The organism is Ensifer adhaerens (genome assembly GCF_020035535.1).
In the GTDB taxonomy this organism is placed as follows: Bacteria; Pseudomonadota; Alphaproteobacteria; order Rhizobiales; family Rhizobiaceae; genus Ensifer.
On the sequence record NZ_CP083349.1, the window covers coordinates 2,421,036 to 2,535,553 of the forward strand.

The following is a 114,518-nucleotide window of genomic DNA, read 5'->3' on the forward strand; positions in this document are numbered from 1 at the left end:
CGGACCACTACGAGCTTCAGCGAAGGCACCATCATGATTGCCTGGCCGTCATGGCCAAGCATCCAGAAGGCATCGGCCGGAAAACTGCCGGAACCGGCACGGACACCGTTTTCCTCCAGCCACACCTGGCCCTGGCCGTATTTTCCACCCGACGCCTTGGTCGGCGTGCGCATGAAGGCGACGTAGTCCTTCGGCAGCATCGCCCTCCCCCTCCACACGCCGTCCTGCAACAGGAACTGCGCAAAGCGCGCCCAGTCCTGCGCCGTGGCGTACATATAGGACGAGCCGACGAAAGTGCCGCTCGCGTCCGTTTCAAGCACCGCGCTCTTCATGCCCAAGGGCGCAAACAGCCCATCATGCGGAAACGCAAGTGCGGCCGCCGGATCGTCGAATGTCCGCATCCAGATGCGCGACAACAAGGTGGTCGAACCGCTGGAATAGCTGAACGTCGCACCCGGAGTGGACGTCAGCGGTTTGGTGGCCGCGTAGCCCGCCATGTCCTTCTCGAGATAGAGCATGCGGGTCACGTCGGTGACGTTGCCGTAGTTCTCGTTGAATTCCAGGCCGCTCTGCATTCCCATGAGGTCGGCGAGCGTGATTTCTGCACGTTCGTCGCTTGCCCACTCCGGCAGGAGCCCGGCGCGCGCCACGTCCATGCGACCTTCTGCGACGCGCATGCCGATCAGCGCCGCCGTGACCGATTTCGTCATCGACCAGCCGAGCAAGGGTGTCGCGCGATCAAAGCCCCGACCGTAGGTTTCGGCAACCAGGCGGCCGTCGCGAATGACGGCGACGGCCCGCGCGCCCGGACCCGCAAGATCGGCATCCTCGATCAGTTTCTGCAAGGCGGGATCGATCTCGGCTCCTTCGCCTTCCGGCCAGGCCGCTTCCGACGCAGGCGCGGCTGCAGCCGTCGCCGCGTTGATCGGCGGCAAGCCCGCGTCGTCGCCATCCGGCAGGCTCGCGCATCCCATTCCCGGTCGAAAGGCCGCGTAGCCCGCCGCAGCAAAGCCGAGAATCCGCGCCGTCACCATCTGCCTTTCCGGATCGACGGCAACCCTCGCCAGCTTCAGCAGCGGGTGTCCCGGCGCCTGGACGTCGTCGGCCAGCACCGACTGGGCGTCGCGTTTCGCGATGAAGACGTTGGAACAGACGATCTTGGCGGCGTAGCCATCGCCGACCTTGAGCAGTTCCGGCGGCGCGATCGCAAGCCAGCCGAAGAGGGCGACAACGCCCAGTACCAACGTCGCACCGCAAATCCTCAATATGCGCCTCATGCGTTCCCTCCGGCCGCCTCATGTTTCCTGGGAGCCGACCGCTGACAGAAACATGCAGCAATTCAAAGTTCTACGGCGGCAAAGCCTGTCCGCTAGGACGCACGGTCGCCGCCGAGTTGCAGAGAGAACCAGCATTTCGCCTGCGGGAAAAGCCCGGAGACCGCAAGTTTCCATTTTCCGGGGAGATCGGAACACTGAGGCCCGCGCCGTCTAGGCCGAACGTTGCAATTCCATCGCTGCGCCTGCTTTGAGCAGGGCCGTTACATCCGTGAGTACCGGCGCTATCCACGGTCCACGGACTTCGACGGCGCCGCTGGCCTGCGCGCAATCCATCTCGCTTTCCTTTTCGATGCCGCGCACGGCAATCGCCAACCGTAGCACCTGCCCGGTCTTGATGAGGCAGGAAAGCAGCGCGACGCTGCGCTCGCTGCCGTGGGTCGCCCGGATGGCGGCGAGATCGATCGTCACCTGGTCAGGCTGCAGTTCCGCGATCAAATTCAAGGGCAAGGATGAGCCGGCACCGCCGCCAAGCGCAATCCGGACACCCAACGCCCGCAATCCCTTCAGATTGTCCGCGATCAGCGCGAGATCCTCGGTCGAAAAGTCTCCGGTGACCTCGATGGTCAGGCGTCCTGCAGGCAGGCCCGCTTCACCCAGGCATTGCTTGACCTGCTCGACGAAGTCCCGCTCCTTGAGTTGCGGCGCAAAGGGTGCGACGGTCAACCCTGTCGGAGAAGGCCAGCGCTCGGCCTCCGTGCAGGCAGCCTTAAGTGTCCAGTAGCCGAGCGAGCGCGTGCCGGGGCTCTGCTCTGATGGTTCGATAAAGGCTTGCTCGCCGATCACCCCGCGAAGCGGATGCTGCCAGCGCAGCAACGCCTCGAAAGCGCGGATGGCTCCGCCTGCAGCACCGGCGATCGGCAGGAATTCGAGGAAGAATTCGCTGTTCTCCAGCCCCCGAGCCACATCGCGCTCGGCCTCAACCCGCCGCTGTGCCGCATGCGTCAGTATCTCCGAATGGAAGGCGTGGCTGTTGCCGCTCACGGCCTTCGCCTCATAGAGCGCCAGGTCAGCGCGCTTCAGCACCTCACCCGTTGCCGTATCGGTGCGCTCGACGAAGGCGATGCCGATGCTGCAGCCGGAAGCGACCTGTGCTTCGCCGAGATCGAACGGCGCTTCGAACAGCGCCTTTACCCGCGCTGCGAGCATTTCGGCTTCGGCCTGCGACGAGGCACCGCCGGCCGTAAGCACGAACTCGTCGCCCCCCAGACGGTAGACCGTCGCCTCTCCGGAAAAGGCGCGCCGCAGGCGGGCGCCGAAGAGCGTCAGCAACCGGTCGCCGGCGTCGTGCCCCATGGTATCGTTGATCGCCTTGAACCGGTCGAGATCGAGAAGGAGAAGGGCATTGCGCTCGAAGGTAGGCCCTTCCGCGCAGAGTGCCTGGCGAATATCCGCCTCCAGCGCCGCACGATTGGCGAGCCCGGTGAGCTTGTCGCGGTGGACTTCGTGGCGCAGGCGCCGCTCTGCGCGGCGCGCCGCACGCAACTCGTGCTCCAGCCGGCGCGAGTACCGCCAGCGATAGAACGAACCGCCGAGGAGAAACGGCACGGCGCCTGCTGCCAGCATGGCGGAGACGTCCCAATGGTTCGTCGGTTGTTCAAGGAAGACTGTTTCCGTCGCCAGCCACGCCGCAGAAACCACAGCCCCCAATGCCGCGCCGACAGCTGCAAATCGCTGCTCGGGCTTCGGCAGAAACGTTCTTAACATCATGTCGACGCCCCCCGAATATGAGGCGGTGCTAGCACGCTGGGGTTTAATGAATTCTTATGGATGAAAAATTGTAGTGCGCCGATTCAGGCGCCCTCTCGGGCTGTGGAAACCCCGTCATCAAAGTGTAGCCGAGTCAATTTAGAAGCGGCTAAGTTTCAACTGGATGACCGGCAGAGATGACCGAACTAGCTCCCGACATTGGCTTTGGCAGAAAAAATCCGAAGCTGAAAAACGCGCTGCTCCAGCACAAGACCTTTTCCCTTGCCGGCCTTTCGGAACGTCTCTTCGGCCTGCTCTTTTCGGGCCTCGTCTACCCGCAAATCTGGGAAGACCCGATCGTCGACATGGAAGCGATGCAGCTCGGTCCGGAACACCGGATCGTCACCATCGGCTCCGGCGGCTGCAACATGCTGACCTACCTGTCTGCCGGCCCGCGCAGAATAGACGTCGTCGACCTTAATCCGCACCATATCGCGCTCAACCGCCTGAAGCTCGCAGCCTTCCGGCATTTGCCGAGCCACAAGGACGTGACGCGCTTCCTGGCGACCCAGGGCACCGCCACCAACGTCCAGGCCTTCGACCTCTTCATTTCGCCAAAGCTCGACACGGCGACACGCAGCTACTGGAACGGCCGTGACCTGACCGGCCGCCGCCGCATCGGGGTCTTCGGCCGCAACATCTATCGCACCGGCCTGCTCGGCCGCTTCATTGCCGCAAGCCACCTGCTCGCCCGCCTGCACGGCGTCGACCCGGCCGAGTTCGTCCAGGCCGGTTCCATGCGCGAGCAGCGGCAGTTCTTCGACGAGCGTCTTGCGCCGCTGTTTGATCGTCCCGTCATACGCTGGATCACCGGCCGCAAGAGTTCGCTTTTCGGCCTCGGCATCCCGCCGCAGCAATTCGACGAACTGGCAAGCCTCAGCAGCGAGAGGTCGCTCGCCGCCGTGCTGCGCCACCGCCTCGAAAAACTGACCTGTCACTTCCCGTTGCGGGAGAACTATTTCGCCTGGCAGGCATTCGGGCGCCGCTACCCCCTGCCGCATGAAGGCGAGCTTCCACCCTACCTCGATGCCGGCGCCTACGAGGCGATCCGCAACAATGCCGAGCGCGTCGATGTCCATCACGCAAGCTACACCGAGCTTCTCGCCAACAAGCCGGCCGCATCGGTCGACCGCTACATCCTTCTCGATGCCCAGGACTGGATGAACGACCAACAGCTGAACGACCTCTGGACCGAGATCACCCGCACGGCGGATGAAGGTGCGGTCGTCATCTTCCGCACGGCGGCGGAAGACAGCATCGTGCCCGGCCGCGTCTCCTCGGCGCTGCTCGATCAGTGGCACTATGATGCCGAAGCGTCGCTCAAGCTCGGCGCGGAAGACCGTTCCGCCATCTATGGCGGTTTCCACATCTACCGGAAGAAAGGCTAGGCCATGCGTGAGGCCGGCATTTCCCACGCGCGGCGCATGGACCACATGTACCGCTACCAGCGGCATTTCTATGATCTGACGCGGAAGTACTACCTCTTTGGCCGCGACACGCTGATCCGGGAGATGCACCCGGCGCCGGGCGCCTCCGTGCTCGAGGTCGGCTGCGGCACCGGGCGCAATCTCGCTCTCATCGGCCACTGCTTCCCCTCGGCGCGGCTGTTCGGCCTGGACATCTCCCAGGAGATGCTGACCTCCGCCGACGCGAAGCTCAACCGTGGCAGCAGGCGCCGCGCCGAGCTTCAGGTCGCCGACGCCACCGATTTCGACCCCAAGGTCTTCGGCGAACGCGGCTTCGACCACATCCTCATCTCCTATTCCCTGTCGATGATCCCCGACTGGCAAAAGGCGATCGATGCGGCCATTGCCGCACTCAATCCGGGCGGCTCCCTGCACATTGCCGATTTCGGCCAGCAGGAACGCCTGCCGACGAGCTTCCGCCGGGCGCTGCACGGCTGGCTCGATCGCTTCCACGTCACGCCGCGCGCCAACCTTTTCGACGTGTTGCGCGTGAAGGCCCGGGAGAATGGCGCCGATCTCGAACGCCGCGCGATCGGCCGCGGCTATGCCTGGCTTGCGGTCTATCACAGCCCGGCCGTCGCAATCGCCGCCTGAGACCGCGACCCGTAGTGCAGCCGGCGGGTGGTCGTCTTCATCTCACTTCGCCAGAGCGCGCCGAAATCCCCCGTGGGAGTTCGGCGCTTTCGCTTTGCAGTAGAAAACGGGACGCACCTGCCTCGCCCGCAATTCCCGCTTGAGCTAACCCAATTTTTACGATGATATGGTGAAGATGAGGTTCACGCCTCGCGGGGGAAATCACCGATATGAAAGCCATCGTGTGAGGCAGGATCGTCGCTCGTCTCTAGACAGGTACCTCATGCGCCGGCTTCTCCTGGCTCTGCTGCCCATTGCCACCCTCCTTTCCGCCTGTTCGTCGACCGATTACGACCTGATGCAGACGGCATCGATCCCGCCGCGCTTCCAGGATAAGGACCCACAAGACTTCGGCGAGCGCACCCCGCAGCATCACAACATCCACGGCATCGACGTTTCGAAATGGAATGGCGATATCGACTGGATGAAGGTGAAGAACTCCGGTGTCTCCTTCGCCTTCATCAAGGCGACGGAAGGCAAGGACAGGGTCGACACCCGCTTCAACGAGTACTGGCAAAAGGCGCGTGCCGCCGGCATCCCCTATGCGCCCTATCACTTCTACTATTTCTGCTCGACCGCCGACGAACAGGCCGACTGGTTCATCGCCAATGTGCCGAAGACCGCAGTCTACCTGCCGCCGGTGCTCGACGTCGAGTGGAACGGCGAATCGAAGACCTGCCGCCACCGCCCGACGCCGGATGAAGTGCGCGTCGAGATGAAGCGCTTCATGGATCGCCTCGAAGCGCACTACGGCAAACGCCCGATCATCTACACCTCGGTCGACTTCCACCGCGACAATCTCGTCGACCAGTTCAAGGAGCATCACTTCTGGGTGCGCTCGGTCGCCAAGCATCCTGGCGAGGTCTATGTCGAGCGCCGCTGGGCCTTCTGGCAATACACCAGCACCGGCGTGATCCCGGGCATCGACGGCAGCACCGATATCAACGTCTTCGCCGGTTCGGCGAAAAACTGGAAGAACTGGGTCGCAGCGGTCTCGCAGCCGAAGTAAGGCCGGCATTCTTGCCGGCAAGTGCGGCAAGGAACCCCATTTTCTTCTTTCGGTCATAATGCTCTGAAAGAGCAACGGCAGATTTACAGTGCCGCACGTCCCCAAGGACGCGCAAACGCCGCTGTAACATTTTTGAACCGCTGCATGAGACATCCTTGGGTCGATCGCGATCTGGAGATTTATGCAGCGAATCCAACAATTTGGCTGCCCGTGCGGTGTCTCCCTCACCCCGCGGCCACAGAAAGGAATTATGATGAACCGCACTGCCCGGCACGCCCTGGCCTCCGTCGCCCTCCTGGCGCTCACCGCCTCCACCGCGTTTGCACAGACCGCGACCCAGACGGGCGCCCAGGGCGCCGCTCCGGCTGTCGCCTGCGGCGGCGACCTCGGTGCCTTCCTCCAGGGCGTGAAGGCCGAAGCAGTCGCCAAGGGCGTTCCGGCCGATGTCGCCGATCGGGCGCTTGCGGGTGCTGCCATCAACGAGAAGGTGCTCAGCCGCGACCGGACCCAGGGCGTCTTCAAACAGACCTTCACCGAGTTTTCCAAGCGCACGGTCAGCAAGTCGCGCCTCGACATCGGCCAACAGAAGATGAAGGAATATGCCGACGTCTTCGCCCGCGCCGAGAAGGAATTCGGTGTGCCGGCCCCCGTCATCACCGCCTTCTGGGCGATGGAGACCGACTTCGGCGCCGTCCAGGGCGATTTCAACACCCGTGATGCACTGGTGACGCTCTCGCACGACTGCCGCCGCCCGGAAATGTTCCGTCCGCAGCTGATCGCTGCCATCGAGATGGTGCAGCACGGCGACCTTGACCCGGCAACGACCACCGGCGCCTGGGCCGGCGAGATCGGCCAGGTTCAGATGCTGCCTGAAGACATCATCGCCTACGGCGTCGATGGGGATGGCGACGGCCACGTCAACCTGAAGAAGAGCTCGCCCGACGCGATCCTCACCGCCGCCAAGTTCATCCAGAGCCTCGGCTTCAAGGCTGGCCAGCCCTGGATCCAGGAAGTTAGCATTCCCGAAGAACTCCCCTGGGAAAAGACCGGCCTGCAGCCGGGCATGAAGGCGGCGGACTGGTTCGCGCTCGGCGTCAGCCCACGCGACGGCAACACCGCCAATGGCAATCTCGAAGCCTCCCTGGTGCTGCCGCAGGGCCGCAAGGGTGTGGCCTTCCTCACCTACCCGAACTTCAACGTCTATCTCGAGTGGAACCAGTCGTTCATCTACACGACGTCGGCCGCCTACTTCGCCACCCGCCTCGCCGGCGCGCCGACCTATGAGGGCGGCAACCCGGAACCGGGCCTCGACGATGTCGGTATGAAGGCGCTGCAGACCAAGCTGCAGACGCTCGGCCATGACGTCGGCAAGGTCGACGGCATCCTCGGCTCCGGCACCCGCGCCGCCCTTCAGAAGGAACAGCTCCGCCTCGGACGCCCGGCGGATGGCTGGGCGACGCTGGAACTCCTGAACGCCCTCTAAGCGAACTTCGGGCCACGGATGCGGCTCGGCCTAGCAGCCAGAACCCCGGGGATCGGAAGCGATTCCCGGGGTTTCCTTATCCGAGATGCAGGTCCACCCCGGAGGCACGCACGGCGCATCTCGAAGCGTTGCCCTTCCCTCGATCAGTCGGCAAGAACCGGGTGGCATGCGCCAAGACGCCGGGCTATGAAATAGGCGTCAGATCACAACCGGCCCGGGTACCGGACGCAGCCTTTGCGCCATACGCACATTCGCCGCCTGGATGAGGCTGACGGACGACAAGGCGATCAGTACGGACGGGGCATAACCATGAATGCGCGAACCACAATCGACGGCCATCAGATGAGCGTTAGAACCTGGATGCTGCTGGCGCTGCTCGGTCTCATCTGGGGCGGGTCCTTCTTCTTTGCCCGCGTGGCCGTTGCCCACGTGCCGCCGTTCACGCTGGTGGTCCTGCGCCTGGGCCTCGCAGCACTTGCCCTGCACCTCTATATCGGCGGCCGCTTCGGCATCTATCAGGCACTTGCCGGACGCTGGCGCGAATTCGCGCTGATGGGGCTGATCAACAATGCCATCCCGCATGCCTTCATCTTCCTCGGCCAGACACAGATCGGCGCCGGGCTCGCGGCAATCCTCAATGCCACGACGCCGGTCTGGACCGTCATCATCGCCAACATGGCGACCGAGGATGAAAAGCTGAGCTCCGCCAAGATTGCCGGCTGCCTGCTGGGGCTCACCGGCACCGTGGTTCTGATCGGGCCGAGTGCGCTTGCCGGCCTGTTCGGCACGACAAGCAGCATCCCGCTCTGGGCGCTCGTCCTGCCGGTGCTGGCCGCCGTCAGCTATGGCTTCGCGGCGACCTACGGCAAGCGCTTTCGCAATCTCGCCCCACCGGTGACGGCCGCCGGACAGCTCACCGCTTCGACCCTGATGATGCTGCCCGTTGCCGCGTTCTCCGATGCGCCCTGGACACTGCCGATGCCGCCGATCGAGGCGACGCTTTCGATCCTCGGGCTCGCGCTCGTCTCGACCGCCTATGGGTACATTCTCTTTTTCCGGATCATGGCGGAAGCCGGCGCCACCAACGCCTCGCTCGTCACCTTGCTGGTGCCGCCAAGCGCGATTCTGCTCGGCTATCTCTTCCTGGGGGAAACGCTGCAGGCGGCCGACATCGCCGGCATGGCGCTGATCGCCCTCGGTCTCGCCGTGCTTGACGGACGGCTTCTACGGCTCAGACGGGCTGCCTGAACGGGGAATCGAGCCGCGCTTTTCGTCCCCTTCCGAAGCGCTCACGCACGGTTACAAGCGTTTATATTAACCTTGCGGAAGCGATTGTGAAAAAAATGTGGCAGACATAAAATGATAGATATTTCAACTATATAACCCTGTGAATAAGGCCACTCCCCCTCACGGATTTCGCACTGCAGCACAAGTTTCGCTTTAACACTTCGTGATTTCGCCCTATGTTTTAACGCGTTAACGCAGGGAGGGTCATCCATGGGCCTTACACATTCGCTGAATGTCCTCATGATCAGTGCAGCGTTCGTATTCGTGGCCACGATGCTTTTCATCTGATGAGCGGCCGCTGAGAGTCCAAAACCGAATAGGGACTTTAATTTCCGGAAATCCATTCTGCAGCACCAAGCAAGCTAGACCGCCAAGAGAGCACAGGGTCTAAACGCTGCGACAGAAAAGAAAGCGCATGAAGGTCAACCTTCATGCGCTTTCTCATTTTCGGATATCTGTCAGTCTAAGGCGCCCACGGCCGGTGCGCCTGGGAACCTCAGGCCGCCGCACCCGCCGCCGCCTGGAATCGCGCTTCGGGGAGCACCACGCTCGGCTCCGCTGCGACCCGCTCGAAGCCGACAAGGTCCAGCACGGCCGTCACCAAGGGCGAGCGGTTCATCGTGTAGAGGTGAAAATCGCGCACGCCGCGACGCGCGAGATCGACAATCTGCTCGGCGGCGATGTGTGTCGCCTCCTTGAAGCGCTCGGCCGCCTGCTCTTCCAGATGCACGAGCCGCGTGACGATCGCCTCCGGCACGGTGGCGCCACAGAGGCCGGCAAACTTCTGCACCTGCGTCAGATTGTTGATCGGCAGGATGCCCGGCACGATCGGGATGTTGACCCCTGCGCGGCGCACGCGTTCGAGGTAACGCTCGAAATCGTTGTTGTCGAAGAAGAACTGGGTCAGTGCGCGGGTGGCGCCGGCATCGACCTTGCGCTTCAGCATTTCGATATCGGCGGCCACGTCAGGGCTCTCCGGATGCTTCTCCGGGTAGGAGGAGACGGAGATCTCGATGTCGTCGCCCCGGGCGCGAATTGCCTGCACCAGGTCGGTGCTGCTCGCATAACCATCCGGATGCGGCTCATAGGTGCTGCCGATGCCGCCCTGCGGGTCGCCGCGCAGTGCCACGAAGTGGCGGACGCCATAATCGATATATTCGTCGATGACCGCATCGACTTCCGCCTTCGGTGCGCCGACGCAGGTCAGGTGCGCCGCCGTGTTGGCAAAGCCCTTCTCCTCGATCATCCGCCGTACCGTCGTCAGCGACCGCGCCTTGGTCGAGCCGCCAGCACCGTAGGTGACCGTCACGAAGGCGGGACCGAAAACCGAGAGGTCCTCCGCCGTCTGGAAGAGCTGCGCTTCCATTTCATCGGTCTTGGGAGGGAAGTATTCGAAAGAGAGCCTCAGATTGCCGCGCTCGGCCGGATAAAGCGTCTGTGCCGTCATTCTCAAACTCCCCCTGCATGGACGCGCGGCCGCGGCGTTTCATTCTCATTCACGGCGCGCCGGTCGCGCGCCAGCCAGATCGTCACCGTCAACTTTTCTTCCCCGGCGCCTTCCGGCGAAAGATCCGTGGTCTTCTCGAGCACCAGGCCAGCCTTGGCGAGCCAGTCGGCGATCACCTGGTGCGAGAAACCGAGGCGCGCATGCGCATGCTCGTCACGCAGATGCTCGAGCCCGTGCGGTGCGAAGTCGATGATGACCACCCGGCCACCCGGCATCAGCATGCGCGCAGCTTCCGCGATCGCCGCCTCCGGCTCGTCGAGGAAATGCAGCACCTGGTGGATGGTGACGAGATCGAAGGCCTGTCCGTCGAGCGGCAGATTGAAGATGTCGCCGTGGCGGATCGAGGCCTTGGTGATGCCGGCGCGATCGAGATTGGAGCGCGCAACGGCAAGCATGTCGCGGCTGGCGTCGACGCCGACGCCGCGGCGGTAAAGCCCTTCGAACAGCTGCAGGATGCGTCCAGTACCGGTACCGAGGTCAAGCAGGCTCTCGACCGGCTCGTCACCGACCATCTCACGCAGCTTCGCCTCGACGTCGCGCTCGCTGACATGCAGGCGGCGAAGCTCGTCCCAGCCGGCGGCGTTGCGGCTGAAATAGGCCTGTGCCTTTTCGGCCCTCGCCTTCTTGAGCGTCGTCAGCCGCGCCGCATCGCGCGAAAGCACCGCGTCGCCGGCGGATGCTGCCGCCAGCATGGCCCGCACGAGTCCGACGCGCGCGCCGTCCTGTCTCAGGCGGAAATAGGCCCAGGCGCCTTCCTGATAACGATCGATGAGCTCGACCTCGGCAAGCAGCTTCAGGTGCCGCGAAATACGCGGCTGCGACTGCCCAAGAATTTCGGTAAGATCGGTAACGGTGAGATCGCCGGCGGCAAGCAAAGCGACGAGACGCATGCGGGTCGGCTCTCCCGCCGCCTTCAGTACGTCCACCAGCGCATCCAGACCCAGTTCTCTCTGAGCAGCCATCGCGATCCCCATCAACACATAAAGATATGTTTATGTGATTTGCGAGATCGGTGCAAGCGGATTTGCGTGGAAAGGCCGAACAATGGCGCGCGCAAGACAGGTTTTGCGCCCCGACGCGTCCGCGGCAAGCGGCGCGTTAAACGGCGCGTCGCTGCGCCTCAGCCCGACGATTTCAATCCGTTCCCGATTTTACTGAGCGCATCACGGCCCGAGCGCCAAAGGAAAACGGGCGAAGCCTTCGCTTCGCCCGTTTCGTGAAGTCAAGTCGCACCGCCTGTTTGCGCGAGCGGTTGCAAGCAATGGGCGCCGCACTCATGGCGGCGCCGATCACAGGTCAGCGCGTCAGGCGCTTGTAGGTGACGCGCTTCGGGTTGACCGAGTCCGGGCCGAGACGGCGGATCTTGTCCTTCTCGTAGTCTTCGAAGTTGCCTTCGAACCACTCGACCTGGCTGTCGCCTTCAAAGGCGAGGATGTGCGTTGCCAGGCGGTCGAGGAACATGCGGTCGTGGCTGATGATGACGGCGCAGCCGGCGAAGTTTTCGAGCGCCACTTCGAGTGCCGCCAGCGTCTCGGTGTCGAGGTCGTTGGTCGGTTCGTCGAGCAGCAGGACGTTGCCGCCGGCCTTCAGCATCTTGGCGAGGTGAACGCGGTTGCGCTGACCACCCGAGAGGTTGCCGACCTTCTGCTGCTGGTCGCCGCCCTTGAAGTTGAAGGTCGAGCAATAGGCGCGCGAGTTCATCTCGTGCTTGCCGAGCTTGATGACTTCGGCGCCGCCGGAGATTTCTTCCCAGACGGTCTTGTTGCCGTCGAGCGCGTCGCGGCTCTGGTCGACATAGCCGAGATGAACGGTCTCGCCGATGCGGATCGAGCCGCTGTCGGGCTGTTCCTGACCGGTGATCATGCGGAAGAGCGTCGTCTTACCGGCGCCGTTCGGGCCGATGATGCCGACGATGCCGCCCGGTGGCAGCTTCAGCGACAGGCCATCGATCAGCAGGCGATCGCCATAGCCCTTGGTGACGCCTTCCATCTCGATGACCACCTGGCCGAGACGTTCGCCAACCGGGATGATGATCTGCGCGTCGCCGGGACGCTGGTTTTCTGCCGCGTTGACCAGTTCGTCATAGGAACGGATACGCGCCTTGGACTTGGCCTGACGGGCCTTGGGGCTGGATGCGATCCACTCCTGTTCGCGGGCGATCGCCTTCTGGCGGGAAGCCTCTTCGCGGCCTTCCTGCTGCATGCGCTTGGCCTTGGCAACGAGATAGGCCGAGTAGTTGCCTTCGTAGGGAATGCTGCGGCCGCGGTCGAGCTCGAGGATCCAGCCGGTGACGTTGTCGAGGAAGTAGCGGTCGTGGGTGATCATCAGCACGGCGCCCGGATATTCGCGCAGGTGCTTTTCGAGCCAGGCGATCGTTTCGGCGTCGAGGTGGTTGGTCGGTTCGTCGAGCAGCAGCAGGTCCGGCTGCGACAGCAGCAGCTTGCAGAGCGCGACACGGCGTTTTTCACCGCCCGAGAGATTGGTCACTTCCGCGTCGCCCGGCGGGCAGCGCAGCGCTTCCATGGCCATTTCGACCTGGCTTTCCAGATCCCAGAGGTTCTGGCTGTCGATGATGTCCTGGAGCTTGGCCCCCTCTTCCGCCGTCTCGTCGGAATAGTTCATCATCAGTTCGTTGTAGCGGTCGACGATCGCCTTCTTCTTGGCAACGCCTTCCATGGCGTTTTCAAGCACGGTCTTCGTCGGGTCGAGCTGCGGCTCCTGCGGCAGATAGCCGACGGTCGCACCTTCGGCCACCCAGGCCTCGCCGGTGAATTCCTTGTCGAGGCCGGCCATGATGCGCAGCACCGTCGACTTACCGGCGCCGTTCGGGCCGAGGATACCGATCTTTGCATCCGGGTAGAACGACAGATGAACGTTCTCGAGAACCTTCTTCGCGCCGTAGGACTTATTAAGTCCGGCCATATGATAGATGAACTGACGTGCCATGAGGGAATGCTCCGCAGGGAAAGGAAATTTGCCCGCTATGTAGGCGAATTATAGGAAGGGGGCAATGAGCAAAGGCGTTCGCCCCGGCTTGTCCCCCCAACCTATCCCTTGCGGCTGCCCTGCATCGAAAGCGCTCTCGCGGCCGAAGTACGGTGTCTGCGAGGTCGGTCAGCTGCGCCCGGCCGTATCGGCAATACCCTTGGCGCATTTGAACTCGGTCGGCCCCGCCGCCTGGATCAGCGGCGCCAGGCTCGACGCCTTCAGGACGTCGCCGGTCAGCCCGATCGTCAGCCCGGTGATGACACTGCGGCCCTGAACCGTCTGGCAGCGCATGCGCACCCGATCCCCCGCACCAGCGCCGAAGCTCTGGTCAAAGGCCTGCTTGATCGTCGCCTCGTCGAGCTCGGAACCGATGCGCTGGCGAAACAATGCGCCGACCGCCGAGCGATTGAGCTCGTCCAGCATGCGCAGCTGCACCGAGAAATAGTCGTCGACTGAACCGCTCTGGCAAGTACCGCTCATCAGCCACTGGTGCCGGTCGAGCCCGGATTGAACCCCCGGCATGGCGGTGAGCAGTCGCGCTGCCGTGTCATCGGCCATGGCAAGCTTCGGCAGTTCGAGCCAGCTGCCCTTGCGGTCCTTCGCGCGCGCCTCGGCCGCTACCCCGCAATAGCTCTTGCGCAGAGGCCAAAGGCCGTGCAGCGAGAGGTTGGTCGCATCGAACCGCTCCGCCGTCTGGCTCTCGCATTCCTTGCGCTGCGGCCGCGTTTCGCAGAAACCCGGCTGCCAGCTCACCGCCAGAACGTACTCCGTGCGGCCGGCCGCGTCGTTGGCGGCTCCTTGATCCGACATTTCCTCGCCGGCAGCAAAGGCGGCCGGTGCCAGGAACAGCGCCAACGCCGCCAGCATTCCTGCCATCGGACCCGATATCGCCTTACAGAAACTAACCATGATATCCTCCTGCGGAAACAAAACAGGAACGAATATCGCTCAAAACGGGAAAAATGCAACTCTCAATTAAGATGAGCGCACATTCGCTTGTGACCTCATGCGCAACGAGCAACAAGCGACGATTGCCTTTGCCTTGCAAATCGATTTGATATCGGATTGGTCTGTCGTTGTAGCCGGGGGAAATCGTGTTCGGGCAGGTGAAGACACATCAAAGCCCGACCGGAGCCACTTTGACCTGGCGCCATTTCCCTGCGACCGCCGACGCCCGCGGCATCCTCCTCATCAGTCACGGACTTGCCGAACACTCAGGCCGCTACGCCCGCTTTGCCGAAGCCATGGCTGCGCACGGCTTCCATGTCTACGCCCACGACCATCGCGGCCACGGCGCGACGCGCGCGCCGGACGCGCCGCTCGGCATGTTTTCAAGCCGCGAGGGGCTCGACAAGGTCTTCGCCGATATAAGGGCCATTCGTGCAATCGCGACAGGCACCCATCCGGATCTGCCGGTCGTTCTCTTCGGCCATTCCATGGGCGGGCTGATTGCACTCAACGCCGCCGAGGCCGATCCCGCCCTCTATGACGCGCTCGCCGTCTGGAACTCCAATTTCCGTCCCGGTCTTGCCGGCCGCGGCGGCCAGGTCATTCTGAAGGTCGAGAAGGCACTGAAGGGTTCTGACGTGCCGAGCCCGCTCCTGACCAAGCTCACCTTCGGCATGTGGGGCGGCGCGATCAAGGATCGCAAGACCGATCTCGACTGGTTGTCGCGCGACGATGCCGAGGTGGCTAAATACGCCGCCGACCCGCTCTGCGGCTTCGATGCCACCGTCTCGCTCTGGCTCGATCTCTTCCGCCTATCCTTCGGCGGCGCCCGGCCCGACCGGCTGGCGCGGCTTCGGAAAGACCTGCCCATCCACCTCGTCGGCGGCAGCGCCGACCCGTCGACCGAGATGGGCAGTGCCGTTCGCTGGCTCGGCGCCAGGATGAAAGCCGCCGGCCTGAGCAGCGTCACCGTCACCGTCTATGACGGCATGCGCCACGAAACCCTGAATGAAATCGGCCGGGAACAGGCGACGGCAGACTTTGCCGCCTGGTGCCTGCGCGCCGTCGCAGGCAAGCGCTGACCGGAAATATCATGGCCGACATGTCCCTTCCCAAGATCGCCACGGACCACAACCGCATCTCCTTCGGACTGACTCTGATGGTGATTGCGGTGCTGCTTTCGCCGCTGATCGACATTTTTGCAAAGCTGGCGATCGCGACCGTGCCATCGGCCGAAATCACCGCCGTGCGCTTCGTGCTGCAGGTCGTCTTCATCCTGCCGATCGCGCTGGTGCGGGGCAGCCTCTTCGATCTCACCTGGCGCAAGACCGGTCTGCATGCGCTGCGCGGCGGCCTGCTCGTCGTGTCGATGCTCTCCTTCATCACCACGTTGAAGGTGATGGAGGTCGCCGATGCGATTGCGATCTTCTTCGTCGAGCCGATCATTTTGACGATCCTCGGCAGCATCTTCCTGAAGGAGACCATCGGCTGGCGGCGTTACACCGCCTGCGGCGTCGGCTTCTTCGGCGCGCTGCTCGTCATCCAGCCGAGCATGCAGGAAGTCGGGCCGATTGCGCTTCTGCCTATCGTCGCCGCCTTCGGCCTCGCCGTGTTCCTGCTTGTCACCCGCATGGTCGCGCAGAACGAAGACCCCTGGTCGATGCAGTTCCACGCCGGCGTCTGGGGCGCGCTCTTCTGTCTCGTGCTGCTTTATTTCGGCGAGGGCACCGGTTCCGGCATCCTCGATCCGGTCTGGCCGGAAGGCGTCACCTGGTATTACCTGCTTGGTGTCGGCGTCACCGCCACCATCTCCGGCGTGCTCGGCGTCTATGCGTATCGCGCCGCTCCGGCTTCGGTGCTGGCGCCACTGCAATATCTGGAAATCGTCTCGGCGACGATCTTCGGCTGGCTCGTCTTCGGCGATCTGCCCGACGCGCTGAAGTGGCTGGGCATCGCCATCATCATCGGCTCCGGCCTCTACATCATCTGGCGCGAGCGCCGCATTCACAAGGACACGAGCATCGCTCCGGTGTCGCCAGCCATCTGACAACAACACTCTGACTACAAAAGTAAAGACCATCGGGAGGAATATCATGAAAACTGGAGGCCAGCTCGTCGTCGACGCACTCGTCGCCAATGGCGTAAAACGTATCGCTTGCGTGCCGGGAGAAAGCTACCTGGCGGTGCTCGATGCGCTCTACGACACCGACATCGACGTGGTCGTCTGCCGCCAGGAAGGCGGCGCTGCGATGATGGCGGATGCCTGGGGTCGGCTGACCGGCGAGCCGGGCATCTGCATGGTAACCCGCGGCCCGGGCGCGACCAACGCTTCGGCCGGTCTCCATGTCGCAAGGCAGGACTCGATCCCGATGATCCTCTTCATCGGCCAGGTGCAGAGCGAGGCGCGCGAGCGCGAAGCCTTCCAGGAAATCGAATATCGCCGCGCCTTCACCGAGGTTGCCAAGTGGGTGGGCGAGATCGATGATCCCGCCCGCATTCCGGAATTCGTCACCCGCGCCTTCGCGGTCGCCACCTCCGGCCGCCCCGGCCCGGTGGTCCTGACGCTGCCCGAGGACATGCTGACGCGCAGCGCCGAGGCGCCCGCCGCCAAGGCTTACCAGCCGGTCGAGGGTCATCCGGGTCCGGCGCAGATCAAGCGGCTCGGCGAAATGCTCGGCAACGCCAAGCGGCCGATCGCCATTCTCGGCGGCACCCGCTGGACGGCGGAAAGCGTTGCTGAATTCCAGCGCTTCGCCGAACGCTGGAAGCTGCCGGTCGGCTGCTCCTTCCGCCGCCAGATGCTTTTCGATCACCTGCACCCGAATTACGCCGGCGACGTCGGCATCGGCATCAACCCGGAGCTCGCCAAGGAGGTCAAGGAAGCGGATCTGGTTCTGCTGATCGGCGGCCGCTTCTCGGAAATGCCCTCGTCCGGCTACACGCTGATGGATAGCCCCTACCCGCGCCAGACGCTGGTACATGTGCATCCCGACAGCTCCGAACTCGGCCGCGTCTACCGGCCGGAACTGGCGATCGCCGCAAGCCCGCGCGACTTTGTTGCCGCCCTCGAAGGCCTTGCGCCCGCAAGCGAACCGACCTGGTCGGAGCGCACCGAGATCATGCACGCCGCCTATCTCAAGTGGTCGACCCCGCCGGAAACCGGCCCGGGCGCGGTGCAGATGGGCCCGATCATGAACTGGATCGAGGCGAACACGCCGCAGGATACGATCTTCACCAACGGTGCTGGCAACTATGCCACCTGGGTGCATCGCTTCCACCGCTTCCGCCGTTACGCGACGCAGGCAGCACCTGCCTCCGGCTCTATGGGTTACGGCCTGCCGGCCGCAGTCGCCGCCAAGCAGCTGCATCCGGATCGCGAAGTCATCTGCTTTGCCGGTGACGGCTGCTTCCTGATGCACGGGCAGGAGTTCGCGACTGCAGTGCGTTACCGCCTGCCGATCATCACCGTCGTCGTCAACAATGGCATCTACGGCACGATCCGCATGCACCAGGAGCGTGAGTATCCCGGCCGCGTCAGCGCGACCGACCTCACCAACCCGGATTTTGCAGCACTTGCGCGCGCCTATGGCGGCCATGGCGAGACGGTCGAGAAGACGGAAGAGTTTGCCGACGCGTTTCTGCGCGCCCGCGCCAGCGGCAAGCCGTCGATCATCGAGATCAAGCTCGACCCCGAAGCGATCACGCCGACGCGCACGCTGACGGACATTCGGAACGGCTGATCTATTAGCTCGGGAAAAGATTGCGACCGCTGCTCGTTGCGGCGGTCGCAAACGACGACTTGCCTTATTCCTCGAGCCACTCGGTCGAAAACGCACCGGCTGCGTGCAGGTCTATCGATTCAAGTCTTCCCGGTCCGAGGTTCTCGAACTTGTGCGGCATTGGCCGGCGCCACGACGATCTGGCCGGCTTCGGCGTCAATGGTGCGATCACCCACAGTGAAGCGGGCGCGGCCGACGCGCACGATGAAGGTCTCGGGATAGGGATGGCGGTGGAGTTTCGGCCCGTAGCCGATCTCGTCGGTGGAAACGAAGATCACCGAAAGGCCGGCGCCAAAGGCGCCGCCCTCGAACTCGCCTTTCCATCGGTCGGGTTCATCCGCCCATCGCTCGCGCGGAATGAGATGCGCTTCGGCCATGCCGGTCCTCCACTGTCAGATGGAACGATACGGCCGAGCGCGAGAGCTTGGGTTCAGCCGCGGATATGCTGGGTCTGCTGGTAGACGGCCGTCGAGCGGGCACCGGAGCGGCAATAGCCGAGCATCGGGCGCTGGAACTCGTCGAGCGCGTCGACCATGCTTTTCACGGCATCGGCGGTCACGCCCATCGGGCCGACCGGAATGTGCATGGTTTCGATGCCGAGTTCCTCGGCGCGTGCGGCGATCGAATCGAAGGTCGGCTGATCCGGCGCCTCGAAATCCGGGCGGTGGCAGACGATGGACTTGAATCCGAGCGCCTTGATCTGGTCGAGATCCTCGACGGTGATCTGGCCGGAGACCGAGTATTCGTCGTTGATCTGGCGGATGTCCATGGTCGTCTTCCTCAGGAAATATGGTGGCCTCTGATGTAGGCGCAGCACTTCTCCGCGTCAATTCAAAAGCCGTGGGTCAGGCAACGGCAAAGGCGATCGCGTAGCTGCGCGCCTCGCCCGGCAGAAGCGGTATCAATTCTCCGGCCGCCGCCAGATCCGGCCGCTTGGCAATGCGGTGCGACACCGGCTCGATGCTGATCACATCCGCCGCGCCGCGCTGGCAGCGCCACATCTGCACGAACGGCAACGTATCGGTCCGAAACCGCACGGTGAGACTTCGGCCGCCGAGACCGGCAAGGTCCGCAAGCGCGACCTCCGACCAGCCATCGGCACCGGTGGCCGCCGGCAGGCAGAAATGCGCGCTCTCGCCATCGCCGAAGCGCCAGCCACGTTCCCCACCCTCGAGCGAAGCGCTGACGATGCGGGCTTCGTTCCCGAGCAACCGGCCACAAATGTTGAGGTGATACATCATCATCGGCGGAAAGGCGGATGCGCCTGAATTGACGACGCGATCCTCGAGCACGACTTCGTTCCGCCCGGCATCGATCCGCCAGCGCCGCTCGACCCGCGCCTGCCCGCCATCGGCAAGCGCCACCTCGATCGTCGCCGTACATTCGGCTCCGTCGCGTGCCATCTCAGTGCGGCCGACGGCAGTCCCGGCCAGCGACCCGTGCAGCGGGTAGCGCGCGCCTTCCGCGCCGCCCTCGATCGGCTCCGGGTGGCGGATATGTTCGGGCCCGCAGGTGAAGAGGAAACCGGCCAGCGCCCGGTCGATCCTGGCATCGCCATCGGAGGGGATCGCCGCACCCGGCGAAAGATCGACGCCATCGACGACGAAAGCGGCGATGTCGAGCGCCGAGAGGCGATCGAACAACACATGATTCTCCTGCCTGTCAGCAGGCTCATCCAGCGTCCTCAGCATGTGCTCTTCCTCAAATCGGCCGCAGAATCACTGCAATCACAAAGAGATGATAGCTGAGGAGAGATGCATTTCACCGGTTGAAGCCCGGGATTGCCCCGCTTAGATAGAATTTAACTGCTTGTTCATGATGAATTCATTTTTTTCACATTAACGTCGAAATCCAAATGTACCGCGCCACATTCTCTACAATGAAAACAGGTTCTCACGTGACGTCAGCGACCCGCATCGGCCTCTCGCTTCTCGCCGCAGCCGGCTTTCTCGCCGTGGATTTGGCGAGCGCTTTCGCGCAGGATTATCGCGGCAGAAATCGCTATGGCGACGACGTCATGCTGGTCACGCCCGATGGCGAAATCCTCGACTATGTACCGCGCGCCGACGAGGTGCAGACCATGCGCGACAGCCGCGGACGCACGCTGCTGATAGATAGCTGGGGCAATGTGGTGGCAACCGTGGTGCCCAATCGCGCCCGCCGGGATAACTACGGCAACTCCCAGGGTGGCTATGGCGGTTATCGCCGCCAGGGCGACGTCGACATCTATTCGAACCGGCGCAATCGCGACACGGAGCGCGGCTACGGCTATTCCGAGCCTGGCGAAGTCACCGGATCCATCCCCGACTACCGCGACGTCGTGCCGCCATCCACGGACGGCAACGAGTTGCCGAACAGCCTTCCGGGCCTGATCGACGGCACGGAAGAAGCCTCGATCGACCCGAACGACACCCAGCCGATGCGCCAGTCGATGCCGCCGGCCATGACGGTCAAGAGCAAGTCGCGCGCCGAGATCACCGCGCTGCAGGTCTTCCTCGATCGCGAAGGCTTCTCGCCCGGCGTGATCGACGGCAAGATGGGCTCGAACGTCACCAAGTCGATCGAGGCCTGGCAGCAGGCGACCGGCGAAACGCTCGATCCCAACAACACCGATGACATTCTGGAGCGGCTGCGCATGAACGGCGGCATGCCGATCACCAGCTACACGATCACGGCTGCGGACGCGGCCGGCCCCTATGTCGCATCGATCCCCGAGGATTACGCACACAAGGCCATGCTGCCGCACATGTCCTTCACCTCGACGACCGAAATGCTCGGCGAGAAGTTCCATATGGACGAAGGCTATCTGCGCGAGCTGAATCCGGGCGTCGATTTCACCATTCCCGGCACCATCATCAAGGTGATCAATCCGGGTGCGAACAAGACCGGCAAGGTCGCCCGCATCCTCGCCGACAAGGCGCGCAAGCAGGTGCTGGCCTATGACGACACCGGCAAGCTGATCGCCGCCTATCCGGCAACGATCGGCTCCTCCGACACCCCGTCTCCATCGGGCACCGTCAATGTCGAGCGCATCGCCCTCAATCCGGGTTACACCTATAATCCGAAGATCAATTTCCAGCAGGGCAGCAACGACAAGATTCTCACCCTGCAGCCGGGTCCGAACGGCCCGGTCGGCACGGTGTGGATCGCGCTCTCCAAGCCCACCTACGGCATTCATGGAACGCCGGAACCCTCGAAAATCGGCAAGACCCAGAGCCACGGCTGCGTGCGCTTGACCAATTGGGATGCGACCGAGCTCGCCAAGATGGTCAGCCCCGGCGTCACCGTAGAATTCGTCGATTGAGGCATCTCTTTTCGGCAAGGCCGACCAGCCCTCCCGAAAGCATTATTTGCTCGCCTCCCCCAATTGGGTGAGTGACTTCGGCTGAACGGCGTAGAAGATGGGAAAGCCTGATCGACCATCCACGACAGGCACATTTTTAAAGCTGTATCGCCGAAGCGGGACGACGTTTCGGCAAAGACTTTTCAGACGAATACATTTTCAAGACCGCAGCTGCCGACGACCCAGCTGCGGTTTTTTTTCCGGTTTCACACCGCGCTGCCCCTCGAGGGCTCCCGCACCGGCTTGCATCATGACTTCATGATACATTGTCATGAGAATTTTCCCCGCAATCGGCTATCACCGAGAGAACCTCGATCTACAAGGCCGACATCCGGCCGCACTTGAAGGATTGCCGCGATGGCGACGGAGCGTACCCTGCCCAACCTCTGGCATGCGACGGCACCGGCCGCGCCAGAAACCAAGCCTCTCAGCCGTGACCTGACGACCGATGTCGCCATCATCGGCGGCGGCTTCACCGGCCTCTCGGCGGCTCTTCACCTCGCCGAAAAAGGGATCAAGGCAACGGTCATCGAAGCCAGGATGATCGGCTTCGGCGGCTCCGGCCGCAATGTCGGCCTGGTCAATGCCGGCATGTGGGTGAAGCCCGACGATCTCATCTCCACGCTCGGCCCGGCCGCCGGCAACCGCCTGCTCACCGAACTCGGCGACGGACCGTCCATGGTCTATGCCCTGGTCGAGAAACACGGCATCGCCTGTGAGGCCGTCCGCAATGGCACGCTGCACATGGCCGTTGGCAGCGAGGGCGTGACGGAGATCAAGGACCGCGAGGCGCAGTGGCAGAAACGCGGCGCCCCAGTCGAGGCGCTTTCCGCCGAGCGGGCGCGCGCGCTCTCCGGCGCCGAAGGCTTCTCGGGCGCCCTGCTCGATCGTCGCGCTGGCACCATCCAGCCGCTCGCCTATGCCCGCGGCCTGGCACGCGCGGCTCTTGCCGCCGGCGCCGAGATCTACACCGACACGCCGCTCACCGGCGCAGAGCGCCAGGGCGACACCTGGGTGCTGAAGGCGGGCAAGGGCGTCGTGCGCGCCAAGCACGTGATCCTCGCCACCAACGCCTATGGCGGCCTCTTTGCCGAGAGCCCGTGGCAGGCGCATACGCAGGAACTGACGATCCTGCCCTATTTCCAGTTCGCCACCAATCCGCTGCCCGATGCGGTCGCAAGCCGCATCCTGCCGGAACGCCAGGGCACCTGGGACACCGGCCTCGTCATGACCTCGTTCCGCATGGACCAGCAGAACCGGCTGATCTTCGGTTCGATCGGCCGGCTCGACGCGATGGCCGAAGGCACGCATCGCGCTTTCGCCGCCCGCTCCGTGCGCAAGCTCTTCCCCTATATCGGCGACTTCCGCTTCGAATACTGGTGGGACGGCCGCATCGGCATGACCACCAACAACCTGCCGGCCATGCACACGCTGGCGCCGAACGTGGTCTCCGTCAGTGGCTACAACGGCCGCGGCATCGCGCCGGGCACAGTCTTCGGCCGGGCGCTCGCCCACCACGTCACCGGTGAATCCTCGTCGATCCCGCTTGCGGAAACGCCGGTCACGCCGGACACTTGGCGCACGGTGAAGTCGGCCTTCTACCACGCCGGCGCCCAGGCCAAGCATTTCATCGATCGGCGCTTCTGAGCGCCCCAAGAGAATGCAGCGGACCGGCCGCGCCGGTCCGACATCTCGGCTTCTCTTCTGTCACCTTCTAGGAAAGCGCGGCGACCCCGGAGTCGGTCCCGACAGGCCGGCCTTCGCAGAGCGTCGCGGGTCACCGGCACGTCCGCTCGCCGATGGCGATCCCGCCTCAGTGATCCCACGCACTTCAAAAAAAAAGAGATCGATCCGGCCGCTTGGCGCGCGGCGCGCATGGGCGCTACCAAAAACCGATTGCGAAACACCATCAGTCGATCTAACCTGCACCGATTGCATATCGCAATCAGGATCGCGCGAATGTGCCATTTCAGAGGAGAACGTGGCTATGGCCAAGCTCGTGTTCGGAATGAACCAGTCGCTGGACGGCTACGTCGACCATATGGAGTTTGCACCAAGTCCGACGCTCTTCCGCCACTTCATCAAGGAGGCCGAACAGCAGACGGGCAGCCTATACGGTCGCCGTATTTATGAGATCATGCGCTACTGGGACGAGGAGCATCCTGAGTGGGATGCGGACAGACGGACCTTCGCGGCGGCGTGGCGAAAGCAGCCAAAGTGGGTCGTTTCGCGCTCGCAAAAGTCTGTCGGCCCCAATGCCAGTCTCGTCGGAGCTGATCTCGAAGGCGCGATCAGGGCGTTGAAGGCCGAGCACGAAGGCGAGATCGAAGTCGCCGGCCCGGTCTTGGCGCACAGCCTCACCGAGCTCGGCTTGATCGACGAGTATCGGATCTACCTGCACCCGGTCGTACTGGGTCGCGGAAACCCCTATTTCGCCGGCCCCCGGCCACGACTGCGCCTCGTTTCTCATGATCGGATTGGCGAGGACGTGGTACGGCTGACCTACGTTCCTGCATAATCTGGCGACTTGCCAATCGCGAATGGCTCTACCCGAACGCGACATGACCGCTCTCGTCCCGGGCGGGACGTCGGCGCAAGGACAGCATGGTCGTGTAGCCAGGCTCATCTGGTTGCGGCGAGCCAGCCAGGCGCACTCCACTTTCCGGAGAGGTGCAATTACGCCGAGGAAAGCCACCGCATACGGCAGCCGAGGAAGGCGATTGCCGCTTCCCCACGCCTGCGATAAGCGCGTTGCGTGCGTCCATGCCGACAGTAGGCAGAGCAATGATAATCCGTGCGGCAAGCAATGACGATCGAAGCGCGATCTGGGAAATAATCCGTCCGACCATCCGCGCGGGCGAGACCTATACGCTCGACCGCGATCTTGGCGAAAACGATGCGCTGGCCTACTGGATTGCTCCGGACCGGGAGACGTTCGTTGCGGAAGAGAATGGCACGATTTTAGGCACATACTATATCCGGTCGAACCGGGCGGGCGGCGGGCGGCATGTTTGCAACTGCGGCTACATGGAAGACGCAAAGGCAAGCGGCCGAGCGTGGCCCGCCAGATGCATGAGCACTCTCTCGCCCATGCTCGCGCAAAGGGCTTCCGGGCCATGCAGTTCAATTTCGTCGTCAGCAGCAACGAACGCGCGGTGCGACTCAGGCAGTCGCTCGGATTTGAGATCGTCGGTCGGCTTCCGGAAGCATTCCTTCACCCTTCGCTCGGCTATGTCGACGCCTTCGTTATGTTTCGCAAGCTTTAGACGGGCACTCGCGGTCGATGCGCAGACTTCGCAACGCAGCCCTTGCCCGTTCCGCAACCGCCCCATTCCGCAGATCTGCCAGCCCAAATCAAGACGCCCCATCCCTGACCCGAGGCGCCATCTCTAAAACCGTAGCGCGCGAGCACGCGGCCGCGCGGTAGCCCGAAGCAGTCTTCCGCCTGTCACGGCACTCGGGAATCCATTTCAGGATAAAGAACAACGCTTTCCTGGGCGGTCGGCTCGTTGCGCGCCCCAATGAATACGGCCGGTTCAGCTCCCCGATTGACGGCCACGTGCAATACGTTCGCGGGAATGTAAAGATAGTCTCCGCGGTGCATGACATCCCGGTGCTGGAGTTCATCGCCACTCCACAGCTCCAACTCTTCACCGCTCAACATGTAGAAGGCGGTCTCATGGCGCTCATGCACATGCGCCTTGGTGCGTTTTCCAGGCGGGATCGTAGCGATACCGAGCCACAGCACGGTTGAACCAACTGACTCCGCACTAACGCCGGGTAGGTAATCGGACCCCTGTTCAGCTCGGTACCCTGCGTCCCCTTTCGAGACCAGGGCCTTGCCCCGCGAGAAGCCTGCATCGGTCCGTTCTTTTGAAATCGTCATTTTGGTCTCCTCCGTGGTAGTCTGGTCGACCTACGCAAAAGGATCGCAAGAACACCGACTGGAGTCCTTAATGGGAGGGCGAAAAGTCCCGAATTCTTTTAAAGAAGCCGTAGCCGGGAGCGTCGAGCCGCAACAGTTCGCGTTCGGGGCGTTCATCCTCGACATGCAACGCGGCGCACTGACTTGTGACGGGCGGCGCGTGGCAATTGGCCATAAGGGCCTGTTGCTGCTGAACGCGCTCGTGCGCGCGCCGACGCAGGTTGTGAGCAAGTCCGCGCTGCTGGAGGCTGCCTGGCCCGCCGCTATCGTTGAGGAGAGCAATCTCTCGGTTCAGATCGCTGCCTTACGAAAAAGGCTGGGTCCCCAGCCGGAGGGAAGCGCATGGATCGCCACCGTGCCGCGCGCGGGGTATCGTTTTGCCGGTCGGGTGAATAGCCTGCATCCTGCTGCCGCTGATACGCCCTCGGCGTTGCCCGGTTCGCTTACGAACCCCGGCAGACCATCGATCGTGGTTCTTCCGTTTGCCAACTTGAGCAATGACAGGCAACAGGCGTATCTGGTGGATGGCATCACCGAGGATGTCATCACTGCGCTCACGAGATTTCGGTGGTTTCGGGTCATCGGGCGCAATTCGAGTTTCGTCTACAGGAACAAGTCCGTAAGCGCCAAGCAGGTGGGCCAGGAACTGGGTGTCGGTTATGTGCTCGAAGGAAGCGTGCGCCGCTCCGGCGGTCGCCTTCGGGTCTCCACTCAACTGGTCGAAACCACCTCGGCCAGCCAGGTCTGGGCCGAACGGTATGACGTGGAACTGGAAGATGCATTCGCAGTTCAGGACGCCATCGCGGCGAGGGTCGCCGGTGCGATTGAGCCGGAACTGCTGAAGACGGTGTCACTGCCCGCGACGGCGCGGCACATGGGAAACATGACGGCGTGGGAGACAGTGCGGCAGGGAACCTGGTATTTCCACCACGTTGGCCAGCAGACCCACCTGGTGGCACGAGAGCTATTCAGGGAGGCGTGTCGGCTCGAACCCGAACTTGCGGAAGCCCATCTCTGGCTTGGTCGCGTGAGTGCAGGCATCGTCGCCTATGGATGGAGCGAGCACCCTTCCGAAGATATCAGGGAAGGGTTGGATGCCGCCTTGGCGGCAGTTCGGCTCGACGAAAAGAACCCGTACACACATTACGCGTTGGCGATCTGCAGCGCGTACTCGAATGCCCCCGAACAGGCGGTCCTTGCGGCCGAAAGGGCGATCGAGATCAGCCCGAGTTTCGCCCTCGGCCACCTTGTGTTGGGAATGGCTGAACTGTTCAGGGGGAGCGCGTCTAGTGCCATAGCGCCACTGGAACACGGCCTCACGTTGAATCCCAGCGATCCCCAGAACTTCGTTTGGCTGAACTTGCTGGCGCTGGCCCACCTGTTTGCAGGCGACGGAGCCAACGCGCTTGCCGCTGCCGTGAGAGCCCAAAAGGTGCGCCCTGCATGGCGGCCGGTCCAGGAAACGCTGGCCTGCTGCTATGCGACTGCCGGGCGTCTTGCAGAGGCTCGATCATCGCGCGAGTTGATGAGCGAAATGGAGAACCCGCCCGGCGATGCTTTAGAGCCGCTAAGACAACGTAATCCGCATTGGCAGGAGCGAATGGCAGAATTGTTGAAGCAAATCCCGAATGGCCCGCTTACGACAGGAGAACAGCCATAAGTCCAGCCTTATAGGCACGTGGCGAATGCTATCATGAACTTACGCGCGATTGCAGGCAGGCGAGGTCTCCGGCGCGTTCGGCGAGCTTCTTCGGGCCTGCCTCCACTTTGTCCGGGTTGCCGGACGACAGTCCTGGTGCTGAAGAGCGACCGGCTCCTCCCGTGGCGCTTGTGCCGGGGGTTCACGACGTCGATGCGCGGAAGTTACATTCCATCAATTTGAGCTGGACCGGAGCCCAACGCAGAGAAGCCCTCCCCCATTCCGCAGACCTGCCAGCCCAAAAGCAAGGCGCCCCGGATCATCCCTGACCCGAGGCGCCATCTCTAAAAACGTAGCGCGATCACGCGGCTGCGCGATAGCCCGAAGCGGTACTGACCTGCACCTGACCGGAAGTCCGGAAGGCGCGAAGGCGCGTGGCGATGTGCTCGGCCTCGCCCGTCAGCGCCTGGCTGGCGGCATTGGCCTCTTCGACCATGGCGGCATTCTGCTGGGTGATCTGGTCCATCTGGGTGATGGCGATGTTGACCTCCTGCAGGCCGGTTGCCTGTTCGGCGGTGCTGGCGCGGATCGCGCCGAAGACGGAGCTGACCTCCACCACCTGCGCGACGATCTGCTGCAGCGACTGGGCCACCTGGTTGACGGAATTCACGCCGTCGTCCACCTGGCCGCGCGACTTGGCGATCAGGCCCTGGATGTCCTTGGCCGCTTCCGCGCAGCGCTGGGCGAGCGCGCGAACTTCGGAGGCGACAACCGCAAAGCCCCTGCCCGCCTCGCCGGCGCGCGCCGCTTCGATGCCGGCGTTCAGCGCCAGCAAGTTGGTCTGGAAGGCGATCTCGTCGATCACGTCGACGATCCGCGCGATGCTCGCCGAAGACGTCTGGATCTCCTGCATCACCTCGATCGCGTGGCTGACGATCTCACCGCTCTGTTCGGCATTGGCGCGCGCGGCGACCACGGTCGAATTCGCCTGGTTGGCGCCTTCGGCGGTCTGCTTGACCGTACGCGTCACCTGTTCGACGGCAGCCGCAGTCTCTTCAAGGTTTGCCGCCTGGCGCTCCGTACGCTTGGCAAGATCATCCGCCGCCGCCGCAATTTCCTTGGCGCTGGTGTGGATCTGGCTGGCACCGGCCTCGATGCCGCCGATGGCGCGCGAGAGCTCGCCGATCGCTTGGTTGAAGTTTTCGCCAAGCTCCTGGTAGGCGACCGGCAAATCAGCGCCGATGCGCGCCGTCAGGTCGCCGTCGGCAATCCTCTTCAGGGCCGCGCCGAAAGTCTTGCTGATCAACGCACGCTCGGCCGCCAGCACTTCCTCCTGGACGGCGCGCTGCTTGGCCACATCGGACGCGTCCATATAGACGGAGATCGACAGGTCCATGTCGAGGAAGACGCCCTTGACGAGGCTCGACAGCATGGCGCCCAGCTCTTCGGCCGAGGTGGTCTGGCGCGAGAACAGGCCACGCTTTGGCCAGTGCGCCTTGACGATTTCGGTAATCAGATGTTCGGCGACCAGCGCGTAGCCGCCGATGTACCAGCGGGGCTCGAGGCCAATGCGCGCGTGGACCTGGCCGATGGTGCGAACCTTGGCGCTGTAGTCCTCATTGAAATTGGCGTCGGCGATATTGGCCCAATGGCCGACCTGCGCACCCTTGGCACGGTCGATGTGGCTGTCGGACGAAAAGAACCGCTTCGTCTCCGGCGTCGTCTTCACCTTGCTGTAGAACTTGTCCAGCGCCGGCTTCAGCTCCTTCTCGAGGATCGGCTTCAGCGCCTTGAGGCTGGCTCTGGCGGCATCGTCGAGCGCCATGAAATTCAGACGACCGGCAACGTCCTGCGTGCCGGCAGCGGTGTGTTCCGTTTTCATGCGCGAACTTCCCTGCATGCTCTGCCACATGTCTTTTCGATCTGGGGACGAAAACACGAGGCAGTTCGAAGTGATACAACGACCTTTGCGCCTTCGGTTCGGCGCGGCGCTGTTGTGGATCATGGAGACAGGATCGACGGCGCTACTGCATGTTTCCTTTAATCGTGTCCGATCGAAGGACAAAAACATGCGGCACTTCAAAGTGCTACAGCGACCTTTGCGCGTCTGACGCTCGGCGCTGTAGGCGTCTGAGATCATGGCCGCAGTCATGGCGGCCGATTGCCTGTCTGCGGTGTCGCGACGGGCAAGCTGTGTCCAAAGGCACAGTTAGAACGTCAGGGTAAAGGAAGCCTTACGGGCGACAGCTATTTCGGGAGGATGAAAACAGGATTCAACCGGAACTGACGAATGTCAATTCCGGTTGATATGCAATAAACGACTGGGGTCTGTGGATCAGGCGGCGTTGCGCGAAGCCCAGGACGGCATGCGAGCGGCCCAGGAACGGCGCGTCTTGACCGGCAGCAGTGCCTGCACTTCCTTTGCCAGCGCAAACGCGTTTTCGCGCGCCTTGTCGAGGTTGCTGACGCGGGCCGGGTCCATTGTCTGCAGCGTACCGCCGCAGTCGAAGATTTCGCGATAGGCGGCACGCTCGACGATCGGCGTGTCGAGCACCGAGACGCCACGTTCGGCGAGCATGGCCTTGATCGTCTGCAGTGCGCGCGTGGTCACGAGAGAATTGACGCGGGTGAGCACGACCGAGTGGTTGATGCGCTGCCTGGAGCGGTCTTCGATCTGGCGGATGAGTTCGAGGATCTGTGCGGCCCCCTTTGCATCCATGGCGCAGCCCTGCACCGGGATCAGCACCTGGTCGGAAACCGCCAGTGCCAGTGCGACAATTTGATCTTTCGCGCCCGCGAGATCGATGACGATGTAATCCGCCTCGTCCTTCATTTCGCGGATATGACATTCGAGGGAGCCGGGCGTGATGTGCGAGATGACCGTGAGATTTGCGATGTGGCCGGAAACTTCGGCCCAGCTCGTGATCCAGCGCTGCGGATCGGCATCGAGTACCACGACGCGGTGTCCCTGCCTCGCCAGCTCCGTCGACAGGATCAGCGCCGCCGTCGTCTTGCCCGCGCCGCCCTTTGCATTGGCGAAAGTGATGACCGCCATGATATTCCTCATTCTGTGCGTGTTCCGCGCTGAACCCTGACGGCCAAAACCGGTGGTTCGCTGCTTAACGAAACCTTTCAGAACATGGTTAACGAATTGGTAACGCGGGTACGTGAAACCTGACAGTCGGTCTGCCAGAGGACCGGCCGGACGCGGCGATGAAGATGGAAAGAGCTTAATTTTGCGGCGTCAGGCCGGCACTACGACCGGCTCGGCCGTGCGCTCCGAGCGGTAGCACATCGACGAGAACGGGCCGTGTCGCATCGCCTCCCCCGCCGGATTGAGAAGCGTCAGCACGTCGTTGGCGAAATCACGGGCGTTTACCTGGGCCTTCTCCAGATTGCTGACCCGTCTCGTGTCGAGCGAATAGAGCGTGTCGCCCTCTTCGAAAAGCTCACGGAACGCCGTGCGCTCGACCAGTGGCGTATCGACCAGCCGGATGCGGCTTTCGGCCAGCAGCAGCTTGACCCTGCGCATGGCGCGCGTTGTCACGATCGGGTTGACCCGGGTCAGCAGCACCGCGTGGTTGATGTTGGCGCGCGCATTGTTCTCTAAATAGCGGATCAGTTCGAGCACATGGGTGGCGCCGCGCGCGTCCATGACACAGCCCTGCACCGGGATCAGCGTCAGATCCGAGAGGCCGATCGCGAGCGCCACCAGCACGTCCGCAGCGCCGGAGAGATCGATGACCACATGCTCGACACGGCCGCGCAGGCGCCGCAGATGATCGCTGAGCGTTGTCGTGGTCACGCCTGAGACGATGGAGAGATTGCTGTCGTTGCGGCCGTGGCGGAACCAGTCGGTCATGCAGGCGAGCTGATCACAATCGAGAACCGCGACCCGGTCACCGCGCCGTGCGAATTCGCAGGCAAGCAGCAGCGCTGCCGTCGTCTTGCCCGCTCCCCCCTTCGCATTCGCGAGGGAAATTATCGCCATCGGTCGACCCTACTCAACGCAGGCCCCCAGATCCGGGGCCATACATACGCACGCTCTAATGGAAGCGTTTCAGATCGCGGTAAACGAAGCGTAAAGGAAACGCTTGGCGGACCTAAAACGTGACAGTTGCGTGACAATTAGGTGACAAATCGACTGCAATGGCAAGTAGTATTTTCAGCCACTCTAAGCCAAGGGGAATTGGCGCCTCACACAAAGCGAGGCGCCAGCATGCCCTGTCAGATGCACTCGCGGAAGAGTTTCTTTGCGGCATCGAGCGTCAGTTCGACCGGGTTGCCACCGGCCGTCGGGTCGACGATCGCCATTTCCGACATTTCGTCGATCCGGTCGGTGCCGACGCCGAGGGCTGCGAGCTTGTCCGGAACCCCGAGTTCCTCGCGCAGCTTCAGCACATAGTCGTAGAAGCCGTCGAAGCCGCCGGAAATGCCGAGATAGGCGGCAGCGCGCACTATTTTGTCCTCGATCGCCGGGCGGTTGAAGCGCAGGACCGGCGGCATCACGACAGCGTTGGTCATGCCGTGGTGGGTATTGTAGATCGCGCCCACCGGATGCGACAGCGAGTGGATGGCGCCGAGGCCCTTCTGGAAGGCGACGGCCCCCATGGCGGCAGCACTCATCATGTTGGCGCGGGCCTCGATGTCAGTGCCGTCCTTGTAGGCGCGCGGCAGGTATTCCTTGACGAGCCGCATGCCTTCAAGCGCGATGCCCGCAGACATCGGGTGGTAGAAGGGCGAGGAATAGGCCTCCAGGCAATGGGCGAAGGCGTCCATGCCGGTGCCGGCGGTGATCACCTTGGGCATGCCAACCGTCAGTTCCGGGTCGCAGATCGTGACTGCCGGCAGGAACTTCGGGTGGAAGATCACCTTCTTCACGTGGCTCGCCGAATTGGTGATGACGCTGGCGCGGCCGACTTCAGAGCCGGTGCCGGCGGTGGTCGGCACCGCGATGATCGGTGCGATGCCTTCGACGCTCGCGCGCGTCCACCAATCGCCGATGTCCTCGAAGTCCCAGACCGGGCGACTCTGCCCGGCCATGAAGGCGACGCACTTGCCGAGATCGAGGCCCGAGCCGCCGCCGAAGGCGACGACGCCGTCATGACCACCGTCCTTGAAGGCCTTCACACCGGCTTCGAGATTGACGTCGTTCGGGTTCGGATCGACGTCCGCAAAGATCGCCCGGCCGAGACCGGCGGCGGCGAGGATGTCGAGCGCGTTCTGCGTGATCGCCATCGGTGCGAGGCCCCGATCGGTGATCAGCAGCGGCTTCTTCATGCCGACCGCCTTGCAATGGTCGGCAAGCTCCTTGATCCGGCCGGCACCGAACTTGATGGCGGTGGGATAGCTCCAGTTGGCGGTGATGGTCATGCGGTTACTTTCTTCAGATGGTAGGATTTCGGACGGGTGAGGTTCTGGAAACCAATGACCGAGAGCGAGCCGCCGCGGCCGGTTTCCTTGACGCCGGTCCAGCAAAGCGCCGGGTCGAGATAGTCGGCGCGGTTCATGAACACCGTGCCGGTCTCGATGTCGGCGCCGATGCGCGCGGCGCGCTCGGCATCCCTGGTCCAGAGCGATGCGGTGAGGCCGTACTGGCTGTCGTTCATCAGCTCGATCGCCTGGCTGTCGCTCTTCACCTTCATGATGCCGACGGCAGGGCCGAAGGTTTCCTCGCGCATGAAGGCCATGGAGTGGTCGACATTGATGAGGATCTGCGGCGCGAGATAGGCACCGCCGTCATCGGCAGGGAACAGTTTCGGATCGACCAGTGCCTTGGCGCCCTTGGAAACGGCATCGGCGATCTGCTCGCGCACGGTCGCGGCAAAGCGCTTGTTGGCCATCGGACCGAGGGTCGTTTCCGGGTCGAGCGGATTGCCGAGCTTGTAGTTCGAAACCCAGGCGACGGACTTCTCGACGAAGGCGTCATAGAGAGACTCGTGCACGTAGATGCGCTCGATGCCGCAGCAGCACTGGCCGGAATTGTAGGTGGCGCCGTCCATCAGCGTGTCGACCGCCGCGTCGAGGTCGGCGTCCTCCATGACGTAGCCCGGATCCTTGCCGCCGAGTTCGAGGCCGAGACCGGTGAAGGTGCCGGCGGCAGCCCGTTCGATCGAGCGTCCGCCTTCGACCGAGCCGGTGAAGTTGACGAAGTCGAAGCTCTTGGCGGCAATCAGCGCTGCCGTCGTCTCATGGTCGAGGAAGATGTTCTGGAAGACGTCGGCGGGAACACCGGCTTCGACGAAGGCGCGCACCATGCGCTCGCCGACGAGGATCGTCTGGCTCGCATGCTTGATGATGACGGTGTTACCGGCCATCAGCGCCGGCGCGACCGTGTTGATCGCGGTCATGTAGGGGTAGTTCCACGGCGCCACGACGAAGACGACGCCATGCGGCTCGCGGGCGATGCGGCGCTCGAAGCGGTCGCTTTCCTCGATCACCAGCGGCTTCAGTGCATCGGCAGCAATCGTGGCGACATAGTTCGAGCGCTCGTTGAAGCCCTTGAACTCGCCGCCGTAGCGCACCGGCCGGCCCATCTGCCAGGCAAGCTCCGGCACGACTTCGTCGACCATCTCGTTCAACCGGGCGACGCCGGCCAGCACCAGGTTGACGCGCTCGTCGAGCGGCCGGCGCGCCCAGGCCTTCTGAGCCTGACGGGCGCGGGAGACCACCTGTGTTGCCAGCTCCAGCGGCATCGCCGGGCGTTCTGCGTAGACCTCGCCGTTCACCGGCGAAATGCACTTGATCATGCTCATGATCGTTTTCCTGCTTTCATTGCGAATGGTGCGGTGGCCGCTCCCTTCCAGGAGCGGCCACCGGTTTGAAGATCAGAACCTTCCATCAGGCCCGTTCGAAGCCGCGCGCGACTTCCCAGTCGGTCACGCGACGGTCGTATTCTTCCTGTTCCCAGCGTCCGGCCCGCGCGTAGTGCTCGATGACTTCGTCACCGAAGGCAGCGCGCAGCATCTTGGATTCGCTCAGCGCCGAAGTGGCATCGCGCAGCGTGCGCGGGATTTCGCGCACGTCCTTGCCGCCATAGGCGTCGCCGACAAAGGGCGCTTCCAGTTCAAGTTTGTTCTCGATACCGGAAATGCCCGCCGCGATCAAAGCGGCAAAGGCGAGATAGGGATTGAGATCGGAGCCGCCGACGCGGCACTCGATGCGGATCGCCTTGGTGTCCTCGCCGCACAGGCGATAGCCGGCCGTACGGTTGTCCTTGCTCCAGACCGCCTTGGTCGGCGCGAAGGTGCCGGCCATGAAGCGCTTGTAGGAATTGATGTAGGGCGCCAGGAAATAGGTGATCTCGCTCGCATGGGTGAGCAACCCCGCCACATAGTGGCGCATCATCTCGGACATGCCGTATTTGCCGCCCTCGTCGAAGAAGTGCGAGGTCTTGCCGTCGAGGCTCCAGAGCGATTGATGGATATGCGAGGACGAGCCGGCCGCCGAATAGTTCCACTTGGCGAGGAAGGTGATCGCCTTGCCCCGTGACCAGGCGATTTCCTTGCAGCCGTTCTTGATGATCGCATGGCGGTCGGCCATCGTCAGCGCGTCGGCGTAGCGCACGTTGATTTCTTCCTGGCCGGCCGATGCTTCGCCCTTCGAATTCTCGACCGGGATATCGGCGCCCTGGAGACCGTTGCGGATCGCCCGCATCACATCCTCTTCCTTGGTGGTCTGGAAGATGTGGTAGTCCTCGTTGTAGCCGCTGACGAGCTGCAGGTCGCGATAGCCGGACTGACGGGCATCGTCATAGGACTGGTCGAAGAGGAAGAACTCGAGCTCGCTCGCCATATAGGCCTTGAGGCCCATCTTCTCGAGCCGGGCCACCTGCTTCTTCAGGATTGCGCGCGGCGAATGCGGCACTTCCTCGTGGGTGTGGTGGTCGAGCATGTCGCAGAGCACCAGCGCCGTGCCTTCGAGCCAGGGAATGCGGCGAAGCGTCGAAAGGTCCGGCTTCATCGTATAGTCGCCGTAGCCCTTTTCCCAGCTCGTCGCCTTGTAGCCGGGAACGGTCTCCATCTCCATGTCGGTCGCAAGCAGGTAGTTGCAGCTATGCGTTTCCTTCCAGGCGCCGTCGACGAAGAACTGCGCGTGGAAGCGCTTGCCCATCAGCCGGCCTTGCATGTCGACCTGGCAGGCGAGCACCGTATCGATGCGGCCGGCGGCGACGTCTTCCTTCAACTCATCAAACGTATAGCTCATCAACTTCCATCCCATGTTTTGTCACGCGGCCGTTCCCTTGAGGTCACGATATTTTTTGGCCGCGTGAACGTGATCAGCTCGAATTGTTTGGCGCGGGATGCGGGCCGGATACCGCGCACATTGCCTTTCGATTTCGTTCCGGCCCCAAAGAAAAGGCGGAAGTCGCGGTCGCGCTTCCGCCCTCTTGTCGTTGATCAGATCTGGCCGACGGCCTTTTCTGCGGCGGCGATCTCAGCCTGGCGGCGTGCCACTTCGTCACCGATCGGCGGGCCACGGAAGCGGCGGCTCTCGAAGCCGAACCAGACCGCGCCGGTCAGCACCAGGAAGCCCACGGTGATGTAGAGCGCCCAGTCGTTCGGCGGCTGCACGCCGAGGATGAAGATCAGCACCATGGCGATGATCGACAGGACTGCGAAGAGCTTGAACATGCTCTCGCCGAGGTTCCACGGGCCCATCTTGTCCCACTTCGAGGTTCCCCAGGCGAACAGGCCGAGCGTGATCGGAATCGCGAAGGAGAAGAACAGGAAGATGACGGTGCACGATACGACGATGGTATAGACCGGCGTTTCACCGATCGAGACCAGCGACGAGCCCCAGACGAACAGGACCGCGAGGATCGAGCCGGTCCAGATCGCGGCAACCGGCGTGCGGTAGGTCGGGCTCACCTTGGCAAGCGCCTTGGAGGCCGGCAGGCCGCCGTCACGCGAAAACGCGAAGATCATGCGCGACACCGAGGTGACCGTTGCCAGGCCGCACAGCCACTGGCTGACGAGGATGGCGAGATAGAGGACGTCTTTGACGATCGGATTGACCTGAGCTTCCATCGCCCAGAAGAACACGTTCCAGCCCTGCTTGGCGGCTTCGTCCATGTTCGGGATCATCAGCACGAACGAGCACAGCATGATGTAGCCGAAGAGTGCCGACCAGAGCACGGAGGAAACCATGCCGCGCGGCACCGAATGGGCCGCCTTGACCGTTTCTTCCGAAGTGTGCGCCGAAGCGTCGTAGCCGGTGATCGTGTAGATCGGCAGCAGCAGGCCGAGCAGGAAGACCCAGGTGCCCGAGGTCTCCGGCCAGACGTTGCCGCCGGCTTCGCCGGAATAGTTGGAGAAGGTGAAGAGGCGCGCGATGTCGTAGCTGTCGGCAGCGACGAGGCAGACGAGAGCGAGGAGAATCGACGTCGCGAAGATCAGATAGCCGGAGAAGTCCGTGAGCTTCGCGGTCAGGCCGATGCCCATGTGGTTCACGAGCGCCTGAGCGCCGGTGATGATCGCGAGGAAGATGATGCGGGTCAGCGTCGTGTCTTCAAGCCCGAAATAGGGCGTGCCGAAGGATCCCATGAAGAAGTAGTAGGTGCCGACGTTGATCGCGCCGAGAACGGTGACGAGGCCGAGCAGGTTGAACCAGGCCGTCAGCCAGCCGGTGAAGCGGTTGCCGAGGATCGAGCCCCAGTGATAGAGGCCGCCGGCGGTCGGATAGGCCGAACTGATCTGCGCCATGGCGACGGCAAAGACGAAGGAAATGAAGCAGCCGAGCGGCCAGCCGATACCGATCGCGGCGCCCCCCGCGCCGGCCGTTGCCTGGGCCAATGAGTTGATGCCGCCAGAAAGAATGCAGATGATCGAGAACGACACCGCGAAGTTCGAGAACTGGCTCATGCGCCGCTCGAGCTCCTGGGCGTAGCCCATCGAGTGCAAGACACTCATGTCCTGCTTTTTGTCCAAATCACTGTAGTCTGACATTTTTCTTCCCCTGATTTCTTCAGACCAGGCCGCCCCATTGCGGCTGGGTCCCATCAACCACCCGTCCCGGCGAGCCGGAACAGGACCGCGGCCATGCCGCTCCCCAGGGTCTTTTATTGTGCTGAAAGTGCCACTGCGCCCTTGCGGAGCAATCCTTCCAGATAATCGGCCATGACCCTTTGGCCGATTTCGTTGCGAATGAGATCGTTGCGGATCTCGATCATCACATTCGGCAGTCCGTTGTGGACGCCGTATTCGATCAGGCTATGGGTGACGCCGTCAGCCGGGCCATAGGGCTCGTTGCGGCGGATATCGAAGGCGACCTGGCCCTTCGTCGCAGCGACGAGCATATGGTCGGCCAGCCGGCTGTCCGCGTCGTGCAGGATACCGACCTCGACCGCCCGGGGCTTGCCGAAGTAGACGGGCGTGAAACTGTGCATCGTCACGACAACGGGCGGCCTGCCAACGGCCTTGCGCTCGGAAACGAAGCGCGCGACGGAATCGTGGAACGGGCGATAGATCTCGTCGACCCGCGCCTGCCGCTCGTCTTCGGTCATCGTCCGGTTTCCCGGTATCTCGTAAACTTCGCTGAGGACCGGCATGGCCGCCTCCGCCTCGGGCGGGCGATTGCAATCATAGGCGAGCCGCGAAAAGCGTTGGTAGATCAGTGCCCCATCGAGCTTGGCGGCGAGAAGCCTGGCGACGGCCAGCGCGCCCGGGTCCCAGGCGATGTGGCTTTCAAGCGCCTGCTCCGTAAGCCCGAGCGTACCCAGGCGCTCTGGAACCCGGCGCGAGGCGTGCTCGCAGACGAGCACGATATCGCCCTTCCCCGAGGCGTTTTCGATCGCAACCGGATCGCCATCTGCTTCTGTCAAAAGTCGCGTCAACACCGGCATCCCCTCTTGCCCCGTTAGACGTTCGTTAATGAAAAGAATTCTTCAGAGATTGGCAAGTGTCAATCAAAATCTGAAACGATCTCTTCAAAATTGCGATTGACTCCAATTGTGACAGCGATGTTTAATCTGTCACAAACCGGCTTTAGATCGGTTCAGGGGAGACAATTTGAGCAGCAAGGCGACATCCACAACGGTGTCGGATGTGATCAACGCCCACTTCACCGTGCTGACCCGCGCGGAGAAGCAACTGGCGGAGACACTTCTCGACAACTATCCCGTTTCGGGACTTGGCTCGATCACCACCGTCGCCGAGAACGCCGGTGTTTCGACACCGACCGTTGCGCGCATGGTACAGAAGCTCGGTTTCCGCGGTTTTCCGGATTTTCAGGCAAGGCTGCACCAGGAATTGGAAGCAACGATTTCCAATCCGATCACCAAGCACGACCGCTGGGCAGCCAACGCTCCGGGAACCCACACGCTCAACCGTTTTGCCGATGCGATCACCAGCAATCTGCGTGAAACGCTGACGCAGATCGAGCCGCAGGACTTCGACGAAGCCGCGGCCCTTATCGCCGACCGCAAGCGCAGCATCTACCTGCTCGGCGGCCGCATTACCCACGCCCTTGCCGATTATCTTTTCACGCACCTCCAGGTCATCCGGCCCGGCGTGATCGAGATCGCCTCCAATGCCAGCGCCTGGCCGCACTATGTGCTCGACATGCGCCAGGGCGACGTGCTGATTCTCTTCGACATTCGCCGCTATGAACAGGAAATGGTGACGCTCGCCAAGTCCGCCCGTGAGCGCGGCGTCGAGATCATCCTGTTCACCGATCGCTGGACGTCGCCGGTCGCCAAGTCCGCCTCCCGGGTGTTCCGTTCGCAGATCGAAGTGCCGTCGGCCTGGGACAGCTCGGTCGTGATCCTGTTCCTGATCGAAGCCCTGATCGAAGCCGTACAGAGTTCGAACTGGGAGGAGACCCGGGACCGAATGAAGACGCTCGAAGGCCTGTTCGATTCCACCCGCATCTTTCGCAAACCCGTCTAGGAGTGCTCGCCGACCTGTTCACGGAAATTCATACAGTTATGCGACAGTGAGCCGCCAGCATCGAAAAAGAAATGTTCTTCCAACGACATAGGCGGCGCGAACGGAAAAACCACTGTCACATTACTTTCATCGCACCTCTTTAACAGCTTCGCCGAAATCGACTGAAACACCACGAATTTGACTAAACCCATAAGGAGAACCCCAGTGATTTCAAAAACCCAACGCCTGCTTTCGCTCTCCACCGCCATTTTCCTGGCGACGACCGCAATTGCCGCTGCCGAGCCGAGCGCCGAGCTCATCGAAGCTGCCAAGAAGGAAGGCATGCTGACCACGGTCGCCCTGCCCCACGACTGGTGCGGTTATGGCGACGTCATCGCTTCCTTCAAGGCCAAGTATCCGGAAATCCAGGTCAACGAACTGAACCCGGACGCCGGCTCGGCTGACGAAGTCGAAGCCGTCAAGGCCAACAAGGACAACAAGGGCCCGCAGGCTCCCGACGTTGTCGACGTCGGCCTCGCCTTCGGCCCGCAGATGAAGGCCGAAGGCCTGCTGCAGCCCTACAAGGTCTCCACCTGGGACGAGATCCCGGACAGCGTCAAGGACGCCGAAGGTTACTGGTACGGCGACTATTACGGCGTGATGTCCTTCCTCGTGAACAAGGACCTCGTCCAGAACGTACCGAAGGACTGGACCGACCTCCTGAAGCCGGAATATGCCGGTCAGGTCGCTCTCGCCGGCGACCCGCGCGCCTCGAACCAGGCGATCCTCGGCGTCCTCGCCGCCGGCCTCGCCAAGGGCGCAAAGTCGGGCAAGGAAGCCGGTGAAGCCGGTCTCGGCTACTTCGCCGAACTGAACAAGAACGGCAACTTCGTTCCGGTTATCGGCAAGTCCGGCACGCTCGCCCAGGGCTCGACCCCGATCGTCGTCGCCTGGGACTACAACGCACTCGGTTGGGCAAAGACGCTGAACGGCAACCCGCCGACCGAAGTCGTCGTTCCGGCCAGCGGCGTTCTCGCCGGCGTCTACGTCCAGGGCATCTCGGCCTACGCGCCGCACCCGAACGCTGCCAAGCTTTGGATGGAGCACCTGTACTCCGACGAAGGTCAGCTGGGCTGGCTCAAGGGCTTCTGCCACCCGACCCGCTTCAACGCCATGGTCAAGGCCGGCAAGGTTCCACAGGAACTGATCGACGCCCTGCCGCCGGCAGCAGCCTATGAAAAGGCCTACTTCCCGACGCTCGAAGAAGTCGACGCCAACAAGGCCGCCGTCACCGGTGGCTGGGATGCCGTCGTCGGCGCAAACGTCCAGTAAGCCTTTCCACAGACATGTCGCCCCGGCCGGTTTTCCGACCGGGGCGCATAGGTTATTCGTAAGAAATTCAAGTCTTTGGAGCGAGATCTGGAATCTGTGTGCGGTTTCCGTCTGCATCCCGCTTCTCGCTTGCAACAATCTATAACGCCCGCGTCGATAACGCGGCTTCAGGGGCGCGAACGGAATGTCATCTGCTAAACCCGACGCCAGCCCGCCGGCGCGTCGCCTACCGCTTCACTGGCTGGGCATCCTGCCCTTTGCCGCCTTCGTGACGCTGTTCCTGCTTCTGCCAACGATGAAGATCGTGGTCGGCGCGTTTCAGACGCCCGATGGCGGCTTCACGCTCGACAACATCCGGGGCCTGTTCACGCCCTCGATCCTTGCCGCCTACTGGATCTCCATCAAGATCAGCATCGCCTCGGCGCTCCTCGGCTGCCTGATCGGCTTTGCCATGGCGTCCGCCATCGTTTTCGGCGGCTTGCCGCAAGGCATCCGCGGACCGCTCCTGACCTTTTCCGGCGTCGCTTCCAACTTCGCCGGCGTGCCGCTCGCCTTCGCGTTTCTCGCGACCCTCGGCCCGGTCGGTATCGTCACCGTTTTTCTTCGCTCGAACTTCGGCTTCGACCTGAGAATGCTCGGCTTCAACCTTCTCTCCTTCTGGGGGCTGACGGTCACCTATCTCTTCTTCCAGATCCCGCTGATGATCCTGATCATCACGCCGGCACTGGACGGCCTGAAGCGCGAATGGCGCGAGGCCGCCGAAATTCTCGGCGCCACCGGCCTGCAATACTGGCGCATGGTCGCCTTCCCGATCCTGCTGCCGTCGCTGCTCGGCACGCTGGCGCTGCTCTTCGCCAATGCCTTCGGCGCCGTGGCCACGGCCATCGCGCTCACCGGCTCGTCGCTCTCCATCGTGCCTATCCTGCTCTTTGCGCAGATCCGCGGCGACGTGCTCGGAAATCCGCATCTCGGCTACGCCCTCGCCTTCGGCATGATCGTCGTCACCGGCATCGCCAACGCGATCTACATCTGGCTTCGGTCCCGCAGCGAAAGGTGGCTGAAATGAAGAAGATCTGGGCCTGGGGAGCCCTCGTTTTCGGCCTCCTCTATTTCACCCTACCGCTCATCGGCATGACCAACTTTTCGCTGAAGATGCGCCGCGGCGAATATTCCTTCGACGCCTATGGCAAGGTCTTCAGCGACCCGCGCTTCCAGGAAACCTTCACCTATTCGGTGATGCAGGCGCTGTTCACCATCATCTTCGGCGTTCTGCTCGTCGTGCCGACCGCCTATTGGGTCCGCCTCAAGCTGCCGCGCCTGCGTCCCGTTATCGAGTTCATCACGCTTTTGCCGTTGGTCATCCCGGCCATCGTCATCGTCTTTGGCTATATCCGGCTCTACAACACCTCGAGTTGGCTGCCGCTGACGGGTTCGCTCACGGGCACCAACATCCTCCTGATGTTCGGCTACGCAACACTCGCTTTGCCCTACATGTACCGCGCCGTGGATACGGGGCTGAGGACCATCGACGTTGCCACCTTGACCGAAGCCGCTCAGAGCCTTGGCGCCGGATGGGCGACGATCCTGGCAAAGATCATCCTGCCGAACGTGCTCGTCGCGGTTCTGTCGGGCGCCTTCCTGACCTTCGCCATCGTCATCGGCGAGTTCACCATGGCAGCGCTTCTCAACCGCCCGGCCTTCGGCCCGTACATGCAGCTTCTCGGCGCCAACCGCGCCTATGAGCCGGCAGCACTCGCCGTTATCGCATTTGGCATCACCTGGGGCTGCCTCGGCCTCATCCAGCTCGTCTCGCGCTTCCAAAGAAGCGCGCCCCCCAAGGCCTGAGGACCGCACTCATGAGTTTCCTTTCACTCACCAGCATCAAGAAGTCCTTCGGCCCGGTTCAGGTCGTGCACGATTTCAACATGAACATCGAAAAGGGCGAGTTCGTCTCGTTCCTTGGACCGTCCGGCTGCGGCAAGACGACGGTTCTGCGCATGATCGCCGGCTTCGAGACGCCGACCAGCGGGCAGATCGTCATCAACGGCAAGGACCAGAATTCGCTGAAGCCAAACCAGCGCAACATCGGCATGGTGTTCCAGGCCTATGCGCTGTTCCCCAACATGAACGTGCACGACAATGTCGCCTTCGGTCTGAAGATCGCCGGCACCGAAAAGTCGCAGATCGACGCAAGGGTGAAGCAGATGCTCGGGCTGATTAAGCTCGATCATCTGGCGGACCGCTTCCCCTACCAGCTCTCCGGCGGCCAGCAGCAGCGCGTCGCCCTTGCCCGCGCCATTGCGGTCAAGCCACAGGTGCTCTTGCTCGACGAGCCGCTTTCCGCGCTCGATGCCAAGATCCGCGTGTCGCTGCGCGAAGAAATCCGGCAGATCCAGCAGCAGCTCGGCATCACCACCGTCTTCGTCACCCATGACCAGGAAGAAGCCCTGTCGATCTCCGACCGCATCGTCGTCATGAACGGCGGCCGCGCAGACCAGATCGGCACCCCCTTCGAGATCTACAACACGCCGGCGACACGCTTCGTCGCGTCCTTCGTCGGCACGCTCAGCATCATCGAGGGCAAGGTGGCGGACCCCGCCTCGGGTGCGGTGACGATCGGCAACCAGCAGGTGGCGCTGAAGGATCCGATTGCCGGCATGAAGGGCGGCGACAGCATCTCGCTGGCGCTGCGTCCCGAAGCGGGCTCGATCGCCGAAGGTGCCAAGGGCGATACGTCGCTTGCCGGCGAAGTCGTCTCGACGAGCTTCCTCGGCTCGGTCATCCGCACGCGCCTTCGCGTTGGCGGTGATGTCATCTCCTTCGACATGTTCAACAATCCGGGCGTCGCCCCGCCGGTTTCCGGCGACAACGTCACGCTGCGCTTCGCCGCCAAGGACCTGCTCGTCATCCGCGAGTAAGCCTATTGAAGCCATCGGAACGATTTCTTCCGATGGCTGCAAACCCTGGAAAATTCTGTCGTGATTTCCGGCATTTTCGTCGCACCGTGCGTTTGACCGCGCACGGTGGCGCTATATAGTCGCGTTGTTCTCAGGGCGGGGTGAAATTCCCCACCGGCGGTAGCGGTCGAAAGGCCGAAGCCCGCGAGCGCCTCAGGGTTTCACCCTGGGGGTCAGCAGATCCGGTCAAATTCCGGAGCCGACGGTCACAGTCCGGATGGAAGAGAGCAAGCAGAAACGTGGGACCCCGCGACGGGGCCTTGCGCGCATGCATGTTCGCCCGACGGGATCATTGGAAAACGCCAAACCCTGAAAGGCTTGAGACCATGACCATTCTTTCCCACCCCACCGCCAAGATCGCGATCGTCCGTGCCCGCTGGCACGCCGATATCGTCGACCGCTGCGTCGATGCCTTCGTCGCGCAATGGACGAAGCTCGGCGGCTCGGCGGCGGATGTCAAGATCTTCGACGTTCCCGGTGCACTCGAAATCCCGCTCCATGCGCAGACGCTGGCGAGGACCGGCCGCTATGCCGCGATCCTCGGGACTGCCTTTGTCGTCGACGGCGGCATCTACCGCCACGACTTCGTCGCCGGCACCGTGCTCGACGGCATGATGCGGGTGCAGCTCGACACCGATGTGCCGGTGCTTTCGGCGGTGCTGACCCCGCACAATTTCCAGGAAAGCGAGCCGCTGATCGCCTTCTTCCGCGAGCACTTCGTTACCAAGGGCACGGAAGCCGCCAACGCCTGCGCCCAGATCCTCGACGCCCGCGCCAAGCTGGCGCTGGTCAACGCCTGACCTCCTGCTGGTCGCAACTGCGACGATGCGGTTGCGATGGCCCCTCATCCTGCTGCCGCCACCTTCTTCCCGCTCGCGGGGAGAAGGACACACGTGGCACCCTGCTGCCTAACCGCACCGGTGCTAGCAAGCACGGCGTTTATCCGACATCTTCCAGAGGTTCCCGGTTTACCAGGGTTCTCGTCCCTCTCCCCGCCTGCGGAGAGAGGGTCAGAGTGAGGGGCACCCCTCCGCAGCGCGAGCCGCCGCCTTTGAATCAACCTCTGAAGCCCCTGAATCACATCACCGGAAACAGCGGATAACCCGCTGTTTCGACTCGCAAAATCAAGGCACCGCATCACCCTTGTGCAGGCTGCGCTCCAGTGCCGCCATGCGATGGCGATGCCCCGCCACTTCGTAACCGACGATGGTAACGACGGGCGCGAGCATCAGGATGATCAGGCACTTGGCCATGTCGAGCCCGGCGATCGCGGCGACCACGGACGCGGCCAGCACCAGCGCGGTACCGGCGAGCAGCCAGAGATGCAGGCGGTCCGCCTGCTGCATGAGATAGGCGTACATCGCGTAGAGCAGCCCGATATAGCAGGCGACGGGCACCGCAACCGTCAGCACCGTTGCGACCGAACCGATATGCGCCTTGTGCTCGATGTAGTAGGCCGCCACATGCAGGCCGGCGCCTGTCGCGACGATCGAGGCGAAGATCGGCATGTGGCCGTAGCCCCAGACAAAGGCCCGCTTGAGGCGGTAGTGGTGCAGGATTTCGGCACTCGGCAGCAGGAAATAGATCCACCACATGCCGAAGGTAAGCCCCGTACCCGCCAGGCAGACGAGCGCGACATTGAGATCCCAGCCCTGCCCCTCGACCACGGCCGAGATCGAGGCGACCGTGCCGACAACCCCTTCCCCGAGCGCGATGATGGCAAGAAGCCCGTAGCGCTCGGCGATGTGATGCGCATGCCAGGGCGTGCCACCGTCCCGCGTCTCGGCGAAATAGGGGCCAAGCATCTCGATCGCCGTGAGCCCGACGACCATGGCGAAGGTCACCAGCAGTGAGAAGTCGACGAAGATCAGCACGATCCAGCCGATCTGGGCGACGCTGATCGCCTTCACATAGGTGAGGCAGGCATTCCGCCGCGCCGGGTCCTGGCGGCTCGCGCGCAGCCACTGGAAGAGCATCGCGACGCGCATGACGACGTAGCCGAGCACCATGATGCCGTTGTCGAGGTGCTCGCCCTTGTCGATCGACTCGAACATCGGCGGCAGGCCGATCGCCAGGATCAGCACGCCGACCATCTGCACCATAGTGACGCTGCGGAAAATCCAGTCGTCCGTGTCATAGGCGGAGGCAAACCAGCTGAAATTGATCCAGGCCCAGCAGATGGAAAAGGTCGCGAGCGCAAAGCCGAAGAGACCGGCAAAGGTGTGCCCCTCGGCGAGAAAATGGGCAAGCTGCGAAGCGGCCAGGCTGAAGGCGATGACGAAGGTCAGGTCGAACAAGAGTTCGAGCGTCGTCGCCGTCCGGTGATGTTCATGCGTGTCGCGGCCGCTCATGCGCGCCACATGATGGTGTGCACTTTGATGCGGCTCGGTCGAGGTTGCTTCATTCATGCGGCAACGTCCTTCAATTGACGATCCGCAAGGATATTCAAATATTTGCAGAAGCCTCGTCAAGGCGAAGCGATAGACCGGACACGAAAACGCCCGGCATCTCTGCCGGGCGTGTCGTCACGATGCCTGAGGGAGGATCAACGGGCATCGAGAGATCGGTTTAGGCCTTGATATCGGAAGTGGGACTCGGACGGAAAACCGCCCGCACCTTTCCTCATCCGGCTCTGGCGGCATCCAGGCGATTGATCGCCTCGACATTGCCGGCCGACGAGCCGTTGGGGTCGAACTCGGATGCGAGCCAGGTATCGACGATCGACTTTGCCAGCTCCGGCCCGATGACGCGCGCGCCCATGGTGATGATCTGGGCATTGTTCGACTTCGCCGCACGCTCGGCCGAATAGGTGTCGTGCGTCAGCGCTGCGCGGATGCCCGGCACCTTGTTGGCGGAGATGCAGACGCCGATGCCGGTGCCGCAGAACAGGATGCCACGGTCATGCTTGCCCTCGACGACCTGCTGCGCCAGGTTCTGCGCGAGGTCCGCATAGAAGCCGGACTGGCTGAGATCCACGACTTCCACGTCGTTGCGGCCGCCGAGATGGGCGGCGATGACGTCCAGCAGGGGCTTGCCGGCGCTGTCGGCTCCGATTGCAATCTTCATGATTGTTCCTTTCGTTCTTCTTGAGCTGCAACGGCCGAGGGCTCAGATCGCCTTGGCGACACGCTGCAGAATGTCGAGATAGCCAGTGACGTCCCAGGCGGAGCGGCCGATGAAAAGACCGTCGATATGCGCCTGGGTGATCAGTTCTTCGCAATTGCCGGGATTGACGCTGCCGCCGTAGAGCACCGGCACGCGCCTGCCGAGCACGGCCTCCGCCACCTCGGCGATGCGCTTGTGGCGCTTGTCGGCATAATCAGCCGTCGCCGGAATGCCGTTGACGCCGATCGCCCAGACCGGCTCGTAGGCAAGCAGGATCGTCGCCTTTTTCGCCTCGCCCTCGAGAAGTGCCAGCGCGCCCTCGACCTGGCGCTTCAACACAGCATCTGCCTCGCCCGCTTCGCGCTCGGAAAGCGTCTCGCCGATGCAGATCAGCGGCACCAGGCCATGGCGCGCGGCGGCTGCCGTCTTCAGGCCGACGGTGCGATCGGTCTCACCGAAATGTTCGCGCCGCTCGCTGTGGCCGAGCTCGACCACGTCGAGGTTGCAATCCGCAAGCATCAGCGGCGACACCTCCCCGGTCCAGGCGCCGGCATCGTCCCAATGCATGTTCTGCGCGCCGACCTTGACGCTGGTGCCGGAAAGTCGCGCCTTGACCTCGCGCACAGCCGTGAACGGCGGGATGACGAAGCGCTGGATGCGCGCGTCACGCGTCGCGTCGGCAGCCGCCAAACCGTCGGCGAAGGCCATCGCCTCGGCGAGCGTCTTGTTCATCTTCCAGCTGGTGCCGACCCAGAGGCCTGACTTGCTCATGCTTTCTCCTTGCGATTGTCGACCCTGACCAGCCGGATGCCTGCCTCTTCGAGCGGTGCGGCATGCTCGGCCGCAACTTCGGCGCCGGTCAGCACCGCGTCGAAGGCATCGAGCCCGGTCAGGAAATGGAGCGCCGAGCGCCCGAATTTGTCGTGATCCACCAGCAGGTATTTGCGCTTGGCAGCCTTCACCATCAGGCGCTTGGCCTGCACGACCTCCTGGTCCTGGTGAAAGGCCGTGGTGCCCTCGATGGCAGAACTGGAAAGAAAGGCGATATCGACACGCAGCGACCGCAGCGCTTCGTCGGTGACGATGCCGAAGAAGCCGTTGAACTTCTTGCTGTACTGGCCGCCGAGCGCGATCACGTTGATGCCTGGCGCACCCGAAAGGCTGGTGATCACGCCGAGATTGTTGGTGATGACCGTCAGCGGGCGAATGTCGCGGATGCAGTCGGCGATAGCGCCGGTCGTCGAGCTGTCGTCGATCAGGATGCTCTGCCCCGGCTCGATTAGGCTCGCCGCATGCTCGGCGATCCGTCGCTTTTCGGAGATCGCTATCTTCTCGCGATAGCGGAAGTCGCTCTCGAATTGCGGGCTCGACTGGATCGAGGCGCCGCCATGCACCTTGCGCAGCAGGCCCGCCTGTTCGAGGTCGTCGAGATCGCGATGCACCGTCATCTTGCTGACACCGAAGCGCAGCGACAGATCTTCGACGGACGCCGTTCCGGCCTCCATCAGCACATCCATGATCGCCTGTCGCCTGTCTTCCGGCTTCATCGTCTCGGCCCCGATTTCACGCGACCTCAGCCACGTTCACAGTGAGAAGATAACACCTATTTGTGATATTTCAATTTACCAAACGTGATTTTGTTATCTTTCAATGTGATTTTTCTGTGCGATTGAAGCCCGTGTCGATGTGGGGCTCCCAGAATTCGACCGACTCCCGGATCATCTCGACGACGTTATGGTCCGTCGGCTCGCGCTCGCGGAAGGAAAGCTCCAGGCAGATCTCGTTGTCGGTACCGCCACCGGCCTTGACCGCGCCGATGAGCTTCTCCGGCGTGATGCGGCCGTCCCGGTTGTAGGCGGCGGTAAACGGCCAGTGGCCGCCCTTGTTCATCGACGACTGCTTGATGTGGATGATCGGCGAGCGCTGCGGAAACGCACCGGCCCAGGCATAGGGATCTATGTCGTCGGGGTTATCGGAGGTGACGTCGCCATGGTCGATATCGACCATCATCTTCATCGGGATCGGCAAGCGGGCTTCGGCGAGCCGTCGGTCAAGCGCCCGGCATTCCTCGATCGTGTGGCCGAACTCGCGGCCGACCGACATCGGCTCCCAGAAGACATAGGAGAGCCCCGCCGCCTTGCCATGCTCGGCAACCTCGCGCCAGCAGTCGATGGCGATCCGCATCATCTCCGCGCGCCGCGCCGGGTCGTCGTAATCGCGAAGCGTGAAGATCGCGAATTGCGTGCCCATGCCGGAGGCGCCGAGCTCGGCGGAAATGTCGGCAAAGGTCTTGAACCAGTCGACATAGTAGCGCCGCACATCCGCGTCCGGATGGCCGAAATGGTTGAGCCGGCCATAGGGGCCGGTCATGCCCGAGGTGATCTTCACGCCGGTGCGGTCGACTGCCCGACGAAACTGCCTGAGGGTCTTGACGATCGTTGCGGCCGGCCAGCCAGGATTGACGAACTCGTGGGTGAGCTGCACGTAGCCGATGCGGATCTTCTCGGCGATCGTGTCGATCAGGTCATCCGGATCGGCGAAGCGGTTGACCAGTGGATTGGTGTTGAGCGACAGCGTGAAGCCCACGGCTTTACTCCCGGCTACCAGATGAATTTCGGAAGGATGAAATCGGGACTGGCACCGTGCTCGGCAAAGAGCTTGCGACGCTCCTCACCCGAGGCGCGCTCCAGGATCCCCGTCGTCACCAGCACCGAGTGAAGCCCTGCATTCGCAGCGCCGGCAATGTCGTGCTCGATGCTGTCGCCGATCGCGCAGACCCGCGGCGGATCCGGCTGCCCGAGAAATTCGAGCGCTGACGCATAGATGTCGGCAAAGGGCTTGCCGATCCAGCGAACGGTGCCCCCGAGCTCCTCGTAAAGCTCGGCGATGCGGCCGGCGCCGAAGGCGGTACCTTCCTTCGTCAGCATCACCTTGTCGGGATTGGTGCAGAGGCAGGGGACGCCGCGCGCGGCCGCAGGCGCAAGCAACGCTTCATAGTGCGAAAGTGGGTAGACATCGCCCTCGCTCGCGGCGAGCAGCACGAAGTCGGCATCGGCACCGCCAGTGGTGCGCTCGAGATCGAGCCCGGTCAGCGGCGAGAGGTCGCCGTCGCGACTGATCAGCAGGCACTTGCGACGTCCCCGGGCAGCGCCCTCACCTTCGCGCCTCAGGATCTGCCAGGCGACCTCGCCCGAGGTCAGGAACCAGTCCCAGCTACCCGAGACGAAGCCGAGATCGGCGAGGCGGCGATCGTTTTCCGCCGAGCGTTTTCCCGAATTGGAGAGGATGATGATGCGTTTGCCCGCATCCTTCAGCCGAACCAGCGTTTCGGCCGCGCCCGGATAGGGCCCGCGGCCATCGCGCAGCACGCCGAACTGATCGATCAGGAAGGCGTCGTAGCGATCGGCAATCTCGCCAAGTCCCGCGATCGCAGTCGTTTGAGCAAACGTCACAACACACCAGCCTTTCTGGCGCCGGAAAGAGCAAGCCGCGCCGTGCCGGCGGCCGCTTCCTCCGAGAGAACCGGCAGGAACGGCACGCCAAGCCTGCGCGCCCGGATAGCGGTCCAGGCCGCATTCCTCGCGCCGCCGCCGACGCTGCGAAGCGACCGGAGCGCCGGCCCGCCAAGCGACGTCAGCCGCTGATAGGCAAGGCTCTCGACGCCGGCGATGCCCTCGAAGATCGCCTTGAGGAAGGTCGCATCATCGGCCGGCCTCGGGCTCATGCGCGGTTGGAAGTCCGGATCGGCGATGGGGAAACGCTCGCCGGGCTTCACCAGCGGATAATAGTCGAGCCCGCTATCGATGGCCGGGTCGATCCCGGCCGAAAGGGCGACAATCCGTTCCGGTGAGAAATGCTCGGCGAGCACCACGCCTCCGGAGTTGGACGCACCTCCCGCAAGCCACATCTCGCCGACGCGGTGGCTGTAGAGCCCGTATTCCGGCGCAAACAGCGGACGGTCGGACAGCATCTTCACCGTCAGGGTCGTGCCGAGCGCGCTGACGCCGTCGCCCGGCTGATCGGCACCCGTCGCGAGAAACGAGGCGCACCCGTCCGTCGTGCCGGCAACGATCACCACATCGCTCGAAAGCCCGAAGGCATCGGCCGCCGCCGGCGCGATCGTCGCGATCGGCGCGCCGGCCGGCAGCACGTCGGGCAACAACTCGACGCGGGCGCCGGTCTTTTCCATCCAGTCGGGCCAACGGCGCTCCAGCGGATCGTAACCGGTCTTCAGTGCATTGTTTTCGTCGGAGACGTCATAAAGTCCGGTGAAATGACCGGCGAGCCAGTCCGCCTGATGGATCACTCGGAAGACTTCCGACACACTCTGAAAAGCGAGAAACTTGGCGAGACCAGATGTCGCGCCATGGGCAGCGCTTTCACGCGACGCATGGGCGGTAACCGCATCGAGAAGTGCGCGATCGGCAACCGGATCGTTGTACATCATCGGCGTCGCCAGCGGCGCACCGCTTTGATCCACGGGCAGCATCGTGCCCGATGTGCCGTCGACTGCGAGCGCTGCAACCTTCCGCCTGTCGACACCCCCAAGCGCTTCCTCAAGCGCGGTCTGCACAGACTTCCACCAGCCGATGGGATCGCGGTGGTCCCCGGAGAAAGAAGAGAGCTTCGCCGCACCGGACGCAAGGACCGCGCCATCCGGCGCCATGACGACCGCACGGGCGCCCGAGGTGCCGAGGTCGATGCCGACGACGAGCTTGTCCGGTTGGCTGCTCATTGCAGCACCTGCCCGGCGCGATTGAGCTGCTGGCGGTATTTCTCCGCATCCCAACCGAGAAGCTCGGCGTTCTCTGCCTCCGTCAGGTAGCGCAACCGTGCGTCCGCCGGGATGCGTGCCGTCACGTCGGCAAGGCAGCGCGCCATGGCGAAGGCGCCGGCAGAAATCTCCTTCTGCACCAGCACGCCCTTGCCGGGGAAAAGCAGCAGTGGCTGCAGGCTCTCGCCGCCCACACGCCGCTTCGCCTCGATCGAAAGCGCGGTTTCGCCGGGCGCGGCGACCACAACGCCCTTGCCGAGGAAGATCACATGATCCGGGTAAAGGCTGCCGCCGGCGGCGAGCCGGCAACTGTCGAGATCAGCCGCGACCGCATGCAGGCCGGCATCCTCCGGCAAGCGATAGTCGCTGTCGACAGCCAGCCGCGAAAGGGCCGCAAGGTCGGCCGCCGGCGCGTGGCGCTTCTGCCCGGTCAGTCGACGCGTGATGTCCGTCAGCAGCATCGCCGCATCCGCCACGGTTTCGGCAGCGACGACGAGGCCGTGATTGCCAAGCACCAGCACCGTGGTGTCGTCCTGCAGGCGCTCGGCGATCGCCCTGGCCAGCGGCAGGCCCGGCCGGGCATAGGGCACGAACACGTGCGGGACACCGGCAAGCCGCTCCGCGGCGATCGCAGCACCATTGATCTGCACCGCCGTCGCGATCGTCTCGACGCAGTGCACATGCACCACCACCTTCTGCGGCATCAGCGCGTGCACAGTGGTTTCGATCGACGGGCGCAGACCGGAGGGGTTGCGCTCGGTTATCACGAAATCCTGCGCCCTCTCGGTCGCCGGATCGTTCGCCTCCAGCGCATCGAGCAAGGGCTCGAGCGCCACCGGCACCATGACGTCGCGTTGGCGGGCCTGCGCCAGCCAGAGGCCCGAGGCCTTGATCCAGAGCGTGCCGCCCTCCTTGATCGAGGTGTTGCCGCCCGCCCCCTGCACCAGCAGCGGATCGGACCCGGCGCGGGCCGAAAGATCGAGAAGCGCTTCGAATTCCAGACTTTGCATCCCGGCCTCCTTCACGCCGCCGCCTGCTGGCGTTCGAGCCAATGGCTAAAGGCCTGCCGCTCGGCCGGCGTCATGTGCAGGCCATGCTTGGTTCGGCGGTCCAGAATGTCGTCCGTCGTCAGCGCCCACTCGTTTTCGATCAGGAAGCGCGCCTCGCGCTCACGCAGATGTGGACCGAAGGCCGGCCCAAGGTCGTCGAGCGATTGGGCGCCGGCAAGCAGCGCATGCGTCCGGGTGCCATAGAGCCGCGCATAATGCTTGGCGAGATCGGCGGGCAGCCAGCGATAGCGAGATCTGAGTTCACCCAGGAACAGATCGAAGTCGGCATCGGCCATGTCGCCGCCGGGCAGATGACTCTTCGCCGTCCAGGCCGGTCCCATCTTCGGAAAGAAGGGTTTCAGCCGCTCCAGCGCATGTTCGGAAAGCTTGCGGAAGGTGGTGATCTTGCCGCCGAAGACCGAAAGCAGCGGCGCCTGTTGATCGGCCGCATCGACCTCGAAGATATAGTCGCGGGTGACGGCCGACGGGTTTTCGGCATTGTCGTCATAGAGCGGGCGCACGCCGGAGAAGCTGTAGACGATGTCATCTGATGTCAGTTGTTGCTTGAAATAGCGGTTCACCGACTTCAGCAGATAGGCGATCTCGTTGTCGTCGGCGGCCACATCCTCCGGCCGGCCTTCATAGGGGATGTCCGTCGTGCCGATCAGCGCAAGGTCGTTCTGGTAGGGATTGATGAAGATCACCCGTTTGTCCGGGTTCTGCACCAGATAGGCCTGCCGCCCCTCCCAGAACTTCGGCACGACGATGTGGCTGCCCTTGACGAGGCGCACGCTGCGGCTGGAGTTCAAGCCCCCGATCCGGCCGATGACGTCGTTGACCCAGGGGCCGGCAGTATTGACGACACAGCGCGCCTTAGCCTCGGTCCTGGCACCGGTGCGCGTATCGGTCATCTCGATATGCCAGAGCCCGTCGCGCCTTCGGATCGAACTGCAGGCGGTGCGCGTCAGCACCCGCGCGCCGCGGGCCTGGGCATCGAGCGCGTTCAGAACGACGAGCCGGGCGTCATCCACCCAACAGTCGGAATATTCGAACGCCCTGCGGTATTCGCGCTTGATCGGCGCGCCCTCGGGCGCGGTCGCAAGATTGAGGCTGCGCGTTCCCGGCAGGCGCTTGCGCCCGCCGAGATGGTCGTAGAGGAAGAGCCCGAGCCTTACCAGCCAGGCCGGCCGGTCCTGAGGGTTGTGCGGCAGCACGAAACGCATCGGCCAGATGATATGCGGCGCGGATTCCAGCAGTACTTCGCGCTCGATCAGCGCCTCGCGCACCAGGCGGAACTCGTAATATTCGAGGTAGCGCAGGCCGCCATGCACCAGCTTGCCCGAGCGCGAACTGGTGCCCTGCGCCAGATCGTCCTTCTCGCACAACAGCACCGAGAGCCCTCGCCCGGCCGCGTCGCGCGCAATGCCCGCGCCATTGACGCCGCCGCCGACGACAAACAGATCGTATACTCCGGTCTCGGAACTCACCGTCGGCACTCCTTTGAATTCGCGCATTCCGGACAGAAAACCGCTTCGCATTTTGCGGGCATTGCTGCAGTCCTCGCCATGCCTCAGGCCACCTTCGTCTTGTCTTGTAGGCCATAGGTGGAGAAGCCTTCGACCACGCCGGATATCTCGGTTTCCGACAGGACCACCGGACCACCGATCAGCAGCGTGTGGTAATATTGCTTGGCGATCGTCTCCAGTTCGACCGCCGCCCACATCGCCTTCTCCAGGCTCGCGCCCGTTGCGATCATGCCGTGGTTCGCCATCAGACAGGCGCTGCGTCCTTCGAGTGCCCGCAGCACACTGTCGGAGAGTGCCTTGGAGCCGTAGCGTTCATAATCGGCGACGCGCACGTCGCTGCCGCCGAAGGCCGCGATCATGTAGTGGCAGGCCGGAATCGGTTTGCGGGCGATCGCCAGAATGGTCGAATACATCGCATGGGTATGGACAACGGCGCCGATCTCCGGCCGCGCACGCAGGATATCCAGGTGGAACGGCCATTCGACCGAAGGTTTCTTCGGCCCCGACCAGCTTCCGTATTCGCCCTCGATCGGCATGGCGACGATCATCTCGGCCGTCATTGCGTCGTAGGCAATGCCCGAGGGCGTCACCAGCATCGTGTCGCCGTGGCGCAGGCTGATGTTACCCGAAGTGCCCTGGTTGAGCCCGATGGCGTTCATGTGGCGGCAGTGTTCGACGATCGACTGGCGCAGCTCGCGTTCGCTCATGGCGCGTTCCTCAATTCTGATCGGTTAGAGCGGGATGTGGGCGGAAACCCGCCCACGCCTTTCCTCGGCCCGCTCTAGCAAGGGTGAACCGGCGGCAGGCCGGCGATGTAACGGCGGACCTCCTCGGCGGCCATTTCGGCGGCAAAGGTCACGGTGCGCACGGAAGCGCCCGCGATATGCGGCGTCAGCGTCACGTTGGGAAGCTGCAACAACGGCCATTCCTCCGGCACCGGCTCCACCGCAAAGGTCTCCAGCATCGCCGCCGAGAGATGACCACTGACCAGGTTCTCGTAGAGCGCGTCGTAGTCACAGAGCGGCCCGCGCGCCGTGTTCACGAAGATCGCGCCCGGCTTCATCTTCGCAAAGGTCTCGGCATTCATCATGTTCCGCGTCTCGTCGGTGACGCGCGGATGCAGCGTCACGAGGTCGGAACGGGACAGAAGCGTGTCGAGCGAGACCTGCTCGACGCCGGCATTCAGATCGTCGGCGGAAAGCTGCACATAGGGGTCGTGCACCAGAACCCTGGTGCCAAAGGCGCGCAGCAGGCGCACGACCTTGGTGCCTATATTGCCGTAGCCGATGACTCCGACGGTCATTTCGCAGAGTTCGCGACCGGTGCGGTCGGCGCGGTAGAGATCGCCGCGCCATTCACCCCTGCGCAGCGCCTCGTGACCGGTGCGGATCAGCCGCGTCTCGGCGAGGATGGCGCCAAGCGTGAATTCGGCAACGGCGCTCGCATTGCGGCCTGGCGTGTTGACGACGCGCACCCCGACATCGCGTGCGGCACCCATGTCGATGTTGACCGGACCGCCACGCGAGACGGCGACGAGCTTCAGGCCCGGCAATGCTTCGAGCATTCCGCGAGACAGCGGCGCCAACTGCGTCACCAGGATTTCCGCGTCACCGATAAATGCGATGATGTCCTCGGGCTTGCCGAGATATTCCTTGAGGCCATCCATGCCTTCGACGGCATAGCCGTGCTCCATCGGCACATCCGGCCAGGGCAGTTCGAGGGTGCGGATGTCATGGCCGTTGCCGGTCGCCTCGACGATCTTGTCGCGGAACACGTCCGGCAGCATGAACCGGTCGCCGATAATGGCTATCTTCTTCATTTCGGTCTTTCCTGTTGGTTTCCGGCGTCAGTACTTTGGGAGAGTGCGTGCCAGACGGGTCTGAGCGCTGTTCGCGACTGCTGGTAGGCGGGGAAAAGTTCGTCAAAGCGGCGGGCAAGTGCCGGATCGGCGGCTTCAGCCGGCCGTTGATAGGGCGTGACCCAATCGCCAAGGCAATCGGCCATCGAGGGGTAGATGCCAAGCGAGACGGCGGCGATCATCGCGGCACCGGCCGCCCCCGCCTCCTCCCGCTCGCTCGTCTGGACGCTGGCGCCGAGGGCCGCACCGAGGATACGGCGGAGCGATGCGCTGCGGGCGGCACCTCCGGTCAATCGGATCCGCGTCGGTAGCGGCCCCATTTCGGCATAACAATCGCGCGCCGCCATGGCGAGCCCGTCGAAGACCGCCTTCACCATGTCGGGAAAGCCGTGGGTGATCGACAGCCCGACAAAGGACGCACGCGCCGTCGCGTCGACGAAGGGCCCGCGCTCGCCCGCATCCGAGATATAGGGCTGGAAGATCAGCGGCGTGTCCTTGGCATCGGCCAGCCAGTCGTCGACAAAAGCGAGCAGCTCGCTCTTGGATTTCTCGACCCCCATGCCCTTCAATAGGCCGGAAGCCACCGAGAGGATCCAGTCGATATTGAGCGTCGCCGCCATGTTCGACTGCATCTGTGCGTAGGCGCCGGGGATCGGCATGCACATGGTGTAGCCGGTCAAGTCCCGGTTCAGCCGCACATCGTCGGCGCCATTGGCAAGTCGCATGTGCATGCCGGTCGAGCCGATGATCGAGCAGCCGGTATCGGTGCCCGGATCGTAGAGCCCGGCGCCAAGGGCTGTGCAGACGACATCGACATAGCCAAGCACGATGGGCGTGCCCTCGGTGAGACCTGTGATACCGGCCGCTTCCGCCGAAAGCGGGTGATGGGTCGCGGCGCCGTCGACGATCTCGGGCAGCACATGTTTCAGCTTTTCGAGCCCGAGGAAGGCGATGACGTCGTCGCTGTAGCTGCGGGTACGAAAATTGCCGAAGCTGAAATTCGCCTCGGAGGGATCGGTCGCCCGTTTGCCGGTCAGCTTGAAATAGAGCCAGTCCTTGCAGTGGAAGGTGGTGGCAACGCCCGAGAGCATCTCGGGCGCATGGTCGCTCATCCAGCGCAGCTGCGGCCCCTGCTGGCAGGCGGCAAGACCCGCGCCGGTGCTTTCGAAGCGGGCAACGTCGCCGCTGTCGCCGCGCAGCCGCTCCACAGTTTCGCCGGCGCGCGCATCGAGCCAGAGCCAGCCCTTGCCGACAGGGGCGCCGTCCCGATCGATCATCCAGGTGCCGTCGCCCTGGCCGGTCACAGCGATCGCAGCGACGCGGCCGGAAAGGTTGTCGATCTTCTCGGAGAGCTGCTTCAGCGTCACCGCGGCATCTGCCCAGGTGCGCTCCAGATCCTGGACACTGCCAGCGCGGCCGACCGCCTCATAGGCGTTCGGCACGGCGGCCATGGCCAGCTGCCGGCCGGCGAGATCGAAGGCCACCGACTTGATGACCGACGTTCCCGCATCGATGCCGATGAGGATGTCCCGCATCAGGCGAGCTCCTGTCCATGGCTGATCGCGCGCCCGCTCTCGCCGTCGAAGACGTGCAGGCTCGACGGATCGAGATGAATGCCGATCGGCTGGCCGACATCGAGCTCCGTTCGGTCATGCTCGACCAGCACCATGGTGCCACCGGCGAAATCCGCCGCGATATGGGTCTGGTCGCCGAGCCACTGGTTGACGGCGACGCGGCCGGTCACACCATCGGCGCTGCGGCGCACCGAATAGGGGCGAATGCCGAGCACCACCTTCTGCCGTTTGATGAGCGCATCGCGCACCGCATGCGAGAAGTCGGAGGCCGGATATTCCAGCCGCACGCCGTCCTTCAGGCCAAAGGCCATCTTGCTTTCGGAGCCGGAAACACTGGCCTCAAAGACGTTCATCGGCGGCTCGCCGACGAAGGTGCCGGTGAAGAGATTGGCCGGCCGCTCCTTGATCTTCTGCGGCGTGTCGAACTGCTGCAGCACGCCGCCTTCCATGACGGCAATGCGGTCGGCAAGCGCGTTCGCCTCGGTCTGGTCGTGGGTGACGAGGATCGCCGTCAGCCCCCGCTCCTTGATGAAATGCTTGATGCGGCCGCGAAGCAGCGCCCGAAGCTGCGGCTCGAGCTGCCCCATCGGCTCGTCGAGGAGGTGCAGGTTGGCGTCGCGGATGAGGGCCCGGCCGAGTGAAGCGCGCTGCTGCTGGCCGCCGGAAATCGAGCTCGGGTAGCGCCCGAGAATGTCCTCGATTTCGAGCAGTTTGGCGATACCGGCCACCTTCTGGTCGACGACGCTCTGCGAGAGCTTCGAGGCCTTCAACGCGAAGGCGATGTTTTCGCGCACCGTCAGTGGCGGATAGAGCGAATAGCCTTCGAACGCCATGGCGACGTTGCGGCGCACCGGCGGCAGGGTCTGAACCTCGCGTCCGGCAAGCGAGATCGTGCCGCGCGATACTGCCTCGAAGCCGGCGATCATGCGCAGCGTCGAGGTCTTTCCGCAGCCGGACGAGCCGAGCAGAGCAATAATCTCGCCCTTCCTCACATCCATGTTCAGCTTCTTCACGGCATGCACGCCGTAGTCGACGGGACCGTAGAACTTGTCGACGTCCTTGATCAAAAGAGCGGTGTCGGTCATGCCGCTTCTCCATTGCGCTTGGCTGCAAGGTCGGCGCGCGGCAAAAGAGCGCCGCTCGTCTTGTCGAAGAGAAAGGCCTGCATGCCATTGACGGCGATATGGGCAGGACCAGCGGTCGGACCAGGCGTGCCGGCCGGGCGTGACACCAGGATTTCGCGGCCGCGTGCCGTCAGCGCCAGCGTCACGGTCTTTTCGTTGAGCGGCGTTTCCGCCTCTACTGTCACGGGAATGGCGCCCGGTGCCGCCGCGTCGACGAAGCTGATTGCCTCGGGACGCAGGCCAAGCACGCACTGCCTGCCGACGACATCGGCGCCGTAATCGGCAAGCCGCACCCGGACATTGGAGAGCTCGACGAAGACGCCCTCGCCGCTCCGCTGCGGCGTGACATCGAGCAGGTTGATGGTGGGATCGCCGAAGAGCCGCGCGATCTCGATATCGGCGGGCGCGTTATAGATCTCCTGCGGCGTCCCGACCTGGCGGATACGGCCAGCGGCCATCACGGCAATCCGGTCGCCGAGCGCCATCGCCTCCTTGTAGTCCTGGGTGACGTAGACGACCGTCGCACCTTCGGCAGCCAGGAGCCGCGGCAATTCCAGTCGCATCTCGAAGCGGAGCTTCGCATCGACGTTGCGCAAGGGATCGTCCAGCAGCAAAAGCGGCGGCGAGCCGACGAGCGCACGGGCAAGTGCCGTGCGCTGCTTCTGGCCGTTCGAAAGCGCCTTCGGGTGATGCGTCAGCACATGGTCGATCTTCAACAGCTTGGCGACCTTCTGCACGCCCGCCGCTATTCTCTCCTTCGAAGACCGCGTCGCCGTCAGCGGGCTGGCGATATTGTCGAAGGCGCTCATGTGCGGGAACAGCGCGAAGTTCTGGAAGGCCATGCCGACACCGCGATGTTCGGCATCGACATCGGTCATGTCCTCGCCGCCGATCAGCACCCTGCCCTCGTCCGGCTCGATGACGCCGGCAACCAGCCGGAGCAGCACGGTCTTGCCGGCGCCGGAGGGGCCGAAGAGCACCAGCCGCTCGCCATCGGCGACATCAAGCGTGAGATCGTCGAGAACCGTGTGGCTCTTGTAGCGCTTGACGATGTTCTGCAGTTGCAACGTGGTCATGAGTTACCCTTTCACCGCGCCGAGCGACAGGCCTTCGACAAGGTAGCGCTGGGCGTAGAGTGCAAGTGCGAGCGTTGGCGTGACCGAAAGCACGATGGCCGCCGCGATCTGCCCGTATTGGATGCCCGAGGAGGTGACGAAGGCGAGCGCGCCCACCGTCACCGGCTGCTTGTCGGCGGATGCCAGCACCAGCGCGAAGACGAAGTTGTTCCAGGCGAAGATGAAGGCAAGCAGGCCGGCCGCGGCAATGCCCGGTCCTGCAAGCGGCAGGGCGATCTTGCGGAAGGTTGCGAACCAGGAATGGCCCGCGATGCGATAGGCATATTCGACGTCGGCCGAGATATCCTCGAAGTAACCGCGCACGATCCAGAGGATGAGCGGCAGGCAGATCAGCTGGTAGACCCAGATCAGGCCAAAGTAGGTGTTGGAGAGGCCGAGCCACTGGAAATACTGCGTCAGCGGCAGCAGCACCAGCAGCGGCGGCGCGAAGCGGAAGGAGAGCAGCGTGAACGCGATGTCTTCAGAGCCCTTGAACTTGTGGCGGGCAAAGGCATAGGCAGCCGGCACCCCGAGCACGAGCGCCACGGCAACCGAGGCGACCGACAGGAAGATCGAATTGCCGAGATTGCGCATGAAGGCGATGTCGAGCGTGCCGGCCGCCGTCTGCAACTTGCCGGTGATCAGCGCCGCGTAGTTGGAAAGCGTCGGCGAGAACACGACCGACGGCGGGATGGCGAGGATCGTCTCGTTCGTCTGGAACGACATCAGGAAGATCCAGAAGATCGGGAACATGAAGAAGACGACGACAAGCGTCAGGGCGAGACCGCGCAAGGTCCGTTCCAGCGGAGACATGGTTTCCATGGGTCCCTCCTTTAAGCTTCGCCGCGCGCGCGTTCGCGCAGCCGCAGCCAGTTCTTGATGAAGACGTTGGAGAGCGTGTAGGTGATCGCCCACAGGATGATCAGCAGCGCTGCCGAACGGCCGACATTGGTCGACTGGAAGAAGTTGAGATAGGCCTCGACCTGGAAGACGGTGAGCGTGTTGCCGGGTCCGCCTTGGGTCATCGCGTAGATGATGTCGAACTGCTGGATACTGTCCAGCAACCGGAAGAGCGTCGCCGTCAGGATGTAGGGCGTCAGCATCGGAAGCGTGATGCGGAAGAAGACGAAGCTGCGCGGCACGCCGTCGAGTGCGGCCGCCTCGAAGGGCTGCGTCGGCAGCGAGCGCAGACCGGCCAGAAGCAGGATCATGATGAAGGGCGTATAGACCCAGATATCGACGAGCACGACGGTCAGCAGCGCGGTATCCGGCGAGGATGCCCAGCGGAAATCATGCAGGCCGATCAGGCTTGCGAGGTAGCTGAGGATACCGAAGCTCGGATTGGTCATCAGCTTCCACATCAGCGCGGCGAGCGCCGGCGCGATCATCAGCGGCAGGAGCAGCATGATCGAGATGAAGTTGTTGACCGCAGAGCGCCGCTGCAGAAGCAGCGCGATACCGAGACCGAGCAGCAGTTCCAGCGTCACGGTGAGGCCGGCATAGAGCAGCGATACCTTGAGCGTGTTCCAGAAGGCCGGATCGGTGAAGAAGTTGAGGTAGTTTTCGCCCCAGTTGAACTGGCGCGCCCAAGGCTGGCTCAGCCGGTAGCGCTGGAAGGAATAGATGACCGCCGTGAAGAACGGGATGAGGATGCCGATGCAGACGAGCAGCGCCGGCAGGCTCAGCACATAGGGAAGCATCTTCCTGCTGATCCTGAAACCGGAGGTCGGTCTGCGGAGGGTTTCTGTTGAAGCCATGTCGAGCTCCGTTCCTGAAGTCTTGAAAGAGCACGCGGCGCGCGGAAGCTCGAGCCCGCGCCAGTCCTCGGCATCTCAGGTTGTTTTCGGTACGACCTCAAACGGATCGCCACAGACCGGCCATTGCCGGCATCTCGGGATGCCCGGCACTCGCAAGCGCCGGGCATCGCTTGGGAGGCCTATCAGCCGAGACCCGCCTCTTGGAGCTGGCGGTTGATGCTTTCGACGAGCTGGTCGAGACCCTCATCGACCGGCACTTGCTTGGCGACCATCTTCTGCAGCGTCGATGCCCATTCGGTGGTGACGTCGAAGAACAGCGGCTGCGGCGTGAACTTGATGGAGGCGCCGGCGGCCGAGGCGTCGAACATTTCGACATAGCCCGGATACTTGCCGTTCAGCTTCTCGCGGAAGATCTCGTCCTTCCAGATCGACTGGCGAACCGGATCGACGAAGTCCATCTTGGTGGCGCCGAACAGCGCGTGCTCCGGACCGGAAGCCCACTGCAGGAAGTACCAGGTGGCGTCCTTGTCCTTGGAGAAGTTGGACATGGCGAGCGACCAGATCCAGATGTTCGGCGTCGAGGCGGTCGCTTCCGGGTTGGCGGCAAAGGCGGCATAGCCGAGCTTGCCGGCCATCTTGTTGTCGCCGCCGTTCATGAAGTAACCCAGGCAATCGGCGTCGAAGATCATCGCCGAGGCGCCGGCGCCAAGGTCGGTGCCCACCTGATACCAGGTGTAGGTCGACCAGTCCTTCGGGCCGCTTTCCTGGATCATCTGCACGAACTTGGCGTGGTAGGCCTTGGATTCCGCCGTGCCCATCGCTGCCGACAGCTTGCCGTCGGCCGAGACGTTCAGGTCCTTCTGGTTGAAGTTGGCATAGCCCGACAGGAAGCCCGGATGGATGGTTGCCCAGGAGCGCGAACCGCGGACGCCGATACCGTAGATGCCGCCGATGTCCTTCTGCAGCTTGGCCGCAACCGCAATCATGTCGTCGAGGTTCTTCGGCAGCTCGACGCCGGCCTTGTCGAACATCTCGCGGTTATAGGTGATGTTGTTCTGCTCGAACGCCCACGGAATGCACCACTGCTTGGCGTCTTCCGAACCGAGCGCCCCACCCGGCTGGCCGTTCCAGGCGCAGGAGTTCTTCACGCCCGCGAGGAAATCATCCCAGTTGTAGTTGGGGTTGGTCTTGGTCGGATCCTTGATCCATTCGTTGAGGTCGGCGATCCATCCGGCCGGACCATAGGTCCAGGTCATGTAGGCGCCGGTCATGAAGGCATCGTATTCGGCCGAGCCCGAAGACAGCGCCGCCGTCACCTTGTCGAAATAGACGTCTTCCGGGAACACGTCATAGGTAACGTCGATGCCGGTCAGGTCCTTGAAGGCCTGAAGGTTGGCGATCATAGCATCGGCGTAAGGGTGCTTGTTCAAAAGCAGTTTCAACTTCTTGCCGGAATGCGCCTTCCAGTCGAAATCGGCGGCGAGCGCCTGCGTCGACATCATGTTGAACAACGTGCCGGCCGTGCCGGCTGCCAGGCCTGCGGCACCCAATCCCTTGAGCATGCCGCGGCGGTCCACCTCCCCACGCAGGAATGCGCTGATGAGGTCCTTCTCCTTCTCGTACATTCGTCTTCTCCTCCGTTGCGGGTATGATTGCGACTGCCGGCTACCCCACCGGTATTCCTCCCTTTAAGACCGCGGGCAGATCCTCCCTGCCCTCATGGCCTCGAATGTCTCAGCGCCTCATGCGCCGTGGGCGGCCAGCGCCCGTGCGGTCCGCTCGTCGGTAATGAGGCCGCTCAAGTGGCCGCTTGCGAGAACGGCGCGAATGGCGGGCACCTTGATCTTGCCGCCGGCCACAGCCACCGTGCGGCGGTTCTTCAGGTCCTCACGGCCAAGCGTAAACGTGCGGTCTGAAAGCGCGGTCTCGACCGGTTTGCCGTCCGCGTCGAAGAAGTGGCCGAGCAATTCCCCCATCGCCCCGCCCTTCTGGATCTCCTCGATCTCGCTCATCTCGATCATGCCGGTCGAAACCAGCGACGCCTCGCGCTCGACCGTGCCGATGCCGACCATCAGGAGATCGGCGGTCTTGGCGAGATCGAAGACCTCACGCACGCCGCGCTGGCTGAAGAGCACGTCGCGATCCTCGACCGTGTTGGCGAAGAACGGCACCGGCATGACATAGGCCTCTGCGCCGGTCCGCTCGGCGAGCCGGTGGATCACGTCATGCGGGTTGGCCGAAAACTTGCGGGTGAGCCCGCCAAGCAGCGAGACGAAGCGGGTGTTACCGTTTGCGATCCGCGGCAGGTACTCGACGCAGGCGGCAAGCGTCCGGCCGTGGCCGACGCCGACCAGCGCGGTCTCGCCGCGCTCGATCTCGCGCTTCAGGAACTGTGCCCCGGAAATACCGAGCGCCTTCAGCGGCAGATCGTCGGAATCGAAGTCCGGCACCACCTCGCAGTAGTCGAGGCCGTAGCGCGCCGAAAGCGCCTGCTCCAGTTCGACGCATTCGGAAACTTCGCCGTCGATATAGACCTTCACCAGCCCTTCCTGGTTGGCCTTCATGATCAGCCGGTGGGCCTTGAGCGAGGTGAGACCCAGACGCTTGGCGACCTCCGCCTGGGTCAGGCCGCCGGCATAGTGCAGCCAGGCGGCCCGCGTCGCCATGCTGGTCTCGTCGTCCCGAATACCTGCCCCACCGATGACCGTCATTGTCTCCACCCGCGTTTTGTTGCGCTGCATGATATTTTTTGCACCGCGTGATATTTTTATCCGCTGATGAAAGAAATTTCATGGCGTGAAAAAAATGTCAATAGCGCCTGACAAATGAGCGGTCATGTTTGTGAAGAGGTGGTTGAGCGGTCGCGACGGCTGCACGCGAAGGCGGCGGTCGCGGGACGCAACGAATACCCTGAGTTTTTTGGGAAGCGGGGAAGGCGACGCTCGGCAGGTAATCAACCGACCACCGGCGGCACACGGGGACCGGACTATTGACCGAGGTTTCTCAGATACAGCGACAGCAATTGCGTCTGCGAGGAGATCCCGAGCTTGCGGTAGACGTTGCGGCGATGAACCTTCACCGTGCCGGTGGAGATGCCGAGCCGGAGACCGATCGATTCCGACGAATGGCCCTGCAGCACCAGTTCAATGATCGAGGATTCCCGCTCCGTCAGATTGAGATGCTGCCAGACGCCATCGGCCGGCGGATGCGTCGCCTTGCGACGGCTGCGGCCGGTTTTGGCCAGCGCCGCATCGAACCGGCGGCCGAGATCGGCCCAATGATGGCGCACCAGGCCGGAGACCAGCGGCTCTACCTTTTTCAGAAGCGCGAACTCCGCAGCACTGAAAGTCCCCGTCGCCTCGCGCCGCATCAGGGAGAGAACAACGGTAATCTGCTCGTCGAGCGGTACGAAGAAGCCGACCTCTTCGGCCAGTCCCGTCTGCACGTAATAGGTGCGATAGTATTCCGAGGAGAAGAACCGATCCGGCGCGAGCTCGCGCATCCGCCAGACGCCCGGCTTGCCCTGCGACGCCGCGTGATAGAACGGATCGAGCAGATAGGGCCCCGCCTGATAGAGGCTGACGAAGAGCACATGATCCTTGGCATTGAAGGTGCTGTAGAGATCGATCGGCCGTTCCTTGCCGCGATAGGCAAAGACGACCACGTAGTCGAAGGTCATCAGCTTTGACATCAACCGTCGATAGGTGGAACCGACGGTTTCGTCCTCCATCGCCGTGCCCGCCACCAGCGGCGCCATGACCTGAAAAAGTCCTTCGAGATCGACGCTCAAACCGCCCTCCCGGCCGATGTTTCTTGCTCCGGGGTATACTCCTCACACAGAGCAATCCGCGTTGAAATACCTCTCTCGGGGTATATACCGGCAGGGCACGTGGTGACTAGGCTGCGTGTCAATGACGGTGGAGCGCCAGGGCGGGAGATTCCTGGCGACATCCGATAACGACCGCAGGGAACAGACGTGACATCCGCTTCGACGAACGACATCGAGTTCCGTTCGGTCGCCAAACGTTATGGCGCCGTGACGGCCGTTTCCGACATCAATCTCGAGGTGCCGCGCGGCGCCTTCATGGCGCTGCTTGGGCCCTCCGGCTGCGGCAAGACCACGTGCCTGCGCATGATCGGCGGCTTCGAGCAGCCGAGCGAAGGCACGGTCTTCATCAGCGGCGAGCCGATGAATGGCGTTGCCGCCTATCGTCGCCCGGTCAATATGGTGTTCCAGCACTATGCGCTGTTCCCCCATCTCGACGTCGAGCAGAACGTCTCCTACGGACTGAAGCAGATGCGGCCGCGCATCGCCGGCGCCGAGATTTCGCGCCGCGCCCAGGAGGCGCTGGAGATGGTGCGGCTCGGCGGCTTCGGCAAACGCCGTATCCACGAAATGTCCGGCGGCCAGCAGCAGCGCGTGGCGCTCGCCCGCGCCATCGTCAACAAGCCGAAGGTGCTGCTGCTCGACGAGCCCCTCGCCGCCCTCGACAAGAAGCTGCGCACCGCCATGCAGATCGAACTGCAGACGCTGCAGCGCGAACTCGGCATTACCTTCGTGCTCGTCACCCACGACCAGGAGGAAGCGTTGTCGATGAGCGATTTCGTCTGCGTCATGAATGCCGGCCGCATCGTCCAGGTCGGCCCGCCGCAGGAAATCTACGACCGGCCCGCAAGCCTCTTCGTCGCCGATTTCGTCGGCAAGACCAACCGCATTTCGGCGACCGTCGACGGCAACGCCTCGATCGAGCTTGCCAACGGCACCCGCTTTGCCGCCCCCGCAATCAACGGCACAAGGGGCGCTGCCATGGTGGCGCTCCGGCCCGAGGCGATCCGCCTGACGCGCAACGGTGCCGTCAGCACGTCGGCGTTGGCGGGCACGGTCACGCACCGGATCTTCTTGGGGTCGGCGGTCGAATACTCGGTCGCGGTCGATGGTCTCGGCGATTTCCTGGTCACGGCCGACCGTCGCACGCTCGGCGACAGCGAGCTCGTCGAACCCGGCGAAAAGGTCGGCCTCGCCTTCGACCCGAACGCACTGCACGTCTTTCCAGCCTGAAATCTCCCGGCCTCACCAAGCCGGTTCTACCACCTCGCATGAACGTCAAACGATAAAGGGAACAGCGTCATGAGCAAATGGTACAGAGAAAATGCCCCGATCACCGCCGATCAGCTCGCCGACGAACTGATGCGCCTGAAGCGCGGCTCGGTCACCCGCCGTCACTTCCTCGGCGTCACCGGTCTCGGTCTTGCAACCGCCGTGCTTGCGCGCCAGCCGGGCCTCTTCAATTCCACCGCCTTTGCCGGCGATCTCGGCACGCAGATGTCGATCGCCACCTGGCCGAACTACCACGACCCGGCGACCTTCGAAGCCTTCCAGGCGGCGACCGGCGTTGCCGTCGAGGTCAACGTCTTCGGCTCCAACGAGGAGATGCTGGCCAAGCTCCAGGCCGGCGGCACCGGCTGGGACCTCTTCGTTCCCACCAATTACACGATCTCGACCTATGTGAAGCTTGGCCTCATCGACGAACTCGATCTCTCGAAGGTTCCGAACTACGACGCCTCCACCGAGACGGCTCGCTTCACCAAGGAAGGGACCGTCGACGGCAAGACCTATGCCGTGCCGAAGAACTGGGGCACGACCGGCATTGCGGTCAATTCGAGCAAGATCAAGAAGCCGGTGACCAGCTGGAAGGAATTCTTCGAGATCGCCATGACCGACGGCGACGGCCGCGCCATGGTGCACGACTACCAGCTCACCACCATCGGCAACGCGCTGGTGTCTCTCGGCTACTCCTTCAACTCGATCAAGCCGGATGAACTCGCCAAGGCCGAGGAACTCTTGATCAAGGTGAAGCCGCATCTCTACGCCATCAACAGCGACTACCAGCCGTCGATGCGCGCGACCGATGCCTGGATGACCATGTGCTGGACCAATGACGGCGCCCAGCTCAACCGCGACATGCCGGAAATCCTGTTCACGCTCGGCAAGGACGGCGGCGAGATCTGGTCGGACTTCTACGCGATCCCGAAGAGTGCGGCCAACAAAGCGGCCGGCTATGCGCTGCTCAACTACCTGATGGCACCGGAAAACGCCATGAAGGAGCACATCGCCAACGGCGCACCGACCACCGACAGCCGCGTCCTGAAGCTGCTGCCGGCCGACGTGACCGGCAACAAGATCGTCTATCCGGACGAGGCATCGCTGACGCCACTCGAATTCGGCGCCGCCGTAACGCTCACCGACCCCGGCCGCGCCGAACTGATGGCACGTTTCAAGTCGGCCTGATCGGACCGGTTCGAACACTGATTAGCCGCCCCTCTTCCGCCTGCCGGCATCTTCTCCCCGTTCTGACGGGGAGAAGGGACAAGCCGAGAGCTCCCTGCCCTCGCTTCTGTCGGAACAGAGGGACCGGGCGGGCGCCACAGGTCCCCTTCGCCCCGCAAGCGGGGAGAAGGTGGCCGGCAGGCCGGATGAGGGGCAGCCTCTCACCCCGCTCAAGACGGCCCGGATTACATCGAACACAACGGACCAAACCTTATGACCGCGGCAACGAACACGAAGAGAAACCTGGTGACGGCGGCGCTGGTGGCGCCGGCCGCCGCCTGGCTGATGATCTTCCTCGTGCTGCCCTTCATCGCCATGCTGGTCTTCGCCTTCGGCGAGCGCGCACCGGAAGGCGGCTACCAGGCAGCCTTCACCTTTGCGCAATTCGCCAATCTGCCGACGCGGGCAGCGGCCTTCTGGAATACGCTGATCCTCGCGCCGATCGGCGCGCTCGCCTGCCTGCTGATTGCCTATCCGGTCGCCTATTACCTCGCGGTCAAGGCGAACCCGCGCTACCGGCTGATCCTCGTGTCGCTCGTCGTCGTGCCCTTCTGGACAAGCCTGCTCGTGCGCACCTATGCCTGGATGTACATCCTCGGCTCGCGCGGCATTCCGAACCTCTTGTCGATGATCGGCATCGAGGATGTCAGGATGCTGAACACGCCGGGCGCGGTCCTGCTCGGCATCGTCTACGGCTATCTGCCGTTGATGATCATGCCGATCTATGTGAGCCTTGAAAAACTCGACCGCCGCCTGCTCGAGGCCTCCGCCGATCTAGGCGGAAGGCCGGTATCGACCTTCTTCGGCGTAACCCTGCCGCTCTCCTTGCCCGGTGTCATGACCGGCGTCGCGCTGGTGACGATCCTGCTGCTCGGCGAATATCTGATCCCGCAGCTGCTCGGCGGCGGCAAGGTCTTCTTCATCGGCAATGCGCTGGTCGATCTATTCCTGCAGTCGCGCAACTGGCCCTTCGGCTCGGCGATTGCCGTCACGCTGGTCGCCGTCGTCGTGGTGATCCTGATGGTGGCGATGCGCATCGCCTTCCGCGTTGCCGGCACAAGACAGGTGGATCTCGTCTGATGCGCGCCTTCATCTCCTCCGTCTATCTCTTCCTCTATGCGCCGATCGCGCTCGTCGTGCTGTTCTCCTTCAATGCGGGGCGCAATGCCAGCGAGTTCACCGGGTTTTCGACCGCCTGGTACGGCAAGGCGCTAGGCAACACCTTCCTGGTCTCGGCCCTCCAGAACAGCCTGATGATCGCCTTTACCAGCGCCACGCTTGCCGCGATCTTCGGCACCATGGCAGCCCTTGGCATGGAGCGGCTGGCGCCGCGCAACCGGGCGATCTTCGATGCGCTCTTTGCCGCCGCCATCGTCGTTCCCGGCGTCGTCATCGGCATCGCGACGCTGGTTGCCCTCGTCGCCGTCTTCTCCTTCGTCAATCCGGCGCTGGCAACGATCTGGCCCGGCGACCAGCCGCCGCAGCTCGGCCTTGGCTACGGCTCGATCATCGCCGCCCACGGCCTGTTTTCCATGGCGCTGGTGACGATGATCGTGAAGGCCCGCATCGCCAGCCTTGGCCGCGATATCGTCGAGGCATCTGGTGATCTCTACGCGACGCCGCTCACCACCTTCCGGCTGATCGTGCTGCCGCAGATCCTGCCCTCGATTCTTGCCGGCTTCCTGCTCGCCTTCACCTTCTCCTTCGACGATTTCATCATCGCCTTCTTCGTCGCAGGCTCGAAGACTACGCTGCCGATCTACGTCTTCGCCTCGATCCGCCGCGGCGTGACGCCGGAGATCAACGCGATCGCGACGCTGGTGCTCGTCGCCTCGCTGCTTCTGATCCTGACCGCCCGCGTCCTGATGCGGGAAAAGAAAACGAAATCCGGGGAGTGAAACCATGATCCTGAAAAACCGGGTCGCGATCGTGACCGGAGCGGGCTCCGGGATCGGTCAGGCGGGTGCAGCCATCATGGCGCGCGAAGGCGCCCATGTCGTCGTCGTCGACCGCAGCCTTGCGGCAGCGGTGACCGCCGTGGAAGAGATCGCCGCCAAGGGCGGCAGCGCCGAGGCGCTCGCAATCGACGTCACCGACGACGCGGCCCTTTCCGACGGCATTGCCGATATCGTCTATCGCCACGGCCGCATCGACATCCTGCACAACCATGCCGGCGCCCAGGTTGCGGGCGATCTGGAAGAGGTCGAGGTCGCGGGCTTCGACCGCTCCTGGAACCTCAATGTCCGCGCCCATTTCATGGCCGCACGGCTGGTCATGCCGTCGATGCGCGCCGCCGGCCGCGGCGTCATCCTCAACACCTCCTCTTCCTCAGGCGTGCTCTACGACCGCGAGATGATCGCCTATACGACGACCAAACACGCCGTCATCGCCATGACCAAACAGATGGCCGGCGACTACGCCCGCCACGGCATCCGCGTCAACGCGCTCTGCCCCGGCTGGGTCGACACCCCCTTCAACGAGCCCTTCATCGCCCAGATGGGCGGCCGCGGCGCAATCGAATCCTATATCCGTGAAAAGGTGCCACTCGGGCGCTGGGCCAGCGTCGATGAGATCGCCGAATCGATCCTCTTCCTCGTCTCCGACCGCTCCTCCTACATGACCGGCCAGATCCTCGTGGTGGATGGCGGCGAGACGGTGGTGTGATGGGCGCGCACTGAGGTCGTTTCCTCCCCTCCCTATTCCTATGGTGCCCGGAGCATAGCCTCTTCATCCCTCGTTCCTGTGCTTGTCACAGGAATGAGGCAGGCGAATGCGAAGCCCTGTCACGCCTTCGGAACGATACCCCGACACGCCCAAGCGACCGCCGCAAAGGATCGCGGCCCGTCCGGCTGGCCGGCTTCGTAGGCAGCGCGAATGGCCGCGTCGACCTTCGCCCGCTGGTCCGCGTCGAGCCCGGCGACGTATTTGCCGAGCGGTCCCTCGCCCGCGGCGATCGGCTCCCAGAAATCGGCGAACGACAGATAGTCCATCCGGATCAGGAGCGAAGTCTGCCGGACGTCCGTAAGGCCATTCGCGACGAAGCTCTGCATCATCTCGCCCGGCCGCATCATCGGCTGGAAACAATAGCGGCTGCGCACCCGATCGGCGTTGCCATCGAGCACCGCCGCCGTATCGAGCACCATTCTCATCCCCGGCATGCCGCCGAGATGATCCCAGACTGCCGCGGCGACGACACCGCCCGGTCGCACGACACGGCGCATTTCGGCAACGGCCTTTCCCGCCTCCGGCACGAAATGCAGCACCAGCAGCGCCAGCGCCCGATCGAAGGAACCATCTGCAAAAGGAAGCGCGCAGGCATCGGCCTGTTGGACCTTGATCCTCGGGTCGGTATTGCCCCGCATCGTCGCCTCGACAAACACAGGCGAGAAGTCGATCGCGGTAATCTCACTGACATTGGCCGCGTGCGGCAACGCAAAGGTCAGGCTTCCGGTACCGCAGCCGACCTCCAGCACCCGTTCGCCGTCGGCAAGCCCCGCAAAGTCGATGAAAGGCGGCGCCAGCTGGCGGCTCCACCGGCCCATCAGTTGCTCGTAGCCGGCCGCACTCTGCACATTGAAGCTCGATGTCATGATCGCCTCCGGCAGCAAAGACGGCATTCTAGCGCTTGGCCCGCCGTGCACCAAGGCATTCGCGTCGAGAGGGGGCCCGGAGCGCGCCTCCTCTCCCTCATTTCTGTGCTTGTCACAGAGATGAGGGAAGCCCGTGCGGGGGCCTCCCACTCTCACGCGAAGCCTACACCTTCACGTGCCCGATGCCCTTGGCGGCGATCTCCTCGAAACTCTCGTCATAGCCGGCATCGGCATAGCGGATGACACCGAGCGAGGTGTCGTTGGTAAGCGCATGGTCCAGCCGCTCGTCCGCTTCCACCGTGCCGTCGGCAATGACCGTCACGCCGCAACTCGTCATGTAGCCGGCATAGCCGCCACCGCCGGAATGCACGACAACGAGATCGGCCATCGAGGAGCAGAGCAGCATGGCGTCGAGTAGCGGCCAGTCGGCGATCGCATCCGATCCATCCTTCATCCGCTCGGTCATGATGTTCGGATGCGCCATGGCGCCAGCATCGAGGTGGTCGCGGGAAAATGCGATCGGCCCCTTGAGCTCGCCGGATGCCACCAGTTCGTTGACGCGCCGAGCCAGGGCCGTGCGCTCGCCGTGGCCGAGCCAGGCGATGCGGGCGGGTAGGCCTTCGAAGGGGATATGCTCGCGCGCGAGCCTGATCCAGTTGGTGATGATCTTGTTGTCGGGGAACATGTCGAGCAGCAGATCGTCGATCCGGGCAATATCGCTCTCCTCGCCCGAAAGTGCCATCCAGCGGAACGGGCCGATGGCGCGAGCAAAGAGCGGGCGCAGATAGGCTTCGGTGAAGATCGGAATGTCGAAGGCATTGGCGACGCCGCCCTCGCGCGCCTGGGTGCGGATGAGGTTGCCGTTGTCGAAGACCTCAGCGCCCTTTTTCTGGAAGTCGAGCATCGCCGTGACGTGTTCGACGATCGAGGCGCGGCTTGCCGCCATCAACTGCCCCTGGCCGTCGTCGCGCAGCGATTTCACCTGGTCGGGGCTCATGCCCTTCGGCACGTATCCATAGACGAGGTCATGCGCCGAGGTCTGGTCGGTCACCACGTCGGGCACGATGCCGCGCCGAGCGATCTCCGGATAGATTTCCGCCGCATTACCGACAAGGCCGACGGAGAGCGCCCGCTTCTCCTTCACCGCCGCGTCGATCATCGCAAGTGCCACGTCAAGATTGGGGGCGATCTCCTGCAGGTAGCCGATCTCTCGCCGCTTCTTCGCCCGCTCCGCATCGATGTCGACGCAGAGGATCGCCGCACCCGCCATGCGGCCGGCGAGCGGCTGCGCCCCGCCCATGCCGCCAAGACCGGCGGTCAGCACGAAACGGCCCGCGAGATCGCCGCCGAAGCGACGCTCGGCGATGCGCATGAAGATCTCGTAGGTGCCCTGGATCACACCCTGGCTGCCGATATATTGCCAGGCGCCGGCCGTCAGCCCGCCCCAGCAGATCAGCCCTTTCCGCTGCAAGTCGTAGAAAACCTCTGCCTTCGCCCATTGGCCGACGATGTTGCAATTGGCCATGATGACCAGCGGCGCCTTGGCGTGAGTCTTGAGCAGGCCGACGGGCTTGCCCGACTGAATGATGAGCGTCTGGTCCTCGTCCATTTCGATGAGTGTCTTGACGATGGCGCGGTGCGCCGGCCAGTTGCGCGCCGCCTTGCCGAGCGCGGCATAGACGACCAGATTGTCCGGATCCTCGCCGACCGAAAGCACGTTTTCAAGCAGCCGCAGCAGCGCCTCCTGCCGCCAGCCCTTGGCGCGCAGCTCCGGCCCACCGGGGATCGGAAAACCGGGATGACGGGGATTGGCCTTGGGCATCGTCTCGTTCCTCTTTGATATCTCGGTGGGGGCAGACGCCCTCCCGTCTACGTCAGTGGGGTCGTGCCCCTCTCATCCATGGTGGCGGGAGGTCACTGCCTCCTCACGTTCGCAGGTCGCGGCCCCTCACGTTTGTGGCGACGGATGGCGACGGCCCCTCACCCTAGCCCTCTCCCCGCCTGCGGGGAGAGGGTCAGGTGAGGGGCCAACGCGAACAATTACTTGTAGCGCAACCCTCTAACACTCTCGGACAGCGCAAGCCGTCAACTCTCACTTGGGCGGCAATGTCTCGACGAACGCGATCGCGCCATCGAGCAGCCGCTTGCGCAGCGCATCGTCGCCATAGGCGTCCGCCCCTGCCCGCACCCACCCGTGCATCGCCCGCCCGTTCATCACCATCAGTTCGATACCCGGCAGATCAAGCGCCCAGCGATCATTGCCCTTGCCGAGCCGCACCAGCAGCGAACCCTCGCGCGCACCCAGAAGCAGGTTGCCATGAAGCAGATAGGCCCAGCCGCCGAACATCGCCTTTTCCGAGAGCCCGGCGCGCTCGCCGAGTTCTTCTCGGATCAGCTCTTCCAGTCCCGCATCGCGCGCCATGATCCTGCTCCCGTTACCTTCCGGAAAGGGCGTAACGAGCAAGCTCGATGCCCATCGCCTTTTCGACCGATGGATAGACCGTCGGGTCGAGCACGCTTGAAGACAGCGGGATCACCGTCTTCGGCACATGCAGCACGAAAATCTTCATGCCCACCTGAAGCTGGCCGACGCTCAAAGGTTCGCCCCCAGGCGACAGCGTGGTGATGACGTCGGGGAAGGTCGCAAGCCGCGTGCCTTCCGCAGAGTCAACCGCCATGTACTCGTTCATCACGTGCAATACCGTGGAGTCAGCGCCCCTCCCCAGCGTCCCCTTTTCCAGTGTCACGGTGCCGATGTCGAAGGCTTCCTTGGTATAGACGACGGATTTGTCGGTGATCGTGCCTTCCGAGAGGATCGCGCCGTTGGTCGTCTTGACGATGGCATCGATCACCGCGCTGCCGCCCTTCGCTTCCGCCGCGATGATCGCCTCGCCAAGCGCCAGCGCCAGCGAAATGCCCCCGAGCGCCGCATTGGCTTTCACATAGGATGCCCTGACCGGATTGCGGCAGGAGGCAATGAAGCCGCCGGACATGTCGGAGGCGGTGCGCAGGATCGGCGAGACCTTGGCGGTGGCGCCGCGCACCACCAGCTCGATGTAGCGGTTCTCCTCGCGGTTTCCCCCGACCGCCGTCTGGATCATCGGCTCGGGCGAGCCGGCAAGGCCGATCGAGCCCATGTCGCCGGTCGGATGGGCGCGGATATCACCGACGGCGTCCACTACCTTGGTGCCGAGGATCGCCGAGGGCAGCCAGCCGTTCAGCGTCGAGGACTTGCCGTTCTGGCCGATGATCAACCCCGAGAGCTTTTCGCCGAGCGCCTCCTGCAGGAGTTGCACGGCCTTGACGTAATCGACCCCGCGCATCTCCCAGGGCGTAGTCGAGGCCGGTGCGCCGATGGCGGCTGCGGTCGCCACCCAGTCCTGTGCGTCGAGTTCGTCGATCGAGACGAGCTCCGGCTTGCCGATGGACACCGCGGCATAACCGAGCATGCGGCCATGATCGGCCCAGCCGCCGCCGCCGGCCGCATAGACGGAACCGCCCTTGACCGCCGCCTCGACGTCCTTTTCCTTCAGTATCCGGCCCATCTCACACCTTCTCCTGCAATTTATTGTCGAGCCGCTTCACCGCATCGAAGAGAACGGCGGCGCCGAGCGCGATGTCGTCGTTTTCGGCCCACTCCTCCGGCGAATGCGAGCGTCCGCCGAGGCAGGGAATGAAGATCATCGCCGAACGGGTGATGCGCCCCATCCAGGCCGTGTCGTGGCCGGCGCCCGATGCCATGCGCCGATGCTTGGCGCCGATCGCATCGCAGCTGTCTTCGAGCGTCGAAAGCAGCAGCGGATCGCCCGGCGTCGGATGGTTGTCCGAGATCACATTGGCGGGCGCAATCGTCACGCCCGATGCCTCGGCGACACCCTGGCAAAGGGAGCCGAGCGTTGCCAGGAACCGCTCCATCTGCGGCCGCAGCTCGGCACGGGCATCGATCAGCAGCCGGACGCGAGACGGCACGACATTGGCTGCATTCGGCTCGATCGAAAACTCGCCGACCGTCGCGGTGAAATGCCCGTCGCCGTGAGAGAACTCCGTCGCCAGCCGCTCGATCTCCAGCACCAGCCGGGAGGCCACAACCAGCGCATCGCGCCGATGCCCCATCGGCGTCGTGCCGGCATGGTCCGCCTGTCCCTCGACGATGATCTCGATGCGGGTGATACCGGAAATGGCGGTAACGACCCCGACATCGAGCCGCCCGGTTTCGAGTACCGGCCCCTGCTCGATGTGCAGTTCCAGGAACGCCTTGATATCCGAGCGCTTTGAGCCCGAGAGCCTGGAGGGATCACCGCCCACCTCGACGATGCCTTGCCAGAGGCTCAGGTCCCCTTGCGTGCGGTTCAGCCAGCCATCCGGCAGCACACCCGCCATGCCGCGGCTGCCGACGCAGGAGACGCCGAAGATCGACACTTCCTCCGCCAGAAAGTCCACGATCTCCAGATCGTGGTCGAGCTCGATGCCGTTGTCGGAAAGCGCCCGCGCCACTTCGAGCGCCGCCGCTACCCCGGCGATGCCGTCGAAGCGCCCGCCATCCGGCACCGTGTCGGAATGGGAGCCAAGAAGGATGGTGCCGAGTGCCGACTTTTTCCCCTTGCGCCGGCCGATCAGGTTGCCGGCAGCGTCGATCCGGGTTTCGAGCCCGGCCGCACGAAAACGCCGGTCGAGAAAGGCCCGACCTTCGAGGAAAAGCGGCGTGAAGGCGCGGCGCGTATACGGCCGGTCCGGCTCGGTGATACCAGCCAAGCCGTTGACGATGCCGGCAATGCGGCTCGCATTGACGGGCAGATTGGCCGGAACCTTATGGGCGGTGTTGCTCATCTCGCCTCCTGCAGGGTCAAGGTCGGCAGCGGCCGGACGAACTGCCCGACGCCGGGCTCGGAGAGAACCTGTCGGCCATCGAAGGCGAGCTTGCCACGCAGATAGGTCGCAGCCACCCGCCAGGGCAGCTTGATGCCATTATAGGGCGACCAGCCGACGACGTTGTGACCGCTCTCGGCCGCATCATAGACATAGGGCTCCGGCGTCATGACGATGATGTCGGCATCCTTGCCGGCCTCCAGCGCGCCCTTTTTATGGTCGAGGCGGAAATGCCGTGCCGGGTTCAACGTCATCAGCTCCGCTGCCCGCGTCAGCGGGATGCCGCGTTCGAGCGCCCCTTTGACGAAGAGCGGCACCATGACTTCGAGCCCTGGCACGCCCGACGCATTCGCCAGCATGTCCGGATTGGTCTTGCGATCCTCCGACCAACTGACGTGATCGGTCGAAACCATCGTCACCGTACCGTCGGCGATGTGCCGCCAGAGCTTTTCTACCTCGGCGCGCGGCCGGATCGGCGGGTTGATCTTGGCCTTGCCGCCGAGACGGCGGACGTCGGTTTCTTCGTCGAGCGTCAGGTAGTGGATGCAGCACTCGATCGTCGCCTTGTAGCCCTGGGCGCGATAGGCGGCGGCAATCTGATAGCCGCGGCCGAGCGAGCAATGCACCACATGCGCCGGGCAGCCGGTGGCAGCGCCCGTTTCATAGATCTGGTTGGTGGCAAGCAGTTCCGTCAGCGACGGGCGCGACAGCCCATGGGCCCGGTAGTCGGTAATGCCTGCTGCCTTGACCTTCTCGATCGCCGCACGCACCGCCTCGTCATCCTCGTTGTGTACGCCGGCCGACAGCCCGGTTGGCGCGATCGCGCGGAAACAGTCTTCGAGCAATGCTGCCGGAATGCGGGGAAAACGTTTCGGATCAGTGCCAAAGGTCGAAAACTTGAAGGCAGCAACACCGCCCTCCACCATTTCGAGAATACGCGCCGGTCCCTCCTCCGGATCGATAGTGCCATAGAGCGCGAAATCGACGCGCGCCTGCGGTCCCGCATGGTCGATCTTGCGGCGCAATGCCTCGGCCGAACAAACGAGATTGCCCTCGTCATAGGGCATATCGACGATGGTGGTGACGCCGCCGGCCGCCGCCGAGCGGGTCGACCAGATGAAATCTTCCTGGTTCCTCTGCGACAGCGAATGCACCTGCGCATCGACGGCGCCCGGCAGGATCAGCGCGTTGCCGAGATCATGCCGCTCGCGCGCGGCAGGTGCAGCACCCTGCCCGACATGCACCACCTTGCCGTCGCGCACCGCCACGTGGCCGCCCTCGACGATCCTTTCGGGGAGAACAACGGTGCCTTTCAGAACGAGATCGAAGTCGGACATGCTGCTCTCCCAATCGGATTATTTGTCGAGCGCGAAGAAGTCGTCGAACTCCGGCATGGGCGCGGAAGCGACGAAGGAGCGCAGGAGATCGTGGCAGGTGAAGGCATCCTGCAGCGCCTCGATCTCCTTCGAAAGCGGCCGATCCTTCAGATAGATCGCGCTGACGGAGCGGGTCTGGTCATAGGCCCGTTTGACGATCCCTTGCGGTTGGTCGCCGACGAGGTCGATCGCCTGCGCCGACAGCATCGCCTCGATCGCCGCCAGCTGGCGCAGATCGCGCACCTGCGTTTCCATGCGCTCGACGATCAACGGCAGGAAGGTCGCCTCCTCTTCGAGACCGCCGGCCACCACGATCGACTGCGCCGAAAGCGGCACGGCGAGCGACTGCACGCGCATATAGAGTTCGACCGCAAGCTTCATCAGCGGCCCGAGCCCGGTTGCGACCTCCCCTGGCGCCACCAGATTGACCGAGAGATTGCGGCGGCCGCCATTCGCGAGAAGGATGCAGCGGTTCAGCACGTTGCGCGCCGCATGCGAAAAGGCGATCTGCGCCGCCTCGATGTAGAGCGTCGTTGTGAGCGGCAGCGAAGCGCCGGAGGAATGGACCTGCCCGCCGATGACAACAGGATTGTCGTCGGAGAGATAGGTCTGCTCCACCAGCCGGCCGGCCGCAACCAGCAGCGTATCGACCACCGCGCCGAAGACCTGGGCGGTCATGCGCAGGCTCAAGGGATCGTGGATCGCCGTCGGCACCGGCCAGTCGGAGATGCCGGACTGGCCATAGAGCCAGGAACCGACCACCGCCTCGCCGCGGGTCGAGAGCGTCGCCGCCACTCGCCAGGGATCGGCAGACGCCCCGAGCGCTTGGGACGACATGACCCCGGTGACGAGCAGCACGCGGATGGCGGAGGCTGCCTCGCGCAGCACATTGGCCGCAGCCGAAAAGGCGATGGCGTTAACGCTGAGGGCTGCCAGCGCGTCGCGCGGCTGCATCACGAAAGGCTCCAGGCCGGCTTCGGCAAGGGCCGTCTCGGCCGAGACGAGCCGTCCCTGGTAGTAGGCCTCGCCGACGCCCGTCAGCACGGAGGCGATCTGGCCCATCAGGCCGATATCGGCGCAGCCCATGGAGCCGTGGCGGCGTACCGCCGGAATGATGTCGTGTTCGGTGAGCGCCAGAAACGCCCGGATCAGATCCGGGCTGCAGCCCGTGTGGCCGCGCATGGCCGTGTTGACACGGATGGCGATCGCCATGCGCACGATCGCCGGCGCGAAGAACTCGCCGGTACCGAAGTGGTGCGCCCTGACCAGCGAGTTGTTGAATTCTGCCAGATCACCAGCGGTCCAGAGCCGGTCCTTCATGGAGCCGACGCCGGTGTTGGAGCCGTAGACCGGCAGTCCCATTGCGATGCGGTCGGCGATCACCTTGTGGGCGGCAGCAACGCGCTCCATGCCGCTATCATCCGCCACTGGTCGGCCCCTTCCCGCGCCGATCTCCTGGAGCGTCGCGAAATCGAGCGGTTTCCCGCAGAGAACGATGGTTTTGACCTGTTGCAGCATGCCGATACGAACCTTTCCGCGTGGCGCGCCTCGCCATCGAGACTGCACGCGGATGCCTGGATTTTCACGCAACCGCCGCTCGTAAACGCCCGGATGCCTGCTGCATGCTATGCGCTTATCGCCCGCACGTGCTATATCCCAAATCTGGAACGGGCGATGCCAGATATCGAACATACCTTGGGCGCACGCGGCCTGTCGTGATCGATTCTAAAATTAATGCGGAATGCGGGTGAAAACCACGCACACTGTTCCCACCCCGCTCCGAAAGGACCGTTGAATGGATTTGGCAACGATCGTGATTGTCGATGCGGTGCTCCGCGAGGGCGGCATCCGCGCCGCTGCCGCCGTTTGCGGGCGGGCACCGTCAAGCGTCAGCGCCGCGGTCAAGCGCTTCGAGCAGGCCGTCTCGATGCCGCTCTTCCGGCGGGAGGGAACCGTTGTCGTGCTGACATTGGAAGCCCGTGCCCGCACATCCGATATCCGCGAGGCAACTGCGAAGATCGCCGCGATCCTGGAGGCGGCAGGAAAGGAGCCCGCCGCCCCTGTTCCGCCGATCGGCCTCGTCGCGCTTGACCGTTTCGTTCGGATCGCCCGCACCGGCAGCATCCGCGCCACCGCAAAGGCGCTCGCATTGGGCCAACCGCAGCTGACGCGGCAGACCGCGGATCTCGAGCGCCATTTGAGCATCAGACTGTTCGAGCGCTCGCATGGCGGCATCCTCTGCACGGCAACCGCGGAGCGGATTATCCCGCTTGCCGAAACGTTGCTCGACATCTGGGCACGGCTGACCCACGCCTCTGCCGACCGCTTTCGCCGCGACGTCGCCACCTGGCGGCTCGGCGCCGTCATGCCGCTGGGTCCGGAAAGCGAGATCGCCCGCATGCTCGCGAGCCTGACGGCCAACTGGCACCGCACGCGCCCGCGTCAACCGCTGTTCATCTCCAGCACCACCGCCGACGACCTGCTGGCCGGGCTCCGCAGCCGCCGCTTCGATGCCGCCTTGCTCGACGTCGCCGAGATCCCCGCGGATTGCGATGGCCGGCTGGTCTCGCAAACGCCACTGGTGCTGGCCGGCCCGGCCGCCGCCCTTTCGGAACTCGGCGCCAACCTGCCGCGGCTGCTCGCCACCTGCCCGATCGCCGTGCCGAGCGTCAGGAGCGGCCTGCGCCGCGAGGCCGCCCGCTTCCTGGATGATACGCTCAGTGAAGCCGAACGGCGGCGCATCACCCTCGTCGAGGTCGATTCCATCCCCGTGATCATCAACCTCGTTCGCCAGCACGGCTATCTCTCGGTGTTGCCGGAATCCTCACTCGCCCGCGTGCACCTCCCACCGGCGATGATCCGTCTCGGCCCGGCCTATCGGCAGTCGCTGACGCTCGTCTGGCCACGCGGAACGCTTGCCGGCGAGATCGGCGAGCTGATGGTTGCGATGATGAAGATGAGCGCCGAGACCAGGCCGGCATCGGATTCAATTCCTGATCATCCCCCGACAAGCGCCTGAAACGACTCTGACTTTCCCGCTTGAATCAGCACTTGAAGAGGCGCTCAGCTTTTCAGCTTCAGACGTCTGCGCGTCTCGCTCGGGCTTTCGCGGTAATGCGCCCGGTAGCTTCGCGAGAAGGAAGACGACGAGTTGAAGCCCGAGATCGCGGCGATGTCTGCAAATTCCAGCCGTGTCTCGATCACCTTGCGCCGCGCCGCATTGAGGCGCAGCGCCAGATAATGCTCATGCGGGGCAACGCCCATTGTGTCGCGAAAAAGATCCTGCAGGTGGCGGGTACTGACGCCGATGCGGCGGGCGAGCCTTGCGAGCGTTAGCGGCGCCTCCACCGTCTCCTCCATCAGCTTGACGGCAGCACCCACGCGCGGATCGAGGATGCGCATGTTGCCGATCGCGGGCATCTGCAGGAGATCGCCGCGGGTGCGCTCCTGTTCGTAGATGAAGAGCCGCGAGACTTCGAGCGCCAGCGAATAGCCATGCGCCCGGCGGATCAGCTCCAGCATCAGGTCGAGCGTCGGCAGCGAGCCGCCAGTCGTAATGCGCTTGCCGTCGATGACGAAGCGCTCGCGCACCATCGTCACCTGCGGATAGCTGGTGGTGAAATCCTCGAAGTCCTCCCAGTGCGTGGTCGCCTTGAAATTGTCGAGCAGGCTGGTCTCGGCAAGCAGCCAGGAACCGGATTCGATGCCGGCCATCAGGTCGCGGTGCCGGGCGGTCTGCGAGAGCAGCATCTTCAGCTGCGAGGTGGCGCTGCGCTGCCAGTTGTAGCTTGAGAGGATGAAGAGCGGCGACGTCTCGCGCTGCGGACGGAAGATGCCGGAGACCGGAATGGGAATGCCACTCTTCGTTTCGATCGGCGCGCCGTCGGGGCTGTAGATCGTCCAGTCGTAGAGCGGTCGCCCGGCAATGCGGTTGGCCGCGCGCATCGGCTCGATGACGGAGGCAACCAGGATCAGATTGGTCTCCGGCAGCACCAGGATATCGACATGCTGCACCTGCGAAACGTCCTGATCCATGCCCAAACTTCTCCGCGTTGTCACCGATAATGTATAGGATGGATCCGATAATGAAAAGCAGAACGACCCTTCTTGGCTCGTAATGGGGTCAATAAAAGGGAGACAGCAATGCCGCTCAGCATGAACCGCGAGGTATTCGTCACCTGTGCCGTCACCGGCTCGGGAGACACCGTTTCAAAGTCCAGCCATGTTCCGATCACTCCGAAACAGATCGCCGAAGCGGCGGTCGAGGCGGCCAAGGCCGGCGCTGCCGTGGTCCACTGCCACGTCCGCGATCCGGAGACCGGAGCCCCTGCCCGCAGGCTCGATCTCTACAAGGAAGTAACCGACCGTATCCGCTCTGCCGATGTCGACATGGTGCTGAACCTGACCGCCGGCATGGGCGGCGACCTCATCTTCGGCAACGTCGAAAGTCCGCTCCCGCTCAACGAGAAAGGCACCGACATGGCCGGCGCCACCGAGCGTGTCGCGCATGTGGCCGAATGCCTGCCGGAAATCTGCACGCTCGACTGCGGCACCATGAACTTCTCGCTTGGCGATTATGTCATGACCAACACGCCGTCGATGCTGCGCGAAATGGCCCGCCAGATGACCGCGCTCGGCGTCCGTCCCGAAATCGAGGCTTTCGACACCGGCCATCTCTGGTTTGCCAAGCAGCTCGTCGAGGAAGGCCTGATCGAGGATCCGGTCCTGATCCAGCTCTGCATGGGCATCCCGTGGGGCGCGCCTGACGACCTCAACACCTTCATGGCCATGGTCAACAACGTGCCTGCCAACTGGACCTTCTCGGCCTTTTCCATCGGTCGCAATGCGCTTGCCTATCCGGCGGCAGCGGTCCTTGCCGGCGGCAACGTTCGCGTCGGCCTTGAGGACAACCTCTATATCGGCAAGGGCCAGCTCGCGACCAACGGCCAGCTCGTCGAAAAGGCCGTCGGCGTCATCGAGGGCATGGGCGCCAAGATCATAGGGCCGAAGGAGGTCCGCGAGAAACTGAAGCTGACGAAGCGCTGAGCAGGGACAGAACAATCATGAGCTTTATCACCAAAGCAGCTTGTGTCGGCGGCGGCGTCATCGGTGGCGCCTGGGTGGCGCGTTTCGCGCTTGCCGGCATCGACGTGAAGATCTTCGATCCGCATCCGGAAGCCGAGCGCATCATCGGCGAAGTCATGGCCAATGCCGAGCGCGCCTATGCGATGCTGACGATGGCGCCGCTGCCGCCGAAGGGCAAACTGACCTTCTGCAAGAGCATTGAGGAAGCCGTACAGGACGCTGATTGGATTCAGGAAAGCGTGCCGGAACGGCTGGAGCTGAAGCGCGGCGTCATCACCAAGATCGATGCGGCGGCGCGCCCCGATGCGCTGATCGGCTCCTCCACCTCGGGCCTGCTGCCCTCCGATCTCCAGGCCGAGATGCACCACCCGGAACGCATGTTCGTGGCGCATCCCTATAACCCCGTCTACCTGCTGCCGCTCGTCGAGCTCGTCGGCGGCAAGAAGACGACCAAGGCGACGATCGAACGCGCCATGCAGGGCGTCGAGCAGATCGGCATGAAGGGCGTTGTCATCGCCAAGGAGATCGAGGCTTTCGTCGGCGACCGCCTGCTCGAAGCGCTCTGGCGCGAGGCTCTGTGGCTGATCCAGGACGACATCTGCGATACCGAAACGCTCGACAACGTCATGCGTTACTCCTTCGGCATGCGCTGGGCGCAGATGGGCCTGTTCGAGACCTATCGTATCGCCGGCGGCGAGGCCGGCATGCGCCACTTCCTCGCCCAGTTCGGCCCCTGCCTGAAATGGCCCTGGACGAAGTTCACCGACGTCGTCGACCTCGACGATGCACTGGTCGAAAAGATCGGCGCCCAGTCGGACGCGCAGGCCGCCGGCCGCTCGATCCGCGAGCTCGAACGCATCCGCGACGAAAACCTCGTCGGCATCATGCATGCGCTGAAATCCGGCAACGGCGGCGAAGGCTGGGGGGCCGGCAAGCTGCTCGCCGACTTCGAGGCCAAGCTCTGGGCAAACGCCAAGAAGCCGGAAGCCGATCTCGGCGACGTCAAGCCGCTGCACATCCTCGACACCAAGGTCAGTGCTGCCTGGGTCGATTACAACGGCCACATGACCGAGCACCGCTATCTGCAGGTCTTCGGCGACACCTCCGACGGCGTGCTGCGCCTGATCGGCGTCGACCTCGAATATGTCCGCGACGGTCACAGCTACTACACGGTCGAGACCCACATCCGGAACCTTGGCGAAGCCAAGCTCGGCGAGGCGCTCTATTCGACCTGCCAGATCCTGTCATCGGACGAAAAGCGCCTGCACATCTTCTCGACGATCTACAACGCCGCGACCAACGAGGCCGTCGCCACTGCCGAGCAGATGATGCTGCATGTCGACAGCAAGGCCGGCAAGTCGGTCGCCGCGCCTGAGAAGGTGCTGAGCAAGCTCCGCGCGATCACCGAAGCCCATGCAAAGCTGCCGACGCCAGAAGGCGCTGGCCGCTTCGTCGGCCAGAAGCGCGCCTGACCGCAACAATAGCAGGCCAGCGACAACAGGCAGCTTCGCCCTTCGGCGGAGCCGCAAACCGCAGCTGAAGGACGCTTGAGGAGGCGGCCATCGTTTGCGGCACCGCCGTCAGCGGCGCGAAAACGAGGGGAACAACACAATGAATTTCGCACTGACCGAAGAACAGCAGATGATCGTCGATACGGTCAGGAGCTTCGTCGAAACGGAAATCTATCCGCACGAGGACGAGGTCGAGCGCACCGGCGTGGTGCCGCGCGAGCTCGGCCAGGAAATCGCCCGCAAATGCAAGGAGATCGGCTTCTTCGGCTGCAACTTCCCGGAGGAAGTCGGCGGCGCCGGCCTCGACCACACTTCATTCACGCTGGTCGAGCGCGAGCTCGGCCGTGGCTCCATGGGCCTGACGGTATTCTTCGGCCGCCCCTCGGGCATCCTGATGGCCTGCAACGCCGAGCAGCGCGAGAAATATCTGCTGCCGGCCGTCAAAGGTGACAAGTTCGATGCGCTGGCGATGACCGAGCCGGATGCCGGCTCCGACGTGCGCGGCATGAAGTGCTTTGCCCGCAAGGACGGCGACGACTGGATCGTCAACGGCACCAAGCATTTCATCAGCCATGCCGACATTGCCGATTTCGTCATCGTCTTCATCGCGACCGGCGAAGAGGATACGCCGCGCGGCCCGAAGAAAAAAATCACCTGTTTCCTCGTCGACCGCGGCACGCCCGGCTTCGAGATCCGCAAGGGCTATAGCTCCGTCTCGCACCGCGGCTACAACAACTGCATCCTGACGTTCGACGATTGCCGCCTGCCCTCTGCCCAGATCCTCGGCGAAGTGCACAAGGGTTTCGACGTCGCCAACGACTGGCTTTTCGCTACGCGCCTGACAGTGGCGGCGACCTCGGTCGGCCGCGCCCGTCGCGCCTTCGACTACGCGCTGAATTACGCCGCCGAGCGCAAGCAGTTCGGCAAGCCGATCGGCGCCAACCAGGGCGTCTCCTTCAAGCTCGCCGACATGATCACCGAGATCGACGCCGCCGACCTCCTGACGCTGTCGGCCGCCTGGCGGCTCGACAACGGCCTGCCGTCGAACCGCGAGATCGCGTCGGCCAAGGTCTATGCCACAGAAATGCTTGCCCGTGTCACCGACGAGGCGATCCAGATCTTCGGCGGCATGGGCCTGATGGACGACCTGCCGCTCGCCCGCTTCTGGCGCGACGCTCGCGTCGAGCGCATCTGGGACGGCACGTCCGAAATCCAGCGCCACATCATCAGCCGCGACCTGCTGCGGCCGCTGGGGGCGTGACGGGATGGCCACTCCCCGCTCCCTCGACCGCCTCATCCGCCCGCGCACCATCGCCGTCTTCGGCGGCAAGGAGGCCCGGCGCGTCATCGAACAATGCGACAAGATGGGTTTTACCGGCGAGATCTGGCCGGTGCACCCGCGTGAGGCCGAGATCCTCGGCCGCAAGTGCTACCGCTCGGTGACGGAACTGCCGGGCGCACCGGATGCCTCCTTCGTCGGCGTCAACCGTCAGCTGACGATCGATATCATCCGCGATCTCGCGGCCCGCGGCTCGGGGGGCGCCGTCTGCTACGCCTCGGGTTTCCGCGAGGCGGCAAGCGAGCTCGACGACGGCAACGACATGCAGGAGGCGCTGGTCGCTGCTGCCGGCGACATGCCGATCGTCGGGCCCAATTGCTACGGCTTCATCAACATGCTGGACGGCGCCCTGCTCTGGCCGGACCAGCACGGCATGCAACGCGTCGAAAAGGGCGTCGCCATCCTGACGCAGTCCTCCAACATCGCCTGCAACATCTCGATGCAGACGCGCGGCCTGCCGCTCGCCTATATCATGACCGCCGGCAACCAGGCGCAGACGGGCTTGTCCGATATCGCCTGCGCCGTGCTCGAAGATCCGCGCGTCACCGCCGTGGGCCTGCATATCGAAGGCTTCGACAGTATGGCAGCGCTGGAGCGACTGGCGACCCGCGCCCGTGAACTCGGCAAATCGGTCGTGACGCTGAAGATCGGCAAGTCGGAGGCGGCACAGCTTGCGACCGTGTCGCACACCGCCTCGCTCGCCGGCAACGACCGCGTCTCCTCGGCACTTCTTGCCCGCCTCGGCATCGGGCGCGTCGATACGCTGCCGGCGCTTCTGGAAACGCTGAAGCTCCTGCATGTGGCAGGCCCGCTTGCCAGCCGAGACATCTCCTCGATGAGCTGCTCCGGTGGCGAGGCCTCGCTGATGGCCGACGCCGGCGAACGTTACCGGGTGAACTACCGACCCTTGCGCGACGAGCAGAAGAAGCCGCTCAAGGACGCGCTCGGCGAGATGGTGACGATCGCCAACCCGCTCGACTACCACACCTTCGTCTGGGGCAACCGCGAGAAGCAGACGACCGCCTTTACCGCCATGATGAAGGGCGGCTACGCGATCAATCTGCTCGTGCTCGACTTCCCCCGTCTCGACCGCTGCGACCCGGCCGACTGGGAAACAACCTGCCACGCGGTGATCGACGCGGCGAGAGCGGCCGGCGCCCGCGCCGGCATCGTCGCCAGCCTCGGCGAGAACATGCCGGAAGCGACCGCCCTCTTTCTGATGAAGGCCGGCATCGTGCCCTTCTTCGGCATCGAGGAGGCGCTGGCGGCGATCGAGACCGCTGCTGACATCGGCGCTGCCTGGGCAAAGCCCGCCCCGCCTCGCCTGCTCGACGGCATTGGGGTCGATGATGGTGAAGCCGTCACCCTCAGCGAACATGAGGCAAAGGTGGAGCTTGCTGCCGCCGGCCTCACCGTGCCGAAGGGCAAGACCGCGGCAAGCGCTGAAGAGGCAGCCAACGCCGCCGAGGCACTCGGTTTCCCCGTCGTGCTCAAGGGCCTCGGCGTCGCCCACAAGACCGAGGCGGGTGCTGTGAAGCTCAATCTCGCGAGCCGCGATGAGGTCTTTATCGCGGCAAAGGCCATGGCCGGGGTCGCCTCCGGCTACCTCGTCGAAAAGATGGTGGGCAAGCCCGTCGCCGAGCTGATCATCGGCGCCATGCGTGACCCCGTCGCTGGTCCTGTCCTGACCATCGGTGCCGGCGGTATCCTTGTGGAACTGCTCGATGATTCCGCCATCCTGACGCTGCCGACGACACCCGAAGCGATCCGCGAGGCGATCGGCGGGCTGAAGATCCGCAAGCTGCTCGACGGCTATCGCGGCGCGCCTGCCGCTGATTTTGCCGCTTTGACCGACGCTGTCGCCGCAGCGGCATCCTATGTCGTTGCAAACGCTTCGAAACTCGAAGAACTCGATATCAATCCATTGATGGTGTTGCCGAACGGCCAGGGTGCCGTTGCCGCCGACGCTCTCATTCGCCGGAGGAACTGACCCTCATGACCGGACCGATCCTCACGCGCCGCGAAGGCGGCATCCTCGAAGTCACGATCGACCGGCCGAAGGCCAATGCCATCGACCTGAAAACCAGCCGTGTCATGGGCGAGATCTTCCGCGACTTCCGCGACGACGATACGCTCAGGGTTGCGATCATCACCGGCGCGGGCGAAAAATTCTTCTGTCCGGGATGGGACCTGAAGGCGGCGGCTGATGGCGACGCGGTCGATGGCGACTATGGCGTCGGCGGCTTCGGTGGCATGCAGGAGTTGCGCGACCTCAACAAGCCGATCATAGCAGCCGTCAACGGCATCTGCTGCGGCGGCGGCCTCGAGATCGCGCTTTCGACCGACCTGATCCTGGCGGCAGAACACGCCACCTTCGCGCTCCCCGAGATCCGCTCCGGCACGGTCGCCGACGCCGCCTCGATCAAGCTGCCGAAGCGCATCCCCTATCACATCGCCATGGACATGCTGCTCACCGGCCGCTGGCTCGACGTGGCGGAAGCCCACCGCTGGGGCTTCGTCAACGAAATCCTGCCGGCGAGCAGATTGATGGAGCGGGCCTGGGAGCTTGCTCGCCTGCTCGAAAGCGGCCCGCCGCTCGTCTATGCCGCGATCAAGGAAGTGGTGCGCGCCGCCGAGGGCGAGGCCTTCCAGACGACCATGAACAAGATCACCCAACGCCAGTTCAAGACCGTCGACATTCTCTATTCGAGCGAAGACCAGCTGGAGGGCGCGCGCGCCTTCGCCGAGAAGCGCGACCCCGTCTGGAAGGGTCGCTAAAGCGGGAGCGAAATGAGGAAAAATGTGGGCGGTTTTCCGCCCGCAGCCCGCCCCGGTCAGACGCCGCCAGGCTTGGCGGCGCAGGGAACAGAGCCGGGCGACCGGCATGATGACGTGACGAGACGCGCGAGGCAAACCTGCGCGCCATCAAACACGCACCCATAAGCCAAGCTTATGGAAATAAATTGTAATTTAGGGCGTTACAAGAAGAGTTCCAGCGATTACGTTTATCGATCTGAGCGAAAGACGCCCCCGGCTGGGGAAGGAGAACAGGCACTCGAACCAACAACAAGCGGCCGATCCGGGCCGATCCGAAGCCATCTGATACAATGGCTGTGCGCAGCAATCTCTACCAACCACAACGAACGGCGAATGCCGACAACAGAAGGGAACAGGGGAATGAGCGATTACAAGGATTACCTCACACGACAGGTCATGCTCGGCAAGATGAACCGCCGCGAGTTTCTCGGCCGCGCAGCCGCTGCCGGCATTCTCGGCTCGACGGCAGGCACGCTGTTTGCCACCAGTGCAGCAGCACAAGAGCCGAAGCGCGGCGGTCACCTGAAGCTCGGTCTCGAAGGGGCGGCTGCAACCGATTCGAAGGATCCGGCCAAGGCGCTTTCGCAGTTCATGTTCGTCGTCGGCCGCAACTGGGGCGACATGCTTGTCGAAAGCCACCCGACGACCGGCGCGCCGGTGCCGGCGCTTGCCGAATCCTGGGAACCGTCGGCAGACGCCTCCACCTGGACCTTCGCCATCCGCAAGGGCGTGAAGTTCCATGACGGCAAGGAACTGACCCTCGACGACGTCATCAAGACTCTGCAGCGCCACACCGACGAAAAGTCGGAATCCGGCGCGCTCGGCGTGATGAAGTCAATCAAGGAAATCAAGGCCGATGGCGACAAGCTGGTGCTGGTGCTGACGGAAGGCAATGCCGACCTGCCGCTGCTGCTGTCCGACTACCACCTTATCATTCAGCCGAATGGCGGCATCGACAAACCGGACGCCATGATCGGCACCGGGCCCTTCAAGGTGACGAGTTTCGAGGCGGGCGTTCGCGCCACCTTCGAGAAGAATGCCGACGACTGGCGCACCGACCGCGGCTACGTGGATTCGGTCGAGCTGATCGCCATGAACGATGCGACGGCCCGCATCGCAGCACTGTCCTCCGGCCAGGTGCATTTCATCAACCGTGTCGACCCGAAGACGGTCAACCTTCTGAAGAAGGCCCCGACGGTCGAGATCCTGAACACCTCCGGCCGCGGCCACTACGTGTTCATCATGCATTGCAACACCGCACCCTTCGACAACAACGACCTGCGCATGGCGCTGAAGTATTCGATGGACCGCGAAACCATGGTCCAGCGCATCCTTGGCGGCTACGGCAAGGTCGGCAACGACTTCCCGATCAACGACACCTATGCCCTCTTCCCCGAAGGCATCGAGCAGCGCGCCTATGATCCGGACAAGGCGGCCTTCCACTACAAGAAGTCCGGCCACAGCGGTCCGGTACTGCTGCGCACCTCCGACGTCGCCTTCCCGGGCGCGGTCGATGCGGCCGTGCTCTACCAGGAAAGCGCCAAGAAGGCGGGCATCGAGATCGAGGTCAAGCGCGAGCCGGGCGACGGCTACTGGACGAACGTCTGGAACGTGCAGCCCTTCTCCACCTCCTACTGGGGCGGCCGTCCGACCCAGGACCAGATGTACTCCACCGCCTACCTGTCGACCGCCGACTGGAACGACACCCGCTTCAAGCGTCCGGATTTCGACAAGATCCTGCTGGAGGCCCGCTCGGAACTCGACGAGGCCAAGCGCAAGGACATGTACCGCACCATGGCCATGATGGTGCGTGACGAAGGCGGCCTGATCCTGCCGATGTTCAACGACTTCGTGAACGCCTCCACCAAGCAGGTGAAGGGCTATGTGCACGATATCGGCAACGACATGTCGAACGGCTATGTCGCAACCCGGGTGTGGCTGGACGCATGATGATGGAAAGCGGACCGCTTACTGGTCCGGTTCCGACGGATGGGACCGCGGATGCAACGCATCCGCGGCCTGCCGAACTTTCCGGAGTACCAGCAAAACCCAATCCTGCCACCGATGGCGAAATCGGCGGCACCTTCTGGCGGCGCTTCACCTTCCGCCGCCCTCTCGCGGCGCTCGTCCTGCAGCGCCTCGGCTTGAGCGTCGGCCTGCTCTTCGCCGTGTCGCTGATGATCTTCGGCGGCATCGAAGCGCTTCCCGGCGACTTCGCCACCACCTATCTCGGCCAGTCGGCAACGCCCCAGGCGGTCGAAAACATCCGCAAGGATCTCGGCCTCGACAGGCCCTGGACCGAACGCTACCTCTCCTGGCTCGGCGGTGCGGTACAAGGCGATTTCGGCACCTCCTGGGCGAGCAAGAATTCCGTCGGCGAACAGATCAGCAAGCGCCTCGGCAATTCGCTGTTCCTTGCCTTCTTCGCAGCACTCGTTTCCGTGCCGCTCGCCGTCGGCCTCGGCATGCTGGCGGTGCAGTTCCGCAACCGGCTGCCCGACAAGATCATCAACGTCGTCTCGCTGGCGGCGATCTCGCTGCCGGAGTTCTTCGTCGGCTATCTCTTGATCATGTTCTTTGCCGTGAAGTACGGCGTCGCGACCTTCCCCGCGACCGTCTATGACAGCATGAGCTTCACCGAACGTCTCTCGGCGATCGCGCTTCCGGTCGCGACCCTCGTTCTCGTCGTTCTTGCCCACATGATGCGCATGACCCGCGCGGCGATCCTCAACGTCATGTCTTCGGCCTATGTCGAGACGGCGGAACTGAAGGGTCTCAGCATGTTCCGCATCATCGCGCGCCATGCCGCCCCCAATGCGGTGGCGCCGGTGATCAACGTGATTGCGCTCAACCTCGCCTATCTCGTTGTCGGCGTGGTCGTGGTCGAGGTGGTCTTCGTCTACCCGGGCATGGGCCAATACATGGTGGACGCGGTGACCGTGCGCGATATGCCGGTCGTTCAGGCCTGCGGTCTGATCTTTGCCGCCTTCTACATCTTCCTGAACATGGCGGCCGACATTCTCGCGATCATCGCCAACCCGAGACTGAGGCATCCGCGATGAACCTGAGATCCATCCCCATCAGCGCCTGGATCGGCATCGCCGGCATTGCGATTGCGATCTTCTGCGCCGTCTTCGCACCGGTCATCGCTCCCTTCGGCGAACGCGACGTCGTCGGCGACGTCTGGCTTCCGGCCGGCGGCGACTTCCTGCTCGGCACCGACAATCTCGGCCGCGACCTGCTCTCGCGTCTGATCTACGGCGCCCGCACCACCATCTTCGTGGCGCTGGCGGCAACCGTGCTCTCCTTCTCGCTGGGCATGCTCCTGAGCTTCACGGCCGCCGTCGTCGGTGGCCTCACCGATCAGCTCTTCTCCCGCTTCAACGACCTGATGATGGCGATCCCGACGCTGATCTTCGCCCTCGTCGTCCTTGCCGTGCTGCCGCAACATCTGTGGATCCTGATCCTCGTCATGGCGGTACTCGACTCGACCCGCGTGTTTCGCATCGGTCGCGCCGTCGCACTCGATGTCGCGGTCATGGAGTTCGTCGAAGCGGCGAGGCTGCGCGGCGAAGGTTCGCTCTGGATCATCTTTCGCGAGATCCTGCCGAACACGCTGTCGCCGCTCTTGGCCGAATTCGGCCTGCGCTTCGCCTTCTCCATCCTGTTTCTCTCCACCCTCTCCTTCCTCGGCCTCGGCATCCAGCCGCCGGCTGCCGACTGGGGCGGCATGGTCAAGGACAACAAGGACGGCATCATCTTCGGCATCTCGGCGGCACTGATCCCGGGTGCGGCGATCGCCACGCTCGCGATCTGCGTCAACCTCGTGGTCGACTGGCTGATGAAGAGAACCTCCAGCCTCAAGGGAGGACGTGGCGATGCCTGAGATGCTTTCCGTCAAGAACCTCAAGATCGAAGCGACCAGTTACCCGCCGGGCGAGCCGCCCAAGGTTGTCACCCTTGTCGAGGGCGTCTCCTTTGACGTGCAGAAGGGCAAGGTACTCGGGCTCATCGGGGAATCCGGCGCCGGCAAGTCGACGATCGGCCTATCGGCCCTTGCCTATGGCCGCGGCGGCGTGCGCATCACCGGCGGCCAGGTCCTACTCGACGGCAAGGATCTCCTGACACTCGACAAGAACGGCATCCGCTCGATCCGCGGCGCCCGCGTCTGCTATGTCGCACAGTCGGCCGCTGCCGCCTTCAACCCGGCGCACAGGCTCGGTGACCAGGTGATCGAGGCGTCGCTGCGCCACGGCATCATGAGCCGCGACGAAGCGAAGAAGCGGGCGCTCTATCTTTTCCGCGTGCTGGGCCTGCCCAATCCGGAAACCTTCGGCGAACGCTATCCGCATCAGGTCTCCGGCGGGCAACTGCAGCGCGCCATGACCGCCATGGCGCTCTGCCCCAATCCGGAACTGATCGTCTTCGACGAGCCGACGACAGCGCTCGACGTCACCACCCAGATCGACGTTCTTGCCGCGATCAAGCATGCGATCGAAGAGACGCACACGGCGGCGCTCTACATCACCCACGATCTCGCCGTGGTCGCCCAGATCTCCGACGACATCATGGTGCTGCGCCACGGCAAGACGGTGGAATACGGCGCTACCCAGCAGATCATCGAAGCGCCGCGGGAGGATTACACCCGCGCGCTCGTCAGCGTCCGCCAGACCAAGCGCGACGAGGCGCCCGACCAGACGGGTGCGCAGCTGAAGATCGAGCATATCAGCGCTGGCTATGGCAATGGCTTCAAGGTGCTGCACGATGTCTCGATGCATCTGCCGAAGGGCCAGACGCTGGCGATCGTCGGCGAGAGCGGCTCGGGCAAATCCACCCTTGCCCGCGTCATCACCGGCCTTCTGCCGCCGAGCGAGGGCCGCATCACCTTCGAGGGCAAGGAATTGCCGCGGGCCTTGAAGGGCCGCAGCAACGACGAACTCCGCCGCATCCAGATGATCTACCAGATGGCGGATACGGCGATGAACCCGCGCCAGACGGTGCGCGACATCGTCGGGCGTCCGCTCTCCTTCTACTTCGGCCTGCACGGCCAGAAGAAGACGGAGCGGGTGAACGAGCTCCTCGACCAGATCGAGATGGGCAGCCGCTTCCTTGATCGCTATCCGGCGGAACTCTCCGGCGGGCAAAAGCAGCGCGTGGCGATCGCACGCGCCCTGGCGGCCAAGCCGGAGCTGATCCTCTGCGACGAACCGACCTCCGCACTCGACCCGCTGGTGGCCGAAGGCATCCTGAATCTGCTTTTGAAGCTTCAGGAGGAAACCGCTGTTTCCTATGTCTTTATCACCCACGACATCGCCATCGTGCGGGCAATCGCCGACAGCGTCGCGGTCATGCATCGCGGCCGCCTCGTGCGGTTCGGGCCGAAGTCGAAGGTGCTGTCACCGCCCTTCGACGATTATACCGACCTCTTGTTCAAGTCGGTTCCGGAAATGGAGATCGGCTGGCTGGAGCGTGTCTTGAAGACCCGGCGCATGGAAAGCGCCGGCAACTGAAACCATCGAAATGATCTGAAAGGGAAGCCGACCGCCGCCCAGGCGGTCGGCTTTTCTGCCCCCAGCATTCCGCACGGCGCAACTCTGCGAGCCTGTGACGCCGCATCGCACGCTGTCACGACATGGCGAAAGACTTCGCTGTTTACCCCTTTGATGCGGACCAGCCTCAATGCTGCCAGAAGGGCTTCTTGACCTCGGTGTCGACCTGCTTTTCCGTCAGGCCGATATCATCGATCAGTTCCGGCGCGTCGGCTGCCATATGGGCAAGCTGATCGCGGTAGTGCTGACGATCGTCCCACATGGCAAAGAGGCGCTTGGGGTGAAACCACTTGGTGATGCGGCTATCGCCGGGCTCCGCCGTCTGATCGACGTCCTCGGATACGGAGTGGTAGAAGTCGGACATGCCTGACAGAAACTTGCTCATGGTCGTCCTCCCGCGTGATGTTCAGTGCAACTCTAGCCTCATAGAGCTATGCGGCAATCGCGCATGTGCGGTGTTTTGCGTCCAGCATTTGTAGTATTTTGCTGGAGCCGCAGCAGAGTGAACGAGAGGAACGACAAGGAGGCAGGTATGGCCCGCATCCTGACGCGTCGCTTTGTGCCTGCGCTCCTGTCGGATCGCGAGCGCGCAGTCGCCGAACGCTTTGCTGCTGGCCTGACCTATCGCCAGATCGGCGAAGCGCTCTGCATCGCGCCATCGACGGTGCGCAGCCATCTCGCGACCATCTATGGCAAGCTCGGCGTTCGCAACAAGATCGAGCTCGCGTCGGAGATAGCCGGGCCCACGGACGCAACGGCCGCGGCCGTGGTGGAGGAAGGACCACCGGTGCTCGCCCTGTTCCCAATCGAAAGCCTCAACGAGGAGCAGCGTTGGCGCCGTTTCGCCGACGGCCTCTCGTCGGATATCTGCGTCGATCTCGCGCGCTACGCCGATCTGCCCGTCGTCGCCTTTCACACCATGAAGCTGCTCGGCAACCGTCCGGAAAGCTACGATGACCATGTCCAGGCGGTCGGCGCGACCTATGCGGTTACCGGCCAGGTGCGCGCCGACGACCGTCAGGTACGGCTGACGATCCAGCTCTCGGAAACACGCTCCGGCATGACGCTGTGGAGCGAACGCTACGACCGGCCGATCGGAGACATCCTTGCGCTTCAGGACAATCTGACGGAGTGCGTCGTCAACGCGCTGGCCGGCTGCTTCGGCAAGCTGGCCGCACTCGGGCGCAATGCCAGCCGCAACAAGGCGCCCTCGAACCTGCATTCCTACGATTACTATCTGCTCGGAGCCGAGCAGCTCAACCGGTTCAGCGCGGAGGGAAACGCCGCGGCGATCCGCCTCCTCACGCGGTCGCTGGAACTGGACCCGGCGCGGGTAAAGGCGTGGATCGAACTGGCCTATGCCTACTCCGCTCAGGCCTGCAACGGTTATGGCATTGACCTTGGAACGAGCATCGGCAACTGGCAGTCGGCAGTCGAACAGGCCCTGCGGCTCGATCCGACGAACCCGTTCGCCCACACCTGCCTTGGCGACCTCAAGGCATGCATGGGAGACCTCAAGGGCGCCGCCGACGCCCAGGTACTCGCGTTCCAGCACGGCAAGCACAATGCAGACACGCTGGCGCTTCTGGCCGGAAGCAAGGCTTTGGTCGCCGGAGATCCGGACGAAGCGATCGTGTTGATCGAAAAGGCGCTGTCCCTCAATCCATTGGCGCCGCCCTGGTACTACGGCATGCTCGGCCGCGTCCTCTTCGTCACCGGACGCCATGCGGAGGCCCTTTCGGCGCTGGGGCGCAGTTCGCAGGAGGCGCCGAACACCCTCATGTTCCAGGCGATGGCGCAGGCGTTTGTCGGGCAATCGTCGGAAGCGGCAAGCACCGCGCTGAGGCTCAAGGCCGAGTTCCCGCTGTTCTCGGTCGACCGGTTCATCGCCGGCTACCCGGTCACCAACCCTCCGGCGCTGCAAGCGGTCCAGGAAGGATGCCGGCTGGCCATGTTCGACTAAGGCAGAGGTGCGGCTCCGGCCAAACAGCGTCTACTTTTGCCGGCAGTCGACGTCGCCCACCCTCTGGGCCGCCTCGCCTTCAAAGGTCACCGTCGCCTCGCCCCTCGCCGAGCAATCGCCCTTGGCGCCGCTGCCGGCACGGAAATGCACGACCGGCTGCCCCTCGATCATGATGCTCGGCACCACCTCGTAAAGTTCCGGCGGGCAATTGGCGACGTCGGAGAGCCTGAGCGCCGGCTGGCCGCCGATCATGACGCTGGAGGCGCCCGAAAGTGCGCAGGACGGAATCGGCGCACGCGCCTCCTCGGCCATTGCCGGTGGCATCGGCCATGCGATGCAAAGGCAGGCGATAACGGCCGGTGCGGATTTCATGGTCGCCTCTTCGATATACCCGTTTCGTCGAAACCTATCACATGGCCAAGGCCCCGCCTCAATATTCGGTCGGCACGGTCAGAAGCTCGGCATCGGGCGTATCGAGGAAGGCGCGGACCGTCTGCGGCATCAGCCGTGAACCGAAGGAAAGCACACCGCAGCGCGAGAGCATCTGCCGCAGATCCGGCTGCTGACCGAGATAGCGCCAGATCATCCGGGACGCATAGGGCAGGTTTTCCTTGCGCCAGGAGACCCCCATGGTGGTGCCGCGCAGATAGACCCGCTGATGCACTTCGAAAGGCAGAAGGATCGTCTGCGCCAGCATCGGCTCCCGCCCGATGCTGCGCTCGGCGATGAAGATGCGGTTTCGCCAGAAGGTGACGAGCCCGACATATTTCGAGAACTGCTGGATCTCGTTGACGGGATCGCGGATGCGCTCGATCGACTTCACCCGGATCGACCCCGCTTCCTCGTGGATCCGCGCGCAGGAGCAGACGACGAGCCCCGGCCAGGACGGGGAGACGTGATAGGTCTGGTAGTAGCCGATATGGCGCCGGAGACCGGTGATGTCACCGGGAAACCCCTCGAGCAGCAGCCCCGCCTCCGACCGGTCGCGATCCGGCCGCATCATCCGCGCCTCGAACTGTTTCGCCGGCAGCGAAAAATCCTCGGCCGCCAATCCGAAGAAGCGGGCGATGCGCGCGACATTGTGCGGCGATGGCCGCGCCTCGCCGCCGATATAGCGGTTGAACTGTTGCCGGTTGATGCCGATTTCACGGCAGATCTGCGAGATCGACCGCCGTGTCGCGCAGGCAAACCGCAAATTCGCGGCAAAGATTTCGATGTTCTGCACGGTGCTTTCCGAACCTCACTCAAACGACGCCTGCGCTCAGTCGAAGCGCAGGCGTCGTTGTAGCGTAAAAGAGCGTAAGGAAGCGTCAAGTCGCGAAATTGTGTGCGGCCTGCCAGACGATAGGTTTTGCTCAGAAGCATCACACAAAGGGAACCTGGAAATGACCGAATTCACGAAGCGACCCGACGGCCTTCTCGTCCCGGCCGGCCTCAGCCGGCGCGGCTTTCTGGCCGGCACTGCGGCGCTTGGTCTTGCCGCCGGACTGGGCGGTACTTTGACGGCAACGGGCGCAAGGGCTCAGGAGCCGAAGCGCGGCGGCCATCTGAAGCTCGGCCTCAAGGGCGGTGCGACAACCGATTCGCTCGACCCTGCCGCCTATAGCGGCTCCGTCTCCTTCGTCATCGGTCACCTCTGGGGCGACACGCTGGTCGAATCCGACCCGAAGACCGGCGCGCCGCTGCCGGCGCTCGCCGAATCCTGGGAGCCTTCCGCCGATGCGTCGGAGTGGACCTTCAAGATCCGCAGCGATGTCAACTTCCACGACGGTAGCAAGTTGACGGTGGCCGACGTCGTCGCGACGCTGAAGCGCCATGCGGACGAAGGCTCCAAGTCCGGCGCGCTCGGGCTGATGCGCTCGATCAAGACGATCGAGGAGAAGGCCGGCAGCCTGGTGCTGACGCTCACCGAAGGCAATGCCGACCTGCCGCTGCTTCTGACCGACTATCACCTGATCATCCAGCCGAAGGGCGGCATCGACAATCCGGCTTCGCCCATCGGCACCGGCCCCTACAAGCTCTCGAGCTATGAGGCGGGTCTGCGCGCCACCTTCGAAAAGAACGCCGACGACTGGCGCTCCGACCGCGGCTTCGTCGACAGTGTCGAGATCATCGTGATGAACGACACGACAGCGCGCATCGCGGCCCTTTCCTCCGGCCAGGTCCACTTCATCAACAACATCGATCCGAAAACCGTGCCGCTCTTGAAGCGCGCCCCGCGCGTCGAGATCCTGCGGACCTCCGGCAAGGGCTTCTACAGCTTCCTGATGCATTGCGACACCGCCCCCTTCGACAACAACGACCTGAGGCTGGCGCTGAAATATGCGGTCGACCGCCAGGCGATCCTCGACCGGGTGCTCGGCGGCTTCGGCACGCTCGGCAACGACTATCCGGTCAACGGCAACTACGCGCTGGCCCCCGAAGGCATCGAGCAGCGGGCCTATGACCCGGACAAGGCAGCCTTTCACTTCAAGAAGTCCGGCCACGACCGACCGATCCTGTTGCGCACGTCCGACGCCGCCTTCCCCGGCGCTGCCGACGCCGCCGTGCTGTTCCAGGAAAGCGCCAAGAAGGCGGGCATCGAGATCGAAGTGCGGCGCGAGCCGGAGGACGGCTACTGGACCAATGTCTGGAACGTGCAGCCCTTCTGTGCCTCCTACTGGGGCGGCCGTCCGACGCAGGATTCGCGCTACTCGACCTCCTATCTCTCCACCGCCGAGTGGAACGACACGCGTTTCAAGCGCGAGGACTTCGACAACCTTCTGCTCCAGGCCCGCTCCGAGCTTGACGAGACCAAGCGCAAGGAGATGTATCACACCATGGCGATGACGGTGCGTGACGAAGGCGGCCTGATCCTGCCCGTCTTCAACGACTACGTGAACGCCGCCTCGGCCTCGCTGAAGGGCTTCGTCGATGACATCGGCAACGACCTGTCCAACGGCTACGTCGCAAGCCGCGTCTGGTTCGACAGCTAAACTGTTCCAACGAAAGCCGGACGCGGTTTCGCGTCCGGAATTGCCCGAGCGAACGAAGAGATAGTTAGAACGACATGTCCGAACGCGAATTCACTGTCATCGAAAACGAATGGATCCGGCTGAAGGACGGCACCGAGCTTGCCGCCCGTATCTGGATGCCCGCCGGCACGCAAGCCGATCCGGTTCCGGCGGTGCTGGAATACCTTCCCTATCGCAAGCAGGGCGGCACGAGCTTGCGTGACGAGTCCACCTACCCGGTCTTTGCCGCCGCCGGCATTGCCGGCGTGCGCGTCGATATCCGCGGCTCCGGCGAGAGCGAAGGCGTCATCGACGGCGAGTATACGCCCCGCGAGCTTTCCGACGGCTGCGAGATCGTCGAATGGATCGCCGCACAGCCCTGGTCCAACGGCAAGGTCGGCATGATGGGCATTTCCTGGGGCGGCTTCAACTGCCTGCAGGTCGCAGCCTTGAGGCCGCCGGCGCTGAAAGCCGTGATCTCCATTGCCTCCACGGTCGACCGCTACAACGACGACATCCACTACAAGAACGGCTGCCACCTCTCGGCCCAACTGTCCTGGGCAGCGACCATGCTCGGCTACCAGGCGCGCTCGCCGGATCCGGCGATCGTCGGCGACCGCTGGAAGGAAATGTGGCTGAAGCGGCTGGAGAACGAGCCCTTCTTCATGGAGGAGTGGCTGGAGCACCAGCGTCGCGACGAATTCTGGCAGCACGGATCGATCTGCGAAGATTTCGACAGGGTTGGGATCCCGGCGCTGGTCATCGCCGGCTGGGCCGACGGCTACCGCAACACGCCCTTGAAGGCGGTCGAAGGCCTTGGCGACAAGGCCAAGGCGCTGATCGGCCCCTGGGTGCACAAGTACCCGCATTTCGCCTTTCCGAAGCCGCGTGCCGATTTCCATGGCGAGGCGATCCGCTGGTGGAACCGCTGGCTGCGCGACGAAGAGAACGGCGCCGAGAAAGGACCGCAGGTGCGCGCCTATATTCTCGATGGTCCGCGCCCGTCGCTCCGGCGCGACAGCGACCCCGGGCGCTGGGTGGCGAAAGACGCCTGGGCTGCGCCGGAAATGCAGCTCTTCGGCGTTTCCCATGACGGCCGGTTGACGCCGTCCGCCGGCGGCACCGGCATCGGCGAGATCTATCTGAAATCGCCGCTCGATACCGGCACGGCATCCGGCGAATATTTCACGCTGAAGCCCGATGCCGAAATGGCCGGCGACCAGCGCATCGATGATGCCGGCTCGCTTGTCTTCGAGACGGCACCGCTGCTGGAAGCCGCCGACTATTTGGGCCAGCCGACGCTGACCGTCGACGTCACCTGCCAGGCGGCAACGGCCAATCTCGCCGTCCGTCTCGTCGACGTGCATCCGGATGGCACCGCCACCCGGGTCGCTTTCGGCGTGCTCAACCTGGCGCACCGCGATGGCAACGCCCAGCCGCGCGCCATGGAGCCCGGTCGCAAGACGCGGATCACGCTGGCGCTCGACGCTTGCGGCTACCGTTTCCGCACCGGAAACCGCATTCGCGTCTCGCTGTCGACCTCCTACTGGCCGCTGATCCTGCCGTCGCCCACCGACCCGGGCCTGACGATCGACACGGCAAGCCTGTCGCTGGCACTTCCGCTCCTCGGCGCCCATCGGGAAATCGCGGTGCCCGAGCCGGAAAACCCGGATCCGCTGCCGAAATATCGCGAACTTGCACGCGGCATCACCAGCCGTACCGTCGAGCGCGACATGACGCACGGCATGACCCACTACCGGATCTACGAGGACACCGGCCTCTCCGAACATCCTGAGACCGGCCTTGCCACCCAGGACATCCGCGACGAAACCTGGTCGATCGCACCCGGCGATCCGCTGTCGATGATCGGAACCTCGACCTGGACCTGCGTCGCCAAGCGTGACGGCTGGTCCGTGCGCACCGTGGCAACATCGACGCTCCACTGCACCGAAAGCGCGTGGGTCACGGAGGGTGAGGTCGTCGCCTACGAGGGCGAGACGCAGATCTTCGAGAAGCACTTCAAGAAGCGGATTCCCCGCGACCTGATGTGATCGGAACGGGGCGGCAAGCTCTTGGGTGCCGCCCCCTTCCCCATCCCGCATTGACATCTCGCGCCAGCCATTGTACCAATCGGTAAAGAGTTTACTGATTGGTACAATAATGCGCCATTTCTTCTCGCGTCATCAGCCTCCCATTCACATCTCTCGCGGGCTCATCGCCGGCGTCGGTGGCCTCGTGGCCATCGCCGCCGTCGGCGCGCTCACCAATCTCGTCGGCCATCCCATGTTGATGGCTCCCTTCGGGGCAAGCTGCGTGCTGATCTTCTCGGTGGCCGCCAGTCCGCTGTCGCAGCCGGCCAATGTGGTCGGCGGCCACTTCGTCGCCACCCTCGTGGGCCTGGTCCTCAGAACCATCTTTCCAAACGAATGGTGGGCGGTGGCGATCGCGGTCGGCGCGGCAATCGCGCTGATGGCGGCGCTGCGCATCACCCACCCGCCGGCCGGCGCCAATCCGCTTGTCGTCTTTGCAGGCGATCCCGGTTTCGAGTTCCTGCTCTTTCCAGTGCTGACCGGCTCGCTGATACTCGTTACCGTTGGCGCGCTGTTCCATCGCTTCGCCAAGGTCGAGTATCCGCTTGTGAGGAAGCCGGCATGAGCCGCGTCGTCACTGAGCGAAAGGACGTGATCGCCATGCTTGCGGAGATCTTCCGCGAGCACGGTTACGATGGCACAAGCCTCAGCCTGATCACCGAGAAGACCGGCCTCGGCAAGGGCAGCCTCTACCACTTCTTTCCCGGCGGCAAAGAAGAGATGGCCGAGGCGGTGCTCGGCGATATCTCCGCCTGGTTCCGGACCCATATCTTTGACGTGCTGCGCGGCACGACGGACGCGGAAAAAGCGCTCGACCAGATGTTTACCGGCGTCGACGGCTATTTCCGCCAGGGTCGTCGCCTCTGCCTGATGGGCGTGATCGCAGCGAGCGGGGCACACGACCGCTTTGCGCGCGAACTCAACAGCTACTTCTCCGACTGGCGCTCCGACCTCGCGGTCACACTCGTACGCAGCGGTACGGAGAAGGCAGAAAGCGCTGCTCTTGCCGAAGAAATCGTCGGCGGCATCCAGGGGGCGTTGATCCTCGCCCGCAGCCTCGACGACCCCAGCGTCTTCGGCCGGGTCCTCGCTCGCCTTAAGGCAAGGTGCCTGCCCGTACCGTCGTGAAGGGCGCACCATGAGGGGAAGCCGCGCCGGCCGTCCTGCCTCAGCCCCAAGTTGACAAAAATCAGATCGCCGCTCGAGCACTCCTTGACAACCACCTCTGCGCGCAGATATTAACCGATGAGTTAAATAACTCTACGGTTAAGGACTGGGCGCATTGGGGCGCCCATGGAGGAGGCTTCATGACAGCGGCGACCGCCAACGCAACGCGCAAGGATATCAGCCTGGAAATCGTGCGCGACTTCGAAGCGCCGGTAAGCCTCGTCTTCAAGGTCTGGTCGACGCCCGAACACCTGCTGCGCTGGTGGGGGCCGCGTGACTTCACCCCGCATTCGGTCAACGTGGACTTCCGCCCGGGCGGCGCCTGGCGCGCTTGCATCCGCTCGCCCGAAGGGCAGGACTACTGGATGAGCGGCCTCTATCGCGAAGTGCGCGAGCCCGAGAAGCTGGTGTTCACCTTCGCCTGGGACGAAGACGGCCAGCCCGGCAGCGATACGCTGGTGACCGTTTCCTTTGCCGACATCGGCGGCAAGACCCGGCTTGTCTTCCAGCAAACACCATTCGAGACCGTCGAAGAGCGCGACTCGCACCAGGATGGCTGGGGCGAGTGCCTCGAGCGGCTCAGGGATTATGTCGGCCATGTCTGAGATCGCAAATCTGCAAAACGAAAACGCGCCCGGTCCGAAGGCGACCCGGCGTGAATGGATCGGGCTCGCCGTGCTGGCCCTACCCTGCATGCTCTATTCCATGGACCTGACGGTGCTGAACCTCGCGGTCCCGCAGTTGACCGAGGAACTGAAACCTTCCGCCGGCCAGCTTCTCTGGATCATCGATATCTACGGCTTCATGGTCGCCGGATCGCTGATCACCATGGGCACGCTCGGCGACCGCATCGGCCGCCGGCGCCTACTGATGATCGGCTCGGTCGCCTTCGGCATCGCCTCGATCTTCGCTGCCTTTGCATGGAATGCCGAGACGCTGATCATCGCGCGTGCCGTGCTCGGCGTGGCGGCGGCGACGCTTGCGCCCTCCACCCTCTCGCTCATCCGCAACATGTTCCTCGACGACCGCCAACGCACGTTTGCGATCGGGGTGTGGATTGCCAGCTTCTCGGCCGGCGGCGCCATCGGCCCCGTGGTCGGCGGGCTGATGCTGTCGCAGTTCTGGTGGGGCTCGGTCTTCCTGCTCGCGGTGCCGGTCATGGTGCTGATCCTCATCCTCGGACCGATCCTGCTGCCGGAATTCCGTGACCCCGAGGCCGGCCGGATCGACCTCATCAGCGCCGCCCAGTCGCTCGTCGCCGTGCTTTCGGTGATCTACGGCATGAAGCACATCGCCGAGGCCGGGTTCGATACGATCGCAGTCTTTTTCATCCTGCTCGGTATCGTCGTCGCCATCCTGTTTGCGCGACGCCAGCGCCGTCTCGCCGACCCGCTGATCGATCTGGCGCTGTTCAGGACGCCGGCCTTCAGCGCCGCCCTTGGCGTCAACATTCTCGGCCTCTTCGTCGGCTTCGGCGCCTTCCTGTTCGTGGCGCAGTACCTGCAACTGGTGCTCGGGCTCACACCCTTCGTCGCCGGTCTCTGGTCGGTGCCAACTGGCGTGGCGATGATCGTCGCCTCGATGACGATACCGCTGCTTGCCACACGCTTTGCCGCTTCCAACCTGATAGCAGCGGGCTTCGTGCTGACGGCGATCGGCTTTGCCATCTGCACCCAGGTCGGCACCGCAAGCAGCCCGCTGCTCGTCACCACCGGCCTCGTCGTGCTTTGCCTCGGCTTTGCCCCTGTCGGCACGCTGACGACGGACATGATCGTCGGCTCTGCCCCGCCGGAACGCGCCGGTGCCGCCTCGGCGATCTCCGAAACCAGCTTCGAATTCGGCGGTGCGCTCGGCATTGCCGTGCTCGGCAGCTTCTTGACCTCGGCCTATCGCGGCCGCATGGACGAACTGGTCGTCAGCGGCTTGCCGGAGGAAACGGTTGCGGCCGCGCGCCAGACGCTCGGCGGCGCCGTCGCGGTTGCGTCCAACCTGCCCGCAGCGGATGCCGAACGACTGCTGACGGCGGCGCGCGGCGTCTTCACCCAGTCCTTCGCCTTCACCGCCTCGATCTGCGTGTTCTTGTCGCTTGCCACCGCGCTCATGGCTTTCGTGCTCCTGCGCAAGGCGAGCGATGGCGATACCGGCGGCGACCCAGGGCTGCTCGATAAGGCAGCGCCGTCCGGCAACGTCGGATAGCGCCAGTGGCGGAAGTCGCCGCGGCATCAACGCACGCCGCACCCGGCAACGTCGACCATACGGTCGGCGAACGCTGATCTACGCCTGAAATCAGGGAGGAAACCAATGAAGAAGCTCTATCGCGGCAGCTGCCATTGCAAGGCCGTCACCTTCGAAGGCCAGCTCGATCTTGCCGAGGGCATCCGCCGCTGCAACTGCTCCTTCTGCGCCAAGACGCGGATGCAGAAGGCCTTTGCGCTGCGCGAGGAATTCGAGATCACCTCGGGCAAGGAGAGGCTGACGAGTTACCGGGCCGACAATTCGAGCTGGATCGAAGGCGACGTCGATCATTATTTCTGCAGCCGCTGCGGTGTCCGGCCCTTTTCGCGCGGCTACCACAAGGATTTCATCGGCCATTTCTACGCGGTCAATGTCGCCTGCCTCGATGGCGTCAGCGACGCGGAACTGGCCGAGGCGCCGATCATCTACGAAAACGGCCGCGACGACGACCACTTCAACACGCCCGCAGACACGCGCTTCATGTAAGCGCCGCAGTCAGGCGATGGTCAGCGCCCGGAGCGCGTCGAGCGCCCGTTCGGCATCGGCTTCCGGCACGAAGATGTGGTCGTGGTAATAGGCGGCGATCACATTGGCGCTGATGCCCTCGCGCGTCAGCGCCGCCGAGACCGCCGCGGTCAGACCAACGGCCTCCAGCGCTGAATGTACATTGAGCGTGATGCGACGCAGCAGCGGACCGTAGTCGAGCCCCGCCTCGTCCGCAGCGTTGCGGGCAAGGACCAGGGTCAGCCCCTCATCCTCGCGATAGGTGGCGAGCGGCTCCAGCATCTGGTAGCGCGCGGCATCGCGATAGGCGACCGTGCAATAGACATAGGTCTGCGGAAACAGCACCGGGTTCATCGTCGCCAGGAGCTTCGCGAGATCCGTTTCTCCGGCCATGTCATTTTCCCTGCGTTGAGACTCTTCTTCACGTGAACTGGTAGCGGATCGTCACGTTGGCGTGAAGCACGCGATCGCGATTTGACCATTGTCATTCCCATGAAAACATGAGGTCATCGGAGCCCGGACATCATGTCCGGCGATGGGAGGAAGCGATGGCGCGCAGCAGCAAGTCGGCACATGTCTCGGGCAGACCCGTCCTCACCTTGTCGATCGCCTTCGCCGCGCTGCTGGCGTCAACACCGATTGCTGCAGCCCAGGAACCGGCCGTTGTCATCCCACCGCCATCGCTCGACGAGAAGGCAGCCGTGTCGACGGAGATTGCCGTCTTCGCCGGCGGCTGCTTCTGGGGCGTACAGGGCGTATTCCAACATGTGAAAGGGGTCAGCAAGGCCGTTTCCGGTTATTCCGGCGGCACAGCGGCAACGGCCGATTATGAGACGGTGAGCGGCGGCAAGACCGGCCACGCGGAATCGGTGGAGGTGACCTACGATCCGCGTGAAGTGACCTATGGGCAGCTGTTGCAGGTCTTCTTCTCCGTCGCCCACAATCCGACACAGATGAACTATCAGGGGCCGGATCACGGTACCCAGTATCGATCGGCCGTTTTTGCAGTGACCTCCGAGCAGAAGCGCATCACCGATGCCTATGTGACCCAGCTCGGCAAATCAGGCGCTTACCCGACAGCGATCGTCACGGAGGTCTCGCCGTTCAAGGGCTTTTACGCTGCCGAGGACTATCACCAGGATTTCCTGACGCGAAACCCGACCCATCCCTATATCGTCTACAATGACCTGCCCAAGATCGAGAACCTCCGGGCGCTCTTCCCGCAGGCTTTCCGGGCGAACCCGGTGCTCGTCTTCAAGGCGAAGAGCTAAGTCCGCTTTTGGCAGACCTCGCCGCATCGTGCGTCAACGGGTACCGGCGAGAACCGCCACCCCTTCCGCCAACCGCCGAAACCCTTCACGCGCGCCCTCGCTCATGTGTCGGGCCCGAAGCCAGGCATGGATCATCTGCGGTTCTTCGCGGAAGGTGACGTTGACGCCGGTACTCGCAAGACGCGCCGCATAGGTGCGGGCGTCGTCGCGCAAGGGATCAAAGAAGGCACCGGTGATGTAGCTCGGCGGCAAGCCGGAAAGATCCTTCTCCGCCAGAGGTGCGGCGAAGGGATTGTCGGCGGGCGCTTGCAGGATCTTGCGATAATAGCTGGTGTCGGCGGTCGTCAGCCCCGGTGCCTCGGCCATTTCTTCATAGGAGCCCGAGACCAGATCGCCACCAAGGCCCGGATAGATCAGCACCTGGCCGACAATGCCCTTGAGCCCTTCCGCGCGGGCCTTGAGCACGATGCCCGCCGTGAGGTTGCCGCCGGCGCTATCGCCGGTAACGACGACGGGACGGCCGTCGGACAGAAGCGCCTGGAGCACCGCGTAGCAATCATCGAAGGCCGCGGGCCAGACATGCTCCGGCGCCAGCCGGTAGTCGACCGACACCAGTTCGGCTTCGGCAATATCCGCAAGCTCGGCGCAGATCGCGTCATGGCTGTTAAGCGAGCCGACGACAAAGCCGCCGCCGTGGATGTAGTAGATGCGGGTGTTCGTCGAAACCGTCGCCGGCCGGTAGCGCCGGACCTTGATGCGGCCGTCGACGAGCGCATCCTCGCGGGTGAGTCCTTCCGGGCTCGGCGCATCGAATTCGGCGCAGAGCGCATCGTACCATTTGCGCTGCTGCTCGATCGACGCATCAACCGCATCGGCCGGATAGAACGCTTCGCAGCGCCGGTGAAAGGCAAGGATCCCCTCCTCCGTCGGCATCGGCCGCTTGGTCATCTGGTCCACGTCAATCCTCCCGCTGCTCCGCTCCGCTCGCAGCTTAGCATCGGCAATCCCGCTCCCTGTCCGAAAACCGACATAAGAGGAAAAAATCAGCGTCGATCCGCTAGCGTTTCGGCGCTTGCCAGCCGCGCCTCGCACCTATTAACTCGCGCTATGGCCTTCACATTTCGACAGTTGCAATATTTCGTCGCCGTCGCCGAACAGGGGTCGATCACCCGTGCGGCGCAGAACCTGTCGATCTCGCAATCCTCGATCACCGAGGCGATCAAGGAGCTCGAGGGCGATCTCGGCGTCGAACTCTTCGACCGCCATCCGCGCGGCCTGTCGATCACCCATAATGGCCACCAGTTCCTGCGTCATGCGACGAAAATCCTCGCCAATGTCTCGGACGCCCGCCGCAGCTTTTCCGACAGCCGCGAGGAGACTGGCGGCAAGCTCAATCTCGGCGTTACCTCGCTGGTGGCCGGCTACGTGCTCTCCGATTTGCTCGCGCGATACCGCCGCGCCTGCCCCGGCGTCGAGGTCAGCGCCATCGAGGACAACGGCTCCTACCTCGAACATCTCCTGATCGGCGGCGAACTCGACGTCGCCGTCATGGTCATCTCCAACCTGCGCGACCGCATGGCGCTGCAGGCGGAGATCCTCGAAACCTCGCCCTATCGCCTGTGGCTGCCGATCGGCCATCCCTTGGTCAGCGCCGACATCATCTCCGTCAGCGATATCGCCAAGGAGCCGCTGATCATGCTGACGGTCGATGAAATCGAGGAGAACACCGGCAAGCTCCTGACCGCACTCGGCGCCCGCCCGCACGTGGCCTTCCGAACCCGCTCGGTGGAAGCGGTGCGCAGCCTCGTCGCAACCGGCGCCGGCATCGCGCTTCTGCCCGATCTCGTCTACCGCCCCTGGTCGCTGGAAGGCGACCGTATCGAGAGCCGCGACGTCTCGGGCGCCCTTCCCGTCGTGCAGGTCGGCATGGTCTGGCGCAAGGGTTCCGGCCTGCCACAATCGGCGCGCGATTTCGTCGGCATCGCCGAGGCTCTCCGAAGCGCCAGACCGCGCTAACCACCTGGATTTATTAGTTTTCCCCCGCCACCGACCACGCCCTTGGCGTGCCTCCGGACAATAGATATCGGAAAAACCGAAAGCGACATTCTGTTTAATGAATTTGCGAATACGGTGAAAGCAAGGCACGCTTCATATTGGGAACGAAGCCGCAAAACGCGGCTCAAAACTGGGAGAATTCAGATGAAGCAGATGCTCAAATCCTGCACGGCATTGACCCTGTCGCTCGGCCTTGTCGCCCCGGCATTCGCGCAGGAGCCGCTGAAGGAACTCGGCAAGGGTGAAGGCGAACTTTCCATCGTCGCCTGGGCCGGCTACATCGAGCGCGGCGAGACCGACAAGAACTACGACTGGGTCACGGATTTCGAAAAGCAGACCGGCTGCAAGGTCTCGGTCAAGACCGCCGCCACCTCCGACGAAATGGTGGCGCTGATGAACGAAGGCGGCTTCGATCTCGTCACCGCCTCGGGCGACGCCTCGCTGCGCCTCGTCGCCGGCAAGCGCGTCCAACCGATCAACACCGACCTCATCCCCAGCTGGAAGACGATCGACGAGCGCATGCAGAATGCGCCCTGGTTTACGGTCAACGGCGTGCACTACGGCACCCCTTACGTCTGGGGCCCGAACGTCTTGATGTACAACAAGGATGCGTTCAAGGGTGAGGCACCGAAGAGCTGGAACGTCGTCTTCGAGGAAATGAACCTGCCCGATGGCAAGTCCAACAAGGGCCGCGTCCAGGCCTATGACGGCCCGATCCATGTAGCCGATGCCGCCAACTACCTGATGGCGCACAAGCCGGACCTCGGCATCAAGGACCCCTACGAGCTCAATGAAGACCAGTACAAGGCAGCCCTCGAATTGCTGCGCGGCCAGCGCAAGCTGGTCGGCCGCTACTGGCACGACGCGATGATCCAGATCGACGACTTCAAGAACGAAGGCGTCGTCGCCTCCGGTTCCTGGCCGTTCCAGGTGAACCTGATGGAAGCCGAAAAGCTGCCGATCGCCTCCACCATTCCGGAGGAAGGCGTGACCGGATGGGCCGATACCACCATGCTGCATGCCGATAGCCAGCATCCGAACTGCGCCTACATGTGGATGGAACACTCGCTGTCCCCGAAGGTCCAGGGCGACGTCTCGGCCTGGTTCGGCGCCAACCCGTCGGTCGGTGCCGCCTGCAAGGGCAACGAGTTGCTCACCGACGCCGGCTGCAAGACCAACGGCTACGAGGACTTCGAGAAGGTCAAGTTCTGGAAGACGCCGGTGACGAAGTGCGCAAGCCAGGGCGAATGCGTTCCCTATCACCGCTGGGTCTCCGACTACATCGGCGTGATCGGCGGCCGCTGAACCGCGACCACAGAGCAAGCATTTGCCCCTCAACCTTGGGCCCTCTCCCCGCACGCGGGGAGAGGGAACGCCTCCGGCCAAACCAACGGACGGCTTGAGGCAAAGCGCCCGCCTAGGGTCCCCTTCGCCCCGCTTGCGGGGAGAAGGTGCCCGGCAGCGCGGATGAGGGGCACTTCCCTTCCCCCGCGGGGATGAGGGGCTAAACTTTCCGGAGCAATTCAATGACGACCGCCGTTCTCTTCGACAATGTTTCCCGCCACTTCGGCGCCGTGCGCGCCGTCGATGGCGTGAACCTCGAGGTTGCCGAGGGCGAATTCTTCGCCATGCTCGGCCCATCCGGTTCGGGCAAGACCACGTGTCTGCGCCTGATGGCCGGCTTCGAGCAACCGACCGGCGGCCATATCGAAATCTTCGGCGAAACCGCCGAGGGCGTGCCGCCCTATCGCCGCAGCGTCAACACCGTCTTTCAGGATTACGCCCTCTTCCCGCATCTCTCGATCCTCGACAACGTCGCCTACGGGCTGATGGTCAAGGGTGTCGGCCGCGAGGAACGCCGCAAGGCGGCAGAAGACGCGCTCGCCATGGTCAAGCTGCCGGGCTATGGCACCCGCCGCCCCGGCCAGCTTTCCGGCGGCCAGCGCCAGCGCGTGGCGCTCGCCCGGGCGCTGGTCAACAAGCCCAAGGTGCTGCTCCTCGACGAGCCGCTCGGCGCGCTCGATCTGAAGCTGCGCGAGCAGATGCAGGAGGAACTCAAAAGCCTGCAGAAGTCGCTCGGCATCACCTTCGTCTTCGTCACCCACGACCAGGGCGAAGCGCTCTCGATGGCCGACCGCATCGCCGTCTTCAACGATGGCCGCATCCAGCAGCTCGGCCGTCCGGAAGATGTCTACAAGCAGCCGAAGACGCGGTTCGTCGCCGATTTCGTCGGCTCGTCCAACGTGCTGCCGCAAAAGCTTTGCCAGCGGCTCGGCCTGAAGGCGCCCTCCGCCAGCCTACGCCCTGAGGCGATCTCCATTTCCAAACCGTGGGACGGCGCACTCAGCCTCTCCGGCACCGTCTCGGCCCATAGTTTCCTCGGCGCTGTCAACCGCATCGTCGTCGATGTCGATGGCGCCCGCGTCGCCGTTGCCAGCCCCGCCGCGCTGACCGTGCCTGCGGTCGGCAGCCCCGTCACCATCAGCTTCGCCGCCGACGAGCTGCACCCGATGGAGGACGCATGACCGCCTTTGCCGAACCCCTCGTGTTGCCCGAACGCCGCGGCCCCGCCGGCCGCCTGTCGGACTTCTTCTGGCGCCATCCGCACCTGCTGTTGACGCTGATGCTCGCGCCGCCGCTGCTCTGGCTCGGCGTCGTCTATCTCGGTTCGTTGTTCGCACTGCTGCTGCAGAGCTTCTTCTCGATCGACGATTTCTCAGGCCTGATCAACTACGAGTTCACGTTCGCGACCTATCGCCAGCTCCTCAGCGAGACCAATCTCGACATCATCCTGCGCACCGTGCTGATGGCCGCGACGGTCACCGTCGCCTCCGCCATCATCGCCTTTCCTATCGCCTATTACGCGGCACGCTATGCGCAGGGAAAATGGAAGGTGCTCTTTTATCTCGGCGTCATGCTGCCGCTCTGGTCCAGCTATCTGGTCAAGATCTACGCCTGGAAGCTGATCCTCGCCAAGGAAGGCATCCTCACCTGGATCTTCGACAAGCTGCACCTGCTCTGGCTGCTCGATGGCTGGTTGGCGCTGCCCGTCGTCGGCGGAAACTCGCTCTCCGTCAGCTACACCGGTACGTTTATCGTCTTCGTCTATGTCTGGCTGCCGTTCATGATCCTGCCGATCCAGGCGGCACTGGAGCGGGTACAGGGAAACCTGATCGAGGCCTCCTCCGACCTCGGCGGTACGCCGGCGCAGACCTTCCGCTACGTGCTGTTCCCGCTGGCGCTGCCCGGCATCGTCGCGGGTTCGATCTTCACTTTCTCGCTGACGCTCGGCGATTACATCATTCCGCAGATCGTCGGCTCGTCGCGGCTCTTCATCGGCCAGGCGGTTTACGCCCAGCAGGGCACTGCCGGCAACATCCCGCTCGCCGCCGCCTTCACCGTGGTGCCGATCGTGATCATGGGCGCCTACCTCTACGTGGCCAAACGCATGGGGGCCTTCGATGCGCTCTGATCGCCTCAACCGCTCGCCGATAGGCTTGAAGATCGCGGCCGCCGCCGGCCTCGCCTTCCTGCACCTGCCGATCCTCCTGATCTTCCTCTACGCGTTTACGACCGAGGAGAAGAGCTACCAGTTCCCGCCGCCGGGGCTGACGACGCAATGGTTCGCGGTTGCCTGGAACCGGCCGGACGTCTGGGCGGCGCTGACGCTGTCGGTCAAGGTCGCCTCGATCGCAACCTCGGTCGCGCTCGTGCTCGGCACGCTCTGCGCCGCCGCGGTCAGCCAGACCCGCTTCTTCGGCCGGGAGACGATTTCGCTGCTTGTCATCCTGCCGATAGCACTGCCCGGCATTATCACCGGCATTGCCCTTCGCTCCGCCTTCTCGATGGCCGATATCCCCTTCTCCTTCTGGACCATCGTGCTCGGCCACGCGACCTTCTGCATCGTCGTCGTCTACAACAATGCGGTTGCCCGCTTCCGACGGATTTCCGGCTCGCTGATCGAGGCCTCGATGGATCTCGGCGCCGACGGCTTCCAGACCTTCCGCTACATCATCCTGCCGAACATCGGCACGGCGCTGCTCGCCGGCGGCATGCTCGCCTTCGCGCTGTCTTTCGACGAGGTGATCGTCACGACGTTTACGGCCGGCCAGCAATCGACGCTTCCGATCTGGATGCTCGAAGAACTGATCCGCCCGCGCCAGCGCCCGGTGACCAACGTGGTTGCCATGGTCGTGGTGCTCGTCACCTTCCTGCCGATCCTCGGCGCCTACTACCTCACCCGCGACGGCGACCAGATCGCCGGCGCCGGCAAATAACTCGACTATCAAGGGAGAACAGACATGGACACCCAACTGCTGATCGGATCGCGCTTCGAGGCCGGCACCGAGGCCGACGAACACATCCTGAACCCGCGGACGGGCGGCAAGATCGTCGATCTGCCGGAAGCCTCGCATGCCCAGGTCGAGGCGGCTGTCGACGCCGCCGAACAGGCCTTCACCACCTGGTCGCAGACGACGCCGGCCGAGCGCTCGAACTATCTCCTGAAGATTGCCGACGCGATCGAGAAGGATGCCGATGGCTTTGCAGCGCTTGAGGCGCTCAACTGCGGCAAGCCGATCAATGCGGTCAGGAACGACGAACTGCCGGCGATCGTTGACTGCTGGCGCTTCTTTGCGGGTGCCGTGCGCAACCTGCATGCGCCGACCGCAGGCGAATACCTGCCCGGCCATACCTCGATGATCCGCCGCGACCCGATCGGCATCGTCGGCTCGATCGCGCCTTGGAACTATCCGCTGATGATGATGGCCTGGAAGCTGGCACCGGCGATCGCCGGCGGCAACACCGTCGTCTTCAAGCCGTCCGAACAGACGCCGCTGACGGCGCTGAAGCTTGCCCGCGTGCTCGCCGACATCCTGCCGGAAGGCGTGGTCAATGTTGTGAGCGGCCGCGGTGAAACCGTCGGCAACGCACTGATCAACCACCCGAAGATCTCGATGGTCTCGATCACCGGCGACATCGCCACCGGCAAGAAGGTGCTGGCGGCCGCCGCCAAGACCGTCAAGCGCACGCATCTGGAACTCGGCGGCAAGGCCCCGGTCATCGTCTATGACGACGCCGACCTCGAAGCGGTGGTCAACGGCATCCGAACCTTCGGCTATTACAATGCCGGCCAGGACTGCACCGCCGCCTGCCGCATCTATGCCGAAGCGGGCATCTACGAGAAGCTGGTCGCCGACCTCACCTCCGCCGTCTCGACCATCCGCTACAATCTCGCCGACGACACGGAAAACGAGATCGGCCCGCTGATCTCGCGCCGCCAGCGCGACCGTGTCGCAAGTTTCGTCGAGCGCGCCGCCGACCAGAAACACATCGAGATCACCACCGGCGGCAGTGCCGGCAGCTCGGACGGCTTTTTCTTCCAGCCGACCGTGGTCGCCGGTGCGACCCAGGAAGACGAGATCGTCCGGCGCGAGGTCTTCGGCCCCGTCGTCTCCGTCACCCGCTTCACCGGCAACGACGATGCGGTCGCCTGGGCGAATGACAGCGATTATGGCCTCGCCTCCTCCGTCTGGACCAAGGATATTTCCAGGGCGATGAAGGCGGCTTCTCGCCTGCAGTATGGCTGCACCTGGATCAACACCCACTTCATGCTGACCAACGAGATGCCGCATGGCGGCGTCAAGCAGTCGGGCTACGGCAAGGACATGTCGGTCTATGCGCTCGAGGACTACACCGCCGTCCGCCACATCATGATCAATCACGGCTGAGGCTCACCGCCCCGGCCCGGACAACGCATGCAAACGAACAACAAACGGGAGGAGTTTGCGATGTACCGTCGTCAATTGCTTGTTGCTGCAGGCGCGCTCGGCTTGAGCGCCCTTGTGCTGACGCCAGCGGCCTTTGCCGCCGACGCGGCGCCGGACGTGGTCGCGGCCTATGTCGCGGCCTGGAACGCTCATGACTCGGCCAAGGCCGCATCCTATTTCGCCGACGACGTCAGCTACTACGACGCCTCGGTCGGCAAGCCGGTCACTGGCAAGGATGCCGCCAAGACCGGCGTCATCGACAACTTCCTGAACGCGGTGCCCGACGCGGTCTGGGCCATGAAGGGCGACCCCATCGCTAGCGGCGACAAGGTGTCCTTCGAGTGGGAATTCTCCGGCACCAATTCCGGAGCCTGGGCCGATGGTACGGCCGCGACCAACAAGAGCTTCAAGTTCACCGGCGCCTCGGTCTTCACCGTCAAGGATGGCAAGATCGCTGCCCAGAACGACTATTACGACGCCCTCGGCTTCTACAAGCAGCTCGGGTTGATGTAACGGGCGTTGCCTCGCCCTGCGCTTCGAAAGCCGCAGGCTCCAGCCTGCGGCTTCCTGCCGCTTTTGTCCGCAAATCATGACTACAAAACTCATAAATGACTTGCGTCGATAGAAATCTTGAGTAACACGATCACCTTATGAGTTTCTGACCGCGCTCAGAAGGTGTCGCATGCTGGCAGGACGGCGTAGTTTCACGGCTGTATTTCCGATCGGGCGCGCCCGCGTGCGAGTGGCATCATGACGGCCATTGCCTGCGAACCGGTTGTCGAGATCGGCGGCCCCAAGGCCCTGTCGGCCGCCTTCGCCGGCACCCATGCCTGGTGCAACGAGAAGATGGTGCTCTCGGACGAGCTTTCCGATGGCATGGCGC

Annotated in this window: 100 protein-coding genes, 2 pseudogenes and 1 riboswitch (2 of these 103 cut by a window edge); of the genes and pseudogenes, 52 read left to right on the forward strand and 50 right to left on the reverse strand. The window is 63.7% G+C overall.

The window, feature by feature from the left end; all coding sequences use genetic code 11:
* A protein-coding gene (locus LAC81_RS11940) for a serine hydrolase domain-containing protein (RefSeq protein ID WP_223724961.1) crosses the window boundary here: on the reverse strand, positions 1-1,277 show its 5' portion. Its footprint begins 76 nt before the window's first position; 1,277 of the gene's 1,353 nt are visible here — the first part of the coding sequence; its start codon is at positions 1,275-1,277; its stop codon lies beyond the left edge, outside the window.
* 210 nt (positions 1,278-1,487) lie between these two features.
* Positions 1,488-3,044: an EAL domain-containing protein gene (locus tag LAC81_RS11945; protein WP_223724962.1), complete on the reverse strand. Its 1,557-nt coding sequence runs from the start codon at positions 3,042-3,044 to the stop codon at positions 1,488-1,490.
* Between the two features lie 176 nt (positions 3,045-3,220).
* On the opposite strand from LAC81_RS11945, the gene LAC81_RS11950 reads away from it, so the two are divergent.
* The 5 genes from LAC81_RS11950 (at position 3,221) to LAC81_RS11970 (ending at position 8,922) form a co-directional block, all read left to right on the forward strand.
* Positions 3,221-4,471 (forward strand): DUF3419 family protein, encoded by a 1,251-nt coding sequence (locus LAC81_RS11950; protein WP_223724963.1) that lies wholly within the window; start codon positions 3,221-3,223, stop codon positions 4,469-4,471.
* A gap of 3 nt (positions 4,472-4,474) precedes the next feature.
* Positions 4,475-5,143: a class I SAM-dependent methyltransferase gene (locus LAC81_RS11955; RefSeq protein ID WP_223724964.1), complete on the forward strand. Its 669-nt coding sequence runs from the start codon at positions 4,475-4,477 to the stop codon at positions 5,141-5,143.
* A 262-nt stretch (positions 5,144-5,405) separates the two neighbouring features.
* Positions 5,406-6,191 carry a GH25 family lysozyme gene (locus LAC81_RS11960; RefSeq protein ID WP_223724965.1) on the forward strand — a complete coding sequence of 262 codons (786 nt, stop codon included), beginning with the start codon at positions 5,406-5,408 and terminating at the stop codon, positions 6,189-6,191.
* Between the two features lie 253 nt (positions 6,192-6,444).
* Positions 6,445-7,674, forward strand: a complete 1,230-nt coding sequence (locus LAC81_RS11965; RefSeq protein ID WP_223724966.1) for a lytic murein transglycosylase — start codon at positions 6,445-6,447, stop codon at positions 7,672-7,674.
* A 309-nt stretch (positions 7,675-7,983) separates the two neighbouring features.
* Positions 7,984-8,922, forward strand: a complete 939-nt coding sequence (locus tag LAC81_RS11970; RefSeq protein ID WP_113540745.1) for a DMT family transporter — start codon at positions 7,984-7,986, stop codon at positions 8,920-8,922.
* Positions 8,923-9,457: 535 nt separating this feature from the next.
* Here the strand turns inward: LAC81_RS11970 and metF are convergent.
* From metF to LAC81_RS11990, 4 genes are all read right to left on the reverse strand, one after another.
* On the reverse strand, positions 9,458-10,408 hold the full coding sequence (gene metF, locus LAC81_RS11975) for a methylenetetrahydrofolate reductase [NAD(P)H] (protein WP_223724967.1): 951 nt from the start codon (positions 10,406-10,408) through the stop codon (positions 9,458-9,460).
* 2 nt (positions 10,409-10,410) lie between these two features.
* Entirely contained in the window at positions 10,411-11,430 is a 1,020-nt protein-coding gene (locus LAC81_RS11980) for an ArsR/SmtB family transcription factor (protein ID WP_223724968.1), read from the reverse strand.
* Between the two features lie 334 nt (positions 11,431-11,764).
* Positions 11,765-13,414 carry an energy-dependent translational throttle protein EttA gene (gene ettA / locus LAC81_RS11985; protein WP_113540747.1) on the reverse strand — a complete coding sequence of 550 codons (1,650 nt, stop codon included), beginning with the start codon at positions 13,412-13,414 and terminating at the stop codon, positions 11,765-11,767.
* A gap of 168 nt (positions 13,415-13,582) precedes the next feature.
* Positions 13,583-14,365: a ribonuclease T2 gene (locus LAC81_RS11990; RefSeq protein WP_223724969.1), complete on the reverse strand. Its 783-nt coding sequence runs from the start codon at positions 14,363-14,365 to the stop codon at positions 13,583-13,585.
* Between the two features lie 185 nt (positions 14,366-14,550).
* Between LAC81_RS11990 and LAC81_RS11995 the strand changes: the two genes are divergently transcribed.
* Genes LAC81_RS11995 through LAC81_RS12005 form a run of 3 tightly spaced genes read left to right on the forward strand, consistent with a single transcriptional unit; the run spans position 14,551 to position 18,144 of the window.
* Positions 14,551-15,486: an alpha/beta fold hydrolase gene (locus LAC81_RS11995; RefSeq protein ID WP_223724970.1), complete on the forward strand. Its 936-nt coding sequence runs from the start codon at positions 14,551-14,553 to the stop codon at positions 15,484-15,486.
* An 11-nt stretch (positions 15,487-15,497) separates the two neighbouring features.
* The gene (locus LAC81_RS12000) at positions 15,498-16,451 is read left to right on the forward strand and encodes a DMT family transporter (RefSeq protein WP_223724971.1); all 954 of its coding nucleotides are present in this window, start codon (positions 15,498-15,500) and stop codon (positions 16,449-16,451) included.
* Positions 16,452-16,497: 46 nt separating this feature from the next.
* Complete coding sequence (locus tag LAC81_RS12005; protein WP_223724972.1) at positions 16,498-18,144, forward strand: thiamine pyrophosphate-binding protein; 1,647 nt, start codon at positions 16,498-16,500, stop codon at positions 18,142-18,144.
* A 64-nt stretch (positions 18,145-18,208) separates the two neighbouring features.
* Here LAC81_RS12005 and LAC81_RS12010 read toward each other — a convergent pair.
* The 3 genes and pseudogenes from LAC81_RS12010 to LAC81_RS12020 all read right to left on the reverse strand — a co-directional run bounded on the left by LAC81_RS12010 (position 18,209) and on the right by LAC81_RS12020 (position 19,874).
* Positions 18,209-18,560: pseudogene (locus LAC81_RS12010) on the reverse strand (cupin domain-containing protein).
* A 53-nt stretch (positions 18,561-18,613) separates the two neighbouring features.
* Positions 18,614-18,952, reverse strand: a complete 339-nt coding sequence (locus LAC81_RS12015; protein WP_113540753.1) for a TIGR01244 family sulfur transferase — start codon at positions 18,950-18,952, stop codon at positions 18,614-18,616.
* Positions 18,953-19,028: 76 nt separating this feature from the next.
* Positions 19,029-19,874 (reverse strand): DUF4432 family protein, encoded by an 846-nt coding sequence (locus LAC81_RS12020; RefSeq protein ID WP_223724973.1) that lies wholly within the window; start codon positions 19,872-19,874, stop codon positions 19,029-19,031.
* Between the two features lie 164 nt (positions 19,875-20,038).
* On the opposite strand from LAC81_RS12020, the gene LAC81_RS12025 reads away from it, so the two are divergent.
* The 4 genes and pseudogenes from LAC81_RS12025 to LAC81_RS12040 all read left to right on the forward strand — a co-directional run bounded on the left by LAC81_RS12025 (position 20,039) and on the right by LAC81_RS12040 (position 24,792).
* Positions 20,039-21,487 (forward strand): L,D-transpeptidase family protein, encoded by a 1,449-nt coding sequence (locus tag LAC81_RS12025; RefSeq protein ID WP_223724974.1) that lies wholly within the window; start codon positions 20,039-20,041, stop codon positions 21,485-21,487.
* A gap of 396 nt (positions 21,488-21,883) precedes the next feature.
* The gene (locus LAC81_RS12030) at positions 21,884-23,173 is read left to right on the forward strand and encodes an NAD(P)/FAD-dependent oxidoreductase (RefSeq protein WP_223724975.1); all 1,290 of its coding nucleotides are present in this window, start codon (positions 21,884-21,886) and stop codon (positions 23,171-23,173) included.
* Positions 23,174-23,513: 340 nt separating this feature from the next.
* Positions 23,514-24,044, forward strand: a complete 531-nt coding sequence (locus tag LAC81_RS12035; protein ID WP_223724976.1) for a dihydrofolate reductase family protein — start codon at positions 23,514-23,516, stop codon at positions 24,042-24,044.
* A gap of 266 nt (positions 24,045-24,310) precedes the next feature.
* Positions 24,311-24,792: pseudogene (locus LAC81_RS12040) on the forward strand (N-acetyltransferase family protein).
* Between the two features lie 182 nt (positions 24,793-24,974).
* On the opposite strand, the gene LAC81_RS12045 reads toward LAC81_RS12040, so the two are convergent.
* On the reverse strand, positions 24,975-25,412 hold the full coding sequence (locus LAC81_RS12045; protein WP_223724977.1) for a cupin domain-containing protein: 438 nt from the start codon (positions 25,410-25,412) through the stop codon (positions 24,975-24,977).
* A gap of 70 nt (positions 25,413-25,482) precedes the next feature.
* Here LAC81_RS12045 and LAC81_RS12050 point away from each other — a divergent pair, with 70 nt between their 5' ends.
* On the forward strand, positions 25,483-27,111 hold the full coding sequence (locus LAC81_RS12050) for a winged helix-turn-helix domain-containing tetratricopeptide repeat protein (RefSeq protein ID WP_223724978.1): 1,629 nt from the start codon (positions 25,483-25,485) through the stop codon (positions 27,109-27,111).
* A 340-nt stretch (positions 27,112-27,451) separates the two neighbouring features.
* Here LAC81_RS12050 and LAC81_RS12055 read toward each other — a convergent pair whose 3' ends face one another.
* The 8 genes from LAC81_RS12055 to LAC81_RS12090 form a co-directional block, all read right to left on the reverse strand.
* Positions 27,452-28,972: a globin-coupled sensor protein gene (locus LAC81_RS12055; protein WP_223724979.1), complete on the reverse strand. Its 1,521-nt coding sequence runs from the start codon at positions 28,970-28,972 to the stop codon at positions 27,452-27,454.
* Between the two features lie 453 nt (positions 28,973-29,425).
* Positions 29,426-30,145: a ParA family protein gene (locus tag LAC81_RS12060; RefSeq protein WP_223724980.1), complete on the reverse strand. Its 720-nt coding sequence runs from the start codon at positions 30,143-30,145 to the stop codon at positions 29,426-29,428.
* A gap of 189 nt (positions 30,146-30,334) precedes the next feature.
* Positions 30,335-31,081: a ParA family protein gene (locus tag LAC81_RS12065; RefSeq protein WP_223724981.1), complete on the reverse strand. Its 747-nt coding sequence runs from the start codon at positions 31,079-31,081 to the stop codon at positions 30,335-30,337.
* 236 nt (positions 31,082-31,317) lie between these two features.
* A complete protein-coding gene (locus tag LAC81_RS12070) occupies positions 31,318-32,463 on the reverse strand; it encodes an iron-containing alcohol dehydrogenase (protein ID WP_223724982.1) in 1,146 nt (381 codons plus the stop codon).
* A complete protein-coding gene (locus LAC81_RS12075; RefSeq protein ID WP_223724983.1) occupies positions 32,460-33,845 on the reverse strand; it encodes an aldehyde dehydrogenase family protein in 1,386 nt (461 codons plus the stop codon). The genes LAC81_RS12070 and LAC81_RS12075 overlap by 4 nt, the downstream gene beginning before the upstream one ends.
* Positions 33,846-33,930: 85 nt before the next feature.
* Positions 33,931-35,295, reverse strand: coding sequence for a glutamine synthetase family protein (locus tag LAC81_RS12080; RefSeq protein WP_223724984.1), 1,365 nt, complete (start codon positions 35,293-35,295; stop codon positions 33,931-33,933).
* Between the two features lie 194 nt (positions 35,296-35,489).
* Positions 35,490-37,037, reverse strand: a complete 1,548-nt coding sequence (locus tag LAC81_RS12085; protein ID WP_223724985.1) for an amino acid permease — start codon at positions 37,035-37,037, stop codon at positions 35,490-35,492.
* 113 nt (positions 37,038-37,150) lie between these two features.
* The gene (locus LAC81_RS12090) at positions 37,151-37,924 is read right to left on the reverse strand and encodes an N-formylglutamate amidohydrolase (protein WP_223724986.1); all 774 of its coding nucleotides are present in this window, start codon (positions 37,922-37,924) and stop codon (positions 37,151-37,153) included.
* A 175-nt stretch (positions 37,925-38,099) separates the two neighbouring features.
* On the opposite strand from LAC81_RS12090, the gene LAC81_RS12095 reads away from it, so the two are divergent.
* The 6 genes from LAC81_RS12095 to LAC81_RS12120 all read left to right on the forward strand — a co-directional run bounded on the left by LAC81_RS12095 (position 38,100) and on the right by LAC81_RS12120 (position 44,046).
* A complete protein-coding gene (locus LAC81_RS12095) occupies positions 38,100-38,978 on the forward strand; it encodes a MurR/RpiR family transcriptional regulator (protein ID WP_113540347.1) in 879 nt (292 codons plus the stop codon).
* A 204-nt stretch (positions 38,979-39,182) separates the two neighbouring features.
* On the forward strand, positions 39,183-40,289 hold the full coding sequence (locus tag LAC81_RS12100) for an ABC transporter substrate-binding protein (RefSeq protein WP_113540349.1): 1,107 nt from the start codon (positions 39,183-39,185) through the stop codon (positions 40,287-40,289).
* 184 nt (positions 40,290-40,473) lie between these two features.
* Positions 40,474-41,355: an ABC transporter permease gene (locus tag LAC81_RS12105; RefSeq protein ID WP_223724987.1), complete on the forward strand. Its 882-nt coding sequence runs from the start codon at positions 40,474-40,476 to the stop codon at positions 41,353-41,355.
* The gene (locus LAC81_RS12110; protein ID WP_113540351.1) at positions 41,352-42,134 is read left to right on the forward strand and encodes an ABC transporter permease; all 783 of its coding nucleotides are present in this window, start codon (positions 41,352-41,354) and stop codon (positions 42,132-42,134) included. The genes LAC81_RS12105 and LAC81_RS12110 overlap by 4 nt, the downstream gene beginning before the upstream one ends.
* A gap of 11 nt (positions 42,135-42,145) precedes the next feature.
* Positions 42,146-43,207, forward strand: coding sequence for an ABC transporter ATP-binding protein (locus LAC81_RS12115; protein WP_223724988.1), 1,062 nt, complete (start codon positions 42,146-42,148; stop codon positions 43,205-43,207).
* A 122-nt stretch (positions 43,208-43,329) separates the two neighbouring features.
* Positions 43,330-43,479, forward strand: a riboswitch (FMN riboswitch).
* A gap of 93 nt (positions 43,480-43,572) precedes the next feature.
* Positions 43,573-44,046, forward strand: coding sequence for a 6,7-dimethyl-8-ribityllumazine synthase (locus tag LAC81_RS12120; RefSeq protein WP_223724989.1), 474 nt, complete (start codon positions 43,573-43,575; stop codon positions 44,044-44,046).
* Between the two features lie 324 nt (positions 44,047-44,370).
* Here the strand turns inward: LAC81_RS12120 and LAC81_RS12125 are convergent, their stop codons facing one another.
* The 19 genes from LAC81_RS12125 to LAC81_RS12215 form a co-directional block, all read right to left on the reverse strand.
* Complete coding sequence (locus LAC81_RS12125) at positions 44,371-45,654, reverse strand: low temperature requirement protein A (RefSeq protein WP_223724990.1); 1,284 nt, start codon at positions 45,652-45,654, stop codon at positions 44,371-44,373.
* Positions 45,655-45,868: 214 nt separating this feature from the next.
* On the reverse strand, positions 45,869-46,312 hold the full coding sequence (locus tag LAC81_RS12130; RefSeq protein ID WP_223724991.1) for an RpiB/LacA/LacB family sugar-phosphate isomerase: 444 nt from the start codon (positions 46,310-46,312) through the stop codon (positions 45,869-45,871).
* Between the two features lie 42 nt (positions 46,313-46,354).
* Complete coding sequence (locus LAC81_RS12135) at positions 46,355-47,122, reverse strand: triose-phosphate isomerase (RefSeq protein ID WP_223724992.1); 768 nt, start codon at positions 47,120-47,122, stop codon at positions 46,355-46,357.
* On the reverse strand, positions 47,119-47,898 hold the full coding sequence (locus tag LAC81_RS12140; protein WP_113540357.1) for a DeoR/GlpR family DNA-binding transcription regulator: 780 nt from the start codon (positions 47,896-47,898) through the stop codon (positions 47,119-47,121). The genes LAC81_RS12135 and LAC81_RS12140 overlap by 4 nt, the downstream gene beginning before the upstream one ends.
* Before the next feature lie 100 nt (positions 47,899-47,998).
* Entirely contained in the window at positions 47,999-48,937 is a 939-nt protein-coding gene (locus LAC81_RS12145) for a sugar phosphate isomerase/epimerase family protein (RefSeq protein ID WP_223724993.1), read from the reverse strand.
* A 14-nt stretch (positions 48,938-48,951) separates the two neighbouring features.
* Entirely contained in the window at positions 48,952-49,803 is an 852-nt protein-coding gene (locus LAC81_RS12150) for a TIGR01459 family HAD-type hydrolase (RefSeq protein WP_223724994.1), read from the reverse strand.
* Positions 49,800-51,086 (reverse strand): FGGY-family carbohydrate kinase, encoded by a 1,287-nt coding sequence (locus LAC81_RS12155; protein WP_223724995.1) that lies wholly within the window; start codon positions 51,084-51,086, stop codon positions 49,800-49,802. Before LAC81_RS12155 ends, LAC81_RS12150 begins: the two co-directional genes overlap by 4 nt.
* Entirely contained in the window at positions 51,083-52,135 is a 1,053-nt protein-coding gene (locus tag LAC81_RS12160; protein WP_223724996.1) for a class II aldolase/adducin family protein, read from the reverse strand. Before LAC81_RS12160 ends, LAC81_RS12155 begins: the two co-directional genes overlap by 4 nt.
* A gap of 11 nt (positions 52,136-52,146) precedes the next feature.
* Complete coding sequence (locus LAC81_RS12165) at positions 52,147-53,688, reverse strand: glycerol-3-phosphate dehydrogenase (RefSeq protein WP_419195767.1); 1,542 nt, start codon at positions 53,686-53,688, stop codon at positions 52,147-52,149.
* 56 nt (positions 53,689-53,744) lie between these two features.
* Positions 53,745-54,407 (reverse strand): class II aldolase/adducin family protein, encoded by a 663-nt coding sequence (locus LAC81_RS12170; protein WP_223724998.1) that lies wholly within the window; start codon positions 54,405-54,407, stop codon positions 53,745-53,747.
* Positions 54,408-54,481: 74 nt separating this feature from the next.
* Positions 54,482-55,519 carry a 2-hydroxyacid dehydrogenase gene (locus LAC81_RS12175; RefSeq protein ID WP_223724999.1) on the reverse strand — a complete coding sequence of 346 codons (1,038 nt, stop codon included), beginning with the start codon at positions 55,517-55,519 and terminating at the stop codon, positions 54,482-54,484.
* Complete coding sequence (locus LAC81_RS12180) at positions 55,516-57,093, reverse strand: FGGY-family carbohydrate kinase (protein ID WP_223725000.1); 1,578 nt, start codon at positions 57,091-57,093, stop codon at positions 55,516-55,518. Before LAC81_RS12180 ends, LAC81_RS12175 begins: the two co-directional genes overlap by 4 nt.
* Positions 57,093-58,217: an ABC transporter ATP-binding protein gene (locus LAC81_RS12185; protein ID WP_223725001.1), complete on the reverse strand. Its 1,125-nt coding sequence runs from the start codon at positions 58,215-58,217 to the stop codon at positions 57,093-57,095. The genes LAC81_RS12180 and LAC81_RS12185 overlap by 1 nt, the downstream gene beginning before the upstream one ends.
* The gene (locus tag LAC81_RS12190) at positions 58,214-59,332 is read right to left on the reverse strand and encodes an ABC transporter ATP-binding protein (protein WP_223725002.1); all 1,119 of its coding nucleotides are present in this window, start codon (positions 59,330-59,332) and stop codon (positions 58,214-58,216) included. The genes LAC81_RS12185 and LAC81_RS12190 overlap by 4 nt, the downstream gene beginning before the upstream one ends.
* Positions 59,333-59,335: 3 nt before the next feature.
* Positions 59,336-60,193 carry a carbohydrate ABC transporter permease gene (locus LAC81_RS12195; RefSeq protein WP_034792198.1) on the reverse strand — a complete coding sequence of 286 codons (858 nt, stop codon included), beginning with the start codon at positions 60,191-60,193 and terminating at the stop codon, positions 59,336-59,338.
* Between the two features lie 11 nt (positions 60,194-60,204).
* Positions 60,205-61,128 carry a carbohydrate ABC transporter permease gene (locus LAC81_RS12200; RefSeq protein WP_113540369.1) on the reverse strand — a complete coding sequence of 308 codons (924 nt, stop codon included), beginning with the start codon at positions 61,126-61,128 and terminating at the stop codon, positions 60,205-60,207.
* A 182-nt stretch (positions 61,129-61,310) separates the two neighbouring features.
* Positions 61,311-62,753, reverse strand: coding sequence for an extracellular solute-binding protein (locus LAC81_RS12205; RefSeq protein WP_113540370.1), 1,443 nt, complete (start codon positions 62,751-62,753; stop codon positions 61,311-61,313).
* A 117-nt stretch (positions 62,754-62,870) separates the two neighbouring features.
* Positions 62,871-63,839, reverse strand: a complete 969-nt coding sequence (locus LAC81_RS12210; protein WP_223727813.1) for a sugar-binding transcriptional regulator — start codon at positions 63,837-63,839, stop codon at positions 62,871-62,873.
* 275 nt (positions 63,840-64,114) lie between these two features.
* The gene (locus tag LAC81_RS12215) at positions 64,115-64,858 is read right to left on the reverse strand and encodes a helix-turn-helix transcriptional regulator (RefSeq protein ID WP_419195825.1); all 744 of its coding nucleotides are present in this window, start codon (positions 64,856-64,858) and stop codon (positions 64,115-64,117) included.
* A 246-nt stretch (positions 64,859-65,104) separates the two neighbouring features.
* On the opposite strand from LAC81_RS12215, the gene LAC81_RS12220 reads away from it, so the two are divergent.
* The 5 genes from LAC81_RS12220 to LAC81_RS12240 all read left to right on the forward strand — a co-directional run bounded on the left by LAC81_RS12220 (position 65,105) and on the right by LAC81_RS12240 (position 70,120).
* Positions 65,105-66,187 (forward strand): ABC transporter ATP-binding protein, encoded by a 1,083-nt coding sequence (locus tag LAC81_RS12220; RefSeq protein WP_223725004.1) that lies wholly within the window; start codon positions 65,105-65,107, stop codon positions 66,185-66,187.
* 69 nt (positions 66,188-66,256) lie between these two features.
* A complete protein-coding gene (locus LAC81_RS12225) occupies positions 66,257-67,417 on the forward strand; it encodes a polyamine ABC transporter substrate-binding protein (protein ID WP_223725005.1) in 1,161 nt (386 codons plus the stop codon).
* 252 nt (positions 67,418-67,669) lie between these two features.
* Entirely contained in the window at positions 67,670-68,536 is an 867-nt protein-coding gene (locus tag LAC81_RS12230) for an ABC transporter permease (protein WP_113540374.1), read from the forward strand.
* The gene (locus LAC81_RS12235; RefSeq protein ID WP_113540375.1) at positions 68,536-69,354 is read left to right on the forward strand and encodes an ABC transporter permease; all 819 of its coding nucleotides are present in this window, start codon (positions 68,536-68,538) and stop codon (positions 69,352-69,354) included. Before LAC81_RS12230 ends, LAC81_RS12235 begins: the two co-directional genes overlap by 1 nt.
* Positions 69,355-69,358: 4 nt before the next feature.
* The gene (locus LAC81_RS12240) at positions 69,359-70,120 is read left to right on the forward strand and encodes an SDR family NAD(P)-dependent oxidoreductase (protein ID WP_223725006.1); all 762 of its coding nucleotides are present in this window, start codon (positions 69,359-69,361) and stop codon (positions 70,118-70,120) included.
* A gap of 119 nt (positions 70,121-70,239) precedes the next feature.
* On the opposite strand, the gene LAC81_RS12245 is transcribed toward LAC81_RS12240, so the two are convergent.
* The 7 genes from LAC81_RS12245 to LAC81_RS12275 all read right to left on the reverse strand — a co-directional run bounded on the left by LAC81_RS12245 (position 70,240) and on the right by LAC81_RS12275 (position 78,698).
* Positions 70,240-71,046 (reverse strand): methyltransferase domain-containing protein, encoded by an 807-nt coding sequence (locus tag LAC81_RS12245; protein ID WP_223725007.1) that lies wholly within the window; start codon positions 71,044-71,046, stop codon positions 70,240-70,242.
* A 163-nt stretch (positions 71,047-71,209) separates the two neighbouring features.
* A complete protein-coding gene (locus LAC81_RS12250; RefSeq protein WP_223725008.1) occupies positions 71,210-72,868 on the reverse strand; it encodes a urocanate hydratase in 1,659 nt (552 codons plus the stop codon).
* A 270-nt stretch (positions 72,869-73,138) separates the two neighbouring features.
* Positions 73,139-73,468 (reverse strand): TfoX/Sxy family protein, encoded by a 330-nt coding sequence (locus LAC81_RS12255; protein WP_223725009.1) that lies wholly within the window; start codon positions 73,466-73,468, stop codon positions 73,139-73,141.
* A gap of 13 nt (positions 73,469-73,481) precedes the next feature.
* Positions 73,482-74,591, reverse strand: coding sequence for a DUF917 domain-containing protein (locus tag LAC81_RS12260; protein WP_223725010.1), 1,110 nt, complete (start codon positions 74,589-74,591; stop codon positions 73,482-73,484).
* A 1-nt stretch (position 74,592) separates the two neighbouring features.
* A complete protein-coding gene (locus LAC81_RS12265) occupies positions 74,593-75,873 on the reverse strand; it encodes a Zn-dependent hydrolase (RefSeq protein ID WP_223725011.1) in 1,281 nt (426 codons plus the stop codon).
* On the reverse strand, positions 75,870-77,249 hold the full coding sequence (locus LAC81_RS12270; RefSeq protein WP_223725012.1) for a dihydroorotase: 1,380 nt from the start codon (positions 77,247-77,249) through the stop codon (positions 75,870-75,872). The genes LAC81_RS12265 and LAC81_RS12270 overlap by 4 nt, the downstream gene beginning before the upstream one ends.
* A gap of 18 nt (positions 77,250-77,267) precedes the next feature.
* Positions 77,268-78,698 carry an aromatic amino acid lyase gene (locus LAC81_RS12275; protein ID WP_328716174.1) on the reverse strand — a complete coding sequence of 477 codons (1,431 nt, stop codon included), beginning with the start codon at positions 78,696-78,698 and terminating at the stop codon, positions 77,268-77,270.
* Here LAC81_RS12275 and LAC81_RS12280 point away from each other — a divergent pair.
* Both LAC81_RS12280 and LAC81_RS12285 read left to right on the forward strand, forming a co-directional pair.
* Positions 78,675-79,007, forward strand: a complete 333-nt coding sequence (locus LAC81_RS12280; protein ID WP_223727881.1) for a hypothetical protein — start codon at positions 78,675-78,677, stop codon at positions 79,005-79,007. The genes LAC81_RS12275 and LAC81_RS12280 overlap by 24 nt on opposite strands.
* A 76-nt stretch (positions 79,008-79,083) precedes the next feature.
* Positions 79,084-80,307, forward strand: coding sequence for a LysR family transcriptional regulator (locus LAC81_RS12285; RefSeq protein WP_223725013.1), 1,224 nt, complete (start codon positions 79,084-79,086; stop codon positions 80,305-80,307).
* A 44-nt stretch (positions 80,308-80,351) separates the two neighbouring features.
* On the opposite strand, the gene LAC81_RS12290 is transcribed toward LAC81_RS12285, so the two are convergent.
* A complete protein-coding gene (locus LAC81_RS12290) occupies positions 80,352-81,323 on the reverse strand; it encodes a GlxA family transcriptional regulator (protein ID WP_113540386.1) in 972 nt (323 codons plus the stop codon).
* 108 nt (positions 81,324-81,431) lie between these two features.
* Here LAC81_RS12290 and LAC81_RS12295 point away from each other — a divergent pair, with 108 nt between their 5' ends.
* From LAC81_RS12295 to LAC81_RS12335, 9 genes are all read left to right on the forward strand, one after another.
* A complete protein-coding gene (locus LAC81_RS12295) occupies positions 81,432-82,334 on the forward strand; it encodes a 3-keto-5-aminohexanoate cleavage protein (protein ID WP_223725014.1) in 903 nt (300 codons plus the stop codon).
* A 17-nt stretch (positions 82,335-82,351) separates the two neighbouring features.
* The gene (locus tag LAC81_RS12300; protein WP_223725015.1) at positions 82,352-83,845 is read left to right on the forward strand and encodes a carnitine 3-dehydrogenase; all 1,494 of its coding nucleotides are present in this window, start codon (positions 82,352-82,354) and stop codon (positions 83,843-83,845) included.
* Between the two features lie 139 nt (positions 83,846-83,984).
* On the forward strand, positions 83,985-85,145 hold the full coding sequence (locus LAC81_RS12305; RefSeq protein ID WP_113540389.1) for an acyl-CoA dehydrogenase family protein: 1,161 nt from the start codon (positions 83,985-83,987) through the stop codon (positions 85,143-85,145).
* Between the two features lie 4 nt (positions 85,146-85,149).
* On the forward strand, positions 85,150-87,213 hold the full coding sequence (locus tag LAC81_RS12310) for an acetate--CoA ligase family protein (RefSeq protein ID WP_223725016.1): 2,064 nt from the start codon (positions 85,150-85,152) through the stop codon (positions 87,211-87,213).
* A 5-nt stretch (positions 87,214-87,218) separates the two neighbouring features.
* Positions 87,219-88,001: a carnitinyl-CoA dehydratase gene (locus LAC81_RS12315; RefSeq protein WP_223725017.1), complete on the forward strand. Its 783-nt coding sequence runs from the start codon at positions 87,219-87,221 to the stop codon at positions 87,999-88,001.
* Between the two features lie 399 nt (positions 88,002-88,400).
* Positions 88,401-89,990: an ABC transporter substrate-binding protein gene (locus LAC81_RS12320; protein WP_223725018.1), complete on the forward strand. Its 1,590-nt coding sequence runs from the start codon at positions 88,401-88,403 to the stop codon at positions 89,988-89,990.
* The gene (locus LAC81_RS12325; protein ID WP_113540460.1) at positions 89,990-91,102 is read left to right on the forward strand and encodes an ABC transporter permease; all 1,113 of its coding nucleotides are present in this window, start codon (positions 89,990-89,992) and stop codon (positions 91,100-91,102) included. Before LAC81_RS12320 ends, LAC81_RS12325 begins: the two co-directional genes overlap by 1 nt.
* The gene (locus LAC81_RS12330) at positions 91,099-91,926 is read left to right on the forward strand and encodes an ABC transporter permease (RefSeq protein WP_113540393.1); all 828 of its coding nucleotides are present in this window, start codon (positions 91,099-91,101) and stop codon (positions 91,924-91,926) included. Before LAC81_RS12325 ends, LAC81_RS12330 begins: the two co-directional genes overlap by 4 nt.
* The gene (locus tag LAC81_RS12335) at positions 91,919-93,550 is read left to right on the forward strand and encodes an ABC transporter ATP-binding protein (protein WP_223725019.1); all 1,632 of its coding nucleotides are present in this window, start codon (positions 91,919-91,921) and stop codon (positions 93,548-93,550) included. The genes LAC81_RS12330 and LAC81_RS12335 overlap by 8 nt, the downstream gene beginning before the upstream one ends.
* A 166-nt stretch (positions 93,551-93,716) precedes the next feature.
* On the opposite strand, the gene LAC81_RS12340 is transcribed toward LAC81_RS12335, so the two are convergent.
* The gene (locus LAC81_RS12340; protein WP_223725020.1) at positions 93,717-93,974 is read right to left on the reverse strand and encodes a DUF1127 domain-containing protein; all 258 of its coding nucleotides are present in this window, start codon (positions 93,972-93,974) and stop codon (positions 93,717-93,719) included.
* Between the two features lie 147 nt (positions 93,975-94,121).
* Here LAC81_RS12340 and LAC81_RS12345 point away from each other — a divergent pair, with 147 nt between their 5' ends.
* Positions 94,122-95,552 carry a LuxR C-terminal-related transcriptional regulator gene (locus tag LAC81_RS12345; RefSeq protein WP_223725021.1) on the forward strand — a complete coding sequence of 477 codons (1,431 nt, stop codon included), beginning with the start codon at positions 94,122-94,124 and terminating at the stop codon, positions 95,550-95,552.
* Between the two features lie 30 nt (positions 95,553-95,582).
* On the opposite strand, the gene LAC81_RS12350 is transcribed toward LAC81_RS12345, so the two are convergent.
* Positions 95,583-95,924, reverse strand: coding sequence for a PAAR domain-containing protein (locus tag LAC81_RS12350; RefSeq protein ID WP_223725022.1), 342 nt, complete (start codon positions 95,922-95,924; stop codon positions 95,583-95,585).
* 58 nt (positions 95,925-95,982) lie between these two features.
* Positions 95,983-96,768 (reverse strand): helix-turn-helix domain-containing protein, encoded by a 786-nt coding sequence (locus LAC81_RS12355; RefSeq protein WP_419195826.1) that lies wholly within the window; start codon positions 96,766-96,768, stop codon positions 95,983-95,985.
* A gap of 169 nt (positions 96,769-96,937) precedes the next feature.
* On the opposite strand from LAC81_RS12355, the gene LAC81_RS12360 reads away from it, so the two are divergent.
* From LAC81_RS12360 to LAC81_RS12390, 7 genes are all read left to right on the forward strand, one after another.
* Complete coding sequence (locus LAC81_RS12360; RefSeq protein ID WP_223725024.1) at positions 96,938-98,527, forward strand: ABC transporter substrate-binding protein; 1,590 nt, start codon at positions 96,938-96,940, stop codon at positions 98,525-98,527.
* A 74-nt stretch (positions 98,528-98,601) separates the two neighbouring features.
* Positions 98,602-100,596 carry a CocE/NonD family hydrolase gene (locus tag LAC81_RS12365; RefSeq protein WP_223725025.1) on the forward strand — a complete coding sequence of 665 codons (1,995 nt, stop codon included), beginning with the start codon at positions 98,602-98,604 and terminating at the stop codon, positions 100,594-100,596.
* Between the two features lie 109 nt (positions 100,597-100,705).
* Positions 100,706-101,200 carry an HPP family protein gene (locus LAC81_RS12370; protein WP_223725026.1) on the forward strand — a complete coding sequence of 165 codons (495 nt, stop codon included), beginning with the start codon at positions 100,706-100,708 and terminating at the stop codon, positions 101,198-101,200.
* Entirely contained in the window at positions 101,197-101,763 is a 567-nt protein-coding gene (locus tag LAC81_RS12375) for a TetR/AcrR family transcriptional regulator (RefSeq protein ID WP_223725027.1), read from the forward strand. The genes LAC81_RS12370 and LAC81_RS12375 overlap by 4 nt, the downstream gene beginning before the upstream one ends.
* 179 nt (positions 101,764-101,942) lie before the next feature.
* A complete protein-coding gene (locus LAC81_RS12380; RefSeq protein ID WP_223725028.1) occupies positions 101,943-102,407 on the forward strand; it encodes an SRPBCC domain-containing protein in 465 nt (154 codons plus the stop codon).
* Complete coding sequence (locus LAC81_RS12385) at positions 102,400-103,998, forward strand: MFS transporter (protein ID WP_223725029.1); 1,599 nt, start codon at positions 102,400-102,402, stop codon at positions 103,996-103,998. Before LAC81_RS12380 ends, LAC81_RS12385 begins: the two co-directional genes overlap by 8 nt.
* 105 nt (positions 103,999-104,103) lie before the next feature.
* Positions 104,104-104,523, forward strand: a complete 420-nt coding sequence (locus LAC81_RS12390) for a GFA family protein (RefSeq protein WP_223725030.1) — start codon at positions 104,104-104,106, stop codon at positions 104,521-104,523.
* A 9-nt stretch (positions 104,524-104,532) separates the two neighbouring features.
* Here the strand turns inward: LAC81_RS12390 and LAC81_RS12395 are convergent, their stop codons facing one another.
* Entirely contained in the window at positions 104,533-104,934 is a 402-nt protein-coding gene (locus tag LAC81_RS12395) for an ACT domain-containing protein (protein WP_223725031.1), read from the reverse strand.
* A 155-nt stretch (positions 104,935-105,089) separates the two neighbouring features.
* On the opposite strand from LAC81_RS12395, the gene msrA reads away from it, so the two are divergent.
* Positions 105,090-105,812 (forward strand): peptide-methionine (S)-S-oxide reductase MsrA, encoded by a 723-nt coding sequence (msrA, locus tag LAC81_RS12400; RefSeq protein ID WP_223725032.1) that lies wholly within the window; start codon positions 105,090-105,092, stop codon positions 105,810-105,812.
* A gap of 33 nt (positions 105,813-105,845) precedes the next feature.
* Here the strand turns inward: msrA and LAC81_RS12405 are convergent, their stop codons facing one another.
* Positions 105,846-106,760, reverse strand: a complete 915-nt coding sequence (locus tag LAC81_RS12405) for an alpha/beta hydrolase (RefSeq protein ID WP_419195827.1) — start codon at positions 106,758-106,760, stop codon at positions 105,846-105,848.
* A gap of 159 nt (positions 106,761-106,919) precedes the next feature.
* Here LAC81_RS12405 and LAC81_RS12410 point away from each other — a divergent pair, with 159 nt between their 5' ends.
* From LAC81_RS12410 to fhuF, 8 genes are all read left to right on the forward strand, one after another.
* Positions 106,920-107,828, forward strand: a complete 909-nt coding sequence (locus tag LAC81_RS12410; RefSeq protein ID WP_113540408.1) for a LysR family transcriptional regulator — start codon at positions 106,920-106,922, stop codon at positions 107,826-107,828.
* A gap of 183 nt (positions 107,829-108,011) precedes the next feature.
* On the forward strand, positions 108,012-109,172 hold the full coding sequence (locus LAC81_RS12415) for an ABC transporter substrate-binding protein (protein WP_223725034.1): 1,161 nt from the start codon (positions 108,012-108,014) through the stop codon (positions 109,170-109,172).
* A 221-nt stretch (positions 109,173-109,393) separates the two neighbouring features.
* Positions 109,394-110,392: an ABC transporter ATP-binding protein gene (locus tag LAC81_RS12420; protein WP_113540410.1), complete on the forward strand. Its 999-nt coding sequence runs from the start codon at positions 109,394-109,396 to the stop codon at positions 110,390-110,392.
* Positions 110,389-111,339 carry an ABC transporter permease gene (locus LAC81_RS12425; RefSeq protein WP_223725035.1) on the forward strand — a complete coding sequence of 317 codons (951 nt, stop codon included), beginning with the start codon at positions 110,389-110,391 and terminating at the stop codon, positions 111,337-111,339. The genes LAC81_RS12420 and LAC81_RS12425 overlap by 4 nt, the downstream gene beginning before the upstream one ends.
* Complete coding sequence (locus LAC81_RS12430; RefSeq protein WP_223725036.1) at positions 111,329-112,144, forward strand: ABC transporter permease; 816 nt, start codon at positions 111,329-111,331, stop codon at positions 112,142-112,144. Before LAC81_RS12425 ends, LAC81_RS12430 begins: the two co-directional genes overlap by 11 nt.
* A gap of 24 nt (positions 112,145-112,168) precedes the next feature.
* Positions 112,169-113,596 (forward strand): gamma-aminobutyraldehyde dehydrogenase, encoded by a 1,428-nt coding sequence (locus tag LAC81_RS12435; RefSeq protein ID WP_223725037.1) that lies wholly within the window; start codon positions 112,169-112,171, stop codon positions 113,594-113,596.
* 60 nt (positions 113,597-113,656) lie between these two features.
* Positions 113,657-114,148, forward strand: a complete 492-nt coding sequence (locus LAC81_RS12440; protein WP_223725038.1) for an ester cyclase — start codon at positions 113,657-113,659, stop codon at positions 114,146-114,148.
* 237 nt (positions 114,149-114,385) lie between these two features.
* A protein-coding gene (fhuF, locus tag LAC81_RS12445; protein WP_223725039.1) for a siderophore-iron reductase FhuF crosses the window boundary here: on the forward strand, positions 114,386-114,518 show its 5' end (the start). It continues 623 nt past the right edge of the window; the window shows 133 of its 756 coding nt (coding positions 1-133); its start codon is at positions 114,386-114,388; the stop codon falls past the right edge of the window.

Bases quoted from the DNA above. Each gene is read 5' to 3' on its own strand.
- LAC81_RS11945 (WP_223724962.1), bottom strand. From the start codon at position 3,044: ATGATGTTAAGAACGTTTCTGCCGAAGCCCGAGCAGCGATTTGCAGCT.
- LAC81_RS11950 (WP_223724963.1), top strand. From the start codon at position 3,221: ATGACCGAACTAGCTCCCGACATTGGCTTTGGCAGAAAAAATCCGAAG.
- LAC81_RS11955 (WP_223724964.1), top strand. From the start codon at position 4,475: ATGCGTGAGGCCGGCATTTCCCACGCGCGGCGCATGGACCACATGTAC.
- LAC81_RS11960 (WP_223724965.1), top strand. From the start codon at position 5,406: ATGCGCCGGCTTCTCCTGGCTCTGCTGCCCATTGCCACCCTCCTTTCC.
- LAC81_RS11965 (WP_223724966.1), top strand. From the start codon at position 6,445: ATGAACCGCACTGCCCGGCACGCCCTGGCCTCCGTCGCCCTCCTGGCG.
- LAC81_RS11970 (WP_113540745.1), top strand. From the start codon at position 7,984: ATGAATGCGCGAACCACAATCGACGGCCATCAGATGAGCGTTAGAACC.
- metF (WP_223724967.1), bottom strand. From the start codon at position 10,408: ATGACGGCACAGACGCTTTATCCGGCCGAGCGCGGCAATCTGAGGCTC.
- LAC81_RS11980 (WP_223724968.1), bottom strand. From the start codon at position 11,430: ATGGCTGCTCAGAGAGAACTGGGTCTGGATGCGCTGGTGGACGTACTG.
- ettA (WP_113540747.1), bottom strand. From the start codon at position 13,414: ATGGCACGTCAGTTCATCTATCATATGGCCGGACTTAATAAGTCCTAC.
- LAC81_RS11990 (WP_223724969.1), bottom strand. From the start codon at position 14,365: ATGGTTAGTTTCTGTAAGGCGATATCGGGTCCGATGGCAGGAATGCTG.
- LAC81_RS12000 (WP_223724971.1), top strand. From the start codon at position 15,498: ATGGCCGACATGTCCCTTCCCAAGATCGCCACGGACCACAACCGCATC.
- LAC81_RS12005 (WP_223724972.1), top strand. From the start codon at position 16,498: ATGAAAACTGGAGGCCAGCTCGTCGTCGACGCACTCGTCGCCAATGGC.
- LAC81_RS12015 (WP_113540753.1), bottom strand. From the start codon at position 18,952: ATGGACATCCGCCAGATCAACGACGAATACTCGGTCTCCGGCCAGATC.
- LAC81_RS12020 (WP_223724973.1), bottom strand. From the start codon at position 19,874: ATGCTGAGGACGCTGGATGAGCCTGCTGACAGGCAGGAGAATCATGTG.
- LAC81_RS12025 (WP_223724974.1), top strand. From the start codon at position 20,039: ATGTACCGCGCCACATTCTCTACAATGAAAACAGGTTCTCACGTGACG.
- LAC81_RS12030 (WP_223724975.1), top strand. From the start codon at position 21,884: ATGGCGACGGAGCGTACCCTGCCCAACCTCTGGCATGCGACGGCACCG.
- LAC81_RS12035 (WP_223724976.1), top strand. From the start codon at position 23,514: ATGGCCAAGCTCGTGTTCGGAATGAACCAGTCGCTGGACGGCTACGTC.
- LAC81_RS12045 (WP_223724977.1), bottom strand. From the start codon at position 25,412: ATGACGATTTCAAAAGAACGGACCGATGCAGGCTTCTCGCGGGGCAAG.
- LAC81_RS12050 (WP_223724978.1), top strand. From the start codon at position 25,483: ATGGGAGGGCGAAAAGTCCCGAATTCTTTTAAAGAAGCCGTAGCCGGG.
- LAC81_RS12055 (WP_223724979.1), bottom strand. From the start codon at position 28,972: ATGAAAACGGAACACACCGCTGCCGGCACGCAGGACGTTGCCGGTCGT.
- LAC81_RS12060 (WP_223724980.1), bottom strand. From the start codon at position 30,145: ATGGCGGTCATCACTTTCGCCAATGCAAAGGGCGGCGCGGGCAAGACG.
- LAC81_RS12065 (WP_223724981.1), bottom strand. From the start codon at position 31,081: ATGGCGATAATTTCCCTCGCGAATGCGAAGGGGGGAGCGGGCAAGACG.
- LAC81_RS12070 (WP_223724982.1), bottom strand. From the start codon at position 32,463: ATGACCATCACCGCCAACTGGAGCTATCCCACCGCCATCAAGTTCGGT.
- LAC81_RS12075 (WP_223724983.1), bottom strand. From the start codon at position 33,845: ATGAGCATGATCAAGTGCATTTCGCCGGTGAACGGCGAGGTCTACGCA.
- LAC81_RS12080 (WP_223724984.1), bottom strand. From the start codon at position 35,295: ATGAGCTATACGTTTGATGAGTTGAAGGAAGACGTCGCCGCCGGCCGC.
- LAC81_RS12085 (WP_223724985.1), bottom strand. From the start codon at position 37,037: ATGTCAGACTACAGTGATTTGGACAAAAAGCAGGACATGAGTGTCTTG.
- LAC81_RS12105 (WP_223724987.1), top strand. From the start codon at position 40,474: ATGTCATCTGCTAAACCCGACGCCAGCCCGCCGGCGCGTCGCCTACCG.
- LAC81_RS12110 (WP_113540351.1), top strand. From the start codon at position 41,352: ATGAAGAAGATCTGGGCCTGGGGAGCCCTCGTTTTCGGCCTCCTCTAT.
- LAC81_RS12115 (WP_223724988.1), top strand. From the start codon at position 42,146: ATGAGTTTCCTTTCACTCACCAGCATCAAGAAGTCCTTCGGCCCGGTT.
- LAC81_RS12120 (WP_223724989.1), top strand. From the start codon at position 43,573: ATGACCATTCTTTCCCACCCCACCGCCAAGATCGCGATCGTCCGTGCC.
- LAC81_RS12125 (WP_223724990.1), bottom strand. From the start codon at position 45,654: ATGAATGAAGCAACCTCGACCGAGCCGCATCAAAGTGCACACCATCAT.
- LAC81_RS12130 (WP_223724991.1), bottom strand. From the start codon at position 46,312: ATGAAGATTGCAATCGGAGCCGACAGCGCCGGCAAGCCCCTGCTGGAC.
- LAC81_RS12135 (WP_223724992.1), bottom strand. From the start codon at position 47,122: ATGAGCAAGTCAGGCCTCTGGGTCGGCACCAGCTGGAAGATGAACAAG.
- LAC81_RS12140 (WP_113540357.1), bottom strand. From the start codon at position 47,898: ATGAAGCCGGAAGACAGGCGACAGGCGATCATGGATGTGCTGATGGAG.
- LAC81_RS12155 (WP_223724995.1), bottom strand. From the start codon at position 51,086: ATGAGCAGCCAACCGGACAAGCTCGTCGTCGGCATCGACCTCGGCACC.
- LAC81_RS12160 (WP_223724996.1), bottom strand. From the start codon at position 52,135: ATGCAAAGTCTGGAATTCGAAGCGCTTCTCGATCTTTCGGCCCGCGCC.
- LAC81_RS12165 (WP_419195767.1), bottom strand. From the start codon at position 53,688: ATGCGCGAATTCAAAGGAGTGCCGACGGTGAGTTCCGAGACCGGAGTA.
- LAC81_RS12170 (WP_223724998.1), bottom strand. From the start codon at position 54,407: ATGAGCGAACGCGAGCTGCGCCAGTCGATCGTCGAACACTGCCGCCAC.
- LAC81_RS12175 (WP_223724999.1), bottom strand. From the start codon at position 55,519: ATGAAGAAGATAGCCATTATCGGCGACCGGTTCATGCTGCCGGACGTG.
- LAC81_RS12180 (WP_223725000.1), bottom strand. From the start codon at position 57,093: ATGCGGGACATCCTCATCGGCATCGATGCGGGAACGTCGGTCATCAAG.
- LAC81_RS12185 (WP_223725001.1), bottom strand. From the start codon at position 58,217: ATGACCGACACCGCTCTTTTGATCAAGGACGTCGACAAGTTCTACGGT.
- LAC81_RS12190 (WP_223725002.1), bottom strand. From the start codon at position 59,332: ATGACCACGTTGCAACTGCAGAACATCGTCAAGCGCTACAAGAGCCAC.
- LAC81_RS12195 (WP_034792198.1), bottom strand. From the start codon at position 60,193: ATGGAAACCATGTCTCCGCTGGAACGGACCTTGCGCGGTCTCGCCCTG.
- LAC81_RS12200 (WP_113540369.1), bottom strand. From the start codon at position 61,128: ATGGCTTCAACAGAAACCCTCCGCAGACCGACCTCCGGTTTCAGGATC.
- LAC81_RS12205 (WP_113540370.1), bottom strand. From the start codon at position 62,753: ATGTACGAGAAGGAGAAGGACCTCATCAGCGCATTCCTGCGTGGGGAG.
- LAC81_RS12210 (WP_223727813.1), bottom strand. From the start codon at position 63,839: ATGACGGTCATCGGTGGGGCAGGTATTCGGGACGACGAGACCAGCATG.
- LAC81_RS12215 (WP_419195825.1), bottom strand. From the start codon at position 64,858: ATGGAGGACGAAACCGTCGGTTCCACCTATCGACGGTTGATGTCAAAG.
- LAC81_RS12225 (WP_223725005.1), top strand. From the start codon at position 66,257: ATGAGCAAATGGTACAGAGAAAATGCCCCGATCACCGCCGATCAGCTC.
- LAC81_RS12230 (WP_113540374.1), top strand. From the start codon at position 67,670: ATGACCGCGGCAACGAACACGAAGAGAAACCTGGTGACGGCGGCGCTG.
- LAC81_RS12235 (WP_113540375.1), top strand. From the start codon at position 68,536: ATGCGCGCCTTCATCTCCTCCGTCTATCTCTTCCTCTATGCGCCGATC.
- LAC81_RS12240 (WP_223725006.1), top strand. From the start codon at position 69,359: ATGATCCTGAAAAACCGGGTCGCGATCGTGACCGGAGCGGGCTCCGGG.
- LAC81_RS12245 (WP_223725007.1), bottom strand. From the start codon at position 71,046: ATGACATCGAGCTTCAATGTGCAGAGTGCGGCCGGCTACGAGCAACTG.
- LAC81_RS12250 (WP_223725008.1), bottom strand. From the start codon at position 72,868: ATGCCCAAGGCCAATCCCCGTCATCCCGGTTTTCCGATCCCCGGTGGG.
- LAC81_RS12255 (WP_223725009.1), bottom strand. From the start codon at position 73,468: ATGGCGCGCGATGCGGGACTGGAAGAGCTGATCCGAGAAGAACTCGGC.
- LAC81_RS12260 (WP_223725010.1), bottom strand. From the start codon at position 74,591: ATGGGCCGGATACTGAAGGAAAAGGACGTCGAGGCGGCGGTCAAGGGC.
- LAC81_RS12265 (WP_223725011.1), bottom strand. From the start codon at position 75,873: ATGAGCAACACCGCCCATAAGGTTCCGGCCAATCTGCCCGTCAATGCG.
- LAC81_RS12270 (WP_223725012.1), bottom strand. From the start codon at position 77,249: ATGTCCGACTTCGATCTCGTTCTGAAAGGCACCGTTGTTCTCCCCGAA.
- LAC81_RS12275 (WP_328716174.1), bottom strand. From the start codon at position 78,698: ATGGAGCGCGTTGCTGCCGCCCACAAGGTGATCGCCGACCGCATCGCA.
- LAC81_RS12285 (WP_223725013.1), top strand. From the start codon at position 79,084: ATGGATTTGGCAACGATCGTGATTGTCGATGCGGTGCTCCGCGAGGGC.
- LAC81_RS12290 (WP_113540386.1), bottom strand. From the start codon at position 81,323: ATGGATCAGGACGTTTCGCAGGTGCAGCATGTCGATATCCTGGTGCTG.
- LAC81_RS12295 (WP_223725014.1), top strand. From the start codon at position 81,432: ATGCCGCTCAGCATGAACCGCGAGGTATTCGTCACCTGTGCCGTCACC.
- LAC81_RS12300 (WP_223725015.1), top strand. From the start codon at position 82,352: ATGAGCTTTATCACCAAAGCAGCTTGTGTCGGCGGCGGCGTCATCGGT.
- LAC81_RS12305 (WP_113540389.1), top strand. From the start codon at position 83,985: ATGAATTTCGCACTGACCGAAGAACAGCAGATGATCGTCGATACGGTC.
- LAC81_RS12310 (WP_223725016.1), top strand. From the start codon at position 85,150: ATGGCCACTCCCCGCTCCCTCGACCGCCTCATCCGCCCGCGCACCATC.
- LAC81_RS12315 (WP_223725017.1), top strand. From the start codon at position 87,219: ATGACCGGACCGATCCTCACGCGCCGCGAAGGCGGCATCCTCGAAGTC.
- LAC81_RS12320 (WP_223725018.1), top strand. From the start codon at position 88,401: ATGAGCGATTACAAGGATTACCTCACACGACAGGTCATGCTCGGCAAG.
- LAC81_RS12325 (WP_113540460.1), top strand. From the start codon at position 89,990: ATGATGGAAAGCGGACCGCTTACTGGTCCGGTTCCGACGGATGGGACC.
- LAC81_RS12330 (WP_113540393.1), top strand. From the start codon at position 91,099: ATGAACCTGAGATCCATCCCCATCAGCGCCTGGATCGGCATCGCCGGC.
- LAC81_RS12335 (WP_223725019.1), top strand. From the start codon at position 91,919: ATGCCTGAGATGCTTTCCGTCAAGAACCTCAAGATCGAAGCGACCAGT.
- LAC81_RS12340 (WP_223725020.1), bottom strand. From the start codon at position 93,974: ATGAGCAAGTTTCTGTCAGGCATGTCCGACTTCTACCACTCCGTATCC.
- LAC81_RS12345 (WP_223725021.1), top strand. From the start codon at position 94,122: ATGGCCCGCATCCTGACGCGTCGCTTTGTGCCTGCGCTCCTGTCGGAT.
- LAC81_RS12350 (WP_223725022.1), bottom strand. From the start codon at position 95,924: ATGAAATCCGCACCGGCCGTTATCGCCTGCCTTTGCATCGCATGGCCG.
- LAC81_RS12360 (WP_223725024.1), top strand. From the start codon at position 96,938: ATGACCGAATTCACGAAGCGACCCGACGGCCTTCTCGTCCCGGCCGGC.
- LAC81_RS12365 (WP_223725025.1), top strand. From the start codon at position 98,602: ATGTCCGAACGCGAATTCACTGTCATCGAAAACGAATGGATCCGGCTG.
- LAC81_RS12370 (WP_223725026.1), top strand. From the start codon at position 100,706: ATGCGCCATTTCTTCTCGCGTCATCAGCCTCCCATTCACATCTCTCGC.
- LAC81_RS12375 (WP_223725027.1), top strand. From the start codon at position 101,197: ATGAGCCGCGTCGTCACTGAGCGAAAGGACGTGATCGCCATGCTTGCG.
- LAC81_RS12380 (WP_223725028.1), top strand. From the start codon at position 101,943: ATGACAGCGGCGACCGCCAACGCAACGCGCAAGGATATCAGCCTGGAA.
- LAC81_RS12385 (WP_223725029.1), top strand. From the start codon at position 102,400: ATGTCTGAGATCGCAAATCTGCAAAACGAAAACGCGCCCGGTCCGAAG.
- LAC81_RS12390 (WP_223725030.1), top strand. From the start codon at position 104,104: ATGAAGAAGCTCTATCGCGGCAGCTGCCATTGCAAGGCCGTCACCTTC.
- LAC81_RS12395 (WP_223725031.1), bottom strand. From the start codon at position 104,934: ATGGCCGGAGAAACGGATCTCGCGAAGCTCCTGGCGACGATGAACCCG.
- msrA (WP_223725032.1), top strand. From the start codon at position 105,090: ATGGCGCGCAGCAGCAAGTCGGCACATGTCTCGGGCAGACCCGTCCTC.
- LAC81_RS12405 (WP_419195827.1), bottom strand. From the start codon at position 106,760: ATGACCAAGCGGCCGATGCCGACGGAGGAGGGGATCCTTGCCTTTCAC.
- LAC81_RS12410 (WP_113540408.1), top strand. From the start codon at position 106,920: ATGGCCTTCACATTTCGACAGTTGCAATATTTCGTCGCCGTCGCCGAA.
- LAC81_RS12415 (WP_223725034.1), top strand. From the start codon at position 108,012: ATGAAGCAGATGCTCAAATCCTGCACGGCATTGACCCTGTCGCTCGGC.
- LAC81_RS12420 (WP_113540410.1), top strand. From the start codon at position 109,394: ATGACGACCGCCGTTCTCTTCGACAATGTTTCCCGCCACTTCGGCGCC.
- LAC81_RS12425 (WP_223725035.1), top strand. From the start codon at position 110,389: ATGACCGCCTTTGCCGAACCCCTCGTGTTGCCCGAACGCCGCGGCCCC.
- LAC81_RS12430 (WP_223725036.1), top strand. From the start codon at position 111,329: ATGCGCTCTGATCGCCTCAACCGCTCGCCGATAGGCTTGAAGATCGCG.
- LAC81_RS12435 (WP_223725037.1), top strand. From the start codon at position 112,169: ATGGACACCCAACTGCTGATCGGATCGCGCTTCGAGGCCGGCACCGAG.
- LAC81_RS12440 (WP_223725038.1), top strand. From the start codon at position 113,657: ATGTACCGTCGTCAATTGCTTGTTGCTGCAGGCGCGCTCGGCTTGAGC.